The sequence below is a fragment of the Paraburkholderia sp. USG1 genome, from assembly GCF_031570135.1.
Classification (GTDB): Bacteria; Pseudomonadota; Gammaproteobacteria; order Burkholderiales; family Burkholderiaceae; genus Paraburkholderia; species Paraburkholderia dioscoreae.
In genome coordinates, this window is the sequence record NZ_JAMWXW010000002.1 from 230687 (window position 1) to 346029 (window position 115343).

Below are 115343 nucleotides of genomic sequence, written 5' to 3' on the forward strand. Positions count from 1 at the left end.
TGACGCCGCTGCGCGTCTCGATCAACCTCTCGGCGATCCAGTTGCGCGATCCGGACCTGATCGGCACGCTCGCGGACAGTCTCGCGCGGCATGGCGTCGCCCCGTGGCGGCTCGAACTCGAGATCACCGAAACCGTGCTGATGGACAACGCGGAGAACTATCTCACCATGATCAACGCGATCCGCGCGCTCGGGGTCAAGCTCTCGCTCGACGATTTCGGCATCGGCTACTCGAGCCTCAGCTATCTGAACCGCTTTCCGCTCGACCGGCTCAAGATCGATCGGGCGTTCGTGCTCGACATGCTCGATGCCCGCGCGGACCTTGCTATCGTCCGCGCGATCATCGAACTGGGGCACGAACTGGGTCTGCGGGTGGTCGCCGAGGGTGTCGAGAGCGAACATCAGGCGCGCATCCTGCGCACGATCGGTTGCGACGAACTGCAGGGCTTCCTGTTCTCGAAAGCGTTGTCGCCGGCCGATTTGTGGTCATGGACGAACGCGCGCAAGGTGGCGTGAGCGGCACGGCACCTTTCTCACGGTCGTGCGCTGTTTCTGCCGGCGCAGACGCGTGACGGCGGCGGGCCCAACGCTCGCGCTCTCCCGACCGGATAAAGTCTCGCCCATTTCGCTGCAAATGCCGGTTTTCCCACATACCGCCAGCTTACGACTTGTCATCCTGATGACTCGGACGTGCGGCGGGAGATTGCCATGTCGGTCTATGTGGATGAAGGGTTCAGGCCCTGTGTGACGGAATGCGCGACGGTCGCGTTCCGGGTGTGCTGTGACGATCGCGCGCAGATCTTCGAGGTCAGCGCCGAAGCACTCGTGACTTATTGCGGTGCGGCGAGCAAGCGAAAACAGGATCTGCTCGTCGCATTCGAAGATGCGCAACTGGAAATCCTTTCGGTAGCCGCGCAGAAGTGGACATTCAGACCGACGGAGCCGGTGCGTCTCGGCCTCGACGAATTCCGTATGGTCAGACATTAGACGGCAGGCATGCCAGAATAGCGCCATGACCTGGATCGCCGCCCTGCCCATGTATAACGTCACGCCCGCGCTCGACTTCGAGTGGCGCGAGTGGCTCGCCGACGTACTGCGCATGGTCAAGCCCGCGTGCCGCATTGTCGAACCGGACGAGGAATTGCATGGCTTCTGGCGGCGGCCCAATCTGCTGATCTCGCAGACCTGCGGCTACCCGTTCATGCACGGCCTGCACGAACAGGTGCAGTTGATCGCCACGCCGCGCTTCGACGCGCCCGGTTGCGAGGGCGCACATTATTCGAGCGTACTGGTGACGCGCGCGGATGCGCCGTTCGACACGCTCGCGGCGTGCCGCGGCGCACGTGCCGCCTACAACCAGGACGATTCGAATAGCGGCATGAACGTGTTTCGCCACGCCGTGGCGCCGCTCGCGCGCGCCGGCCTGTTTTTCAGCGCGGTGTTGCGAACCGGCTCGCATCTCGGCTCGTTGCGCGCGGTGGCGGAAAATCGCGCGGATATCGCGGCGATCGATTGCGTGACCTTCGCTTTCGTGTGCGACGAAATGCCGGAACTGGCGCGGCAGGTTCGCCGGATCGGCACGACGGCGCCATCGCCGGGGCTGCCGCTGATCGCCTCCGGCACGGTGCCCCCGGCAACGGTCGAAGCCTTGCGCGAAGCGTTGAACGAGGTGCTCGCCGCCCAGCCAGAACGTGCGAAACGCCTGCGTTTGCAGGGGTTTTCCGTGTTGCCGAGCTCGGACTACGAGCGCATCGAGGAACTCGAAAACGAAGCGCGCGCCGTCGGCTATACGCGCCTCGCCTGAACTGCGGCTTGACGGCTACTGCACGTCCAGCACCAGAAGCTGCGCGCCGTCGGCCACCTGATCGCCAACCGCATACAGCACCTCCGAGACCGTGCCCGCCGCCGGCGCACCAATGGTGTGCTCCATTTTCATCGCTTCCATCACGATGAGCGGCGTGCCCTTCTCCACCACGGTGCCCGGTTCCACCAGCACGGCGATCACCTTGCCCGGCATCGGCGCAGTCAAACGGCCTTCGCCGCCTTCGGTGTCCGCTGCGTGTGCTAGCAGGTTTTGCCATTCGAACGCCAGCGCTTCGCCGAGGCAGAACACATGGAACGTATCGCCGTCGACGAACACACGGCCCGTTGCGCGCGCGTCGCCGATCGTCGCGCGGAATTCATGCGGGCCGCTGCCGTCCGACCATTTGAAGTCCTCACGCACGCCATCGTGTTCGAGCGTTTGCGTGCCGCCGTCGCGCGCGAACGTGACCGTGAACAGGCGGGCGCTCTCGCCGCCGCTGTCTATGTCGCGCCAGCCGAGCGTCTGCGTATAGCCGCCATTCAGACGCCAGTGCGACAACGCATCCCACGGCGACGCGCCGTGCGCCGTGCCGCCTTCGCGCGTGAGCAGCGCCGCGCAGGCGAGCGCCAGCGCTTCCTTGTACGGCTTCTTGCGCGGCGCGAACAGGGCGTCGTGATGGCGCTCGATCAGGCCCGTGTCGAGATCGCCCGTTGCAAACGGCTCGCTCGCAACAATGCTCTGCAGAAACTCGACGTTGGTATGCGGGCCGACCACCTCGCACGCATGCAGCGCGCGGCTCAGGCGCGCGAGCGCCTCTTCGCGCGTGGCACCGTGCACGATCAGCTTGGCGATCATCGGATCGTAAAACGGCGTGATGGTGTCGCCTTCACGCACGCCGCTGTCGATACGCACCGGCGCTTTACGCCCCGGCTCGCCGAGACCCGACGCATCGATCGTGAATTCCACGCCTTCCGGCATGCGCAGATGTTTGAGCGTGCCTGTCGACGGCAGGAAGCCGCGCGCCGGATGCTCTGCGTAGATACGTGCTTCGATTGCGTGCCCGTCGATCTTCAACTGTTCCTGCGTGAGCGGCAGCGGTTGATCAGCGGCCACGCGCAGTTGCCATTCCACCAGGTCCTGGCCGGTCACCATTTCCGTGACCGGATGCTCGACCTGCAGGCGCGTGTTCATTTCCATGAAGTAGAACTCGCCCGTGCTGGTCATGATGAACTCGACCGTGCCCGCACCGACGTAATTCACCGCGCGCGCCGCGGCCACGGCCGCCTCGCCCATTTCGCGCTTGATTTCAGCGGACAATCCGGGCGCCGGCGCTTCTTCCAGCACTTTCTGATGACGCCGCTGCACCGAACAATCGCGGTCGAACAGATAGACCGCACCGCCGTGACGATCCGCGAACACCTGCACTTCCACGTGACGCGGCCGCGTCAGGTACTTTTCGATCAGCACGCGATCATTGCCGAAGCTGCTCGCGGCTTCCCGCTTGCACGAAGCGAGCGCCGCCGCGAAATCCTCACTGCGCTCCACCACGCGCATGCCCTTGCCGCCGCCGCCGGCACTGGCTTTGAGCAGCACCGGATAACCGATCGCATTCGCCTCGCGGTGCAGCAGTTGCGCGTCCTGATCGTCGCCGTGATAACCCGGCACGAGCGGCACGGCGGCCGCATGCATCAAAGCCTTTGCGGCGGCCTTCGAACCCATTGCCGCAATGGCTTCGACCGGCGGTCCGATAAAGACGATGCCGGCCGCCTCGCACGCTTGCGCGAAATCTTCGTTCTCCGACAGAAAGCCGTAGCCCGGATGTACCGCTTGCGCGCCGGTGGCGCGAGCGGCCTCGATAATGCGTTCGACGCGCAGATAACTTTCCGCCGCGCTCGCCCCGCCGATATGCACCGCCTCGTCGCAGGCGGCCACGTGTTTCGCGTTGGCGTCCGCATCGGAATAGACGGCCACGCTCGCGATGCCGAGCCGCTTGCAGGTTGCGGCGACGCGGCACGCAATCTCGCCCCGGTTGGCAATCAGGATCTTGTTGAACATGAAGTGTCTCGATGAAGTGTGCCGTTTTATCGGGGCTGTTGTTCTGGTCAGGGCGCGGCAAGCGCCCCGGAATGTGATGCATCAGTCGCGCCAGGCGGGCGCGCGTTTTTCGAGGAACGACGCGACGCCTTCGCGACCTTCCGCGCCGGCACGCGTGCGTGCGATGCGCGCCGCCGTGTCAGCGATCAAGGCCTCGTTCAACTCGTGGCCCGCGATATCCTGCACGAGCTGCTTGCACGCGCGCACGGCTAGCGGACCGTTTGCGCAGAGCGTCTCCGCAATCTGCCGCACAGTGGCGTCGAGTTGCTCCATGCTCACCGCTTCGCTGACGAGCCCGAGACGCAGCGCCGTCGCACAGTCGAACTGCTCGGCGGTGATGAAATAGCGGCGCGACGCCTGCTCGCCCAGCGCACGAATCACGTATGGCGCGATGGTGGCGGGAATCAGGCCGAGGCGTGCCTCCGAAAGACAGAAACGCGCGCTTTCAACGGCCACCACGATGTCGCACGCCGAGATCAAACCCATGCCGCCAGCGTACGCGTCGCCGTTCACGCGCGCGACTACCGGCTTGTTGCAGCGATAGATCGACGACAGCATGTTCGCCAGCAGCATCGCGTCGGCCCGGTTCTCGTCGTCCGAGTAACCAGCCATTTTCTTCATCCAGTTCAGATCGGCGCCTGCGCAGAAGGCCTTGCCATTCGCGGCAAGCACTACCGCGCGCACGTCGTCGCGATCGTTGAGCGCCGTGAAGGCAGAGGTCACTTCGGCGATCATCGTTTCGTTGAACGCGTTGCGCACGTCCGGGCGATTCAATGTGACCGTGGCGATCTGTCCGGCGAATTCGACAGTCAATGTTTCGTATTGCATCGTCGCAGCTCCCGCGCTTCGTCGCGCATCGTCACATTCTGAACACGCCGAAACGCGTGTCTTCGATCGGCGCATTCATCGCGGCTGACAAACCGAGACCGAGCACGTCGCGCGTTTGCGCCGGATCGATCACGCCGTCGTCCCACAGCCGCGCGCTCGCATAGTACGGATGGCCCTGATGTTCGTATTGATCGCGGATCGGCTGCTTGAACGCCTCTTCTTCTTCGGCGCTCCACGTGCCGCCCTTGCCTTCGATGCCGTCGCGCTTCACCGTGGCCAGCACCGACGCCGCCTGCTCGCCGCCCATCACCGAGATGCGCGCGTTCGGCCACATCCACAGAAAGCGCGGCGAATAGGCACGGCCGCACATGCCGTAGTTGCCCGCGCCGAACGAGCCGCCGATGATCACCGTGAACTTCGGCACCTTGGCCGTGGCCACCGCCGTTACCATCTTCGCGCCGTTGCGTGCGATGCCTTCGTTCTCGTATTTGCGGCCCACCATGAAGCCGGTGATGTTCTGCAGGAACACCAGCGGAATCTTGCGCTGGCAGCACAACTCGATAAAGTGCGCGCCCTTGAGCGCGGACTCCGAAAACAGAATGCCGTTGTTCGCGATGATGCCGACCGGATGCCCCCAGATATGCGCAAAGCCGGTGACGAGCGTGGTGCCGTAGCGCGCCTTGAATTCATCGAACGCGGAGTCGTCGACGATCCGCGCGATCACCTCGCGGATATCGAAAGGCTTGCGGGTATCCACCGGAATCACGCCGTACATGCTCTTTACGTCGTAGCGCGGCGGCTTCGGTTCCTGCAACGCGACCGGCACCTGCTTGCTGCGATTCAGATTGCCGACGATGCTGCGCGCAATCCCCAACGCATGCGCATCGTTCTGCGCGAGATGATCGACCACGCCGGACAAACGCGTATGCACGTCGCCGCCGCCGAGGTCTTCCGCGCTCACCACTTCGCCAGTCGCGGCTTTCACCAAAGGCGGGCCGCCGAGAAAAATCGTCCCCTGATTCTTGACGATGATCGATTCGTCGCTCATGGCCGGCACATACGCGCCGCCCGCGGTACACGAACCCATCACGACGGCGATCTGGGGAATACCCGCGGCGGACAGATTCGCCTGGTTGTAGAAGATGCGGCCGAAGTGATCGCGGTCCGGAAACACGTCGTCCTGATTCGGCAGATTCGCGCCGCCCGAGTCGACCAGATAGACGCACGGCAAGTGATTTTCAGCGGCGATTTCCTGCGCCCGCACGTGCTTTTTCACGGTGACCGGGTAGTAGGTGCCGCCCTTGACGGTTGCATCGTTGCAGACGATCACGCACTCGTGCCCCGCGATCCGGCCAATCCCGGTGATGACGCCCGCGCCGGGCGCATCGTTGTGATACATGCCGTAGGCCGCGAGTTGCGAGAACTCGAGAAACGGCGTGCCCGGATCGAGCAGTTGCGCGATCCGGTCGCGCGGCAGCAGTTTGCCGCGGCCCGTGTGTTTGTCGCGCGCCGCCCGACCGCCGCCCAGCGCGAGCTTTTCGATCTTCGCGCGAAGATCGGCGACCAGCGCTTCGAGCGCGGCTGCGTTGGCGCGGAAGTCGTCCGAGCGCGGATTGAGCTTTGATTCGATGATCGGCATGGCGGGCTTCTCCTTCAGACCGTCTCTGCGAACAGTTCGCGGCCGATCAGCATGCGCCGGATTTCGCTCGTGCCGGCGCCGATTTCATAGAGCTTCGCGTCGCGCCACAAACGGCCGACCGGATACTCGTTGATATAGCCATTGCCGCCGAGAATCTGGATCGCCTCGCCCGCCATCCACGTGGCTTTTTCCGCGGTGTAGAGAATCACGCCCGCGCAGTCTTTGCGCACCTGGCGCACGTGTTCCTTGCCGAGCGTATCGAGTTGCCGGCCCACCGCGTACAGATACGCGCGGCATGCCTGCAATGTGGTGTAGAGATCGGCCACCTTGCCCTGAATGAGCTGGAACTCGCCGATCGGCTGACCGAACTGCTTGCGGTCGTGGATATACGGCACGACCGCGTCCATGACCGCGACCATGATGCCCGTGGGCCCGCCCGCGAGCACGGCGCGTTCGTAGTCGAGACCGCTCATCAGCACCTTCGCGCCGCCGTTCAGCTGGCCGAGAATGTTTTCTTCCGGCACTTCCACGTCCTGGAACACCAGTTCGCCGGTATGCGAGCCGCGCATGCCGAGCTTGTCGAGCTTCTGCGCAACCGAGAAACCCTTCATGCCCTTCTCGACGATAAACGCGGTAATGCCGCGTGAATTCGCTTCGGGATCGGTTTTGGCGTAGACGACCAGCGTGTCGCAATCCGGGCCGTTGGTGATCCACATCTTCGTGCCGTTGAGCACATAGTGATCGCCGTTCTTCTTCGCGCGCAGCTTCATGCTGACCACGTCCGAACCCGCGTTCGGCTCGCTCATGGCAAGCGCGCCGATGTGTTCGCCGGACACGAGCTTGGGCAAATACTTCTGCTTTTGCGCTTCCGTGCCGTTGCGATGAATCTGGTTGACGCACAGATTCGAATGCGCGCCGTACGAGAGACCGACCGATGCCGACGCGCGCGAGATTTCTTCCATGGCGATCATGTGCGCCGTGTAGCCCATGTTCGCGCCGCCGTATTCCTCCGAGACCGTCATGCCCAGCACGCCCAGATCGCCGAACTTGCGCCACAGGTCCATCGGAAACTGATCCGTGCGATCGATTTCCGCGGCGCGCGGAGCGATTTCTTTGGCAGCGAATCCCGCGATGCTGTCGCGCAGCATTTCGATTTCTTCGCCGAGCGGGAATTGCAAACCGGGCAGGTTGCTCATTGCTGTGTCTCCAGAGTTCGTTGGCGGCCGGCCTGAATATAGGCGCCGACTGGTCCGAATGCGGCCCGGCGGACGGTGGCGGAACTGTTGACCCACCTCTGTCGTCCCACCCGAGGCGCAACGTTCAAGCCGCATTTCACGCCAGATTTACGTAAGCGTCAATAGGTATTTTTGAGTGTCACTCAGAAACTGGTCCAAGTGTGTAAAGAGCGTCCATGACGTGATAGGATTGTCATCAAGGGTTCATTCGGCACGCTTTCATACCGAATCCAACCAACAAATCTGAACTGGACTCATATGACGGTTGCCACGAAGGCCGAGTTACCCGCCTCGCGCCGCCAGCCGGCCGGGCGCAAGTCGCAGCAACGTGTGAAGGAGATCCTTCAGGCGGGGCGCGACGTGTTCTCCGAAAAGGGCTACGAGCGCGCGACGACCGCCGAGATCGCGCAGCGTCTCGGCATTTCCGAGGCGACCGTGTTCAGCTATTTCCGCGGCAAACGCGAGCTCTGCGCGCGGGTGATCGGCGACTGGTACGACGAGATTATCGAAGCGATCGAATCCGGCTTGCCGCGCGACGGCAATGTGCGGCAGCAGTTCGCGTTCATCGTTCGCACGCATTTGCGGCTGATGCTCGTGAACGGCACCGATCTATGCGCACTGGTGTTATCCGAAGGGCGGGCCCGCCACCACGAGTTGAGCGAAGCACTCACGGAGTTGCAGCGCCGCTATACCGCCCCGTTGATGCGCGTGCTTGCGCAAGGCCAGGAGAGCGGGCAGATTCGCGGCGACATGCCCTTGCGCCTGTTGCGATCGATGGTGTTCGGGCCGATGGAGCACGTGCTATGGGATGCGACGCTCGCGAACCGGCACATCGATATCGATGCGACCGCGGACCGGCTCATCGACGTGCTGTGGGCCGCGCTCACGCCGCCGGACCTGGCGGTGAGCGCCCTGCAACAGTTCAGAGTCGAAGTGGCGGAGGCGAACCGGCGATTTGAAGAGGCCGCGCGTCATGGGGCAGGTACGCCTCGCGGCGGCGAATAACAGACACAGGTCCGCTTTTCCGGTTCTTCGAGGTTGGGTCGTCGGGCGAAAAAACGGCTAATCTACAGCTTCCCTGCGAAGCCCGATGGAGAGCCCAAGTGCCGAAAGAACCCGCTGCGAAAACCGCAAAGGCCGCCGGAACGACGAACATCCGCATCGGTATCGGCGGCTGGACCTATGCGCCCTGGCGCGGCACCTTCTACCCCTCCGACCTCACGCAAAGCCGCGAACTCGAATACGCGAGCAGGAACCTCACGTCGATTGAAATCAACGGCACGTTTTACGGTTTGCAGAAACCGGCGAGCTACGAGAAGTGGTATCAGGAAACCCCGGACGATTTCGTCTTTTCACTGAAAGCGCCGCGTTATTCGACCAATAGAAAAGTCCTCGCCGACGCGGGTGAAACAATCGAACGCTTCTTCGGAAGCGGTGTGCTGCTGCTCAAACAGAAACTCGGTCCGATCAACTGGCAGTTCGCGCCCACCAAGAAATTCGATAGCGAAGACTTCGAAGCCTTTCTGAAATTGCTGCCGCCCAGTATCGAAGGCCAGAAGCTCAGACATGCGATCGAGGTTCGCAACGACACCTTCAAAACGCCGGAATTCGTCGCGCTCGCCCGCAAATACAAAGTCGCTGTCGTATTGGCCGGCGACAGCGATTACCCGCAGATCGCGGATATCACGGCGCCCTTCGTCTATGCCCGCATCATGGGCACAACGGATAAACAGGCCAACGGCTATTCGACCAAAGCGCTCGACGCATGGGCCGAACGCGCGCGGCAACTGGCGGCAGGTACGACTCCGGCCGACCTGGAGACCTCTGCGCAAGCGCCTGCCAAAGCGGCCGCGCGCGACGTCTATCTGTACGTCATCAGCGGTTTCAAGGAGCGCAATCCGGCCGCCGCGATGGCGCTGATCAAACGTCTCTGACCTGCGCCATCCCGGCCGAAGCACGCGAGTGTCATAATCCCGGCAGCGAAGACAGCCACGATCAACGCACCCACACTCACGCAGTCAGGCCGCGAGGCCGCTTCATCACCAAGGTCCGGGAGAACATTTTGAACGCCATCGACAATCCTTTGCACGATCAGGAAGTCGGCTCGGCCGACGCCACCCAGGACACCACGCGCATCGACGACGTTCGGATCGGTGCGGTACGTCCGCTGATTTCCCCTGCGCTATTGCAGGACGAGTTGCCCACGCCGCCTTCGGTGCAGACGCTGGTCGAGAAGACCCGCGCGGAAATCGCCGACATTCTGCATGGCCGCGACGACCGGCTCGTGATGATCGTCGGACCGTGTTCGATTCACGACCGCGACCAGGCGATCGAATATGCGCGCAAGCTGAAAGTCGCCGCCGACACCTACAGGGACGATCTGCTGATCGTGATGCGGGTCTACTTCGAGAAGCCGCGCACTACCGTCGGCTGGAAAGGCTATATCAACGACCCGCGTCTCGACGGCAGTTTCCGCATCAATGAAGGTCTGCGTCTTGCACGGCAACTGCTGCTCGACATCAACGGTCTCGGCCTGTCCACGGCCACCGAGTTTCTCGACCTGCTAAGCCCGCAGTACATCGCCGATCTGATCGCGTGGGGCGCCATCGGCGCGCGCACGACGGAGAGCCAGAGCCATCGTCAACTCGCTTCGGGATTGAGCTGCCCGATCGGTTTCAAGAACGGCACGGACGGCGGCGTACAGATCGCCGCGGACGCGATCGTCGCCGCGCGCGCGAGCCACGCGTTCATGGGCATGACGAAAATGGGCCTGGCCGCGATCTTCGAAACGCGCGGCAACGACGACGCGCACGTGATCCTGCGCGGCGGCAAGAAAGGGCCGAACTACGATAGCGCGTCGGTGGAGGCGACTTGCGCCGCGCTGAAATCAGCGGGACTGCGCGAGCAGGTCATGATCGACTGTTCGCATGCGAACTCGGGCAAATCGCATTTGCGTCAACTCGAAGTGGTGCAGGATATCGCGCAGCAATTGTCGCAGCACGAGCGCCGCATTATCGGCGTCATGCTGGAAAGTCATCTGGAAGAAGGCCGCCAGGATCTGAAGCCTGGTGTGCCGTTGCGTCACGGCGTATCGATCACGGATGCCTGCGTCAGTTGGGCACAGACCGAGCCGGTGCTCGAAACACTCGCCGAGGCCACCCGCAAACGCCGCGCGGGCTGAGCACGCGCCGGGCTGCCGGCACTACGTCGAGCACGCCCTGCAGGAAGTCCCGTTGGGGACAGCACGAAAAACACACGCGCCGCACCAGCCGCCGATGGATCCGTCTTACCGGGGTTGGGCAGCGCGTGATTCCTCACGCCCGATGCATCGCTCGCCGCGCGCCAACGCAGCGCGCGTGGATGTTCCGGCGCGAAGCGCGTTGCATTACGACGCGTTGACGGCTTCCTTGAACGCCTTGCCGGCAGTGAACTTCACCGTCTTGGCAGCCGCGATCTGGATCTCGGCACCCGTCGACGGATTGCGGCCCACGCGTGCTGCGCGCGCGCCGGTCGAGAAAGAACCGAAACCGACCAGTTGCACCGTATCGCCACCCACCACGGCCTTGGTCACCGCTTCGACGATCGCGTCGATGGTTTGGCCGGTGGCCGCTTTGCTTTCGCCCGTCGCTGCGGCGACTGCATCAATCAGTTCCTGTTTGTTCATAGCACTTCCCGTATGGTAATCATGGAACCGGCGCCACATCCGTTGCGCCGGGACCGACACACTAACGCATAGGCGCCGGTTCACGCAAACCTTGGGTGTAAGGCTTGTATCACCCGCCCACAGGGAATTTGACGATTTTTTCCTGCAAAGTGCCATAAGAATCGCGCGCTTAGGCGTTTCTTCCGCTCGATACGTGTTCTCGCGCTATCACAATCCGTTGCAATTTCAGTGGTTTAGCGCAGCGCAAACCATGACGGAAGGGCTTTTTTACTATGTTATGGTGGATTGGAGAGTTCCGGAAATTGTTAGGCCGCGGCGTCCGCAATCAGCAACCCGGGAGGAATAAAAAAATGAAATTTCGCCATATTGCAACATGCGCGCTGCTCGCCGCGATGTCCTGTACTGCTCTCGCAGCCGACGAAAATGCCTGCGCCACCCTGGTCGGCACGACACATTCAACGCCTTCCCAGGGCTTTCAGGTGCGTGAGGGCGAACCCGTCGACTTGGTTAGCGGCGCTCGAACCATCCACGGCAAACTGCTGGTTTTCGGCGACAGCGGTGTTTTCCGGGCTTACTGGCAGCCTGACAACAGCCCCGAAAAATATGTGCTGGCGAATGCCGGCGTGAATGCCGTGCGCCTCATCTCCGCCCCACCGCAAGGCACACCGGCACAGAACGGCCAGCCCGGCACGAGCATGGAGCCTCAGCGCGTGCTTTCATGTCCGGCGCTTTGATACGGCCACCTGTGATCCGTGTCGCCCCGACACGGCATAAATGACATACACGGCTGCACTGGCCGGTCGTACTTACCGCCTGCGCGCCCCGAATCGACTTCTGCTTAAGGCCTCCTCAAGATCCCTCCCGTGCTGCCGATATATAGCTGCGTGTGCAGCGCGAACGCTTAAAGGGAAGGGAATGGTTCTGATAGCCAAATTGAGGGATGCACTGTCGGTCGCGGAACGCGACCCCGAACTCGTGCGTTCGCAGCTCGATGCGTTTGGCCACCAGGTTCCCCTTCTCTATTTCATCCTGCTGGTCAACACGGCGGCCGTCGCGATCACGCACGTGAATTGCGCGCCGGCATGGTTGTCGATCTACTTTCCGGCCGCGCTGTGCGCCCTGTGCGTCGTCCGCTGCGTAAGATGGTGGCAACTCCGGCACCGCGTGCTGACCGACAACCAGGCCGTGCCCGAACTGCGCAAGCTGACCTGGCTTGCCGGCCTCTTCGCCATCGCATTCAGCAGCTGGTCGCTGTTGCTGTTCCCGTACGGTACCGCGTACGAACAGACGCAAGTCGCGTTTTATATGGCGACCACGGTTGTCGGCTGCGTGTTCTGCCTGATGCACCTGCGTGCGGCAGCCATGTTGCTGCTGTCGATCGTCATCCTAAGCTTTTCGACCTTCCTGGTTTTCACCGGCTATCCGGTCTTCATCGCGATGGCCGTCGACATGACACTGGTCGGCGTCGCGCTCGCCTTCATCATTCAGCTGTATTGCCGGACTTTCGCCGACGTGGTGCACGCGCAGCGCGAGTTGCAGGCAAGCCAGCAGAAAACGCAGCGCCTGAGCGACGACAACTTCAGGCTCGCGAGCATCGACAGTCTGACCGATCTGCCCAACCGGCGCAGTTTCTTCGCCTCGTTGCGCGCGCTGTCCGAACAGGCGCTCAGCAGCGGCGGCGGCTTCAATGTCGGACTGATCGATCTCGATGGATTCAAACAGGTCAACGATATCTACGGCCATGCGAGTGGCGATCTCGTTCTTCAGGAGGTCGGCTCGCGCCTGCTGTCGCTTGCGGAGCCCGGCATTTTCTTCGCGCGCCTCGGCGGCGATGAATTCGGCGTGCTCGCGCAGCACCAACTGGCGAACGAGACGCTCGTCGAATTGGGCCAACGTATTTGCGGCGCGCTCAGTCAGCCCTACCGGGTAGCGGGCAATATCGCCGAGTTGTCGGGCACGATCGGCTGGGCCGCGTTCCCCGAGGCCGGCACGACGATGGCGCAAGTGTTCGAACGCGCCGACACGGCGTTGTATGTCGGCAAGGAAAGCCGGCGCGGCACGCCGGTCATCTTCTCGACCGAACATGAAACGCGGATCCGACGTTCGAGTCTCGTGACTCAGGAGCTTCGCCATGCGGACCTCGAGTCGGAACTGTTCCTGGAGTTTCAGCCGATCTACGACGTGCTCGCACAGCGCACCATCGGCCTGGAAGCGCTCGGCCGCTGGCACAACGCGCGGCTCGGCGCGGTCAGGCCGGAAGAGTTCATTCGGATTGCAGAGCGTACAGAACTGATTCTGCGCATCACGGAAGTGCTGCTGCACAAAGCGCTCGCCGAAGTGGCGCGCTGGCCGTCAGAGCTTTATCTGTCGTTCAATCTGTCGGCGATCGATATCTGCACGTCGGCACGCGCCCGCCGTCTGATCGATATCGTCATGGCGAGCGGCGTGCCGCCGCATCGTGTGTCGTTCGAGATCACCGAGACCGCGGTGACGCGCGATTTCGAACAGGCGCGCTGTTCGCTCACCGTGATCAAGAAAGCCGGCTGCCGCGTGTCGCTCGATGATTTCGGCACCGGGTATTCAAGTCTTAGCTACGTGCATCGCCTGCCCTTCGATACGATCAAGATCGACCGCAGCTTCATGACGGACGTGGATTCCAACAGCGCGTCGAAAAAGATCGTCAAGTCGGTGCTCGACCTGTGCCGCAATCTTGGACTCGAATGCGTGGTGGAAGGACTCGAGACGGCATCGCAAGTCGAGGTCGTCAAAGCGCTCGGCGCTCGCGCGGTGCAGGGCTATCTGTTCAGCCGGCCGATGCGGGCAAGCGCCGTCGCCGAGTATTTGCATACGACGCGTGGGCACGACTACGCTGTGCAAACGCTGTCGTAGTCGATCCCGGGCGGCATGCCGTCTGCGCTCTATTGCCCACGCGATCCGCGCCGCCGCCGGCCGCGCGTCCGACACCAGTGAACAGCCGTGTCGAATCCGCCAGACAGCCTCGATAGCGACCTAACCCGCTGCGGCAGTGTATTCCAGCTTCGGGTACCAATCCGTGCCACGTCCGCCAGGCGTCATGTCGAGCACGGTCCAGATCGGCATCACGTCGGGCGCGCCGCGCGGATCCTGCCCCGGGTCCGCTGTCGACGGTCCCATCTCCTCGGCCCAGAAGTGCCGCACCGTGCCGCCTGAGCGCGTAAACACATTGAACGCGGGATGATCGTCGCCGGCAGGATCTTCCGCCGCGTAGTCGCGATTGAAGGTGTTGCCGCCCGACGAATACAGCCGCAGATTCCGCCAGCCTCGCTCTCTCCCGAACGCAACCAGTTTCTCGATCGGCGAACGGGCAATCACGGCGAACGCCACGCGCTGCAGGATGTCGGGCATTTCGCCGTCGTACGCGCTCAGCAGCGAGGTGCACATCGGACACGGCCGGGCACGCCGCGGGCCGAACATCCAGTTGTAGGTGACGAGCGTGTCGTGCGCGCCGAACATTTCAGATAGCGCTACCGGACCGGCTTCGCCCATGAACAGGTAATCCTCGGGCACGACGCCGCCGGGCGGCAACGCGCGTCTTTGCGCGGCAACGCTTTCGATATGGCGACGCAATTCGATTTCCTCGACGAGCAGATCGTTGCGCGCGCGACGATATTCGGCGCTCTCGCCGGGAAACCGGCTCGGTGAGTCCGCGAGCAGCCGCGCCGGCTTCAGCGCCTGGGTGGATGCGTGTACGTCAGTCATTAGCCCGTCTCCTCTTACGTAAAAAGGATAGAGAACGCGAGTGGCGCGCCGCGATGGCGGGCACGTTCCAGTCCTCCATATAGCCACGACGAACCGCGCGGCGGCAAATCGACAGCATCGGCAAGTTTTTTTGCGGCGACGCTCACGTTCGCCGTGACGGCAACCGGAAGCGCCCGGCAAGGTATCCTTAAGCGCACCAGCACGCGCGCCCGACGCGCCGTCCATGAGGATGCACCATGCCGCTTCGTCTGCCACCGCTGCCGGCGCTTCGCTTTTTCGAAGCGGCCGGCAGACACCAGAGTTTCAAACTTGCCGCCGCGGAACTGAATGTCACGCCGAGCGCCATCAGCCACGGCATTGTCGGACTGGAACAGGCGCTCGGCGTCGAACTGTTCGTGCGCGAGCCGCGCGGCATTTCGCTCACGGCAAGCGGCGCGGATTATTTATCGTACGTCTCCGAAGCGTTTTCGCTGATCGCCATCGGCACGCAGCGCCTGCCTAATCATCGCGCGGACCGCCCGATCGCGCTGAGTTGCGCGCCGACTTTCGCGTCTCGCTGGCTGCTGCCGCGCCTCGCCGGTTTTCGCGCGCGCTGGCCGAATGTGAATGTGAGCGTCGACACCTCGCACCGTCAGGTCGGTTTTCCAGTCGACGGTTTCGACTTCGCGATCCGCCTGAGCCGTGCGCCGGTTGCCGGCACCGCGTGGACGCGACTGTTCGGCGAGCGCTTCGTGCCCGTGTGCAGCCCCGCGTACCTGGAGACGCTGCGCGACGAGCAGGGCAACACGGACTTGCGCCGCGCGACGCTCATTCACGTCAACGCCGCCGGTGAAGACTGGCAGGCATGGCTGGATGCGACCGGTATCGACGGCATCGACACGACCGGCGGCTTGCGCGTCGACACGATCCAGCTCGCCTTCGAAGCCGCCGGCATGGGCCTCGGCGTCGCGCTCGGCAGAAGGCCGCTGGTGGACCCGGACCTCGACAGGGGCACGCTTGTGGAGGCCGATTCGGCGACGATTGCCTCCACCACCGCCTACTGGCTGGTGAGCGCCGAAAACGGCGATCGCCGGCCGGAGCTCGCCGACTTCAAGCGCTGGCTGGTGAGCGAGGCCGAGCGCCCGGAGGCACACGTCGACGCTTCTGGGCAAGCAGTGCGCGACGCCGTCAGCTGAACCGCAGGTCCGGCCCGCACAGGTGAGTCACGCTCACCTGTCGTCGAAATCTTTTCTTTTGCCGCTTCTGATGCTCGCTGCGACCATGTGTCAAAGGAGATCAGAATCATGTCAACCGCTAACAGCAAACGCTTCGCCCCCGCGTTCAACCAGACGACGCTGGTAATCCTCGCCGGCGCGCTCATTCTCAGTGCCGCGATGGGCATCCGGCAAACTTTCGGCCTGTTCATCGGTCCGTTTTCATTCGACCGCGGTCTGCCGGTCACGCTGATCGCGTTCGCGATCGCGCTGCACAATCTGGTGTGGGGCTTAGCCCAGCCGTTCGCGGGCGCCGCGGCGGACCGCTACGGTTCGGCGCCCGTGGTCGCGTTCGGTGCGACGACCTTTGCGGCCGGGCTCGGGCTCGCCGCGGTGGCGCCCAGCGGCGCCATGCTGATCGTCGGCATGGGATTGCTGGTGGGCATCGGCGTGAGTTGCACGACCTTCGGCGTGGTGCTGCCGGCGGTGGGCCGCATCGCCTCGCCGGAAAACCGCAGCATGGCGATGGGTCTGGTCAGCGCCGGCGGCTCCGCGGGTCAGGTGCTGATGGTCCCGCTCGTGCAAGGCGTCCGGCTCAGTTCGGGCATCGCCACGTCGCTCTTCGTACTGGCGTTCCTGATGCTGCTGATCGCCCCGCTCGGCATGGTGCTCGACCGGCGCGCGCGGGTCGGCACACCGCTTCAGGAAGCGCCCGTCGCACCGCTTCGCAAAGTGCTCGGCCAGGCGGCCCGGCATCGCGGCTACCTGCTGCTGACACTCGGATTCTTCACTTGCGGTTTCCAGCTTGCGTTCATTGCCACGCATCTGCCCGAATATCTGTCGCTTTGCCATATGCCGGTCGGACTCGGCGCCACTGCCCTCGCGCTGATCGGCCTGTTCAATATGGCGGGCAGTTGGGCCTGCGGCTGGCTCGGCGGCCGTTACCGGCAGCATCATGTGCTCGGCTGGCTTTATCTGATCCGCAGCTTGACGATCGGCGCCTTCTTCCTGCTGCCGAAAACCCCTGCTTCGGTCGTGATCTTCGCGGCGGTGATGGGTCTGACCTGGCTCGGCACCGTGCCGCTCACGAGCGGACTGGTCGCCAAAGTGTTCGGCACGCGCCACCTCGGCAGCCTGTTCGGGCTGTGCTTTCTGAGCCATCAGATCGGCTCCTTTCTCGGCGCGTGGCTGGGCGGGCTGGTGTTCGATCTCACCGGCTCGTATTCGCTGCTGTGGGAAGCGACTGTCGTGGCAGGCCTCGTTGCCGCGATGTTGCACTTCCCGATCGACGACACCACGGTGAGCACGCCCGCGCTTCGGGCCGAGCCGGCGGCGGCGTAAACCTGCGTGCGGTGGCGGCGGGCGCTGCCACCGCACACTCGCTTCAATGCGGAATGCGGAATGCGGTGAGAATAGAAGCGCCCGGCAGTTGCCCCCGCCGCTATTTTCGCGGCGTATCTGCAGCAGCGGCTTTCGGCACACGCCCCATCAGATAGAACTCGTCGTTCGGACGCATGGAAATGACGTTGGCCATACGGTTCGACAAACCAAAAAACGCCGTGATCGCCGCGATATCCCAGATGTCTTCGTCGGAAAAGCCGTGCTCGCGCAGCGTTTGAAAATCCGCGTCGCCGACGGTGCCCGATTCGCTGCAAACTTTCACCGCGAAATCGAGCATCGCCTTCTGGCGCGGCGTGATATCCGCCTTGCGATGATTCACGGCAACCTGGTCGGCGAGCAGCGGCGCCTTTTCGTAGATGCGCAGAATCGCGCCGTGCGCGACCACGCAATACAGGCACTGGTTGATCGCACTGGTGGCGACCACGATCATCTCGCGCTCGCCTTTGCTGAGGCCGCCCTCTTTCAGCATCAGCGCGTCGTGATAGGCGAAGAACGCGCGGAACTCGTCCGGACGGTGCGCCAGCGTCAAAAATACATTCGGCACGAAACCGGCTTTCTCCTGCACTTCGAGAATGCGGGCGCGGATGTCGTCCGGCCATTGGCCCGGTTCAGGCACGGGGTAGCGGCTAATCGGCTGAAGCTTTGCCATCTTTGTCATGCGATGTCTCCGTCATATTTGAATGTGCACGACGACGATTCTAGCAACGGACCGCGCGGCAGCGCCTCACGCCGCTCGTCCTCAGCCCGTCAACCTGCATGAATTGCCCTGACAGTTAGCCTCTTTCAGAGCGCCCTTTCGCCACCTGTGCTTAAATTCGCCTTTCACACCGTTCTTGTACTATTGCGCCCGTCTGCCGGCACGGCATCTCGCCCGCGGTCGTACGGGAACGGAACATGCGCTGCCTGCTCGCAACGCGCCGCCTGGGCGCGGACATTTCAAATCCCTTCATCGCATTCTGAGGAGCGCGGTTGTGTGGCATTTTCCGGTTGCTATTCCACCCTCGCTGGGCGTGTGGGCCGTGTTCATGAGCGTGCTCGTCACGCAGCTCGGCGTACCGATTCCGGCCGCGCCGATGCTGATCCTCGGTGGAACCATGGCCGCCATGGGGCAAACCTCCTATGCGAGCGTCGTGTGCGCCGCGGTCGGCGCCACGCTGATTGCCGACTCGCTCTGGTTCTTCACCGGACGTGCGTACGGCCGCCGCCTGCTGAACTCGCTGGTGCGCTTCTCCCTCTCGCTCGACACCACCGTCCGCGTCGCGCGCAATACCTACGAACGGTACGGCGCGCCGATTCTCACCGTCGCGAAGTTCCTGCCCGGACTCGGGCTGATCTCCGCGCCGCTGCTCGGCACGACAGCCATCAGCGTGGGCGTGTTTCTGCTGTGGGATTTTATCGGTGCCGTGCTGTGGGCCGGCGTGTGGGTGATCGGCGGCGGCGCCCTGCACGACCAGATCGTGCAACTGATGCTTCTCGTACGCCACAACGGCGGCACGATTTTCGACGCGTTCGCGGCGATCTTCGTGGCGGTTTTGCTGTACCGCTGGGTGCGCCGCTGGCAGTTTCGCCGGTGGCTCGCGCATACGCGTATTTCGCCGGAGCAACTCGACGAGCTGATGAAGTCGAACGAACCGCCGCTGATTTTCGACGCGCGGCCGCGCAGCGTGCGTGAAAAGGAATCGCACCGGATTGCCGGCGCGCGGCCGCTCGATCTCGATTCGCCCGAACCGATCGATCCGAAGCTGCTGGAGCGGCCGATTGTCGTCTACTGCGTGTGTCCGAACGAGGCGACGGCCAAGCGGATCGTCAACCAGTTACATCGCAAGAATATTCACCATATCCGCGCGCTCAAGGGTGGTCTCGACGCGTGGGAGAAGCGCGGTTATCCGGTCGAGCCGTTGCCGCCGGACTTCCACACGGCGAAGGCGCACATGCTGGAGGACGAGGGCGAAGAAGGCGAATACACGGTGCGGGCGCGGCTGGCGAAGTAAGGCCTCTATCTTCCAGCAGCACGGCACGCGCCGTCGAAAAACCGCTTGCACTTCATACCCAATGTGTGCAACATGCATATATGCACGTTGCACACATTAAGGTGTCTCCATGACGCAGCGCACAGAAAATCTGCTGGGCGTGCTCGCCCTGCTGGTCACTGACGAAATGAACGCGCAGCCCACCGTGGATGCGCTCGCCGGCCCCACCGCCCGCGCCATGCTCAACGCGGTCGGCCAATACCCCGATTCATCGATTGAAGTGCTGCGCGAGGCAGTCGATCTGTCGCATCCGGCCGCCGTGCGCGCCGTGGCAGGGCTGGTCGAAGCGGGCCTCGTGGAGAAAAAATCGGGCGCGGACAAACGTGCGGTGGCCCTTGCGTTGACCGCGGCCGGCAAACGCGAGGCTAAACGTCTGCAAACGGCGCGCGACAGGATGCTGCAACGCATTGTCGGCCGGCTCGACGACAACGAGCGCGAGGTGCTGGAAAGCCTGCTGATCAAGATCTTGTGGAACGAGACCCGCGACCCGGCACACGCCATGCAACTGTGCCGCCTCTGCGACGACGGGCCGTGCCTGAAGGCCGGCTGTCCGGTCGAATGCCGCGAACAGGGGCTGCCCATGCCCGCGCGGAGCAGTTCGTGAAAGCCGCCGCGCCGGTGCGCTGGCGGGCAATCGCGGCGCTGACCGTGGTGTCGGCGCTGGCGCAGATCGGCCAGTTCGGCATCGGCTTCATGGTGCTGCCGGTATGGCTCGCTCATCGCGGTCTGGATGCGCCACGCGCGGGCCTCTTCTCCGCCGCCCAATGGACCGGCATGCTGGCCGGCTTGCTGATCGCGCCGTGGCTGATGGCGTGCATCGGCGCGAAACGCACGGTGTCGCTGGGCCTGCTCGCCACGCTCGCGGCGTTCGCTACCATGAGCGCGCTTTCGTGGCCACTGTGGCTCGTGCCCGGTCTGCTGACGGGCTTGGGTATCGGCCTGCGCTGGATTGCCAACGAAACCTGGCTCTACAGTCTGGTTCCCGCTGAATCGAGCGGGCGCGTGGTGGGCGTGCACGAAGCGCTGATCGCCACGGCGGGCGTGATCGGCCCGGCGCTGGCCGTGTGGTGCGACGTCGACGGACGCATCATGTTCGCGGCCGGCGCGGCCTTCACGTTCGCCGCGGCGCTGCCGCTGTGGCTGACCGCATCGGATGGAAAGCGGCCTGCTTTGGCAGAACAACCGCCCGTGCGAAGAAAAGCCGCCGGACGGCGCTTGCCGATCGGTCCGCTGGTGAGCCTCGGCATGGTGGTCGTCGCGGCCGGCGGTCTCGGCGACGGCGCACTGTACGGCCTCTTTCCGCTATTCGCCGACGCACACGGCCTCAGCGCCACGCAAACCGCCACGCTGCTGACGCTGTTCGGCGTGGGCGGCATGGCGCTGCAATTTCCGGTCGGCTGGCTGGCCGACCGCTCGGGGCTCGCCACCGCGGTGATCGTCTGCGCCGCGCTCAGCACGCTGGCCATCTGCGGTTTCGCGCTGGCCGCGCCCGCCTCATGGCTCGCGGCCGCGAGCGCGCTATTGCTCGGCGGCATGAACAGTTCGTTCATCACGCTCGGCATGTACGCGGCGGCTTGCAGCGACAAGGCCGCGCTCACGCGCAACATGCGCCTCGTGTCGCTTACCTTCACGGCGAGTTCGATCGTGGGACCGCTTGTCGCGGGCTTCGCAATGAAAGCGCGCGGCAGCGACATGCTGATGTGGCAACTGGCGCTCATGAGCGGCGCGCTGGTGGTCTATACGCTCGGATTGCGCGAAGGCCGGCGTCAGCCCGAACGTTCGTCGTCGTTGGGCTGAGCCGGTCCATTTAAATGCAAATGGCCGTCGAGCGCTTAAGTGCCGCGTTGCACAACCTTGCGCTGACGCCACAGGCACAACAGATCGCACGCGATATGCGCGGCGGCAATCGCCGTGATCTCGCTCTGGTCGTATGCGGGAGCGACTTCCACGACGTCCGCGCCCACCAGATTCAAGGCGCCGAGCGCGCGCACGATCGCCAGTCCCTGCGCCGACGACAAACCACCCGCCACCGGTGTGCCCGTGCCCGGAGCGCACGCCGGATCGAGACAGTCGATATCGAAAGTCAAATAGGCGGGACGTTCCCCCACAATCGACGCAATCTGCTCCACCGTTGCCCGCGTGCCATGCTCGTGCACCCAGGCGGCGTCGAGAATATTGATGCCCATGAAATCGTCATTCCATGTGCGAATGCCGATCTGCACCGAGGTCTTCGGATCGATCAGGCCGTCTTTCACTGCCTTGTAGAACATCGAACCGTGATTCAGGCTGTCTGGACTATCGTCGGCCCAGGTATCGCAATGGGCGTCGAAATGAATCAGCGAGAGCGGTCTGCCGTACTTCTCCGCATGCGCGATCAACAGCGGATAAGTAATGTAGTGATCGCCGCCGAGTGTCAGCATCTTTGCGCCCGAGCGCAAAATCGTGCGCGCATGCTCGACGATGGACGCCTTGATCGTGAGCGGATTGTGCGCGTCGAACCAGCAGTCGCCATAGTCGGTCACGGCGAGGTCGTCGAACGGATTGAAACCCCACGGATACGGATGCAGTTCCGACAGCTGCACGCTGGCCGCGCGTACCGCCGCGGGTCCGAGACGCGCTCCCGAGCGGAACGTGGTGGCCAGATCGAGCGGCACGCCGGAGACCACGACGTCGACGCCGTCGAGTTCACGCGTGTACTTGCGGCGCATGAACGACAGCACGCCCGCATAGGTGTTTTCGATCGACGAGCCATAGAGCGACGCACGGCGGATCGCGCCGTCGCCGTAGGCGAGTTCAGTCATGAGTGACCTGATACCTATAGACAGTCCGGCGGCGCGCGTGAAGCTTCAAGAGGCACGCGCAACGCCGGCATCGGATTCATTGGGAACGCGGCGGTGCGCCTCACGCACACCGCCGCGCCGGCTTCGCGAATCCTTTAGCGCAGCCGCACGAGCGTGGACTTCAGCTCGGTGTATTTTTCCAACGCGTGCAGCGACTTGTCGCGGCCATTGCCCGATTGCTTGTAGCCGCCGAACGGGAAATTCATGTCGCCGCCTTCGTCGTAGCAATTGACCCATACCGTGCCGGCGCGGAGCTTGCGCGACACTTCGTGCGCGGTGGTCAGATTCGAGGTCCAGACTGCGGCGGCGAGACCATACTCGCTGTCGTTAGCGATCCTGATCGCCTCTTCCACCGTGTCGAACGTGATCACCGACAACACCGGTCCGAAGATTTCCTCGCGCGCGACCTTCGCACCTGAAGCCGGAATCTCGAAGATGGTCGGCTCGATATAGAAGCCGCCCGTTTCCTCTTTCACGCGTGCGCCGCCCAGCAGCAGCTTTGCCTCGGCGCGGCCGGCTTCGATATAGCCGAGCACGCGTTCGAGCTGAACCTTGTCGACGATCGCGCCCATCGACGTGTTCGGGTCGAGCGGATTGCCCGGCGTATAGCTGCGTGCCGCGGCGATCAGCTTGTCGAGGAACACGTCTTTGATGTCGCGGTGCACGAGCAGACGCGAACCCGCCGTGCACATTTCACCCATGTTGTAAAAGATTGCCCCGGCCGCCGCGTTCGCCGCGCGGTCCATATCGGGGCAATCCGGCATCACGATGTTCGGCGACTTGCCGCCGAGTTCGAGCCACACGCGTTTCAGGTTCGATTGCCCGGCGTACTGCATGATCAGCTTGCCGACGTTGGTCGAACCCGTGAAGGCGAGGCAGTCCACGTCCTGATGCAGCGCCAGCAGCTTGCCCGGCTCGCCCCCGCCCGGCACGACGTTGAACACGCCGGCGGGAATGCCTGCATCGAGAGCGAGTTGCGCGAGGCGGATCGCGGTGAGCGGCGATTTCTCCGAAGGTTTCAGCACCACGCTATTGCCCGCAGCCAGAGCCGGGCCGAATTTCCACGACGCCATCAGGATCGGGAAATTCCACGGCACGACCGCGGCCACCACGCCGATCGGCTCGCGCGTGACGAGTCCGACCAGATGATGATCGGCCGGCGCGACTTCGCCGCCGATCTTGTCGATCGCTTCGGCAAACCACTCGACGCAATACGCCGCGCCCGGCACGTCCACGCTGGTGGTGTCGGCGATCGGCTTGCCCGCGTCGAGCGTTTCGAGCAGTGCGAGCTCGTCCATATGCTCGCGGATCGACGCTGCCCAGCGCAACAGAATGGCTTTGCGCTGGCGCGGGTTGAGGCCCGACCACACGCCGGAGTCGAATGCTCGGCGTGCGGCCGACACCGCCGCGTCGACCTCGGCCGCGCCGCTGTCGGCAACTTTGGCGAGCAGCTTGCCGTCGATCGGGCTCAGGCAGTCGAACGTGCGGCCGCCTTCGGCGTCACGGTATTCGCCGTCGATAAACGCGCGGCCTTCAATAGAAAGCGTAGCGGCTTTGTCTTGCCAGAAAGCGAGAGATTTCTTGTCCATCAGGATGCCTCAATGTGTTGTGCGCTCGACGCAAACCTGCATCGACTTCATGCGGTACTGAACTGCGGCACTGAGTTGAGTTGAGTTGAGTCGAGGCGCGTTGGCGCGGAGTCCTCAGAAGGTGGGCGGCGAATTGGCCGACACGATCTCGCAGAGATGCTCCGCGCTGGGATTGCGAAAACGGTGCGGAAGACGGCTTTCGAAGTAGTAGCTGTCACCGGGGTCGAGCAGCCACGTGGTACCGTCCACCGTCAGTTCGATCTGACCGCTCACCACCACCCCGCCCTCGTGCCCTTCGTGCTCCAGCATTTCCGGCCCCGTGTCCGACAACGGTTGATAGACTTCGCGCAAAATCCCCATGTTGCGGTCTTTCACGCTCGAACCCGCCAGATAGAACTCGATCGATTCATTGCCGAGGTTCGGCATATCGGCGCGGCGCGACACGACCGAACGCTCCACCTCCACTTCGAAGGTGAAGAATTCGGCGAGACTCATGGGTATGCATTCGAGCAGTTTCTTCAGCGAGCCAACCGAGGGGCTCACGCGATTCTGCTCGATCAACGAGATCGTGCCGTTCGTCACTCCCGCCCGTTTCGCCAGTTCACGCTGGGACAAGCCGTGCTTCTTGCGGATGTATTGCAGACGGGTCGCTACTTCTATGGACATCGCTAGGTTCTCTGACATGGAAAACGATCGGGCCGCTAAAGGACCACATGACTCAGGCAACGAGGTGCCCGCGAGTGTTGAATATTCTAATCACTTTAATCGTTGCGCCGCTGGGGAAAACCCTGAAAGGTTTCCGAAATATGAACAGCGCAACGAACGTTCCCACCGGGCGGGATTCTAGCCGCACCCTCGGGAAAGCCCTGATAAATCTTTTATCAAAAAGGATTTGACGGCTTTATTGGCTCGTATATGCTGATTCACAGGCGGTCGTCATACCGACGTCGGGAAGCACCAAAGCGTGTTTTGCGGCGCAGCGAATTCAGTTCGCATCGGTTCAAGGCGATCATCCCAGCGTCCTGTTTCTTTAAACGCCCCGTGCGGATTTCGAGCAGGCCGTTCAATACTTTCAACGTCGCTAGTCGAGTGTAATCGTGAGAGTCCGAGGCCCTTTGGTGAGATGGAATCGTAGTCAGGCGAGTTGTCCTCGCGCTGACGGCGCCATCGCCGACGGCAGCAACGGCAGCCTTGCGTTCCGCCGCTTTCTGTCCGTCTTCACGATCCTGTCCCGCCGTTCAGTTCGACGTCACAACTCTATCTCCGCGCGCGCCTTCATTGCCGTGCGCACGGACGAAGTCGCCTCGCTGCTGCCGTAGCGCCTCTCTCCTTTTCGCCGTTCGATTCATCCGTTTGCGTGAGCGCGCTCTTTCGAGCCGTGCGTTCCTGCATGTGCGGTGCCGTCTGCCGCCCGCGCGTTTCATGCCCATCGGATCAGTTGCGCACCGCAGCGGATCGAATCGAACAGCCCATCCGATAACCACGCGCGGCGCGTTTCTGTCGACGACGACCGCCTGCACCACCCGGTGGCTTTGCGCTTCGCGCATGGCTGCGGAATCGTGCCGCGCTGTGTTTAACGTTGTTCATGCCGCGTCCCGCGGGGAACACACACGTCTATTCGTTATGCGAAACAAACCTCTCGTCGGCATCAGCGCCGACAGAACGATGATGGGAGTTCACCCGTCGCACGTGGTTGGCGAGAAGTACATCGCCGCTATCGTGGACGGCTCACAGGCGCTCGCCATGTTGCTGCCGGCGCTCGGCGAGCGTCAGTCCGCGGCGGACGTGCTGGCGACAGTCGACGGCCTGCTGTTTACCGGCAGCTATTCGAACGTCGAGCCGCACCGCTACGGCGGCCAGCCCAGCACGCCGGGCACGCTGCACGACGCCGCACGCGACGCGACCACGCTGCCGCTCATGCGCGCGGCGATCGCAGCCGGTGTGCCGGTGCTGGCCGTATGCCGGGGCTTCCAGGAAATGAACGTGGTTTTTGGCGGGACGCTGCATCAAAGCGTTCACGCGGTGGACGGTCTGAACGACCATCGCGAGAACAAGGAAGACGACCTCGACGTGCAATACGCACCGTCGCATTCGATCACGCTGACGCAGGGCGGCTTGTTGCAGCGCCTCGCGGGCGGCACGAATGAAGCGCGTGTGAATTCATTGCACGGTCAGGGCGTCGAGCGGCTGGGCGTGGGCCTCACGGCCGAAGCCACCGCGCCGGACGGCCTGATTGAAGCGGTAAGCGTGAAAGATGCGCGTGCCTTCGCGCTGGGTGTGCAGTGGCACCCGGAGTGGAAGCATGCCAGCGACGCGCTTTCCACCGCGATCTTTCGTGCGTTCGGCGACGCCTGCCGCGATCGAATGCGCACCAAGGCCGGCTATGGCGCGGCATCCGCCGCCGCCACGCATGCCTGAGCCGGTCGCGCACCAAAACTGAGAGAACAATCATGCATGACATCGACGATTTTCTGAAGAAGAACCGTGTCACCGAAATCGAAGCGATCATTCCGGATATGGCCGGGATCGCGCGCGGCAAGATCATTCCGCGCAGCAAATTCGAATCCGGCGAGTCCATGCGCTTGCCGCAGGCGGTGATGATCCAGACCGTCACAGGGGATTATCCGGAAGACGGCACGCTCACTGGCGTCACCGATCCGGACATGGTCTGCGTGCCCGACCCCAGCACCATCCGCATGATTCCGTGGGCCGTCGATCCGACCGCCCAGGTAATCCACGATTGCGTTCACTTCGACGGCACGCCGGTCGCGATCTCGCCGCGCCGTGTACTGCGCCGTGTGCTCGAACTCTATAAGGCCAAGGGCTGGAAGCCGGTCATCGCGCCCGAGCTCGAGTTCTATCTGGTCGACATGAACAAGGATCCGGACCTGCCGCTGCAACCGCCTATCGGCCGTACCGGGCGTCCGGAAACCGGCCGTCAGGCGTATTCGATCGAGGCAGTCAACGAATTCGATCCGCTTTTCGAAGACATCTACGAGTACTGCGAGGTGCAGGAACTGGAAGTCGACACGCTGATTCACGAAGTCGGCGCCGCGCAGATGGAAATCAACTTCATGCACGGCGATCCGCTCAAGCTCGCCGACAGCGTGTTCCTCTTCAAGCGCACGGTGCGTGAAGCCGCGTTGCGCCACAAGATGTATGCCACTTTCATGGCCAAGCCGATGGAAGGCGAACCGGGCTCGGCGATGCACATGCATCAAAGTCTCGTCGACGAAGAAACCGGCCACAACCTCTTCACCGGCGCGGACGGCAAGCCGACCACATTGTTCACGAGCTATATCGCCGGTCTGCAGAAGTACACGCCCGCGTTGATGCCGATTTTCGCGCCGTATATCAACTCGTATCGCCGCCTGTCGCGCTTCATGGCCGCGCCGATCAACGTGGCCTGGGGTTACGACAACCGCACGGTGGGTTTCCGGATTCCGCATTCGGGGCCGGCCGCGCGCCGCATCGAAAACCGCATTCCGGGCGTGGACTGCAACCCGTACCTCGCGATTGCAGCGACGCTCGCCGCCGGCTATCTCGGCATGACGCAGAACCTCGAAGCCACCGAGCCACTGCTCAGCGACGGTTACGAATTGCCGTATCAGTTGCCGCGCAATCTCGAAGAGGGCCTGACGTTGATGGGCGCCTGTGAACCGATCGCCGAAGTACTCGGCGAAAAATTCGTCAAGGCTTACCTCGCCCTGAAGGAAACCGAATACGAAGCGTTTTTCCGCGTGATCAGTTCGTGGGAACGCAGGCATTTGCTGCTGCACGTGTAAGGCAAACGCAAAAAATCTGGAGGAAGTATGAGCTACAGAACAGAAGAAGTCGCTTACGTGCAACCGGCGCAACCTGCCGCAAGCGCGCAAGCCGCACAACAGCAACGCAGCACCGCCGAATATCGCGCGCTGGACGCCGCGCACCACATCCACCCGTTTTCGGATATGGGCGCGCTCAATCGCACCGGCAGCCGCGTGATCGTCAAGGCACAAGGCGTGTACCTGTGGGACTCGGACGGCAACAAGGTGATCGACGGCATGGCCGGCCTGTGGTGCGTGAACGTCGGGTATGGCCGCAAGGAACTGGCCGACGCCGCATACAGACAGATGATGGAGCTGCCCTACTACAACACATTCTTCAAGACCACGCACCCGCCGGTGATCGAACTGTCGGCCTTGCTCGCGGAGCTGGCGCCCGAACCGTTCAATCACTTCTTCTACTGCAATAGCGGTTCGGAAGGCAACGACACGGTGCTGCGCATCGTCCACCATTACTGGGCAACGCAGGGCAAGCACTCGAAGAAATTCGTGATCTCGCGCAAGAACGGCTATCACGGTTCGACGATCGCGGGCGGCACGCTCGGCGGCATGGGCTACATGCATGAACAGATGCCCTCGAAAGTCGAGAACATCGTGCATATCGACCAGCCGTATTTCTTCGGCGAAGCACAAGGCAATCTGACGCCGGAAGAGTTCGCACTGGCTCGCGCGCAACAGCTGGAAGCGAAAATTCTCGAAATCGGCGCGGACAATGTCGCCGCATTTATCGGTGAGCCTTTCCAGGGAGCGGGCGGCGTGATCTTCCCCGCTTCGACGTATTGGCCGGAAATCCAGCGCATTTGCCGCAAGTACGACATTCTGCTCGTCGCCGACGAAGTGATCGGCGGTTTCGGCCGCACCGGCGAGTGGTTCGCACACCAGTACTTCGGTTTCGAGCCGGATCTGATCACACTGGCCAAGGGCCTGACGAGCGGTTACATACCGATGGGCGCGGTCGGCCTGCATGATCGCGTCGCCAAAGCAATCATCGAGAACGGCGACTTCAACCACGGTCTCACGTACTCGGGTCATCCGGTCGCCGCCGCCGTTGCGGTCGCGAACCTCAAGCTGCTGCGCGACGAAAAGATCGTCGAGCGCGTCAAGACCCATACGGGTCCGTACTTCCAGAAGAAGCTGCGCGACACGCTCGGCAATCACCCGATCATCGGCGAGATCTCCGGCGCGGGTCTGGTGGCCGGCCTGCAACTCGCGGAAGACCCGAAAACACGCAAGCGTTTCGCCAATGGCGGTGACGTCGGCACGATCTGCCGCGACTTCTGCTTCAACGGCAATCTCATCATGCGCGCCACCGGCGACCGGATGCTGCTGTCGCCGCCGCTGGTCATCAACAAGCTGGAAATCGACGAGATCGTCTCGAAGGCCAAAAAAGCCATCGACGCGACCGCACAACAACTCGGCATTTCGTAACGGCAGTCCGTATCGGCATGGGCACACCCACACGTCACGCTCATGCCGGTTCTTCACATCAAGGGAAAAAACCATGAGCGTTAGTCATCTTCGTCATGCGGTCGCGGGGGCCGCGCTTCTCGCCTTCACCGGTTTTGCGGCGCTGTCGGTCACGCCGGCCCTTGCGGCCGACACGGAACTGAATGTGTACAACTGGTCGGACTACATCGCGAAGGACACGATTCCAAACTTCGAGAAGCAGGACGGCATCAAGGTCAAATACGACAACTACGATAGCGACGACACGTTGCAGGCCAAGCTGCTCGCCGGCAGCTCCGGCTACGACATCGTGGTGCCGACGTCGAACTACATGGCCAAGCAGATTCAGGCCGGCGTGTACCAGAAGCTCGACAAATCGAAGTTGCCGAACCTTGCCAATCTCGACCCCGTGCTGATGAAGATGATTGCCGACGCGGATCCGGGCAACCAGTACGGCGTGCCCTGGGCATACGGTACGGACGGTATCGGCTACAACGTGCAGGCCGTGCAGAAGGCGCTCGGCGCCAATGCGCCGGTGGATAGCTGGGCACTGATCTTCGATCCGGCCAATCTCTCCAAGCTGAAAGGCTGCGGCGTCTCGATTCTCGACCAGGCCGTCGACGTCTTTGCCGCCACGCTGCAATATATGCGCAAGGATCCGAACAGCACGAATCCCGCCGACTACCAGGCCGCATTCGAAGTGCTGAAGAAGATTCGCCCGTATATCACCCAATTCAATTCGTCGGGCTACATCAACGACCTCGCCAACAACGACGTGTGCGTGGTGCTGGGCTGGTCCGGCGACGTCGGTATCGCCAGCCGCCGTACCGAAGAAGCCAAGCGTTCGTATCAGATCAAGTTCTCGAACGTGAAGGAAGGCGGCCTGCTGTGGTTCGACGTGATGGTGATCCCGAAAGACGCGCCGCATCCCGAAGCCGCGTTGAAATGGATCAACTACATCTCGGACCCCAAGGTCAACGCCGCGATCACCAACGAAGTGTTCTACCCGACCGCGAACAAGGCCGCGCGCCAGTTCGTCACGCCGGCTGTCGCACAGGACAAGACCGTTTATCCGGGTGACGAAGTGTTGAGCAAGATGACGCTGATGAAGCCGATGCCGACCGACATTCTGCGCCTTGAAAACCGTCTTTGGGCGCAGCTCAAAACCGGCCATTAATCAGGCCGACGTTATAAAACATTGATCCCGCGCTCAGGGATCGCTCGAACCCTGAGCGCATGAATAGCAGTAACGGCAGTCAGCCTGCGCGCTTTTTGGCTCCCACCTGCGCGCAGTCCCATGTTTTCCGATCGCAGCGCACGTTGCGAGTCGCTTCCAGCGCCTCGTATGGAGACACTTGCGCCCGCGATCCGCAAGGAACGGTTACATCATGAACTCGACGACCTCAAAAAGCGCCGCCGGCGCCACCCAGATGGCCCGCCCCGCGGTGACGGCAAAAGCGAAACCGGACGAATTCGTTCGCATCGAAAATGTCGTGAAGAAATTCGGCGACAGCACCGCTGTCGACAACGTCAACCTGAGCATCGCGAAGAATGAACTGTTCGCGCTGCTCGGCAGTTCCGGCTGCGGCAAGTCCACGCTCCTGCGCATGCTTGCGGGGCTCGAGACGGTGACGTCCGGGCGCATTTTCGTCGACGGCGAAGATCTCGCCGCGATGCCGCCGTACAAGCGGCCGGTCAACATGATGTTCCAGTCGTACGCCCTCTTCCCGCATATGAGCGTGGAGGCGAACATCGCCTTCGGTCTGAAGCAGGAAGGCACGCCCAAAAACGAAATCAAGGAACGCGTGGCCGATGCGCTCAATCTCGTGCAGATGAGTAAGTACGCGCAACGCAAGCCGCATCAACTGTCAGGCGGCCAGCAGCAGCGTGTGGCGCTCGCCCGTTCGCTGGTCAAGCGCCCCAAGCTGCTGCTGCTCGACGAGCCGATGTCGGCGCTCGATAAAAAAATCCGCCAGAAGACCCAGCTCGAACTGGTGAACATCATCGAGAAAGTGGATGTGACCTGCGTGATGGTCACGCACGATCAGGAAGAAGCCATGACGATGGCCGGCCGCCTCGCGGTGATGAGCGAAGGCCGCATCGTGCAGATCGGCTCGCCGAGCCAGGTCTATGAGTTTCCGAATAGCCGCTTTTCGGCCGAATTCATCGGCTCGACCAACCTGTTCGAAGGCACGGTGGTCGCGGATGAACCGGACCACATCTTTGTCGAAAGCGAAGACCTCGAATCGCGCATTTACGTGAGCCACGGCATTACCGGGCCGCTCGGCATGCCGGTTGGCATCTCGGTGCGCCCGGAGCGCATCAAGGTGTCGCTCGACAAGCCGTCGACGCCGCACAACTGGGCGCGCGGCGTGGTTTCGGATGTGGCGTACATGGGCAGCTATTCGCTGTATCACGTGCGTCTGCCGAGCGGCAAGACCGTCGTGTCGAATCTCTCCAGCTCGCATCTGATGGCCGAAGGTGCGCCCTCCTATAACGACGACGTGTTCGTCTACTGGTCGCCGGCTAGCGGCGTGGTGCTGACGCAATGAGCAATCCCACTACCTCCTCCCCCGCGGCGCTCGGCGCGCCGTCCGGCAGCCGTTTGCCCGGCTCGCTGAAAAAACGCCTGTCGATGCTGGTGCCGTCGGGCCGCACGACCGTGATCGGCGTGCCGTTCCTCTGGCTCACGGTGTTCTTCGCGTTGCCGTTCGTACTGGTGCTGAAGATCAGTTTCGCCGATCTGCGTCTGGGCATTCCACCGTACACGGATCTCGTGACGGTCAAGGACGGCATGGTGCATTTCGCCATGCAGCTCAGTCACTACGCGTTCCTGCTGCAGGACGACCTCTACGTCGCCACCTATCTCAGTTCGCTGAAGATGGCCGCGGTCTCCACTTTCTTCTGCCTGCTGATCGGCTATCCGATTGCGTACTACATCGCCCGCTCGGAACCCACCAAACGCAACCTGCTGATGATGGGCGTGATGCTGCCGTTCTGGACTTCGTTCCTGATTCGCGTCTACGCATGGATCGGCATCCTGAAGGACGACGGCCTGCTCAATCACACGCTGATGGCGATCGGCATGATTCATTCGCCGTTGCGGCTCTACCACACGGATATCGGCGTCTATATCGGCATGGTCTATTCGTACCTGCCTTTCATGGTGATGCCGCTCTATGCGCACCTCGTGAAAATGGATCTGACGCTGCTCGAAGCGGCCTACGACCTCGGTTGCAAGCCGTGGACGGCATTCACGCGTATCACGTTGCCGCTGTCGAAGAACGGCATTATCGCCGGCAGTTTGCTGGTGTTCATTCCGGCGGTGGGCGAATACGTGATTCCGGAACTGCTCGGCGGCGCCGACACGCTGATGATCGGCCGCGTGATGTGGGATGAATTCTTCAACGATATGGACTGGCCGATGGCATCCGCCGTCACCGTCGCGATGGTGCTACTGCTGCTCGTGCCGATGGCCGTGTTCCAGTACTACCAGGTCAAGGAACTGGAGGGCGCGAAATGATCAAGCCTAACAAGACGCTTTCCAATGGCGTGCTGACGTTCGGATTCCTGTTTCTCTACATTCCGATCATCAGCCTCGTGGTGTATTCGTTCAACGAATCGAAGCTCGTCACGGTGTGGTCCGGCTTCTCCCTCAAATGGTACGGCGCGCTGCTGCATGACGGCGAACTGCTGAACGCGGCATGGCTGTCGTTGAAGATCGGTCTGCTGACCGCGTGCGCCTCCGTTGTGATCGGTACGTGGGCCGGCTTCGTGCTCGCGCGCTTCGGACGCTTTCGCGGCTTCACACTGTTCGCCGGCATGATCAACGCACCGCTCGTGATTCCTGAAGTGATTCAGGGTATCTCGCTGCTGCTGCTGTTCGTCGCGCTCGAACAGATGCTCGGCTGGCCGAAGGGCCGGGGTCTCTTCACGATCTGGATCGGCCACGTGATGCTATGCGTGTCGTATGTGGCGATCATCGTGCAATCGCGTGTGAAAGAGCTGAACAAGTCGCTCGAAGAGGCCGCGCTCGATCTCGGCGCCACGCCCTTCAAGGTGTTCTTCCTGATCACCCTGCCGCTGATCTCGCAGGCGCTGATGTCCGGCTGGCTGCTGTCGTTCACGCTTTCCTTCGACGACCTCGTACTCTCCGCATTCCTGTCCGGTCCCGGCTCGACCACGCTGCCTCTCGTCGTGTTCTCGCGTGTTCGCCTCGGCCTGAATCCGGAAATGAATGCACTCGCCACGATCTTCATCACCACGGTGACGATCGGCGTGATTGCCGTGAACCGCTGGATGCAGTTGCGCGAGCGCAAACGCAACCGCGACATGCAGATGGCTTTCGCGCTTGCCGAAGCCGCAGATCCCTTGCCCTCCGCTCCACAACAAGCCGCCGTACGGAAGTCGCTCGATACGGCACGTGCATAAGAAGTCCGTTTGCAATACGACCAATAAGGAGAATTTGAATGAGAAAGAAACTCATCTGTCTGTTGGTGGCGGGGAGTCTGCCTGGCATAGCCGCGGCAGATGCCACCAGCGACCAGATCAAGGCGCTGCAGGCCCAACTCAACGCGCTGCAAAAGGAGGTCAAGCAGCTGCGCGCGGAAGTCGCCACCAAACCGAAGGCCGCCGCTGCCGCCACCGTGGCCCCGGCCCCGGCGGTGGTGGCCGCACCGGTGGATATCTCGTCGCCTGATTACGGCAAGGCTCAGGCGACGCTGACCAACGACGACGTGACGGCGATGAAGCAACAGATCGCCAATCAGCAACTGAAGGTCGACTCGCTCGAAGATGCCGCTCAGACCGGGCCGATCGCCGGTCTGTCGGTGACGGGTTATATCGACCCAACCTACATTTATAACCGTGCGCAGAGCAGTTCGTCGTTCCTGTTCGCTAACCACGAAAGCAGCTACAACTACTTCAACAGCACGTTCGGCGACCTGTACCTCGACATCAAGAAGACTTTCGGTGTCGGCCCGATGGCGCCGTCCGCCGAAATCACGTTGATGCCGAACCGTGGTAACGGCATTACGCTGCTGCAGAACTCGCACGGCGATATCGGCAACAACATCCTGAACACGGCGGTGGTGAACGTGCCGCTCACGGCGACCACGACACTCGTGGCCGGTTTGATTCCGAGCTTCGGCGGCTATGAAGTGCAGCAGTCGAATCAGATGCTCACGCTCACGCACAACCTGCTGTACGACTTCTCGGATCCGGGCAGCTACATCGGGATCGGCGCGAACTACACGGCCGGCAACTGGGCGTGGAAGTTCTTCCTCGGCAACGAACAGTACCGCACGTTCGGCGCAGTCACGCAGACGGGCACGAACGCGCTGGGCGATCCGATCACGACCAGCAACAAGATTCCGACGTTCACGGCTCGCACCGATTACACATGGTCGAGCGCGCTGGATATCGGCGGCTCGATCAATATCGGGCGTCAGACCTTGCCGAGCTCGATCGCTGACAACGGCACGGTCAGCTACGGCGTAGGCGGCCAGGCGCCGAGCTCGGGCGGCACGTTCTTCTTCACCGAAGCCGACCTGACCTACACGCTCGCCGACGTGCAGTACAACGCCGAACTCGACTACGGTCAGCAGCAGAACGCCGCGTACAACGGCGGCCAGGCACAGTGGTACGGCCTGTCGCTGCTCGCGCACCGCAAGTTCAATCTGCCGGTGGTGGGCCGCATGGGCGCGACCGTGCGCTATGACCTGCTGGTCGACAGCAAGAACGGCGGTGGCGGTGCTGGCATTGCGTTGAACGGCAACGGCATGGACACGGCGAACGGCTTCGGTATCGGCGCGGACTGTCTTGCCAATTCGCAGGCAAACGGCGGCCTTGGTTTCGAATGCAAGGGCGCAACCCGCCAGGACGTCTCGCTCGACCTGCTGTTCTATCCGACCCAGCAGATCACGGTCAAGGTGGAATACCGCCACGACTGGGCCAACAAGCAGGTGTTCCTGAAGAACGACGGTTCGTATGGCAAGTCCAACGACCTGCTCGCGACGCAGTTCATCTACTCGTTCTAATCCGTACCGCCGGCGCGTGGCCTCGCTGTAAAAGAGGCCACGCGCACTGGCTCATTCCGCATGCAATGCCTATGCTCCGATTCTCGAATCAGCCTCACGTCGCCTCGTATTACGCCGCCACCGCCAACGACACCACCCGCCATCCCGCACTCGAAGAAACCATCAACGTCGACGTTTGCGTGATCGGCGCCGGCCTCACCGGCATTTCCACTGCGCTCAATCTTGCCGAGCGCGGCCATTCGGTCGCCGTGCTCGAAGCATCGAAAGTCGGCTGGGCGGCGAGCGGCCGCAATGGCGGCCAGTTGATCGGCGGCTTTGCGTGCGATATCGATACGTTCGCGAAGTACATGCCCGCGGACGACGTGAAACGCGTTTGGGACATGGGGATCGAAACCCTCGACATCGTCAAGGAACGCGTCGCCAAACATCAGATCGATTGCGATCTGACCATCGGTTATCTGACCGCTGCCAATAAGCCGCGCGATACCGACACGCTGCAGAAATGGCGCGACGAAGCGCGGCGGCGCTTCGGCTATGACCGCTTCAGTTACGTCGACGCTGACGGCGTTGGCAACTATGTTCAGTCGCAGCGCTACCTCGGCGGACTGTTCGACGCGGACAGCGGCCATCTGCATCCGCTGAATTACACGCTGGGTCTGGCGCGCGCGGCACGCGAGGCCGGCGTGCGGATTTTCGAAGACAGCTGCGTCACGGCCTTACGCGAAGAAAACGGCCGCCATGTCGCGCAAACCGCGCGCGGCGACGTGCGGGCGCGATTCGTCGTGCTCGCCTGCAACACCTATCTCGGCAAGCTGGCGCCGGACGTCGCGAACAAGATCATGCCGGTCGGCACCTACGTGATCGCCACGGAGCCGCTCGACCCCGATCGCGCCGAAGCGTTAATGCCTGCCAAAGCCGCCGTGTGCGACAGCCGCTTCGTGCTCGACTATTTCCGTCCCGCGCCCGATAACCGCCTGCTGTGGGGCGGCAAAGTGAGTTATTCGACATTCGCGCCGCGCAACCTCGGCGAAGCGATGCGCCGCGATATGCTCAAAACCTTCCCGCAACTCGACGATGTCAAAATCGACTATGCGTGGGGCGGTTTCGTCGACATCACGATGAATCGCGCGCCGCATTTCGGCCGGCTCTCGCCAACCGTGTATTTCGCGCAAGGCTTCTCCGGGCACGGCGTGAACACCACCGGACTCGCGGGTAGACTGATTGCCGAGGCGATCGACGGCCAGGCGTCGCGCTTCGATCTGTTCGGCAAGATTCGTCACCGCGACTTTCCTGGCGGCGCTACACTGCGCACCCCCGCCCTCGTACTCGCAATGGCCTGGTATCGAATGAAGGATCTGCTTTGATGAATGCTCCGACGCCTGGCTTCAACACACTCGAGCGCCGCGCCGATGCGCTGATCGCCAACTCCTACTATGAGGCGAGCGCCGCCCGTCCGCTCACCGACGACCCCGCCTTGGAAGGCACGCTCGAAGCCGACGTGTGCGTGATCGGTGCGGGCTTTTCCGGTTTGTCGGTAGCGCTGGAGTGCCGGGCGCGCGGCCTCTCGGTGATCGTGCTCGATGCGTATCGTCCGGGCTGGGGCGCGTCGGGACGCAACGGCGGACAGACGCTGGTGGGTTTCGCGAAAGACGAGGTGATGGAGCGCCAGCTCGGTCTCGAAGGCGCGCGCGCTGCGTGGGCGATGTCGGTGGAAGGCGTGGCGCTGGTGCGCGAGCGCATCGGGCGCTATGGCATCGACTGCGATTTCACGGCCGGCTATCTGACGGTTGCCACCAAACCGAAACGCGTGCCCGATCTGCGTTCGTGGATGGAATCGGCTTCGCAGCGCTGGGGTTATACAAAACTCTCGTGGCTCGATACCGACGAAATACGTTCACGGGTTGCATCGCGGCGCTATCTGGCCGGCGTGTACGATCCGTTTTCCGGCCATCTGCATCCATTGAAGTACTGCCTCGGTCTCGCCGATGCGGCGCGCCGCGAAGGCGCGCAATTGTTCGCGCATTCGCCGGTCGTCGAGATTGAGCGTGGTGCGCGGCCTGTGGTGCGTACCGCTCGCGGCGAAGTGCGCTGCCGTTTCGTCGCGGCATGCGGCAACGCCACCATCGGCGACGTGCTGCCTGCGCCGGTCGCTGCGCGCATTGCACCGATCGCCTCGTATATCGTCGCCACCGAACCGCTCGGCAAGGAACGCGCGGATGCACTGATCAAAGGGCGCGAGGCGATTTGCGACAACAACTTCTTTCTCGACTATTTCCGTTTGTCGGCGGACCATCGCGTGCTGTTCGGCGGACGGGCGAGTTCGACCGGGGCGTCGCTGGCGCAACTCAGTGAAGAGATACGCCAGCGCATGATCGCCGTGTTCCCGCAACTCGCCGATGTGAAAATCGACTATGCGTGGGGCGGTTTTGTCGACGTGACGCGCAATCGTGCGCCCGATTTCGGTTCGATCGATCCGAACTACTTCTACGTGCAGGGGTTTTCGGGGCACGGCGTTGCGTTGACCGGTATTGCCGGGCGCGTGGTCGCCCAGGCAATGGCGGGCGAGACGGCGGCCTTCGATCTGTTCGCGCGGCTGCGCCATGCACGCTTCCCAGGCGGTCCGGCGTTGCGCGGGCCGGCGCTTGAACTTGGGATGATGTATCACCGAATACTCGAGTTGTTCTAGTCGTCATCGCATCTTGTAGCAACAGCACGGCGCAAGTGCGGTAGCCGTGCTGCTTTTTCACTTATATTCACGCCTCCGCCACCCGTGACGCGCGTCACTGGCCTCGCCTTTCCCTCGGCCCCGTTCCCTCGAACATCCACACTCTCCTAAGCGTTTACCCCAAATACCCAATTTGTCGACTATTTATCGATAAATTCTCGTGTTAGATTTCTTCGCCTGCCAGCCGGCGCAACCCGGCGCAACCAATCGGCGCCTACGTGCAACCCGTGTTCGCGGCACTGAAGCAACGCACCGGCAGCACACAACAACGACACCTCAGCGACGCAGCAAGGAGAACATCATGTGGGTTTTAATCGGCGTGCCGATCGTGGTACTCGGCTTCGCATTGCGCTTTAACTCGCTACTGGTCGTGACGATCGCGGGGATCGCCACGGGCGTCGCGGGCGGCTTGCAGCCGGTCGAGATTGTCAGCGCATTCGGCAAGGCGTTTGCCGATAACCGCTACATGGGCCTGATCTGGCTGACGCTGCCGGTGATCGCACTGCTGGAACGCAACGGTCTGAAAGAACAGGCCAAGCACCTGATTTCGCGCCTGCACGCCGCCACCACCGGCCGCGTGCTGATGCTGTACTTCGTGATCCGCCAGATCACCGCCGCACTCGGGCTGACGTCGCTCGGCGGCCACGCGCAAATGGTGCGTCCGCTGATCGCGCCGATGGCCGAAGCGGCCGCCGCGAATCGCTACGGCGAATTACCCGATGCAGTGCGTCAGCAGATCCGCGCGAATGCATCGGCGGTCGACAACATCGCCGTGTTCTTCGGCGAAGACATTTTCATTGCGATCCAGTCGATCCTGCTGATCAAGGGCTTTCTCGAACAGAACGGCATCGCCGTCGAACCGCTGCAGGTGTCGGTGTGGGCGATTCCCACGGCCGTGGCCGCACTCGTGATTCATATCGCGAGACTGATGCTGCTGGACCGCAATCTCTCACACAAGATGACCGCGTACGGCCGGGGTATCGCACGATGATGATCAAACTCGAATCGCTCTACGTGCTGGCCGGTTTGATGTTTGCCGCCTTCGCCCTCTTCAATCTGCAGGACCGTTCGAATCCGCGCCGCCTCGCCAACTTTCTCTTCTGGGGTGTCTATGCGATCACCTTCATGTTCGGTGGAGAACTGCCGCACTTCGTGACAGGCTGCCTTGCCATTGCACTGGCCGTGATCGCCGGTTCCGGCAAGCTCGGCAAAGGCAAAGCGGACAGCAACACCGAAGCGGCCGCCGCGCGCCGCGAAGCGAATGCGCAACGCTTCGGCAACAAGCTGTTCATCCCGGCGCTGCTGATTCCGTTCATCACGTTGCTCGGCACCTTGACGCTGAAATATGCACCATTCGTCGAAGCGAAGAATGTCACGCTGATTTCGCTCGTATTGGGCACGCTGGTCGCGTTCGGCGCGGCGCTTTTCATGCTGCGCGACTCGCCGGTGCACGCACTGAAAGACGCGCGGCACACTATGGACACCGTAGGCTGGGCCGCCATTCTTCCGCAGATGCTGGCCGCGCTCGGTGCGCTGTTCGCCGTGGCGGGCGTGGGCCACGTGGTGTCGGATCTGGTGAAAACGTGGATTCCGCTCGACTCCGCCTTCGCGGTGGTCGCGGCCTATACGTTCGGCATGGCCATTTTCACGATGATCATGGGCAACGCATTCGCCGCGTTTCCCGTCATGACAGCGGGTATCGGCTTGCCGTTGATCGTGCATCAATTCCACGGCAACCCCGCCATTCTGGGCGCGATCGGCATGCTGTGCGGCTTTTGCGGCACTTTGATGACCCCAATGGCGGCCAACTTCAATATCGTGCCGGCCGCGCTGCTGGAGCTGAAAGATCAGAACGGCGTGATCAAGGCGCAATGGCCGACCGCTTTGCTATTGTTGATCGTCAACACCATACTGTTATATCTGTTCGTATTCCGCTTTTGAGGAGGCGCCAATGACTACCCAACTCACTCGCGAATTCGCGTCGAAATTCGCCAATCTCGCACTCGCCCATCTCACGCGCGAATACCCGAACAAGCTGACGCACTCGCTCGCCGGACCGCAAGACGTACAGGGTCCGCGCGCGCTGCATCCGATCTTTTACGGCAGCTACGACTGGCATTCGTGCGTGCACGGCTACTGGTTGATTCTGCATCTATTGGAACGCTTTCCCGATCTGCCCGAAGCGGCGCGCATTGTCGCGGTGGTCGACGAGCATTTCACCGCGGCGAACGTGGCCGGTGAACTTGCGTATCTCGATCTGCCGCACAACCGTGGTTTCGAGCGTCCGTATGGTTGGGCCTGGCTGCTCGCGCTCAGCGCGCAACTCGATTCGCTGAAGCTTTCGGAGGCCGCGCGCTGGTCGAAAACCTTTGCGCCGCTCACCCGGTTTTTTATCGAACAGTTCGAGGCATTTCTGCCGAAAGCGACCTACCCGCTGCGCGTGGGCACGCACTTCAACATGGCCTTCGCGTTGGCGCTTACGCTGGATTTCGCGCGGCAAACGTCGCGTGAATCGCTTGAGGCATTGGTCGTCAATACCGCGGAACGCTGGTTTGTGGACGACGTGGCGTGTCAGGCGTGGGAGCCTGCCGGCGACGAATTTCTCTCGCCGTCACTCATGGAAGCGGAGCTCATGCGCCGCGTGTTGCCGCCCGCGCAGTTCGTCGACTGGTTCGGCCGCTTTCTGCCGAACCTCGGCGCGAAAAAGCCCGCCACGCTGTTCGAGCCCGTCACCGTGACGGATCGTACCGACGGCAAGATCGCTCACCTCGACGGTTTGAATCTGAGCCGTGCGTGGTGCCAACGTTCTTTGGCGCGCGCATTGCCCGCAGGCGACATTCGCCGGACAGTCCTGTTCGACGCCGCCGAGCGGCATCTGCAAAGCGCGCTACCGCACGTGGCCGGCGACTATATGGGCGAGCACTGGCTGGGCACGTTCGCTACGCTCGCATTGGAAGCTTGAATAAGCCTTGATTCAAGGCTCCGATTCGAATTTTCATTGACGGCCTGGTCCGTCAGTCCGCCAGAAACGCGAAAGCGGCGCCGCGCACGAAACGGCTTCCCCCAACCGATTCGCGCCGCGAGCGCCGCTTTTCCATCATGGTCTCAATCCGGAGCCGCTTCTCGCGGCTCAGCCGGCGACCATGCCGGCTTCATGCATTATTGCCCCGTCAGCTTCTTGGGCTTCGGCGGCGCCTGAACCTTGTTGTACTGGAACGCGGGCGTCGCCTTCAAGGCGTCTTTGGTGGCGCCGGCCAGATAGAAATTCCCCTGGCGGATATCCAGCGCAGCGATGGGTACCGCAACGTCGTGCGAGGCCACGCCGAGGAAACCACCGGCGGAGACGATTGCGGCGGACAGCGAGCCATCGGGCGCAACCACCAGATCGCGGACCGTACCGATCTTCTCGTTCTGGTCGTTGTACACCCCCTTGCCAAGAATGCTCTTCTTGACACTCCAGCCGCTCAACAGCGCATTCGACTGCTCGACGGTGATGCTCAGCGGTTGCGTGCCGGCGACTTGCGCCTGCGCACCCAGGCTGGTTGCAGCTACTGCGACGACAACAACAAGTTTGCCCAAAGTCATATCGTTCACTCCGTGTTTAAAGACTTGACCGGCGCATGGCCTGCGCCGAAAGGAATCGCTGCAGCACGATCATACAGATTGCGCCGCGCGACTGCATCCAGCGCGGCGGGAGGCCGCATGCGGACCACGTAAAGAGTATTCGCGACAATGCCCCGTGCTGGCATCACGGCTCGAAGCTCGTGGCGGTAAAATCGCGCAAGGCGATCACGCCTGCATTAGAGGTGGAAGTTTGACTGAGCTTGAACAGGGTTTCATCCTGACCCGACATTGGCGGGACACACCCGCCGGCACGGAAGTCGATTTCTGGCTGGCAACGGACAGCGGGCCCCGTCACATCCGTCTGCGCCCTCAGCCTTCGGTGGCGTTCATTCCCGTCGAGCATCGTGAGCGGGCCGAAACGATCCTGCGCCGCGAAGCACCGCTCGATCTGCGCCCGCTCGATCTCTGCGACTTTCAGCATCGCCCGGTCATGGGACTTTATTGCCCGCAGTACCGGCAATTGACGGGGTTCGAGAAACGCCTGAAGCAAGGCGGCGTCGACGTCTACGAAGCCGACATCTTCCCGCCGGAGCGCTACATGATGGAGCGCTTCATCACGGCGCCGGTGTGGTTCAGCGCAGACGCGCAGAGCAACGGCCACAGCGGCCCGCTCCTTAACAGCGAACTCAAACCGGCCACGGGCTATCGCCCGCCCTTGAAGCTGGTCTCGCTCGATATCGAGACCAGTGCCCACGCCGAGTTGTACTCGATCGCGCTGGAAGGTTGCGGACAGCGCCAGGTGTATATGCTGGGCCCACCCAATGGCAATGCGGGCGCGCTCGACTTCGACCTCGAATACTGCGAAACCCGCGCACACTTGCTGGAAAAACTGAACGCGTGGCTGGAGCGGCATGATCCCGATGCGATCATCGGCTGGAATCTGGTGCAGTTCGATCTGCGTGTGCTGCAGCAGCACGCCGAACAATATCGCATACCGCTGCGGCTCGGCCGCGGTGGTGCGGTGATGGAATGGCGCGAGCACGGACTCAAACAGAACCATTTCTTCGCCGGCGCCGCGGGGCGGCTGATTATCGACGGCATCGAGGCACTGCGTTCCGCGACGTGGAGTTTCCCTTCGTTCAGTCTCGAACATGTCGCGCGTTCCGTGCTGGGCGAAGGCAAGTCGATCGACAATCCATATCAGCGCATGGACGAAATCCAGCGCCGCTTCGACGAGGACAAGCCCGCGCTCGCGCAGTACAACCTCAAGGACTGCGAGTTGGTCACGCGCATTTTCGCAAAAACGGAGTTGCTGCCGTTCCTGCTGGAACGCGCGAGCGTCACGGGGCTGCCGGCGGATCGCAGCGGCGGATCAGTGGCCGCGTTCACGCATCTGTATATGCCGCGTATGCATCGGCAAGGCTATGTCGCGCCCAATCTCGGCGACGTGGCGGGCGCCGCGAGCCCCGGCGGCTTCGTGATGGATTCGCGCCCCGGCCTCTACGATTCCGTGCTGGTGCTGGACTACAAGAGCCTCTATCCGTCCATTATCCGCACCTTTTTGATCGACCCCGTCGGCCTGGTGGAAGGCATGCTGAATCCCGCCGACGATCAATCCGTGCCGGGCTTTCTCGGCGCGCGTTTCTCGCGCACGCGCCATTGTTTGCCGTCGATCGTCGGGCAGGTCTGGCAAGGGCGCGAAACGGCCAAACGCGAGAACAACAAGCCGCTTTCGCAGGCGTTGAAGATCATCATGAACGCCTTTTACGGCGTGCTGGGATCGACCGGTTGCCGTTTCTTCGATCCGCGTCTCGCCTCGTCGATCACCATGCGTGGCCACGAAATCATGCATGCCACGCGCGAACTGATTCAGGGCGAAGGCTACGAGGTCATTTACGGCGACACGGATTCGACCTTCGTGTGGCTCAAGCATGCGCACAGCGAGGAAGACGCGAGCCGCATCGGCCGCGCGCTGGTCGAACATATCAATGCATGGTGGCGGGAGAATCTGCGGGAGAGATTCGGGCTCGACAGCGCGCTCGAACTGCAATTCGAGCGGCACTACCGGCGCTTCTTCATGCCGACCATTCGCGGCGCCGAGGAAGGCAGCAAGAAACGCTACGCAGGCCTCACGGTTATGCCGGACGGCCGCGAGGACATTGTCTACAAAGGACTCGAAACGGTACGAACGGACTGGACGCCGCTCGCGCAACAGTTTCAGCAGGAACTGTACCGGCGCATTTTCACGCGGCAACCGTATCAGGATTACGTACGCGACTATGTACGCGATACGCTCGAAGGCAAGCTCGACGACCAGCTCGTGTATCGCAAGCGCGTGCGCCGGCCGCTCGGCGAATACGAGCGCAACGTGCCGCCTCACGTGCGCGCGGCGCGTGTGGCGGACGAGTTCAATCGGCGGCAAGGGCGCCCGCTGCAATATCAGAACGGCGGCTGGATCAGTTATGTCATGACGGTTGCCGGACCCGAGCCGCTGGAAACGCTGCGCTCGGCGATCGATTACGAACACTATCTGACGCGACAGTTGCAGCCCGTCGCCGACGCGATCCTGCCGCTGCTGCGCGATGATTTCATCACTTTGATGTCGGGCCAGAAGCCGCTGTTCTGAAGCAGTGCTAGCATCGGGCGGATCAAAGCTCAAAGCAAAGGTCACGCATGCAAGAGTCGAACCTGAACACGGCAGGCGAGTTGAAAGACGACGCGCAAACCGCTGCGGATCGCGTGTTTTCAAACGGGGCGCTCAGTATCGGACTCACCTTGCCGATGCTGCGCGCCGGCACCGTCGTGGCCGATTTCGACGAGCAACTGGCGCTCGCACGCCTTGCCGACGAACGCGGCTTTCGCGCACTGTGGATACGCGATGTTCCGTTGAACAGCGCGGATTACCCGGACCCTGTCGGCCATCTCGACCCGTGGGTGTTGCTCGGCGCACTCGCCGTGAATACGCGGCGTATCGCGCTGGCGAGCGGCGCCATCGTGCTCACGCTGCGCCATCCGCTGCATATCGCCAAGGCGGCGGTATCAGTCGGCTCACTCAGCCACGGGCGCTTCATTTTAGGTCTGGGATCGGGCGACCGTCCGCCGGAATATGCCGCATTCGGCCGGGATTCCGACGAGCGCCGCGATCTGTATCGCAGTCACTGGGAAACGGTTGCTGCCGCGCTCGGCGAGCCGCCGCGCGTCATTCCCGATCGCACGCCTGAAGGCGCGCCGACTTTCCGTCTGCTGCCCGAGAGTTCTCATGAGGTGCCGCTGCTCGCGGTGGGATCGGGCGGCCAGAGCGTCGACTGGATTGCGCGTCATTCGCTGGGATGGATGACCTACCACCGCGAACCCGACGCGCAGCGGGCCCGCTACAGCATGTGGCGCGCTGCCGTGGAACGCGCGGCGCCCGAGGCGTTTCGCGCGTTCGGTGTCGCGATGCGGCTCGAACTCAGCAGTGATCCGCATGAGCCGGCCCAGGCCGTTTCACTTGGCTACCGGACCGGCCGGCATGCGTTGATCGACATACTGACGGAGATGCGCGCGGGCGGGACGCATCATGTGACGTTCAATCTGTCATCGGCGCGGCCGGTCGCCGAGGTCGTCAATGAACTGGCTGATGAGGTGTTGCCGCAGTTTCATCGAGAGTAATTTCCTTCACGATCCTGCGGCAGAAAGCATACCGCCCTTGCGCAAGCAAGAACCACCGCCGCTGCACGAACCCGTCAAACCCAGCTCTTTGTCCGCAACGTTTCGATAGCAAGGTCCAGAAATGACCGGACCTTCTGGTTTGCGTGCCGCCCTTCTCGGTGAACGACGTGCACAGGCAACGCGGCCGGTTCATAGTCGGCCAGCACGATCTTCAGCGCGCCCGCTTCGATCTCGCGCGCCACCTGATAGGACAGCAGCCGCGTAACCCCCAGTCCTGCGACGGCTGCCGCGATAGCGGAGTCGTTGGTGGTTGTGATCATGCGTGGTTGAATCGGGACAACGAGCGACTGCCGGTCAGCAGTGAAGCGCCATTCGGGCGCAGGCGAGACACCGCTTGCCTGAATGGTGGTGTGGCCTGCCAGATCCTCGGGGCGCTCTGGTACACCGTATCGATCGAGATAAGCGGGCGCCGCGCACAGGACGCGCCGAACCCCGCCCACCGCGATCGCTTGCAGGGAAGAACTCGGCAACTCTCCGATACGCACCGCGACGTCCGCACCTTCGTCGACCATATTCACAACGCGGTCGAGAAACCAGCAATTGACGTTGACCGCCGGATAGCGCGCCAGGTAGTCGAGCACGATCGGCATGAGATGCATCTTCCCGAACAGCACCGGCGCGGTCACGGTCAACTGGCCTCGCGGCGCCGCGTGCGTGCCGGCCGCCGTAACTTCCGCCGCGTCGATTTCGCCGAGTATGCGGCGGCAGTCCTCGAAATACGTGGCGCCGGCATCGGTCAGCCTGACGATACGCGTGGTACGCGTCAGCAACCTGACGCCGAGCCGTTCTTCGAGTTCGGTCACCATCCGGCTCACTACCGAGGGCGACACGTTCAGCTTGCGCGCCGCCGAAGCAAAACCTTCCGTTTCGACGACGGTCACAAACGTCGTCATTGCCTGAAGTCGGTCCATATCTGCCTGGATGTGCGAGTGAGCGATCGATGCACGCTCGCCGATCAGCAGCAGACTTCGATCAGCGGCGCGGATTCGCCAAGCATAGCAGGCGCGCCGCGCGGCTTCAGACGTAAGCGAGATCACGTCAAAGGTCCAGTAGCAGGCGTTCGGCGCTGCCGCTCCCGGCTTGCGCCGGCACAGCGCAACAGATCAGTGCCTCGTCGTTCGCCACCCTGAACTCGGGCGCGACAGGATACGCGACCGCTCCTTCGAGGACGCGGGTGCGGCAAGTCCCGCAACTGCCGCCACGGCAGCCGAATTCCGGCGACAAGCCCCGCGACTCGGCGAGATCCAGCAACGAACCACTGTCTGGATTCCAGCGCGCTTCCTTGCCGGACTTGACGAACGCAACCGGCGTCGGTTTATCCGCCGGCAAATGCGCAAGGCCTGCGTCTGCGCCGGCGTCTGTCCGACGATGCAACCCCGCCGGCCCGAACGCCTCGGCGTGAATCCGGTTATCGGCGACATTCAGCTCGCGCAGCCCGTCGTACAGCGACTGCATGAACCCCGCCGGTCCGCACAGGTAAAAATCGTAGTCGTTGAATGGGAGTGTCTCGCGCAGAAGTTCGATATCGAGCCGACCTGCGGCATCGAAATCCTTGCCCATTTGCGCGCCTTCGCTATCGGTCAGCGTGCGCACCACGCGCACCTCACCACCGGCATTCGCGGCCAGTTGATCGATCTCTTTCGTGAAGGCCCGCTCGGCGAGCGTGCGTGCCGAGTGAAACAACCACGTCGGTCGGACCCTGCGTGTACGCAAACCTTCATATACGACGTGCCGCAACATCGCGAGCATGGGCGTCACGCCGACACCCGCTGCGAGCAGCACCGCCGGCCGGTGCGCGGCGGCGTCGATGGTGAACTGGCCGGCCGGCGCACGCGCCTCGATGACACTGCCCACCCGCAACGTTTCGTGCAGATGCACAGAAACCAGTCCATGCCGCTTGACGCTGATCCGGTACACCCCGTCTGCCGGCGCCGTGGACAACGTATAGGTCCGGATTACCGGTTTGGTGCAACCGGGCGGCGTGACGCGAATCGGCAGATGTTGGCCCGCTGTGTGCGGAATGAGGCCGGCGCCATCGAGCGGTTCAAGGTAGAACGAACGGATCACCGAGCTTTCGTCGACGACCTGGGTGACCTTGAAGGGACGCCACGCGTCGGCCAGCGCCTGCGCTTTCAGGCGGCTCGCCACCTCGTCCCAACTGCCCGTCATCAGCGAGTTCGGCGACCAGCCGTTCGCCTGAAACTTCCAGCGCAGCGGCAACGCGCCGGCGCGATAGACGATGCGACGCGGCTTGAAACGCCACAGACGCTCCGCGCCCTGAAATGCGGCGATTTCGGGGGAGTCGAGATCGACTTGCGCCTCTCCCGTGAGCTGCAACAGATCGCCGCTTTCGAAATCAGCGAAGACGAGCCCCGCGCGGGGATTGATGACGAAGTTGCCGAGCGTGGCAAAAAACAGGTTGCCTGCAAAGTCAGGAATCGTCAGCACGCCGTCCTCACTCAGGCGCACGAACCCTGCTTTGCCGCCGCGGTGCGAGACGTCGACCTGACGGCCGGCGGGGTCATCGACATAAGACGCGACGAAGAAAGTATCGGCCGTATCGATCATCGTGCGCGCCCGTTCCGACAGGTACTCAAGGTGCACGGCCTCGGCGGGCGGCGGGCTCGCCGGGTCACGAACGAATTCGGCATCGCGCATCTGGATGTATTGCGGACAGTTGCCGAAACTCTGCGTCACGTCGACGTTGAAACCCGCGCCGGTGCTATGGCTCACCGTACCATTCAGGCGATTACGCCGGCGGGTATGCAGTTCGATGCCCAGCAAACCCACCGCTTCGCCATCGTCGAGACCAGCGGAGGCCGGGTCGTGCGGGTCGCGCACCAGGTCGACTAGCAGCGTGCGCGCGGTCGGTGCGTGCAGAAATCCCGGCTTACCGGCAACCAGCGTGGCCCACACGTCGCCTTCGTGATCCACCGCGCCAAGCGCGACAAACGGCAATTGGGAGAAGAACGTGCGATGCTGGTCGGGCATGAAACGACGAATGACCCGCCGCCCGACATCCTGCATCCGCTCAGCCACGCCCACTGCGCGTTGAAGCTTCAATTCGCCCGCATGCCAGGGCGAAACCGCGTTGTCTGTCGAATTTGCGCTCACGATGACACTCCTGTCCGGATGAGGCATAAGCGGGGAATCAGAGAAACGGTTGGCGCGCATCAGGTCGCGCCCGTATCAGCTTGGGGATCGCGCCGGGATCAACCGGGCGGCACCCTGAGATCACCATTACGCCGCGAGGCCAACAGGTGTCTTCCTGAACTCGACGAAGCCAGGCAGCGCTTCGATGCGCCGCAGCCAGGTACTGACGTTCGGGTAGCCGGAGAGATCGACATTGCCTTCCGGCGCCCGCGCGATGTAGCTGTACAGCGCGACGTCCGCGATGGTCGGATGGGCTCCGACGATGAATTCGCGACCGGTCAGCTCCTGATCGATGATCTTGAGGATCGCGTGAGCTCGGCCGATCACCTCCTCCGCATTGCGTGCCGCACCAAACACTGTGATCAGCCGCGCCGCCGCCGGGCCGTAAGCGATTTCCCCCGCGGCAACCGAAAGCCAGCGCTGGATCGCCGCTTCGCCGGCCGGCGTCTGCGGCAGCCAGTCCTTCTGGTTCAGCTTGCGGGCGAGGTATACGAGGATTGCATTCGAATCCGCCACCACCGTGTCGCCGTCGACCAGCGCGGGCACCTGGCCGAAGCGGTTCAGCTTGAGGAATTCCGGTGACTTGTGCTCGGCCTTCATCAGGTCGACTTCAATGAGTTCATGCTCGACACCGAGCAGCGAGAGGAACAGGTGGGCGCGATGCGAGTGGCCGGACAGCGGGTGGTAATAGAGTTTCATGACGATCTTCCCTGGTTGGCGGTGTGGCTGGGAAATCCGAACCACTGGAGCCAAGTCTAGGGACGCCGTCCTTTTTCCAGAATACGTCGCAAGGTCAAATCAATGTTCTCGTAACGAGAACAGTGCTGGCACCCTGATTGAGTTGAGCCCCCGTTCGTCTCAACCCGGTAACGCTGCACGGGTCAAGGGATCTATCAATGGCGTGCGCCGACTTGCCCTGTCAGCGCATTCGAGGCAACATCGCTTGCTCGATGAACCGGATTTCCCAAACCGACCTGCTACAGACGCTTACCGGAAAAACTCAGGCGAACCACGGCCATTAAATGAAACGCTTCGAATTGCTGGCCAACACAATGGCCGACGAGATTCGCTCCGGCCGGCGCCTCGTTGGCTCCCGGATGCCTTCCCTGCGACAGCTCACGACGCAGCACGGCGTGAGTCAGTCAACGGTATTCCGCGCGTACTATCTTCTCGAAGAATGGGGGCTGATTCGAGCACGCGAACGCTCCGGATACTACGTAGCGCCAGGTGCCGCGCTTAAGCAGCCGCTGGCTTCGAAGCCTCCTCCTGCTTTGGCATCCGCCAGGGTCGAGATCAGCGACCTCGTCTTCTCGGTGCTCGAGGCGGCGAAGCATCCCAACGTGGTTCCGTTCGGCTCCGCGTTTCCGTCTCCCAAGCTTTTTCCCCTTCAGCGCCTCGCCAGATCGCTCGCGCACTCGACCCGTTTGATCAGTCCGTGGAGCACTGTCGTCGACCTTCCGCCAGGCAATGAGCAACTGCGTCGCGAGATTTCGCTGCGGTATATGGCGATGGGCATCGCGCAACCAATGGAAGAGCTTGTTGTCACGAATGGCGCACTGGAGGCGCTCAATCTTTGTCTGATGGCAGTGACGCGGCCGGGAGACGTGGTGGCGATCGAGTCACCCGGATTCTATGCGGCGCTGCAGGCAATCGAACGCCTCGACTTGCGGGCGGTGGAAATCCCGGTCGATTCCGTTTCGGGTCTTGATCTGGAGGCTCTGGCGCATGCGTTCGAGACGCAGCCTATTCGGGCATGCTGGTTCATGACGAACTTTCAGAACCCGACAGGCGCCACGATGTCGCAGGAAAAGAAGAAAGCACTGGTCGAGCTTCTGGCCCGGCACGACGTGCCGCTCATTGAAGACGACGTGTATGGCGAGCTACATCACGGAGCCGCCAACCCGCTGCCGGCGAGGGTCTTTGACCAGAAGGGACTCGTCATGCACTGCAGTTCATTCTCAAAGACACTTGCACCGGGCTATCGCATTGGCTGGGTAGCGGCGGGGCGTTTCGCCGGGAAGGTCCAACGTCTGAAGTTGATGACCACCTTATCGGCCAGCATTCCCGCACAGGCCGGCATAGCCGACTATCTGCAGCACGGCGGCTACGACAAGCATCTCCGGAAACTACGTGGCGCGTTGCGCAATCAGCTGGATACGATGGATGCCGCACTGCACCGCTGGATGCCCGCTGATTCGCACTGGACGCGACCGTCCGGTGGATATTTCGTCTGGGTCCGACTGCCCCACCATGTCGACGCGATGCAATTGCACCGCCTTGCGATAGAAAATGGAATCAGCATTGCGCCGGGCCCCATTTTTTCCGCGCAGCACGCATTCCGCGACCACATCCGTTTGAATTTTGGTCATCCGTGGGACGAAAGAACCGAGCAGGCTGTTAAAACCCTCTGCTCGCTAATCAAACTGTCCAGCCAGTGAACAACGGACACCTTCTCGCCTCTCAATGCGCGACGGTGATTGCGAGCTTCGCCAAGGCAAAGAGAATCGCGCCGAACCCGGTGGCAAGAAGCACGGCAACGAAAGGCAACAGCGGTAGCCTGACTCCCGTGATATCCGCTTGATGCGAGGCGCCGCGACGAACGCCCAGAAAACTCCACAGCACGATTCGCGTCATCTTCAACAGGTTCATGACCGCACCTCTCCATGCAGCATTGTTTGATCTCCCGTGACACTATGGGCCGGACAGATCCGACAAAGAAGTAGCAGTTGTGAACTATTCGAACGTAGCAGTCTTCCTTCGTGCGGCCGTTCAGCGGCCTGTCCGAGACCTGCGTCCGGATCTGCTACCGCGATTTTTGCTGCATCTGCTACTTTTCAGCGCTTTCCTTTCCCTCTATTGTTTGCGGATAATAGAACCCGCGTTTACCGCACAGCTGTCTTTCGAGGCACAGGGCGAAAAGTGGCAAAAAAGTCTTTGTGCAAGGCTCTTTGCCAGGCACCGCCAGGCCGACGAGGTACGGCAAGCATCACCACCGGCGAGACCCGTCTCTTTACCGACCCAACGCCTGGGCGAGCAGCGCCACGTGCAGCCGCAGACACACCGGACCATGTACCAATACACTGAGTTTGACAAATCCTTCGTACGCAGCCGCGCAGCACAGTTTCGCGACCAGGTCGAGCGATGGCAATCCGGTAAGCTCAGCGAGAACGACTTTCGTCCGCTACGTCTTCAAAACGGATGGTATGTGCAACGGCACGCTCCAATGCTGCGCGTTGCCGTGCCGTATGGAGAGTTGTCGAGTTCGCAGTTGCGTGTGCTCGCCCGGATTGCGCGCGAGTATGACGAGCCTGAGGCCGAGGTCTATCGGCTTGCTTGCGAAGCACAGCGCAAACTCGGCACTCTCCACCTGCCTACCCACTATGCGCATTTCACAACGCGCACCAATGTCCAGTTCAACTGGATTCCGCTCTCGAAAGCGGCGGACGTGATGGACCTGCTCGCCAGCGTCGACATGCATGGGATTCAGACCAGCGGCAACTGCATTCGCAACATTTCCTGCGACGAACGTGCCGGAGTCGCACCGGACGAGATCGCCGACCCGAGGCCATTCGCTGAAATCATGCGGCAATGGACTACGTTGCATCCCGAGTTTGCCTTTCTTCCGCGCAAGTTCAAGATTGCAATTACCGGCGCGGCCGAAGATCGGGCCGCGACGGAGTGGCACGATGTAGGTTTGCGGCTCATCAGGAACGAAGCAGGCGAACTTGGCTTTCGGGTGACAGTCGGCGGCGGAATGGGTCGCACGCCCATGATCGGCGCAGTGCTGCGTGAGTTTTTGCCGTGGCAGCAGATCATGAACTATATCGAGGCGGTTGTACGCGTCTATAACCGCTACGGTCGACGCGATAACAAGTACAAGGCGCGCATAAAAATCCTGGTCAAGGCCGAGGGGCAGCGCTATGTCGACGACGTGAACGAGGAATTTCGCCAGATCGTCGAATTCGATGGCGGACCGCATACCATTGCGCAGGCCGAACTCGACCGCGTCAGCGCTTCGTTCGTGCCGCCAGCCTTGCATAAGCGAACACCTGCGAACGTCGGCGGTGTCCGCATGGATCTGCGCGCACAAGCGGAAATCCATCCGCGTTTCGGGAAATGGTTGGAGCGCAACGTGGCGCTACACAAGGATCCGCAAATGCGTGTCGTGACCTTGTCATTCAAACGCCTGCTTCAGGCACCCGGTGACGCATCGGCCGATCAGCTCGATACTGTCGCCGAACTGGCCGCGCGATATTCGGCCGGTGAGGCACGCGTAACCCATACGCAAAATGTGGTGCTGCCGTGGGTCCATGCGGACGACCTTTTCCCGCTCTGGCAAGCCGCCTCCGACGCGGACCTGGCCAGTGCAAACGTGCGCCTTCTCACAGACATGATTGCGTGCCCGGGCGGCGATTTTTGCGCCCTTGCCAATGCACGTTCCATTCCGGTTGCACAGGCGATTGCCGAGCGTTATCAGGATCTCGACGAACTCGACGATATCGGCGAGATCGATTTGCATATCAGCGGCTGCATCAACTCATGCGGTCATCACCATAGCGGCCACATCGGCATTCTCGGCGTCGACAAGGACGGACAAGAGTGGTATCAGGTTACGCTGGGCGGAGCGGATGGGAAGAATTCGAGCGGTGTCGCGCAGCCAGGAAAAGTCATTGGACCGTCTTTCTCCTCGCATGAAATACCTGACGTCATAGAAGCGATACTCTCCACTTACCGCGATGTACGAAGCGCAGATGGAACGCGGGAGACGTTTATCCAGACAGTCAGGCGCGTCGGTCTCGAACCGTTCAAGCTTGCCGCCAACGGCGCCCGGTGCAAAACAGAGGTTTCATTGTGACAAATGGCACTCGACTGAAAATCCTGTCAACGTCCGAACATCTGGCGGACGATGTCGAGAACGCGACTCTGCTTCCCAATGACGCAGACCCGACTACGCTTGCAGAGCGGATTGAAACGATCGCACGCATCGATCTCCACTTCCCGGACTTCACAGACGGACGCGCATACAGCCAAGCCTATCTCCTACGCCGCAGGCTCGGATTCAAAGGTGACTTACGCGCCACCGGAGACGTTTTGATAGACCAGTTCGTCCAGATGCAGAGAACGGGATTCTCTAGCGCGGTACTCAAAGACGGTGTCGATCCGGCCGACGCGAAACGCCAGTTCGAGCGATTCCCCGGCTACTATCAGGCCGCCGCTGAAAAAACCAACGAAAAGCTCGAGCCGATGTGAAATCGAAACCGGTGCGGATAACCAACTGCCGTTGACGCACGCATTGAACGTTTGAAATAGCGCCGGCCCAATCGTCCCAGGCACGAACTGGCTACTTCGAAATCTTCTCCAGTTCGATTCCGTTGGTGCGTGGCCCCATCAAACCAATCGCGAGCATCACGATCAACATCGCACCTGCGATGAACACGAACACGCCGCCAGTGCCAAAGTGCTTCAACACGGCGGCGATCAGAAAGGCGGTGAAAATCGCCGAAAAGCGGCTCCACGAATAAACGAAACCGACTGCCCGCGCACGAATGCTGGTCGGAAAAAGCTCGGCCTGATACGCGTGGAAACTGTACGAAATGATGTTGCCCGCGAGCGTCAAACCTACACCGAGACTCACCAGCAACACAGCACCCGCCGCCTGACTGAACCACAGCCCGCAGACGATATTCACACCCGCCATCACCACGATCACCGTCTTGCGCTCGAAGCGGTCGCCGATAAAAAGCCCGATCACCGGACCGAGCGGTGCAGCCAGCGCGATCACGCTCGAATACATCAGACTCGTGGTGATCGTAATGCCCTGCTCGATCAGAAGCGTGGGCACCCAATTCGCAAAGCCGTAGAAGCCCACCGTCTGGAAGATATTGAAGATCGTCATCATCAGCGTACGGCTGCGGTACGGCGGCACCCACATATCGCGGAAGCTGCCGCGCGGCGCAACCGGCACCGGCGGCGCGGGCGGCGGCAGTTCGCGGCCGTACTCGCGGCGCACCTTCGTTTCGAGTTCGGTCATCACGCGATCGGCTTCGGCAAGACGTCCTTGTTGTGCGAGCCAGCGCGGGCTTTCCGGCAAGGCGCGGCGAATCCACCACACGAACAGCGCACCGTGTGCGCCGATCAGCACGACCCAGCGCCAACCGTCGAGGCCGAGCAGCGTGCGCGGCACCAATAGATACGAGAGAAATGCCACCACCGGCACCGCCGTAAAACCGACTGCCTGTTCGCACGCGAATGCGCGGCCGCGAATCTGCTTGGGCACCAGTTCCGAAATGTACGTGCCGATCGTCACCAGTTCCACGCCGATGCCGATCCCGGCCAGGAAGCGCCAGAAGTTCAGCCCGGTAGCCGTTTCCTGAAACGCCATCACGACGTTGGCCGCGGTATACCAGAGCAGCGAGTAGGTGAACACCGCACGGCGTCCGAAGCGATCCGCCAGAAAGCCGCACGCGATCGTGCCGATAAAGAGGCCGCTGAACAGCGCGGCAATGAAACTCGCTACGCCGGTCGAGCCGAACAGACCATGCGTGGTCGCGGTCAGCAGACCGCTTTTGACGAGGCCCGGCGCGACATAGCCCGAGTACAGCAGATCGTAGAGTTCGAAGAAGAAGCCGAGGCTCAGCAGCACCACCAGCTTCCAGATGGAGCGTGTGGCGGGCAGCCGGTCGAGGCGGGCGGAAATGCTGCCGGCGTCGACCGGAGTGGCCGCGCGCGCACTAGTCGCCGCCGTATCCGAATATACCGCGCCACTGCTGTTCGCGACGGAGCCGGCATGATCTGGGGATGCCATCCTGTCTGTCTCCTGTGTCGGTCGGAGTTAGCGCTTTAGCGCTTACTCCGACCCCATGCAAGTCATTGCGGTCGGTCGGAGTTAGCGCTTTAGCGCTTACTCCGACCCCATGCAAGTCATTGCGGTCGGTCGGAGTTAGCGCTTTAGCGCTTACTCCGGCCCCATGCAAGTCATTGCGGTCGGTCGGAGTTAGCGCTTTAGCGCTTACTCCGGCTCCATGCAAGCCACTGCGGTCGGTCGGAGTTAGCGCTTTAGCGCTTACTCCGGCTCCATGCAAGCCACTGCGGTCCGCCAGAGTCGACGCTTTAGCGCCTATCTCGGCCCGTGGCCAGCATTCTAGCCGCGTGCGCGCTTCAATTGTTCGAGGGTCGCGATTTTCCCGGCAGCTCGCTAGCTGCCACCGTAGACCGACTCGCATGACACACATCGATTGCCTATGAGGCAAACGCCCTTCCGTGCTCGACGCGGCTGCGCCGGCCAACCGCGAGTCGACTAACGCTCCGACTGCGGTGCAGCGGCGAGCATCTCCAGATGACGTGCTTCGGTTTCGTCGTCCGCGGGGAACATGCACTCGAGCCGTAGTTCCTGCGCCGCGACCGTTTGCGGCGTGCCCACGCTCGCGACCACCGAGAAATACTTCATGACGTGGCCGTCCTTGACGAAACCGATAGGAATGACCGGCATGGCCGCCGCCGAGGCGTCCGCAGCCAACGGATGGTCCGCCTCGAAGCTCGTGTGCACGGCTGGATAAGCCCGCAGCTCGTCAAGCAACTGCTGCATCCGATCATCGATCACGCGGCCCACCGACTCCCGGTAGACTCGCTGGATCAGGCTGTTCGCCACGGTTTGCCAATCGGCCACGACCGGGCGCATGCCGCCCGGGTCGAAAATTAGATGCAGCATGTTGCGCGGCCCCTTGCGTGCCGCCATATCGACAAAACAGTTGAAAAAGCGCGGCGCGGCGTCGTTTGTCATCAGCACATTCCAGTAGCGGTCCATAACCAGTGCCGGAAACGGCTCATGCTGACGCAGCATGCGTCCGAGCGCTTTCGTGACACTCTGCATTTCCTGCGCGTTCCACGCGCCGTCGGCGTAGATCGGCGCATAGCCCGCGGCCAGCAGCAGCGTATTGCGTTCGCGCAGCGGTATGTCGAGGGTCTGGGCGATATCCATCAGCATTTGACGGCTCGGCGCACTGCGCCCGCTTTCGATAAAGCTGATATGACGCTGCGAGACGCCGGCCCTGAACGACAGGTCGAGCTGGCTGATGCCGCGTATGTCTCGCCAGTGACGCAACAGCACGCCGAGATCGTTCGGCGGCGCATTTTTGACCGGATTCGCTGGGTTCATCGCTCTCTTGTCCGCAAGTCGATTCGGAATTGCCGGTGACGAGGGAACGCCGACATCCGTGATGCGCCGGCGCCGCAGTTCGACCGAAGCCTGCCGCCGAGCATACTCGCCCGGGCCGACCGTTTCTTCCCTCGCGCGACTCAAGCCGTCCAGGCGTGAACCTGGAACTGCGCTTCCAGCGGCGGCTGCGCGATGCTGCCCACGTAGTTCGTAATCGTCGACGCTGCCGCCACGGCGAGCACTTCAAGCACCTGATCGCGACGGAAACCGGCTGCGATGAACGCGCTCACATCGTGTTCGTCGAGATGTCCGCGCTTCTCGATCGCGGTCTTCGTCAACGCCGACAGCGCGGCACGCCGGCGGTCCGCAGGCTGCCGGCCTTCGCGAATCGCTTCGACATCTGCGGAGGTAAGCCCCTCGTTCAGCGCCAATGCCGTATGAAACGCGACCGCCCACGTACACGCGTTGGTCACCGCATTCGTCAACAGCAGCGTCTGGATCTGCGCTTCCGTGAACGTGCCCGCGTGGACTTTCTGGAACAGGTTGATGAAAGCGCCGATCAGCACGGGTGATTCGGCCATGACCCCCGCAATGTTGGGAATAAAGCCGAACGTCTGCTGGAGCTGCCGCAATACCGGTCGGGATTGCTCCGGTGCGGAGTCGATGGTGTGAAGCCGAAACGTCGACATGATGTGTCCTCGATAGTGGACGCGGTTCAACGTGAACTGCGCGAGAACCGAAGATTAGGCGCGGAGCGGAGGCTCGCCAATTACCTCGCATGTAATAGAAAGAGCGGATCGGGCCACCGGCTTCCCCGACGAGCCGCCCACGCGGCACAGTCACCGCCAATTGCCCGACAATGGAGACCGCGACGATCTGCCCGGAACACGTCGCCCCTTTAACTCTCCAGAGACCACGCCAATGAACAAACGCCAATTCCTGAGCAGCGCGGCTCTACTCGGCGCAAGCGCGGCCGCTGCGCCCGCGTTCGGCGGCCAGCCCGTCCGCAAACAAGCCTGCGCGGCATCTCCCGTCGTTCTTACGATCAGCGGCGCGATCAGGCGTCACAATCGCGGCGCGCTCGATCCCGCCTTCGACCAGTTGCTCGCCAAGCACCAGGTGAAGTTTTCCGAAGCATACGGCCTCGACGTCCCATTCATCGCCGGCATGCCGGCCGTGACGATCAAGCCCACCACGGAATACGATTCCCGCCCGCACGCCTTGAGCGGCCCCCTGCTCACCAACGTGCTGGAGCATGTCGGCGCGCCAACTGCGGGCAGCACGCAAATCGTCATGCACGCGGTAGACGGTTATGCCGTCGCGACGACACTCGACAAGGTGCGCGCCTATAAATTCATCGTGGCGACGCACATGGACGGCAAGCCGTTACCGCTTGGCGGCGTCGGCCCATTATGGGCAACCTACGACGCGGACAATATCCCCGAGTTGTCGGGCAAACCGCTCAAAGACCGCTTCGAACTGTCGCCCTGGGGGCTCTATCACCTGCAGGTTACTGGAGCGTAACTGTACGCCGCCGGCCGCGGCTCAACGCTTGCCCGGCGGCAAAAACTCCATCTGCTCTTCGACATACAACGCGTAGATCAGCTTCAGCATAGCGTTGATGTCTTCCGATTCGTCGAGCATGCGCATACTCATGATGATGGGCGAAACGAGATTCGGGTCGTCCAGATTCATGTAGCTCACGTCATCGCGCTTCAGGCCGTACACGCTGCTCGGCACGATCGCGACGCCTTCGCCGGCGGCCACGAGGCCGAGTGCAATCTGCAATTCACGCGTTTCGTACAGACGATTCGGTTTGAGCGAGCGGTCGTGAAACGCCGCGAGCACCTGGTCCGCAAAACTCGGGCGCGGCGCCTTGGGGAAAATGATCAGCGTCTCGCCGAGCAGATCGTGCAGCGACAGTTCCGGCTTCGACACAGTGAGCGGGTGCCCCAACGGCAGCGCCACGATCATGCGTTCCTCGCGCAGCACGACCCGGCGCACGCTCGGATCTTCGTGACGGATGCGGCCGAAGCCGACATCGATACGCCCTTCTTTCAACGCCTTGATCTGATCCATTGTCGACAGCTCGTGGAGGCTCAACTCCACCGCGCTGTTTTCATCGCGAAAGCGCCGGATGATTTTCGGCAGCATGCCGTATAGCGTCGAGCCGACGAAACCGACCGACAGGCTGCGCTCGATCTTGCCCACGCGCCTCGTCATCGATTCCAGTTCGGCGGTTTGCGCAAGCAATTGCACCGCGTGCGAATAAAAGAAGCGCCCCGTGTCGCTGAGATTGAGCGGGCGGGAGCCGCGCTCGAACAGCAGTACGCCGAGCGACTCCTCCAACTGCTGGATCTGGCGGCTGAGCGGCGGCTGCGCAATGTGCAGACGTTCGGCGGCGCGCGTGAAATTGCGCTCCTCGGCAACCGCGACGAAATAGCGTAAATGGCGCAATTCCATGACCATACCTTTTAGATATGAACCTGATACTAAAACGGTGTTGGACGCGTCAAACGGGCGCCAACTATCCTGCACCTACACCTGAAGCCTCCGCAAATTATACCTTTCAGGCATTGCATGGCGACAGCGGCAGCGTTTCGCGGCGCCGTTCGACAAGCACACTACTGTCAGGAGACAACCATGATTCCGATTTACCCCGATCGTCCGCCGCGCGTCACCGGCATCGACGACTTTCTGGTCGAAGACGCCGGGCGCGGCGACTATCGCCTGCATCGCAGTGCGTTCACCGACCCTGCTCTCTTTGAACTCGAAATGCGGCACATCTTCGAGGGCAACTGGATTTATCTGGCGCACGAAAGCCAGATTCCGAACAACAACGACTACTACACCACTCACATGGGACGACAGCCGGTCGTGATCGCGCGCAACCGGCAAGGCGAACTGAATGCGTTCATCAATGCATGCACGCATCGCGGCGCGATGCTCTGCCGCCACAAGCGCGGCAACAAAGCCACCTACACTTGCCCGTTTCACGGCTGGACTTTCAACAATAGCGGCAAGCTACTGAAGGTGAAAGACCCGGAAGAGGCCGGCTATCCCGACTGCTTCAACAAGGAAGGCTCGCACGACCTGAAAAAGATCGCGCGCTTCCAGAGCTATCGCGGCTTTCTTTTCGGCAGCCTGAATGCCGACGTGTTGCCGCTGGAAGAATTTCTCGGCGAGGCCGCGCGCATCATCGACATGATCGTCGACCAGTCGGAAGACGGACTGGAAGTACTGCGCGGCGCGTCGACGTATACGTATGAAGGCAACTGGAAGCTGCAAACCGAAAACGGCGCGGACGGCTATCACGTCTCCGCGGTTCACTGGAACTATGCCGCGACGACCAGCCACCGCAAGGAAGAAAACGCACGGGTCGATCAGGTCCGCGCAATGGACGCTGGCAACTGGGGCCGGCAAGGCGGCGGCTTCTATGCGTTCGAACATGGCCACATGTTGCTGTGGTCGCGCTGGGCCAATCCGGAAGACCGTCCGAATTACAGCCAGCGTGACGCGTTCGCCGCGCGTTGCGGCAGCGAAACCGCCGACTGGATGATCCAGAACTCGCGCAACCTGTGTCTCTATCCGAACGTGTATCTGATGGATCAGTTCGGTTCGCAGATCCGCCTGCTGCGTCCGCTCTCCGTCGACAAAACCGAAGTGACGATCTACTGCATCGCGCCCAAAGGCGAATCGGCCGAGGCGCGTGCCCGCCGTATCCGGCAATACGAAGACTTCTTCAATGTGAGCGGCATGGCCACGCCCGACGATCTCGAAGAGTTTCGCGCCTGTCAGCAAGGCTATGCCGGCAGCGCGCTCGAATGGAACGACATGTGCCGTGGCGCGCGCCACTGGATCGAAGGTCCGGACGAAGCAGCGAGCCGGATCGGTCTGAAGCCGTTGATGAGCGGCGTCAAAACCGAAGACGAAGGCCTTTACACCGTGCAGCATCGCTATTGGCTCCAGACGATGAAACAGGCTTTGCAGCCGCCAGTGGCACGCGCCGAATCCGCCGCAGGAGTCGACGCATGAAGCCGATCGCCATCACCGCTCTCGAAGCGTTTCTCTATCGCGAAGCGCGCCTGCTCGACGACGAGCAATGGGACGACTGGCTCCAGTGCTATCACCCCGACGCGGTGTTCTGGATGCCTTCATGGGACGACGAGGACAAGCTCGTCACCGATCCGCAGACGGAAATCTCGCTGATCTATTACCCGAATCGTCAGGGGCTCGAAGACCGCGTGTTCCGCATCAAGACCGAGCGCTCGAGCGCGACGATTCCGGACACACGGACCAGTCACAACATCAGCAACGTGGAACTGGAAAACAAGCAGGACGGCGTGTGCACCGTGCGCTTCAACTGGCACACGCTGAGCCACCGCTACAAGACGAATTACAGCTACTTCGGCATGTCGCGCTACGTGATCGACCTGTCGGGCGATGAGCCGCGGATTCTGAACAAGTATGTCGTGCTGAAGAACGACTACATCAATCAGGTCATCGACATTTACCACATCTGAGTAGACGTGGTTGGGGAGCAGCACATGGAACATAGCATTGCACTTCAATTCGAAGACGGCGTGACCCGCTTCATCACCTGCCGCGACAACGAAACGCTGTCGGACGCGGCGTATCGCCAGAAGGTCAACATTCCGCTCGACTGCCGCGACGGCGCGTGCGGCACGTGCCGCGGTTTCTGCGAATCCGGCCAGTACGATCTGCCCGCGTCGAGCTATATCGAAGACGCGCTAACCGAGGACGAAGCCGCCCAAGGCTACGTGCTCGCCTGTCAGACGCGGCCGCGCTCGGACTGCGTGATCCGCGTGCCGGCTTCTTCGGCGGCGTGCAAGACCGGTGTATCGAAGCATGCGGGCAAGCTGGCGACGATCGACAAACTCACCGACTCGACAATCCATTTTTCAATCGACGTGGACGAGCCGGAGCAACTGGGCTTTCTGCCAGGTCAATATGTGAACGTCGACATTCCGGGCAGCGACATCTTCCGTTCGTACTCTTTCAGTTCGGCCCCAGGCGCTGCGCAAGCCGCTTTCGTGGTCCGCAACGTGCCGGACGGCCGCATGAGCCGCTATCTGTGCGAGCACGCACAACCGGGGCAACGCATCACGTTTTCCGGTCCCTATGGCAGCTTCTATCTGCGCGAGCCGGTGCGGCCCGTGCTGTTTCTCGCGGGCGGAACCGGCATTGCACCGTTTCTCTCGATGTTGCAGGTTCTGAGTGCAAGCGGCAGCCCGCAACCGGTGCGCATGGTCTATGGCGTCACGCACGACAGAGACCTCGTGGGCACCGCGCAGCTCGATGAAGCGCAACGCGCGATCGGGCAATTCGAATACCGCACCTGTGTGGCCGACGCCGCCAGCGACCACGCCCGCAAAGGCTACGTCACGCAGCATGTGGACCCTGCCTGGCTCAACGACGGCGATGTCGATGTCTATCTGTGCGGCCCCGTCGCGATGGTCGAGGCTGTGCAGACATGGTTGCGCGAAACCGGCATCACACCGGCACATTTCTTCTACGAAAAGTTCTCGGCGAGCAACCTTGCATGATGACTATGACTTCGTCCTACCCACGCTTCCATGAAAAAGTCGTGGTCGTCACCGGCGCGGCGCAGGGTATCGGCCGTGGCGTCGCGCTGCGCGCGGCCGCCGAAGGCGCGATCGTCGTGCTCGCCGATCGCGCCGAACTCGTGCACGAAGTGGAGGCGGAGATCGCCGCCCTCGGCAGTCCTTCGCTCGCCGTGATCGCCGACCTGGAAACCTATGCCGGCGCGTGCAAGCTGATGCGAGCGGCGCTCGACGCCTTCGGCAAGATCGACGTGCTGATCAACAACGTGGGCGGCACCATCTGGGCCAAACCATACGAAGAGTATGAGGAAGCGCAGATCGAAGCCGAAGTGCGCCGCTCGCTGTTCCCCACCTTGTGGAGTTGCCGCGCGGTGTTGCCCGCCATGATCGCGCAGCGGCGCGGTGCGATCGTCAATGTATCGTCGATTGCCACGCGCAGTATCTATCGCGTGCCGTATGCGGCGTCCAAAGGCGGCGTGAACGCGTTGACGGCCAGTCTCGCCTTCGAACATGCCGGCGACGGCATTCGCGTGAACTCCGTCGCCACCGGCGGCACCGAGGCGCCGCCGCGCAAGGTGCCGCGCAATACCGCGCCGCAAAGCGAACAGGAAGCGCGCTGGTATCGAGGCATCGTCGATCAGACCATCGCTTCGAGTTTGATGCACCGTTACGGCACGATCGACGAACAGGTCGGCGCAATTCTGTTTCTCGCCTCGGACGAAGCGTCGTACATCACCGGCACCGTGTTGCCGGTAGGCGGCGGCGATCTCGGGTAGCGCGGCGCACGGGTCAGGTGAGCGCGTGGCCCGCGTCGGCGAATCGCTCCACGCACGCCTGTCTCACCCGCTCGACCGGCATCGACCAATCCTCGCCCGGTGCGCGGCGGAACAGGCGCAGCGTGTGCGGATACCACGGCGAATCGCTGCGTTCGTGCATCCAGCGCCAGTCGATATCTTTTTCCGGCAGCATCACCCAGCAAGGCTTGCCGAGCGATGCGGCCAGATGCGCGGTGGACGTGTCCACGGCAATCACCAGATCGAGTTGCGCGATGATCGCGGCACTGTCCGCGAAATCCGTCACGCGCGAGCCGAGGTCGAGCAGCGGCTGACCGGCGGGAGGATGTCTCGCTTCGTCCTCGCCGCATCCTTTTTGCAGACTCACGAAACTCACGCCGGGCACGCTCCAGAGCGGCGCCAGCATGGCGAGCGAGGGGATCGACCGATTCGCGTCGTTATGATGGTTCGCGTTGCCCTTCCACACCAGACCGATCTTGCGGGCGGCCGGCAGCGCATCCAGCAGCGGCCGCCACCGTTCGACCAGAGACGGCTCCGCAGCGAGACACACAGGCCGCGGAATCGTATCCACGTTCGTACCCAGATGCAGCGGCGCGCTCAGCAGGCTCGTCCAGCAGTCGTAAGCAGCCGCGTTTGCGCGCGCTGTGTCGTGATCGAGCACGGCGTCCACACCATCGACGCAACCCATCAACCTGTGCAGCGACGGCGCGCATGCAAAGGCGATGCGCGAGGCGCCCCGCGCCTTCAACAAAGCGAAATAGCGGCTGAACTGGATCATGTCGCCCAGGCCGTCTTCCTGCCACACCAGCAAGGACTTGCCCGCCAGCGGACCGCCCTGCCATTGCGGGCAGCCCAGCATCGAAGCGGTTTTGTAATGGACGAAGCCGCGCTGCTCGTAGCGGCACTCGTACAGGCGCCATCCTTCGTCGAAGCGACCCATGCCGAGCAGCAGGACGGCCAGACCGAATTTCGCGTCGCCGTAATCGGCACGTAAAGCGAGCGCCCGGCGATACGCGTTTTCGGCCCCGGATAGTTGCATGAGTTGCGCCAACGCCGCGCCCAGGTTGTAGTGCGCCTCCGCCAGATCCGGACATACGCCAAGCGCTTGCTCGAAAGCCTCGACCGCCGCAGTCAGACGATCGAGCCGGCGAAGCACGCAACCCAGGTTGTTGTACGCACGGACGAGATCGGGCCGCAGGCGGATCGCCTCGCGGTAGGCCATTTCCGCCTCGAACAGCCGCTCCAGTTTGCCCAGCGTCACGCCGAGGTTGTAGTGCGCTTCCGCATAATCAGGACGTTGCGAGATTGCTTCGCGATAGGCGGCTTCGGCTTCGGGCAAGCGTTCGAAATCAGCGAGCACCGTGCCGAGATTCAGGTGGGCTTCCGCGTAATCCGCACGAATGGCAAGTGCAAGGCGAAAAGCCAGCTCGGCTTCGGCGAGACGGAACGTGGCCTTCAGGACACCGCCGAGGTTATTGAGCGCCTCGGGATAGTGCGGCCGGATTGCCAGCGCCTCACGGTAGGCAGCGTCCGCTTCGGCGAGACGGCCCAGCTCCGTCAGCACGTTGCCCAGGTTGTTATGGACTTCGGCGTGGCCAGGCAGTCCCGTCACGGCGCGGCGAAACGCCGCTTCCGCTTCGTGCGGGCGGCCCAGGTCGTGCAACACAATGCCGCGGTTGTAGTGGGCTTCGGCGTAGTCGGGACGAAGCGCCAGCGCCTCGCGATAGGACGCCTCCGCCTCCTCCTTGTAGCCGAGGCCGTAGAGCACGGCGCCGAAATGATTGCGGGCGTCGGCGTGGGCGGGCTGCAGCGCGACCAGTTGCCGGTACATCGCTTTGGCTGCGGACAGGCGCCCTAACGACTTGAGCAGCATGCCGAGGCTGCCGTACACCTCCGCGTAGCCGGGTTTGATGCGCAGACAGCGGCGCCAATGGTGTTCCGCATCCGCGGGCCGTTGCAACGCGAAAGAACACGCGCCCGCGATATTCAACGCGTCGGCCCGCGCGCCGTCCGGCAGCGCACCACCTTCCAGCAGCGGCGTCACCATCAATAAAGCCTCCGCGAATTGACCGGCGGAGAACAACGAGACGGCCAGCTGGTTGATGTCGTCGATCGGGGACGCGAGCTGCTTGTCGGTCATGAGTTCGTGGTAACTGGAGTCGGCGGTGATCCGGCCGGGAAAGCGAACATTTACCACGCAGCTTACGGGAATCGGCGCACCTGTAACGCGCCGAAATGAGCGGCTTTCGGGCTTCTAATCTCACGCTATAACCAGGATCACCCGAGAAAAGACGGCACGGCGATGTTAGAATCGCCCGCGTCTTTACGCCTACCATCATGACTCTAAGCTCCCGCAACCGCATGACCGCCTGGCTTGGCCTGTTCGCCATGTGGCTCGTCGTGTTCGCGCCGGTCGTGAGTCAGATGCTGGTGTCCAACCGTGCGCACGAGCCGATCGCCGCGCTTTGTTCCGCGCTCCAGCCTCGTGATTTGGGCATGGCGAGCGCCACGACTCAGGCCGCCCCGGCGCCGGTTCATTTGAGCCACGACGACGCATTCGGCGCGTGCGGCTACTGTCATCTGCTGCAACACCACGTCGCCATGCCGACGGTCGCCTCGGTCGAGCCGCCGGCCGCCGTCGTGCTGGCGGGCACTGCCCCGCCCACGCTCTCCACCCGCTTCACGCCGCTCGGCGCATTTCCGTCCGGCCGCCCCAGAGCTCCGCCCGCCGTTTCCTGATCGCTGCCAGTCCTGATCGCGCATTCGCCGCACCCGTCGAGGGGGCGCGCGATCGCCTGTTCCATGCATCAAGGAAACGTTCATGTTCAACTTCGTCCTGCGAAGGCTGTCCCTTCGCGCCCGCAGCGGCGTGCGCAGCCTCTCGTTTCAAGCGCTGCCCCAGTCGCTTTTCCCGGCCTGCCTGCCTGCCATCGTTCCGGCGTTCGTACCGGCTTTCGTCGCCTCGCCCGCTCACGCGCAGAGCGCGAGCGCCGAAGCCACGCTGCCCGTCGTCAGTGTCAGTGCGAGCGCGAATGCGGTCGCCGCGCCGCGCGCCGTCGATCCCAACCTGCCGGCCTCGGTCGAAACCGTCACCCCCGAGCAGTTCGGCAACTGGAACGTCGTCAATACGGAAGACGTGCTGAAGTACATGCCGAACCTCGCCGTGCGCAAACGCTTTATCGGCGACCTCAATTCGATCATCGCCGTGCGCGGCACCAGCAACACGCAAAGCGCGCGAGGTCTCGTCTACACAGACGGTCTGCTGCTCAGCAACCTGCTCGGCAACAGCTATTCGTTTCCGCCGCGCTGGTCGATGGTGTTTCCCGACGAGATCCAGCAAGTGGATGTGATCTACGGGCCGTTTTCCGCGCTCTATCCGGGCAATTCGCTCGGCGCGACCGTGCTCATCAGCACACGCATGCCGAAGCAGTTCGAAGCGAGCGCCGACGTCAAAGGCTTTACCCAGCACTTCAGCCTGTTCGGGGTGAACCAGAATTTCAACGGCAGTGAAGCGAGCGCAACGATTGGAGACCGCATCGGCAAGTTCTCGTATCTACTCGGCGTCAATCACCTGGAAAACACCAGCCAGCCGCTGCAATTCGCCACGCTGGCCCAGTCACATACGCCCGCGAAAGCCGGCGACATACCGGTAACCGGCGCGTATTTCTACAACAACCAGACCAACACACCGACGGCGGTGCTCGGCGTGAACGGCGAAGGTATAGAACATACGGTGCAGGACCAGTTCAAGCTGAAAACCCAGTACGACTTCACGCCGACACTGCAAGGCGGCTTCACGCTCGGCTATTGGCATCAGACGTATAACAGCCAGACATCGAGTTTCCTGCGCGATGCGAACGGCAATCCGGTATACAGCGGCAAGGTCGCGATCGACGGCTATGAATACACGATTCCCGCCGCCGCCCTCGCCCCGAGTCTCGGACATAGCGAGAACTGGCTCTATGGCGTGTCGTTGAAAACGCGCAATGCCACTGGCTGGAATGGCGAGGCCATTGCTTCGTACTACGACGTCAGCGACAGCGTGGCGCGCACCGCGAATTCGGGCGCGCCGGGCAATGGCCCCGGCACCGTGATTTTCGGCGACGGCACCGGCTGGAAAACGCTCGATCTGCGCAGCACCTATACGCCCGCGACGAACCAGGCAGGTCTCACGAACCATGCGCTGAGCTTCGGCTATCACTACGACAACTACTTCCTCGACAACGAGAGCTACAACACGCTGAACTGGCGCGACGGCACGGCCACCTCGTTCGCCAATGCGTTCGCCGGCAAGACCCAGACCCAGGCGCTCTACGCACAGGACGCATGGCGCTTTCTGCCACGCTGGAAGCTCGTCTACGGCGTGCGCTACGAGGACTGGCGGGCCTACGGCGGTTCGCAGTCGCTGGCCGGCACGACCCTGCCGTACAGCGACGTAAGCCAGCAGCATTTCTCGCCGAAAGCCTCCTTGTCGTTCGATGTTACCGACGACCTGACCTTGCGTGCGTCCATTGGCCGCGCGTATCGCTTCCCGACGGTCAGCGAGCTGTTCCAGGGGCAAATCAACGGCTCATCGATCGTCAACAACAATCCGAACCTGAAACCCGAAGACGATCTCTCCAAGGAACTGACCGCCGAATGGGCGCACTGGAATGGCGTGTTCCGTTTCTCGCTGTTTCAGGACGACGTGAAGAACACGATCTTCAGCCAGACCGATACGACCGTGATTCCCAACGTGACGAACTTCCAGAACATCGGCAAGGTTCGCTCGCGCGGCGTGGAGACGAGCTACTCGGGAGAGGACGTGCTGGTGCACGGCCTGGACCTGCTGGCAAGCGTGGCCTACACGCAGTCGAAGATCCTCGAAAATGCGCAAAACCCCGCCACGGTCGGCAAGTACTTCTACCGGATTCCGCTGTGGCGCGCGGATATCGCCGCGACGTATCACTTCGGCGAACGCGCGGCATTCACACTCGCCGCGCGTTACTCGGGACGCCAGTACAACACGCTCACCAATACCGACACGAATCCGGACGTGTTCGGCGGCACCAGTTCGTACACGGTGGCCGACGCGAAATTCACCTTAAGGCCGAACAAGATGAGCGAAGTCGGCATCGGCGTCGACAACCTGTTCGATGCCCGCTACTTCGTCTATCACCCGTACCCCGGCCGCACGTTCTACGTCGAAGCGAAGCTGCGCATGTAAGCGCGCCCGACTTGCCGCATGCACACCGGCACCGCTAGAACCGATCGATTCATTTATTGCTCCAGGAGGATTTCATGTCCACCACCGCTACCACCACTATCGCTGACGCACGACGCGCGCCCCCTGCGACCAGCGCGGCTCACCCCGGCTATCGCACGCTCTGGCGCTGGCATTTTTATGCGGGCCTCTTCGTCATGCCGTTTCTGGTCGTGCTGGCGATCACCGGCACTCTATATTGCTTCCAGCCGCAGATCGAACCACTGCTTTATCCGGAACGTCTGATCGTCGCACCCCAAGCCGTGCCCAGGCTGCCCGCAGAAGCGCTGCTCGCCAAAGCGCGTTCGGCCATGCCGCGGGGCGCATCCGCGGTGACCGCCGTCGTCGATAGCGACCCGCGGCGCAGCGCCGAATTCGTCTTCCGTCTCGCGGACGGCAGTAAACAGAGCGTCTATGTGAACCCCTACACCGGTGCAGTGCTGGGCACGCTGAGCGTCGAGCGGCGCTTCATGCAGGTGGACCGGATGCTTCATCGCAAGCTGTTGCTCGGCAAACCCGGCGAGCTGCTGATGGAACTCGCCGCATGCTGGACGCTTGTGATGATCGGCACCGGCGTCGCCCTGTGGTGGCCGCGTGAGAAAACCACGGCACGTAGGGCGCTATTGCCGCGTTTCACACTGAAGGGCCGCACGCTATGGAAAAACATCCACACTGTGATGGGCATCTGGCTCGCGCTCGGCGCAATTGCGTTCGTGTTGACGGGGCTGCCCTGGACGGGATCGTGGGGCAAGCAGTTCAAGGCACTCGCAACCGCAGCGAATCTCGGCGCGCCGCCGGGTTCCTGGGGTGGCCTGGCGTTGCGTTCGACCCTGCCTGGTACGGGCGACATGCAAGTCGCCGAAGCCGACACGCGTGCGCAAAACGCGGCGCGTGACGAGCATGCCGGGCACAGCGGCCACCATACCGCCGCAGCCGGCATGGACTCGATGCCCGGCATGGTGATGGACGACCTGCCTCTGCCGCTCACGCCCTGGGCGGTCGGCAACACGCCGGTACCCAACTCCGCTTCCGCCGGCGCAAGCCCGGCGCACCCACTGCCGCTCGGACGCGTGGTCGCGCTGGCCGCATCGCTCGGTGTGACGGACGGCTATAACATCGTGCTGCCGACCTCCATGACCGGCGTCTACACCGTGTCGTACTTTCCGGCCGACCCGAAAGACGAACGCACGCTGTACATCGACCAATACAACGGCGCGATCCTGAAGGACATTCGCTATAGCGACTACGGCGCGGTGTCGAAGGCGGTGTCGTATGGCACGTCGCTGCATATGGGCCGTTATTTCGGCCTCGCCAACCAGCTTCTCTGCACCGCTATTTCTCTGGGGCTGGCGGCAATGGCCGTCACCGGATGCGTGATGTGGTGGAAGCGTCGGCCGCAACGCTCGCTCAGCGCGCCGTCGCGCGAACGGGCCGCGCCGCCCATGCGCGGCTGGAAAACCGGCCTCGTTCTGCTCGGCGTCGTGTTCCCGTTGATGGGCGCCACGCTGCTCGCGGTGTGGCTCATGGATCGCGCGATCTTCGGCCGGGAACGCGCGCGGACCTAGAACACGCCCGGAATCACGCGGTAACGTACGCGGTCTTTATAGGTCCGATACCCCTCGTCCGCTGAGAGAAGCTGCTCCTCGCTCACGATGCGCCCCACCTGCAGCGCGAACTGGCAGCCGTATACCAGCAGATTCTGCAAACCGAAGTTCACCAGCAGAAAGCCGATGTCGGTCACGAAGTAGCCGAGGTACATGGGATGGCGCACGAAGCGATAGGCTCCGCGCGATACGACACCGCGGTTGGCCGGCAGGATGCCGAACGAGCGGCGCAGCGAAGCCTTGGCGAACAGCTGCCAGAAAAATCCCCAGCAGTTGCAGCGCGGCGCCGATAGTCTCCGGCACGAGTTGCGCGCCGGGCGCGAGACGCACGGCCAGAAAGTAGTAGGTGCCGCCCATCGAACAGATGAAAGCGAACGGCCGCCAGTCGCGCCTGGTGGGCACCCTCGTGAAAAGCGACAAGCCCACCGTGAAACATGCCGCGACCACCAGCAACAACAGCGTGATCCGCGACGGCGCCGCCCACCACTGCGCAATCGCGGCACACGCGAACAGGCTCAGCATGGTCGCGGCGCCCACGCGCGTGGCCACTTCCACCAGCGCGTGACGCACGCCGCCTTCATTGCCTGCAGTTGCAGGCACGGCACTCGTAGCCGAAGTGCTTTGCGTGCTGACCGCGAGGGGCAGGTCTTGCAGAGATGTCGTCGGAGTCATGGCATGCTCACTTGGAAATGCGGAGGATTTGCGAAGCCAGTTGCGAAAAACACGGCTTCAGATCGGCCGGCGTTGCAGCGTAGCAATACACGCCGACCGGCTGTTTCGGGTTGTAGCAGCGCGATAACGAGTCGGCGGTGTTGGCCATGCATTTGAGTACGTCCTGGCCGAGTTCATTGTCAGGCCCGGCGGGTTGCACCAGCTCGGGTCCATAGCCGAGCGTGAACACGTAGGTGCCCTCATCGCGCGCCGCCGATGCCATCGCTTCGAGCAGATTGCGCGACGCACGGTTGACGTTCACATAGGTGACGTTGCCGTTCGGCACGGCACGCGGCGCGGTCACGGGCCAGATCGGGAAGGTTTTCTCGTTGACGTCGTGGGCGTTGTACCACTTCGGCATGGCCGTCACGAGCTTGGTCACGTTGCTCTGAAAACACGGCGAGCCGAGCGTCTGGTTGAGCGCGTTCATGTTGTACAGCCCGGACATCGTGCCCGTGCTGTCCGGGCTCGCAATCGTGCCGGCGCTTTTGTTGCAGCCGCTCTGATTGGTCGTGAAGAAAGAGGAGAAGCTGTTCGGTGCGCCGTCCGAGAAAAACACGATCACCCGTAAACTGGACGGCTGCGAGATCACCGTGTTCAACTGGTTGCGCGCGTTCCAGATCGCTTCGGCCGAATTGGTGCTGCCATTGAAGGTGTATTTGTTGATGTCGGCGGTCATCGTCGTGCGATCGAAACCGCGCGCATTGCCGCTGAACGGAACATCGACCACGGTGCCGTAGGCGAAGTGCATGAGCGCCACGCGATCGTTGGTCACGTCGAAATTATTGAGGAATGCCACCGCATTCGAGCGTACGGCGGCCGGCACGCCGGAGGTGTTCAGCGAACCCGTCGTATCGATCACAAACGCCATGTCCAGAGTCTTGCGAATCGCCTGCGAAGTCGAGCTCACGTTCAGCACCTTGAAGCCGAGCACCTTCGAAAAGCTGACCGGTACGCTCGCCTGTGCGGTCATGCCGATCGTTACCGTGCCCGCGTCGAATACGATCGACGGCGTGCCCGCTGCCACGCTCGAACCCAGAAAACCCGCCGGATAGTTCGCCGTAAAAAAAGCCGTTGCCGCCTGCTGCGCGTTATTGGTCTGCTCCGTCTGGTTGCTGCCGCGCGTGACCGCTTCGCCGGCCGCGATCACCGCGCCGTCGGTGGCGGCGTCGAGGCGTGCCTTGATCACGTAGCCGAGGCCGGAATCCACCGCAAGACCGAGAATACCCAGCAACGCAATCAGCGACACCGCGACGATGATACTGACCGATCCCCTCTGCCGTCTTCTGCATGCCACTGTTGTTTTCATTGCTTCCCCCGAACCCGTTTTTTTATTTGACCCGGCTTTTCGGTGCGTCAGAACACCGTCATTGCATAGAGATTCGGCGAGAGCGCGGGCGTTTTGATGCCACCGCCTAGATTCAGCGAACCGATCAGCGGCGTTTGCAGATAGAACGCCTCCACCACGTAAGCGATCTGACCGTCGGAGAGCTTGCCTTGCAGCAGGTTCACCACCGGCGACGTGCTCCCCGCTGCCGGAATTCCACTGCAGCCGCCGCTGCCGTCGGTCGCCCAGCGCGTGCCGCTATTGCCGCAGCTCCACAACTGGCTCGCCGGATAGTAGTTGCCGCCATTCCAGCGGTATTGCGCGACCACCACGCCCGTACAGTTATTGCCGCTGCTGTCGCAGTTATTGTTGCCCATGATCTCGGTGATATAGATCATGCCGTGCGCCGTCATGTTCAACGGCGGCGTAGTGGCGGTCAGCGAAGACATGATGGTCTGCATCGGATAAGTGAGCGACGCGCGCGAGGACAGACTCGCGCCTTCGCGGCTGACGTTGATCAGAATCATCTGCGCCTGGATGTTGCGGGCAATGTCGTATACCGGTAGCGCGAGTGCCACCAGCATCGGCAGTAACAGCGCCATTTCCACGCTGACAATGCCTCTGGACGCGCGGCGGCTTCGCAGGGAACGTGTGCGCATGTCAGAACCCCTCGTTGCGCATCGTCGCCGCGACGCTGAAGGTGAACTTGCCGTTGGCGAAGAACGGCTTGACCAGCGGCGTGAGAAGCGGCCAGATGCAATTGATCTGCAGCACCACAATGTCGCCGGGATTGCCGAACATGCCGGTGCTGTAACTCGTCTGCGTGCTATAGGTTTGGCTCGCCCCGTTGATGGTGATCACGTAGGTGGGCGAGACGAGCGAATAGAGGCCCATCGAACTATTCCTGATCTCCTGCACGACAGCCAGATAACGCTGCTGGTTGGTCGCATTCGGATCGAGATTGGCCTGGCCCGTTACCGAGTAGCGCGCGCCTTCCCGCACCGCGTATTGCATGGTCAGATTGACCCACAGCGCAATGCCGAGATCCATCGCGATACACAGCAGCAGGAATAGCAGCGGTGCGATCAACGCGAATTCGATCGTGGCAACGCCGCGCTGCCTGCGCGTGAGGCCGCGCTTCTTTGCGCGCGCCTCTGCGTTAGCAATGGACTTCCGGCGAGCGGCTTTCATTTCGTCTCCTTGTCCAGCACCGGCACCGCCTTGCCGCCGAAACCCGCACCGCGTCCGGCGTGCACGCGCAGCGGCCAGCAGAACGCTTGCAATAGCGAATGAGGTTGCGCGCCGTCGTCGAGACCGGTGGCCGGCCACTCTTTTCTGGACGGCACCCACTGTGTGTCGAACAGGTGATCCCACAGCGGCAGCAATTGCGTGAAGTTAAGGTCGAAATGCTCGCTGCGGCTCGAATGATGCAGGCGGTGATACTGCGGATTGTTGACCCACGTGATGTAGCGGCCCAGGTCCACGCGCAGATTCAGATGCGCAAAATAATTGCCGACCATGAACACGATCGAGGTCGAACCGACAATCCACGGCTCGACCTTGAACAGCACGCCGACGAGCGGATAGAGCAAACAGCCCCTGATGAAGAATTCCACCCAGTGGTGCCGCCACGTGACCGTGACATTGAACTCGACGGCGCTATGGTGCAGCGAATGCAGCTTCCACAGCACCGGCCACGTGTGCTGCAAACGGTGAAACGCGTATTCGAGCACATCGATGGTCAACAGCACGATCGCGAACGAAGCCAACGCGCCCCACCCGTGCGAATTGAGCACCACCATGCCGCCACCCAACGCATTCACGATCGCAATGCTCGCTGCCGCCGTCAACGGCTTCATTGCTTCCACCATCGCCAGATAGATGCCGGCATAGGCCACGTTGAAGCGCTGCGCGGCGCGCGATTGCAGCCGCGCGGCGGGCCAGCGCCGCTCCAGCGCCGCGCCCACGGCCATCATCACGAGAGCGAGCGCGTACGCGCGCAGCCACAAGCTTGAGTGGTTCAGCAGATCGGGAAGCGGGCTGGATGCGAACATGGGGTTCCCCAGTGAATGCGCGGCGCTCAACCACCCGCCATCGTGTTGATGGCCGGGAACAGCTGGCGCACGATCTGGATCGCCGACGGACCGACCAGCACGGCCAGCAGCGTCGGAAAAATAAAAAACATCAGCGGAAACAGGAGCTTCAAGGCGATCTTGGCAGCCAGTTCTTCCGCGCGCAAGCGGCGTTTGGTGCGCAGGTTGTCGGTATACACACGCAGCGAATCGCCGACGCTGGTGCCGAAGCGGTCCGCCTGGATCAGCATGGCGGCGAGTGTGTCGATGTCTTCCACGCCGGTGCGCAGCGACAGGTTGCGCAACGCCTTGTCGCGTCCCGAGCCGGCGCGCAATTCCAGCAACACCATGTCGAATTCGTCTTTCAGCGCGTGGCTCTTCACGCCGATTTCCTGGGTGACGCGCATCATCGCCGCGTCGAGGCCGAGGCCTGCTTCCACGCACACGGTCATCAGATCGAGCGCATCGGGCAGATCTTCGAAGAGCTTGCGCTGACGGCTTTCAACGAGGCGCGTCATCACGAGATTCGGCAGATAGAAGCCGAGCGCCGACGCGGCCAGCACCGTCAGCAGCAGATAGATACGCTGATCGGCTTCGAAGGCGTTGCCGAAGAAAATCAGCGCCACCGCCGGCAGCGAGAGCGCCAGCACCGTCTTCGCAGCAAAATAGATCGCCGGCGCGGACGGCGTGCGGATGCCCGCATTCGCAAAGCGCAGACGCAGTGCAGACTTGTCCCAGTCCTCTTTCGGCAGCGACAGTCTGGCTACCCGTTCGGACACCTTCGTCACCGTCTCGACCCAGTTCTTCTCGGCGCCGGCATCGGCTTCACTGGCGACGCCCGGCTGCGCGAGTTCCTCGATGCGCCGTTGTACCGGATCGGGCCGCAGCAGCGTCATCGCCTTGAGCGCCGCGCCGAACACGATCAGGAACATCACCCCCAGCATCGCGATCTGTTCTATTTTCATGGTCTGCGGGCAGGCCCGCGCTCCTCGTATCGAACCGCTGGTCTAGATATGGATGCGCACGATCTTGCGCATCCACAAGATGCCGAACAGCATCATGGTGATCGCCACGCCGGCGAGCTGCACGCCGGCCGGGTCTTTCCAGAACACGCTGATATAGCCGGGATTGAGCACCGTCAGCAGCCCGAGAATCGCGAACGGCAACACGGCGAGCACCCAGGCCGACAGGCGTCCTTCCGCCGACAGCACACGCACCTTGCCGAGCAGCTTGAGCCGCTCGCGGATGATGCCGCTGATAGACCCGAGAATCTCCGCCAGATTGCCGCCCGCCTCGCGCTGGATCAGCACGGCGATCACGAAGTAGCGCAGATCCTCGACCGGCACGCGGCTCACCATGTTCAGGAGCGCGTCGTTCATCGAAACGCCGTAGTTGATCTCGTCGAACACCAGCGCGAATTCGCCGCCGAGCGGATCGGGCAGCTCCTGGCCGACCATGCCGAGCGTGGCCGGAAACGAGTGCCCGGCGCGCAGCGCACGGGCGATCAGATCGGCCGCATCGGGCAATTGGCGTTCGAGTTGCAATATGCGCCTCACGCGCTTGCGGCGCACAATCATGGTCGGCAACAGGCCGGCCACCGCGGCGAACACGCCCAGCACCGGCGCGGGCACGTGCAGCACGAAACCGGCAAACGCGCCTGTGAGCGCGCTCAACAACGTATAAGCGATAAAGCGCGCGACCGACCACTTCAGCCCGGATTGCTGCAACTGCCGGTCGAGCGCGTGCACGCGCGGCATGCGCAGCAGCAGGCTGGTGACGAACGGCGAGTCGCTCAGCATGCGCCGCTTGAGAATCGAGAGCTGCTCGCTGCTCACGTTGCCGCCAGCGGAAAGCGCGCGAATACGCTCGTCCATGCGCTTCACGCCCTTGCTATGATGGCTGGTCCAGAACAGATAAACGCCCTCGATGGACAGCACGACCGCGAGAAACGCCAGCACCGCAAAGCCGATAAACGACGTGTTCATGTGCCTCTCCTCAAGCTCGTTGCGCGCTCATACTTCGAAACGCCGTGCCGGATCGAACATCTGGTCCGGCAACACGATGCCGAAGCCCGCCAGCCGGTCGCAGAATTTCGGCCGCACGCCGCTCGCGCAGAAATAGCCTTTAATCAGGCCGTTTTCATCGACACCGGTACGCTTGAACGTGAAAATCTCCTGCATGTTGATGATGTCGCCTTCCATGCCGGTGACTTCCTGAATGCTCATCAGCTTGCGGCGTCCGTCGGTCAGGCGCGAAGCCTGCACCACCACCGTGATCGCCGAGGCGATCTGCTGACGGATCGCCTTGATCGGCATCGTCAGCCCCGCCATGCCGACCATGTTCTCCAGGCGGGTGAGCGCGTCGCGCGGCGTGTTCGCGTGCAGCGTCGCCATCGAGCCTTCGTGGCCGGTGTTCATGGCGTGCAGCATGTCGAGCGCTTCGGCGCCACGCACTTCGCCAAGCACGATGCGGTCCGGGCGCATCCGCAGCGCATTGCGCACCAGCGAGCGCTGCGAGATTTCACCCTTACCTTCGATATTCGGCGGCCGGGTTTCGAGCCGCAGCACATGCTGCTGGCGCATCTGCAATTCGGCCGCGTCTTCGATCGTCACGACTCGCTCGTCCTCGGGAATGAAGCCGGACAGCAGATTGAGCAGCGTGGTCTTGCCGCTGCCCGTGCCACCCGAAATCAGCACGTTCAGCTTCGCCTTGATCAGCGCTTCGAGCAGTTGCGCCATCGCGGGCGTGAAGCTCTGGTTGTTCACCATGTCGGTGACGGTGAGCGGATTCACCGCGAAGCGGCGAATCGACACCAGCGGTCCGTCGATCGCGGACGGCGGAATAATCGCGTTGACGCGCGAGCCGTCGGGCAGGCGCGCATCGACCATCGGCGTGGATTCGTCGATGCGGCGACCCACGCGCGAGACAATGCGCTCGATGATCTTCATGAGATGCGCGTCGTCGTAGAAAGTCACGTCGGTATGTTCGAGACGGCCGCACCGTTCCACGTAGACGTGTTGCGACGTGTTCACCAGAATGTCGGAGATGGTCGGATCGTTGAGCAAGGGTTCGAGCGGACCGAGACCGACCATTTCGTCGTGCACGTCCTGGGCAAGACGCCGGCGCTCGAGTTCATTCATCGGAATCTTGTCTTCGTCGACGATCCGCTCCACCAGTTGCGCGAGTTCACGCCTGATCTGCTCAGGAGACAGGCGTTGCAGCTTGTCGAGCTCCACCCGGTCGATGATCGCCTGATGAATGTTCATCTTGAGCTGCTGATACGCGCGCCGCGCCGCGAGGCTTTCGGCGGCCGCGCCGGCGGCTGCCGCGGGACTGGTGCTGTCGAACGGCAGGGTGCCGCTCTGGATCATCAACTGTTCGCGCAATGACATGGTGCTCTCCGCATTCTTTTCGATGGCAGCCGCGCTTGAACGGATTCAGGCGAGGCTTCCAGACTTCAGTGTCCGGGCTTCAGTTGCGGCGGCGAATTCGGCCGGCCGGGAAAGAGACGCCCAAGCACGCTTTTGCGCGCCACCACGGGCAATGGCCACAACAGCGCGGCCAGTTGCGAAATGCCCTGCGCGAGCGCGCCACCCTTCGCGCCGTTCACGAGCGGCACGCCGTGATTCAACGCTTCGGTCGCCTGCTTTTCGTCGCGCGGCAGATGATGCGCGACCTTCGCGCCGAACGTTTCTTCCAGCGTCGCCAGGTCGATGCGCGCGTTCTTGTCGTACTGGTTGACGATCACCTTCACCTTGCTCGCCGGATAGCCGAGCTCCCTGAAAATGTCGAGCATGCGGCGGCCCGCATGCAGGTACAGAATGTTCTGCCGCACCACCATGCAGATCGAGTCGCTGTGGTCGAGCGCGTGGATCGCGAGCGGATTGATGTTCTGGCCGACATCGATCAGCACCGCGTCGTATTGCTCGCGAACCAGCGTGAGAATCCGTTCGAGATGCGCGGCGCGCAGTTCGCCGGACTTGACCGGATCGCCCGCGCCGGCCAATACGTCGAGATTCGCGTGCACGTGCATCACGCAGGCTTCGAAGAACGCGGCGTCGAGGCGGTCGATCTGCGAGCACAGATCCGCGAGCGTGGCAGGCGGCGCTTTGTCGGCGACCAGCAGACTCGCGTCGGCGAATTGCTGGTTCAGGTCGATCAGCAGTACGCGCTTGTCGCGCAACGCGGCGAGTGCGTAAGCAAGATTGACGGCGATCAATGTGGTGCCGCTGCCGCCCTTGCAGGAAGTGAACGACACCACGCGGCCGTCGCGGCGCACGCCTGCGTGTTTCTTCGCCGAGACGTGGGCGAGCGCGTCGGCGATCTCGCCGTCGTCGAGCGGCCAGGACAGCACGTGCCGTACGCCGACGCGCATTGCCGCCATCAACAGCGTGGTCGACGGCGTGGGCGTCACCAGCATGCAATGAAGATTCGGCAGATGGGACAGCAGTTCCTCGACGCCGCTCAGATCGCGCGGCGTCAACTCGGCGTCGTCGACGATCAGCAGATCGGCGCCCTTGATCGCCGAGGCGTGCACGCGCAACTGCTTCGCCGTACCGTGCAGCGTACGCAGACGAAACGCAATGCCGCTCGCTTCGAGACGCGCCGCGATCAGCGGCGCACGCTCGCTGCTGGACGAAATCAGAAGAGTGTCGATCATGGTCAATCTCCGCTGGCTCCGATCGGAGCCGCCTGGTTGGACTGCATCAGTACCCGCTCGATGAGCCGATGCCGATCGTGAAGTTATTGGTCGGCGCGGGCGGCGCCGTGAACGACTTCGTGTAGCTCTTCTGTGCCGCCGCTGCCGCCTTGCCGTCGATACCCGCGACCGGATCGGTATTGGCCGAGGCTTGCGGGTTGAGCGTCTGCATTTCCTTGATCTGGTTGACCGAGTCGCCGAAGGTCGCGTCCCAGTGCGGCGTTGAGCTCAGGCAACCGGCGAGCGCGGCGCTCAGGCCGGCGCACAGCGCCGTGCGGATCAGTGTTCTGGTGGTTGTCATGTCGATCTCCGGTAGGCCGCGCATTACTGCGAGGCGTGTGAGTCGCTGGTTTCCGGCGCGGCCGGGAGCACCGCCACGGACGCGGCCGCGCTCGGTGCGGGTGCGGGTGCGGGTGCGGGGACCGGTGCCGGTGCCGAAGCCCCCGCAGCAGGAGCGGCGCGCTTCGTGCCTTCCATGTGGCCGGTCAGGTAGACGTTCGCTTCGCTGGCGTCGCCGAAGTTATCGGTAGGCAGCGGATAGTGCTGCGGCAGCGGCTTGGCCAGACGCGGCGTCACGACGAACACCAGTTCGGTCTTGTCCTGCTCGTAGCTCGTGCTGCGGAACAGCGCGCCGAGCACCGGCAATTCCGCGGCGCCGGGCAAGCCCTTGATCGAACCGGTCACGTTGCTCTTCAGGAGGCCGCCGATCGCGAAGCTCTGACCGTCGAACACCTGCAGCGTGGTGGAGGCGCGCCGCGTCGTGATCAACGGCAGGATCGACGTGGTGTTCGAGTTGCCGGCGCTGACCACTACGCCAGTGGACGACAGTTCGGACACTTCCGGCGACACCTTCAGGTTGATGCGGCCACCTTCGAGCACGGTCGGTGTGAAGGTCAGACCGACACCGTACTGCTCCTCCTGCAGCACGATGGTGGTGCCGCCCGAGCCGTTGCTTTGCGGCACCGGAATATAGACCTTGCCGCCTGCGAGGAAACTCGCTTCCTGGCCGCTGATCGCCATCAGATTCGGCTCGGCGAGGATCTTCACGAGTTGATCGGTTTTCTGCGCGTCGATAGCGGCCTTGAGCGGCGAATTGTTCGCTTTCGATGCGGTCAGCGCGCTGAGTCCGCCCGACAGGTAATCGGCCAGCAAGCCGAAGCTCCAGCTGCCAATGCCACCGTTGATGTTGGCCGCCACGCCGAGCTGGTCGATCAGCGTCTTCGAGACTTCGGCGACCTTCACTTCGAGCATGACCTGCTGCGGCGCGGCCACATGCATCATGTTGATGATGCGTTCGCCGCCCGCGCCGCCGAGCGAAGGCGCCGGCATGCCCATCGCGCGCGGTGCGGCGCCGACCGGCAACGGGCCGCTGCCCATCGGCGCGCCGCCTTGCAACGCAGTGGTCGGACGGGCCACGAAGGCGCGCGCCAGTTCGAGCACGCGGTCGGCCTTGACCGCGTCGGAGACCGTGCCGGTGAGCACCAGGGTGTCGGCGGCCGCCTTCACCTGAATACCGGTTTCCTCGGGCATCAGCGCGGCGAGGGTTTGTTGCAGACCGCCCGGATCCGCGCCGACACTCACGTCGATGATCGTGCAGGAGCCGCTGCGCCCCTGCACGATCATGTTGGTGGTGCCGACGTCGGAGCCGAGCAGATAAAGTGTTTGCGGCGACACGAGCATGGCCTGCACGATCGACGGATTGCCGACGGTGCGGCTCTTCACCGGTTCGCGCACATCGACCATCGCGGATTTGCCGACCGGGATCGTCACCGAGCTATGTTCGGCAACCGGGCCGGTGCAATTCGGTCCGCGGCCGCCTTGCTGCGCGCCGCCGGAATAAGCACCCGGACCCATGCCGCTCGCGGCGATGGTCAGATGCACGGAACCGTTCGACGCCACCGTGAGCGGCATGTCCGGCAGTCCGGGCGCGTTTGCCATGCCCGCCACTGCCGCATTCTGGCCGGCTGCTTGCGCCACCGGCAGCATGGTCAGGTACAGGCCGAGCAGCACACCGGCGCAAGCTTCGGCGATCCGGGTGCGGCCGCGCGGCGAGTGCGAATCCGCTTTGCGTGGGCCGAGCGGGTGCTGCGGCGCGCTAGCGCGCTGAGTGGTTCTGGCGTTCATGTCCTACCCCCGTTATATGCCGCATTTTTTTACGTGCTGGTCTGGATGTCAGTCACGCATCGGTCACGGCTTGCAGGCTCGAGCCTGTCAAAAGCATTCCTGTCTTGCGTCGGCGCCGTCGAGTACCCGCACGCAGTTGGCCGGTGCGTGCGCCACGACTTTGCGCACGATGTGCACCGGCTTCGGTTCGGGCACCGGCGCCACGGCCACCGGCGTTTTCAGCAGCGTGGCCTTGGTGGCGCCGGCCGTGTCGATCGCCTGCGGATCGATCTGATTGCGCAATACCAGAGACAGCGTGCCGATGCTGCGTGCAAGGTCGATCTTCTCAGCCTGTTCCGGCGACACTTCGAGCGTCACCGCATCGACCACTTTCGGCTTGGTCTCGTCGCGGCCCACTTCCTGCGCGACCGCCAGCACGAGAATTTTTTCGAGCACGATCTTCGAGATGTTCTGATCGCGCTGGGTGCCCGGATCGCGGGCATCCTTCTGCGTGTTGACGATGATGTCGACGTAATTGCCCGGCAGCGCAAAGCCCGCCACGCCGATCACGTCGTTCACGCGCACCGTGATGGCGCGCTTGCCTTCGCCGATTACCGCCGAGAGGCCGCCGAGCGTGCCGACCGGCGTGAGCTTCGCCTCGAGAACCGGCTCGCCGTGCAGCAGGCTTTCCTTCAGCACGCGGCCGTCGAGTTTCTGGATGTCGGTGAACGATCCGGGCGGCACGCTGTTGGACGGCCACTCGGTGAGCTTGAGGAAATCCGGGCCGATCCGTTGACCGAGATTGATGTCGGTTGCCGCCACCACGACTTTGGTCGTGGCATTCGACGACTGCGAGACCATCCAGCGAGAAGCGAACACCACCGCGGTGAGGCCCGCCAGCGTCGCGATCAGCAGCATGGTTACAGCGCGCGCGTTTTTCATTTTCAACCCCCGAATTTTTGTCCTGCCCCGGCACGCGTCACACGCTGGCGAACAGCACGCATGCGCTGCCTATTGCTATCGCGACGCCGTACGGCATGGTCCCCGTCGCACTGCTTTCAGCCACACTGCCCGACCTTCGCCGCGCGCCGTTTCCCGGCGTCGCGCAGTCGATCAGGAGTGCCGCCATTCCACTCAGCCCGGCGCACATCTGGCGGCGCCGCAGCCATATGGCGAGCGACCCGATTGCACCGATTACACAGGTCGCCAAACCAATTTCGAGTGCGCCGTAAGCGCCGCAGAAGGCGCCGATTGCCGCCATCAGCTTTACGTCGCCCGCGCCCAACAGTCGCATTGCGTAGCCCGGCAGGAAAATTGCGCCACCGGCCAGCATGCCGCCCAACCACATCGTCATTCCCTCGACAGCGCCGTGCGTGAACCACTGCACCGGCATCGCCGCGATCAATCCTGCCGCCACCAGCCAGTTAGGAATCCGGCGCGTTTGCATGTCCCACAGTGCGGCGACGAATACCAGCGTCATCACGCACGGTCCAACCGGAAAAGGAACCCCGTTCATTGCCCGCTCCGTTCTGAGGATCGAATTGCCCTTCTTTGCTGGAGTCGATTCGTTCGGCGCGGGGCCGTCGCTACCCTATCCCGAAGGACCATCGAGGCAGGGCGAGCGAGCGGCTTTGCGCCTCTGGCCGTGTCAGGCGCCGGCCGGGTTGGCCACGCCGTTCAACGCGTTCTGCACATACGTGAACACGTTGTTCAGCTTGCTGCCGACCGTAGTGATCGTCGCAATGATCGCCACTGCGATCAGACCGGCCAGCAGGCCGTATTCGATCGCTGCAACGCCGTCTTCTTCGCGCAGAAATTGTTGGATCGTGTTCTTCATGCTAACCCCCGTAGAGTGAAAGTTGACTTCGGTTCATGCCGCTTGCAGCTGCCTGAAAAACAGGTGTGCCGAAGCGGCGTTCAAGCCCGTCACGAGGACGGAAAAAGTGGCGAGGTCAGCGCTTTACGTCGTCACGATCACGGTTGGCCGATACCCCGTATCGATTGCCTGTGTCGTTGTTTATCGACATCCGTTTTTCGTTGGCCCCGCCGCACCCCCGTAAAACGCGTGGACCTCCCCGAACGCGATTCACGAAGACTGTTGCTGCTGCCGGGAAACTATTGCCGCCTGTCTATCTCTTTGCCGCTTCCCGGCTGCAGCGTATTTCGCTGTATGACTCGCTATTTGCAACGGCTGTGCCATGCGGTGTCAAAGCCTTGCTGCGTAATGATCTGAGATTTGGCGGGGGGTGCTTCGGGGAGTTCGCAACACGCGATGACTCGGATTTGAGACGCCGGAAAGTGCCGTGGCGGAGTCTTCTAAACATGCAGGAGGGCTTATTTCCGGAGGGCGGAAAACCCTTAGGATCATTGACTGGCAATAGTTTGGCGGATCACCGGTCAAATATGCCCGCACCCGCGCCGATGAAGTAGCTTTTACTCGGTGCGGTCCGACATGTAGCAGGCATGAGACGAACGATCGATGAGCGGCAGCATGGCAGCGGACGCAAAAGCGGCACTCGTCTGCCTGCCTATGTGGGGTCGCGCACATTGCGCGATTGACGGCGGATCACTCCATCGCACGGGTTTGCGATGAAGCCCTTCAGATCGATGCCGCGCCAGCAATTTTTCGACTATGCCGCGATAAACGCGTGGACGCTGCGCAACGCCTTACCGGGAGCGCGTGTCGCAACGGTCCGGACTGCTACACGGCGTCATGGATTTGCGTAAGGACAAGAAAACCACCACTCGTCATGTGCGAAATGACGAACGCGATAGAACGGAGCCGCAACGCGTCCGTTTTCATTCAGCCTTGCAAGGCAGACCCAAAAGAATTGGGTCCGCCAACAACGTTGGCCCCGACGTTTATCGCGCCGGTAAGCGCGTTCACGCGAGACACGATTGAATCTCGCGTACGGCCTGGGATCCGTCGATCAATGAACGTGCTGCACACCCGCGGCCAGCGTCCGCGTTCCCGGCACCACAAGACTTGCCATCAACGTGACTACCGAAGCGCCGATCACGTAATACGCCGGTGCCGCGAGCGACCCGGTCTCGCGGATCAGAACCGTGGCGAGCAGAGGCGCAAAGCCGCTGAACGCGACCACGGCAACGTTATACGACAGCGCAATGCCGCTGAAGCGGATCTGCACGGGGAAGTGATCGGCGAGCACCGACGCCCACGTACCGCTTGCCAGCGAAAACACCAGCGCCGCCAGCACGAATAGCACGACGGGGTCGACCGTATGATTGCTGAGCGCGACATAGAACGGATAACTCAGCACGATCAGCAACAAGGCGGACAAGCGCAGCAGATGCCGGCGCGGGACTCGGTCGCCCAGCCATCCGGCGAATAGCAGCCCGAACGAACTGACGACGAGGTAAGCGTTCTGCGCAATCGCCGCCGTGCGCGGCGCATAGTGCAGTTGCTGAACGAGAAACGCCGGCATGTGGCCGTACAGAATGCCGTTCACGCCGGCCATCACCGCGATCGACATCACGCCGGCCAGCACCGCTCTGCTGTGGTTGCGCAGCGTTTCACGAAACGGCTGTTTCGCGACCGCGCCTTGCATCTGCTCGAATTCGGGCGACTCGTCGAGATTGCGCCGCATCCAGTACGACACGATCCCGCACGCGCCGCCGAACAGGAACGCGATGCGCCATCCGTAGGCGGCGGCGTCGGCGCTGGAGAGAAAGGTTTGCACGGCGAGGTTCACGAGCGTCGCCAGCAACACACCGACATTGACCGCGCAGATGATGATCCCCGCAGCCAGTCCTGCGCGCTCGGGCGCGGCCTCCACGGCATAGGTGATGGCGCCGGGCATCTCGCCGCCCACGCAAAATCCTTGCAGCATGCGCAGCACGATGAGCAGGATCGACGCGGTGACGCCCCAGCTCTGATAGCTGGGCAGAAGGCCGAGGCAGATCGTGGCCGCCGTCACGACGACGATGGAGACGAGGAACACCGGCCGGCGCCCATAGCGATCTCCCCAACTGCTCAGGACGATACCGCCGAGCGGACGGATCACATAGCCGACCGCAAGAACGGAAAACGAGAACAGCAAACTGATCAGCGAAGACGCGTTGGGAAAGAACTGTGCGGCAATGTAATGCGCAAAGAACCCGTAGACGATGAAATCGTAAAACTCCAGCGAGCCGCCAAGACTCGCGATGAGGATCATCTTCCACTGCGCGCGTGAGATGCCGCGAGACGCGCTACGCTGCGCCGCGCCGGGTTCGTGCTGGGATGTTTCCATTGACTCCTCCGATAGGATTGTCTGGCTTCTGCTGGCCAGTACTGATGTGAGTGCCGGCAATACCTTTACGCGTGTTCGGTCTGCAAACCCGCGAAAACGTGCGACAGCAATGCGTGCAGTGACGCTTCGTCGTGAGCCGCGCCGTGTATGTACCGATCCGGCCTGATAAGCACGGCGCTCGCACCGATCTGCGCGAGCCACGCCCGGACCGCTGCGGAACCATCGGCGACGAGCGCCATGTCAGCGAGCGCCGCGCGTTCGGCGAGGCCGGGATGGTCAAGCAAAGTCTGCGGCAACATGACGAGCGCGAACCGGTAGCCGACGGCGTCATCGAGCAGACGTCCGTCGGAGAGTCTCGGCTGCGCGGCGATAGTCCCGGCCAGTGGCTGAGCGGGGCCAAGATGCGCGCCTTCGCCCAACCTCGGCTGCGGAGTGACGAAATTGCGGACCGCGCGGGTCGCGTCGCCGGTTTCGCCGGTTTCGCCCGCGGCAGAATCGGGACCGGCAGCGTGCAAAGGCGTCGTCTGGATCACCGCGCCGAGTTGCACAGCGGTCTCGATGAACTCGCGCACATGCGGAGAGCGTTCCGATTCGTAGGTATCGAGCAGCGCGCCGTCCGCTTCGCCGCGAATCACCGCAGCGAGTTTCCACGCAAGGTTGCTCGCGTCGCGGATGCCGGCCGCCATGCCCTGCCCCATGAACGGCGGCGTCTGATGCGCGGCGTCGCCGGCGAGCAGGAGGCGCGCGTTGCGCCAGCCTTTCGCCACCACCGAGTGAAACGTGTAGACCGCGGAACGTTCGAGCGTTGCATCGGCCGGAGTCACCCAGCGAGCGAGCTTGTCCCATAGCCACTCGGATGACGAAAGCCTCGACGTATCGTCGCCGGGCATGACCATCAGTTCCCACCGGCGGCGATTGTTCGGCCCGCGCGTATAGGTGCTCGGCCGCCTGGGGTCGCAATACTGGATCGAGTAGTCGCCGAGATCCGGGCGCGGCTTGTCGAGCAGCACATCCACGACGACCCAGCGCTCGTGCGACTTGAGATCGTCGAGTTCGGTGCCCATGAAGCGACGCACGATGGAGCGCGCGCCATCGCAGCCCACCACGTAACGCGCGGTCGCTCGTCCGAGCTTGCCCGTGCGGGTGTCTTCAAAGCGAAGCGCAACGCCGTTGGTGGTCTGATCAAGCGCGAAGGCTTCGTGCCGCAGACGAACGTCGATGTGCGGCTGCCTGGCAAGTTGCGCGCGCAGCGCGCGTTCCAGATCGGGCTGATGGAACTTGTAGCTCGCGCACCAGCCGAGCGGACCGACTCCGGTAGGCCGCGGCCAGTCGATCAGCAACTGGCCGGCCGCGTTGACGAACTTCATGCCGGGCCCGACGAACAGGTTGGGCAGCAAGGTCTCGGAGAGACCGATGGTCTGGAATACGCGCATGCATTCCGCGTCGAAGTGCACGGCACGCGGCAGCGCGAAGATGTCCTGGTCCCGTTCGAGCACCAGCACGCGCAAGCCGTCGAGGGCGAGCAGGTTGGCGAGCGTGGCCCCGGTCGGACCCAGGCCGATCACGGCGACGTCGTAGTCGCACGCGTCAGGGTTGGGGATGGGCTGTGACATGGATATCTGCCTTCAATGATGGGCCGGCGCGGCGCTGCGAACATGCGCGCGCGCCGGCCGGACGCGCTCAGAGTTCGTCGGCGACCGGGTTGGACAGAATGCCGACACGGTCCACTTCGACCTCGACCACGTCGCCCGCTTTCATGAAGAGCGGCGGATTGCGCTTGGCGCCCACGCCGCCCGGCGTGCCGGTCACGATCACGTCGCCGGGTGCGAGCGGCGTGAAAGTGGACAGATAGGCGATCTGGCTGGCAATGCCGTGAATCAGCATGTCGGTCGTCGCGCGCTGCACTTCCTGTCCGTTCAGCCGCGTGGTCAGCGTCAGCGTGGCGTTGGGCTCGATCTCGTCGCTCGTCACCATCCACGGACCGAATGCACCGGTGCGATAGAAGTTCTTGCCCGGCCCCCACTGCCCGGTGTGGCGCTGCCAGTCGCGAATCGATCCGTCGTTGTAGCAGGCGTAGCCCGCAATGTGATCCCACGCGCTCTGCTCGGCAATGCGCCGCCCGCCTTTGCCGATGATCACGGCAATCTCGCCTTCATAGTCGAACTGCGTCGACTCCGGCGGCCGCAGCATCGGCTGGCCGGAGCCGATCTGCGAGGCCGGCACGCGCATGAAGATCACGGGGTGCTCGGTCGTCTCGCGGTTGGTCTCTTTCACATGCTCCGCGTAGTTGAGGCCGACACAGAAAATCTGCCCGGGGTTCGGAATGACCGGCAACAGCGTCACCTCGGCCAGCGGATAGTCGCTCGCGCCGCTGTCGGCGAGGCGGCGCGCTTCGTCGAATGCATCCGCGGCGATCAGTGCCTTGAGGTCGGCGAAGCGTCCGTTCAGGCGCTTGCCAAGGTCGATCACTGTCTGATCGCGAACGATGCCGAAGGACGGCCCTTCATGGGTGGAAAAGCTGACGAGTTTCATGTTGCTCCGTGGATAAAAACAGATGATGGTCAAGAAAATTTATGCATTTGTTTTTGCATATTTATCGTTATTTGAGAATACACTTATAAAAACAGGTTTCACAAGACACTTTTTATCAGGGTTTATCACTACCAAGGGGGACGACATGACATCGACGAAGACAAGGCGCCCCGGGCTGTCGCTCAGCCACATGGGCTTTTACGTGAGCGACATGGCACGGGTCGAAGACTTCTACACGCGCGTGCTGGAGTTCACCGTGACCGACCGCGGCAGTCTGTCGACGCCGCATGGCGATGTGCGGCTCGTGTTTCTGAGCCGGGATCCGGCCGTGCATCATCAGATCGTGCTGGCGAGCGGCAGGCCCGAGCACCTCGCGTTCAATCCGATCAACCAGATCTCGTTCGAGGCGGACAGCCTTGCGTCGCTAAAGCGCTTCTACCGGCGTTTTATCGAAGAGGACGCGAAGGAGATCACGCCGGTCACGCACGGCAACGCGATCTCGTTCTACGCGCGAGATCCGGAGGGAAACCGGCTGGAACTGTTTATCGACACGCCGTGGTACGTGGATCAGCCAATGCGCGTGGCGGTGGATTTCTCGCTACCCGATGCGCAACTGATGGAATCGGTGGAACATCATGCGCGCGGCTTGCCGGGCTTTCGCCCGCGCGCGGAGTGGGAAGCGGAGATGGCGGAGCGCATGGGCATCGCTTGATGCGTGGCGCTGCCGTTGCGTGAACCTGTGTGATGCTGCGGGGCAGCGCCGCGCTGCCGTTGCCCGACACTACTGGCGTTGGTGCCGACACCGGTGCCGGCCGCACGCTCAGCCGGAAATGACGGCTCGCGTTCGCTGCGACGTGCGGGCGGCGGCTTCGCGGATCAACTCGACGAGCCGCTCCAGGTTCACGAATTCGAGCCGCGGCGTCGGCACGATCAGCGCGAGCGAGCCGACGGCTTCGCCCTGATCGTCGGTGAAAAGCGGCGCGGCAATGGCCGAGACGCCTGATTCGAGCTCGCCCTTCGACAGATAGAAGCCCGCCCGGCGAATCTTGTGCAAGGCGGCACGGAAGTCTTCGAAGCTCGGGCCCAGCCCGCTCGTTGCAATGTCGGCGGCGTGCCGCTCGAACAGCAGCGCGAGCTTCGCCTTCGGGAAAGTGGAAAGAATGGCTTTCGGCGCGGCGCCGAGAAACAGTGGCCGGGGACGCCCGCGCCCATAACGCAGATCGAGCTTCGAATCGAGGCTCTCGCGATGCGTATCCACCAACTCGTCGCCGTACCAGCGCGACATCACCACATCGAAGCCGGAATGCTCGCTCAGTTCGCGCATGATGGGTTGCCCCACTTTCAGCAGCGGATCGGACATGCGCAGGTTGTAGTCGAGCTTGATGATGCGCGGACCCAGCCCGTATTCGCCACCGGAGAACCGCACCAGCATGCCGGACTCGACCAGCTCACGCACATAGCGATAGGCCGTGGGAATCGAGCAGTCGAGCTCGGCGGCCACTTCTTCCGCGGAGAGAAAGGGGCGCCCCTCCGAAAAGAGTTCGAGTATGGAGAGAAGCTTGGCGATGCTCGACATCGAGGAGATTGCCTTCCGGGTGGGGTCGCGGAATTATAGCCCTCAGCCCGCGGCGACGACGCCGATACGCAGGGCTTCGCCACCCGCCGCGATCGCGAGCAGGATGTCGACGTTCGGGTGCGCGCCCGGCCGGTTACGCGCGTCGGCCGTGTGCTCGGCGAACACGACGAGGCCGTGCGCGGCCGCTTTGGCGTCGAGCGTGCCGAATGTCTGCTGCAGATAGTTGTACACCGCGAGCGAGCCCTGCTTGCCCGGCTTGTTCTCGATGCTGGCGACCACGGCGCCCTTGCCGTCGATCAGATCGATACGCGCGATGCCCTCGATGCCTGGCATCTGCGCGAGGTTGTCCTTGAATACGTTGCCCGGTTGGATCATTGGAAACACTCCTTCTATTCGGAAAATGACAGCGCGGGCCGTATCTTATCCGATAGGGTGTCGTTCGATCACCGGGCGCAAAGCCATCACGGCGTCCAGCGATACACCACCATGCTGGAGCCGTTGTAGTTGTCTTTCGTGATCACGTACTCGCCCGCGGCTCGGAGATACGCGCGCAGACCGTACATCGAATCGACGTCGTTGCCGACATCCACGGTTGCCGGACTCGAATTGATCAGCGTGGTGACGAGTTGACCGGTAGTGAGATTGAAGGCGTCGATATTGGGCACCGTATGCACGTAGCCGACGAACAGATAATTGCCCGCCGCTGTGATCGACTTGGGATTGGCGCTGGTGAGATTGATCACCGGGTCAGGCCGCGTGGTATTGCCCGCGCTCCAGCCGTGATACACCTCGATTCTCGACTGCATTGCCGTCCAGTCCCAGCTTCCGGCAATACCCTGCGCGAGAATCATGGTGTCGCTTTCGGCGAGGTAGATGATGCGCGTAAGCGGCCGGATGCTCTGCGGAATGGAAATGGTGACCGCCGGACCCCATGCCGGTTTTCCATTGCCGTCGAAGCCGGTCAGCGGATAGTGGTAAATGTGATTCGTCCGGTCAAGGCCGGCCCACACGTCGCCCCTGCTGTCGATGCAGAAACCGCCCGTGACCTGGACGTTCGTATTGAACGCCGTGCCTGGAATCGATGCATCCGGTATCGCGATGTAGCCGCTCGCTGGATTGAAATGGAAAAAGTAGAAGATGCCGGGGTTCTGTCCGGACGCCACCAGAATCCGGTTCCCGCCGACCGTGACCAGTTGGCCGAAATGTTCGTCGCGCTGCGTGTCGTTCATGTTCAGGCGCGGGTCGGACGGATACGTGAACGGATCGACCGTGTTCGCCACGAACGTGCCGCCCGCCGTGCCGGTGTAAATATGCGTGCCGCTATAGAAGTAGGCGCCGTCAGTCGATGGGTCCGGCGCCGCCACCGCTTCGAAATTGAGGGACTGCAGCTTCCATTCGAGATTGCCGGCCGTGTCGTATGCATGAAGATCGGTGGCGCCATTGCGGCCGAGATCCCAGCCGCCGCCCCAAGGATTGTTCAGCACATACAGGTTGCCGGCGGCGTCCTTGCCGATACCGACCACGCGTGTGAAGCGCTTGTCGCCCACCTGCCCCTTGATCCCGCTGGTCGTGTCGAGATAACCGCCCTGAATGCCGAACGTGCCGGCCAACGTCGGCGTGCCCGCGATGGCGTAGCGCTTGATGTTCATGTCCGGTCCCTGGTCGCCGACCATCAGTTGCCCGGACGCTGCATCGAAATAAAGCGCGGAAGGCCGCGATGCAGCCGGCATCTGAATGGTGTTCAGCAGAGTCCCTGCCGGATTGAATTCGACAATTGCACCGGCGCTCTGCTGCGCGACCCAGAGATTGCCGGCGCTATCCAGCGCGAGTGCGCCCGGACTCGATACGTTGATGTCCCGCTGCCAGACGCCGTCGGTCGTGAAGATCCGCACGCGATTGCCGAAGAAGTCGCTCGCATACAGCAGTGAGCCCGCGGTCGCGAGGCCGGTGATGACATCCGCATGCGGTATGCCCGTCCACACGCTGACGGGAATGATCAGATCGCGCGTCTGCGTGGCCCGGTTGTAGCGTCCCACCGAACCACTGCCGAACGACTTGTTGTACTGCAATGCTGCGAAGATCGACGTGGCGTTGCCGGTTATGGCACTGCCCTGAAAGTCGGCATGTGTTCCGATCGAGCCAATGCTCTGGCCATTCTGGTAGATCGCGACGCCGCCCTCGTTTTCGTCCCACAGCGAAGCCGTGTAAATGACGCCTTCAGGCGCGACCCACATTGAGCGCGCGGTGTTTCCCACGTGTCCCGCGAGCGTGCCGAACGTGTTTGCCAACCAGTCGGTGGTGTATTGCGCCTGACAGGTCTGCGCGACCATGACCATCATTGCGCATAAGACGACACTGATTCGATGCTTGATCATGGGTAAAGCTCTCCGCACGACTATTCCTCGCCAATTTGACCCGACGGATGTAACGACAGGGGATTGATATGAAAATATCTTGTTGAGTAGACAGGACAATCCATACAGCGCAGATACAAATAAAAAAAGATAAAAAAAAGAAACTTCACGGCTGTTTTCTCCGGCGTGCTCCGCGCCACGGCGCAATCACGCGGAGATTGCCGGCGACGTCATTTCAGCGACCGTTTTTACCGATGCGCGCCGCGTGCAATTACCCCTCTTTTCCGCTCTTTACCGATAACTGAACTCAGGCGCACAATCTCTGCGGATATCGCGGTCCGCCGCCGCTACCTGATCTTTCAGGTTGTCCGTACCGGCGCGATATCCGGCGGTAAGCTCACCACGGGCGCCATGCGCACTCTCTATTCGGAAAGCACAATGAGCAATAAATCGTCAAGCAGACTTGAAGACCTGATGGCAGGCGGCAGCCGTCACCATCAGATTTTCCCAAGGCTCGATGAAGCCCAGTTTGCTGTGCTGGAGCGCTACGGCGAACGGCGCCGGCTGAAAGCGGGCGACATCCTGTTCGCCGAAGGCGACCGGCACATTCCCATGTTCACCATCGTCTCGGGAACCATCGAGGCAACGAGAGGCGCCGGCGACAAGCGCCACGTTCTGGGCGAGCACGGCCCCGGCAGCTTTACCGGCGAAGTGGGCACGCTCGCGGGCCGCGGCGCGGTCGCAACGGCGCGCGCCACCAGCGACTGCGAAGTGATCGTGATCGACGAGGAATCGCTACGGGCGCTCGTGGTCGCGGAAGCGCAGTTGAGCGAGACGATCATGCGGGCCTATATTCTGCGGCGCGTCGCATTCATTCAGGACGAGCACGGCGGGCTCCTGGTGATCGGCAGTTCGGCGTCCTGGCCCACGCTAGCCCTGCGGCATTTTTTGAGCCGCAATGCCCAGCCTTTCGCCTACTTCGATATCGTCGAGCACGAGGCAGCGCACGCACTTCTCGAGCGTTATGACGCAACCGAAGCCGACATTCCGGTGATCATCACCCAGCAAGGCACCGTACTCCGGCAGCCGACCAACCGGGCAGTGGCGGATGCGATCGGCCTGAGTCCCGACAGGTTGAATGGCGAGCGGTTCGATGTGGTCGTGGTCGGTGCGGGACCGGCCGGTCTCGCGGCCGCGGTCTACGCAGCATCCGAAGGATTGAGGGTGGCGGTTCTCGACACCAAGGCACCGGGCGGCCAGGCCGGCACCAGTTCGAAGATTGAAAATTACTTCGGATTCCCGACCGGAATTTCCGGTCAGGCGCTCGCCGGCCGCGGCCTGTCGCAATGCCGGAAATTCGGCGCCGAAGTCGGCGTACCGATCGAAGTACTCGGCATTGAATGCGAGGGCGCGCCGCCCTTTCATCTGCGCCTCAATTACGACGAGCACGTGTATGCCAGTTCGGTCGTCATCGCGACCGGCGCGCGCTACCGAAAACCGCTGCTGGCGCGCCTCGAACAATTCGAAGGCCGCGGCATCTACTACAGCGCGACGTTCATGGAAGCCGCGTTCTGCAACAACGAAGAAGTGGTGATCGTAGGCGGCGGAAATTCAGCCGGCCAGGCCGCCGTATTTCTCTCAGGACTTGCGCGTCACGTGCATATCGCGATTCGCGGCGACGGGCTCAACGCGAGCATGTCGAACTATCTGATCAGGCGGATCGAAGCGACGGCGAACATCACCGTTCATCCGCGCACGCAGATTGTCCAGCTGAACGGCGAAACGCAACTCGAATCGATCAAATGGGACACGCAGGGATACATTGAGGAGAAACCGATCCGCCATGTGTTCCTGTTTCTCGGTGCTCAACCGAATACCGGCTGGCTCGGCGATTGCGTTGCGCTCGACAGGAACGGCTTTGTGCTCACGGGCCCCGATGCGGTTCACCAGTGGCCGTCCGACCGCGCTCCATACTATCTGGAGACCAGCCGGCCCGGCATCTTCGCCGTGGGCGACGTTCGCAGCGGCTCGGTGAAGCGCGTCGCGGCCGCCGTTGGCGAAGGCGCCGCCGCGATCCAGTCGCTTCATCAATATCTGGCACTCAATCGCTGAGGTTCAGTGAGTGGCGCCCGGTGATGCGGGAAGGCGGATACGTCTAACGCTGATTCCTTAACGTCAGACGCGCTTCGAGGCCGCCGCCGGGACGGTTGTGCAGAGACAGCGTCGCGTCCATCGCCAAGGCAAGCTGCCGCGCAATGGCAAGGCCCAGCCCCGTGCCTCCCGTGTCGCGATTACGCGATGCTTCGAGCCTGTAGAACGGCTCGAACACCGCTTCCAGCGACTGCGCCGGTATGCCGGGGCCGCGGTCGAGCACTGCGATCAACGTCTGCCCGTCGGGCGATGCGCTCACCGTGATCTCGGCCGCGCCGCCGAACTTCAGCGCGTTGTCCACCAGGTTGCCCAATATGCGGCGCATTGCCTGCGGACGCGTCATCAGCGAAACGCCGAACCGTCCCTGCAGGCTAACCGCCTGGCCGGCGTCGACGTAGTCGCACACGAGGCTGTCGAGCAGCGCGTCGGGATCGACCCGGCACGGCACTTCTGTTGCGCCGTGCAGCGTTCGCGCGTACGTCACGCCCTCCTTTACCAGGCTTTCCATCTCGTGCAGATCCTGACGCAGCTTCGCGCCCTGCTCGTCGTCGTCCATCACGTCGATGCGCAGACGCATCCGCGTGATCGGCGTTTGCAGATCGTGAGAAATCGCCGCCAGAATCTGCATGCGTTCAGTCATGTAAGTGGCAATGCGGTCCTGCATGGCGTTGAAGGCGCGCGCGGCGCGCGACACTTCCGACGGTCCGTCCTCCGGCAGGCGCGCCGCCTTCAGGTCGGGGCCGAGCGTATCCGCGGCGAGCGCCAATTGATGCAGTGGGCGCGTGGCGAGCCGCACCGCCAGCCAGCAGCACGCGACCAGCACCGCCAGTTGCAACGCGAGCACGAGCGGTAGCCAGCGCGATAACGGCGCGCCCGCCATGGGGCGCATATCGATCGTCAGCGGCGAGCCGTCGCTCAGTCGCAGATGAACCTGCAGGCGCTCCTTGTCGCCGGGAACCGCATTCACCGTCAGCGGGTAGCGAGTGCCGATACCGTCCGCGATGGATTGCGCGACGCGCGCGGACAGACGCGCATCGACCGGTCCGCCGGTCATGCCGGGCCCGAGAATGAACTCGTAGCTGCGCCGCGCGAGGCGCGGCAGCCACTGCACACGTTCGCCCGGCGGCAAATGATCGAGCAGCGCCACCGAACTGCTCACTTCGCGCTCGATGTAGCCCATCATCACGTTGGTCATGGTCTGATCGCGCTCGGTCAGCGTAAGCCAGAACGACAGCGTCTGCGCCAACGCGAGGCCGACGAAAAGAATCAGCGCGAGCCGCGCGAACAATGTACGCGGCCAGCGCAGCCATGACCAACGGCTCATTGCGGATCCCCGATCGCAGTCACCGCCGCGGAAAACACATAACCCTCGCTGCGCAGCGTCTTGATGTAACGCGGTTCGCGCGCGACGTCGCGCAAGCGCTGACGCAAACGGCTCACCATCAGATCGATCGAACGGTCGAACTGATCGGCCTGGCGTCCTTGCGTGAGATTGAGCAACTGGTCGCGCGTCAGCACCCGTTGCGGATGATCGAGAAACACACGCAGCAAGCGGTACTCGGCGCCGCTCAGTGCAACCATAGTGCCTTCTGCGTCGAGCAGATGGCGCGCGGTGGTGTCGAGGCGCCAGTCGCCGAAGGCCAGCATGGGCGCCGATTCCGTCACCTGCATGCCGGGCGGCAACATGCGCGCGCGCCGCAGCACGGCGCGAATCCGCGCGAGCAGTTCACGCACGGCGAACGGCTTGGGCAGGTAATCGTCGGCGCCCATCTCCAGGCCCACGATGCGGTCGGCTTCCTCGTTGCGTGCGGTCAGCATCACCACGGGCACTGAGCGGAATTTGCCCGCACGCAGTTCACGGCACAACACCAGACCGTCCTCGCCGGGCATCATCAGATCCAGCACGATCAGATCGGGCGCGCCTTGCTCCAGCGCCGCGCGCATCTGGCGTCCGTTCGCCGCGAGCGAGACGCGCATGCCGTTCTTCTCGAGGTATCCGGCGAGCAGTTCGCGAATGCCGCGGTCGTCGTCGACAATCAGCACGTGGTCGATGGTTTCCATCAATGCATCATCTCTTTTGGCGTTTTATCTGCGCCCGGCTCGCATTGAGCAGCGAACAGTGCGCCGGGTGCGCCAGTTCGGCGGCAAGGCCGCCGGAAACGAATACGAGGATTGCCAGCAGGCGTCTCATGCGTCCTCCAGCACGGAAAGGCTGGCGCCGTCGGCAAGCCCGGCTTCCAGACTATACGGATCGACGCCTTCCAGGCAACCGATGTTGACCCGCCACTGCTGCGGATCTTTGCGCGTCTGATGAAACGGATAAATACCGCAGTGCTTGCAGAAATAATGCCGGGCCACTCGCGTGTTGAATTGATAAAGCGTCAGCGCGTCTTCACCGCTCAGAATCTTTAACTGGCTCGCCGGGAACAGCGGCGTCATCAATGCGCCCTTGCGCCGGCACAAGCTGCAGTTGCAGCGGCCGGCAGGGACGATCGCGACGTGAACTTCGAATCTGACGGCTCCGCAGTGACAGGATCCTTGCAGCAAATCGGCGCTCATGGTGCTCTCCGCGATTGGCAATGCCTGCTTTATAGCCTGGCGCGCACGGCGATTTGTGTCGCAGTGTATCTGGACGCCGGGCGGATACACAACATTGCACTCGCGCGGGTCGGGCGACACAAAAATGTATTCGCGGATTCCGACGATACACACGATTGCAATTCGCCGATTCCCTCACACATGCCAGATACGCAGGCACGGTTCAATACATCAACGCCGCTTTTCAGAAGCTATCGCATGACCGCAAGTGCTGGCTTCTGTCCAAAGCGCGAAAGAACGAGCGACTCAGTATTCGACGAGAATGGTCACGCGCCGGTTCGCGGCTCGTGCGGCTGCGTCGTCGCCGATAATCAAGGGAAAATTGTCGGCGCGGCCAATAGCAGCCATCCTGTGCGCTTCTATGCCTTTGTCCGCAAAGAAGCGCACCACCGCGCCGGCCCGTGCAGAAGACAGCTCCCAGTTGGATTCGTATTTCGCCGTGGAGATGGGCACATTGTCCGTGTGCCCTTCAACGAGAATGTTGTTCTTCGACCGGTCCCGCAGTACGCCGGCAATCTGGTTCAACACCTCGAATGATTCCGGCAGTAAGCGCGCGTCGCCCGAGTTGAACAGAATCTTGGCGTTGATAGCGATTTCAACGCCTTGAGCGGCGTTTGAAATCGCGATCTGGCGCTTGTCCTGAAGCGGCGCCAGCAGAGCGAGCAACCGCTTCTTCGAGACATCCGGCGCAGAGGGCATGGCATTGGACGGTTGGGCGTTGCCGGCAGACGCCGCCTCAGTTAAAGCGTGGCGCTCGAGCGCCTTGATTTCGAGCTCCCTCGTTTTGGCCAACTGCAGCACATACAGAGCAAGAAACAACACCATTAGCGTGGTGATGAGGTCGGCGTAGGAAATCAGCCAGCGTCCAGACTGCTCCTCGCTTTCGCCGGCGGCATCATAGCCGGTCTTATTCGCCATGAGGCGTTTGTTACCCGAAGAGATATCCATACCCGAAGAGCCTGCGTTCGAAATTGCGTATGATTCGCGCCGTGCCGCTCGCTACCTGTACGGCCAAAACCGGTTAGCCCAGCAACTCAGCCGATCTTTCCCGTACATCGCCCGCAAGCCGCGTTTCGATTGTGTGAGGTGACTCCTTGCGCGAGATTGCGAGCAAACCGTCGAGATATAAACGCCTGAAACGCAATTCGCTATCCACCTGCGCCCTGATCTTTCCGTACAACGGCAGAAAGACGAGATTCGCCAAAGCAAGGCCGTACAGCGTCGCAACGAAGGCCATCGCGATACCTTGCCCGAGTTGCGCGGGTTCGAGCAGATGACCGGTTACCTGAATCAGACCGAGTACCGCGCCCAGAATACCGAATGTCGGCGCATAACCGCCAGCCTGTTGCCAGATTCGCGCAGCCGCCATGTGATTGCGCTCATAGGCAAGCAATTCCCGCTGCAAAGCGTCTTCGAGCACCGCGGTCGATACGCCGTTTGCCAGCAACTCCAACCCTCTCTGGGCAAACGGATTGATGCCGCCCGCCCCGATCGATTCGAACACCAGCATGCCGTTGAGCTTGGCCTGATCGCCCCACTCCAGCAGGACCGCCAGGGTCTCGCGGTCCACCTGTCTCGCCTTCACGAAAGCCAGACGCAGTTGCTTCAGGCCGTCGTAAAACCTCGCCCAGGTGTTCTGGATCATCACCGCGCCGAAAGTGCCGCCAACAACGATGACGAAAGCTTCCAACTGGAACAGCGAAGTAAAGTGGCCGCCCTCGAGAGAGAAGCCCACGACGATTGCCGTCACGCCGAACACCGCGCCAAAAAGCGTCAGAAGATCCATACGTCCTCTCGAATGGCCGCTCGCGCCACCGAACCCCGAAGTAAACATTGCATGAAGCCGGCGTGTTGCGCGTCAGACATCCAGATTGGAATGCGGAGCGCTCGTGCCGGGCGGAGATTTGATCGCTCGCACCGTTTCGAGAAAGCGCTCCTCGATCTCGGCGACCTCGATCGGATCGATCTTGACCTCACGGCGCATGACCCACGAAACTTCTTTCTTTCTCGCTTCGGTCATTACGGAAAGCAGACGCTCGGCGATCGGCTGGCCCGTCACCGCGGAAAGCAGCTTCGCGAGGTCGTATGTGTCGAACGCGCTCAGCGCTTCGAACAACGTTCGTTGATCGACGAATTCCAGATCGTCGAGCGATTTCAGGTCGCTCAGACCGCGAGTAGTACGCCGCGAAAAATAGCTGATGCCCTTTTCCTCGACGTAGTTCAACACCTTGGTCTTGCGAAACGCAAAGATATCTTCCGCGATTTCCGCATGAGACAGCTTGTTGAGAATCACCTTCTTCTCGACGCCGATCAAGGCCTCCAGGTCGTCCAGTTCGATCAGTTCCAATTCGCTGCTGATGGAGAGATCGAGATCGTGGTCCGCCACCTGTTGCGCACGCTCGATGATTCGCACCGGATCGAAGGCGACCAGTTGCCGGTTCGCCGCGCCGTCCTGCGCGGAATAGCGCGCCGATGTGTTGCTCACACGATCGGACCGCCCTGGTTCGAGCGAGACGAGATTGAGTTTCTCCATCCGTTTGAGCATGGCCATCACATGCGGACGCGAATGTCCGGCAATCGCATGGCACTTTTTGATCACTTCGGGCAAGGGCACCGATAATTCCTCGCCTTGCGCACGTCGAACGCGGCTGTCGAGCCGGTCGGCGTTCTCGCTTCCCGCCATCAATGAGAGAACGTGAGCGTACGATACGACGCCCGGCAGGAAGTCCGCATGCGTATTCGTGGCGAGGATATCGTCCTTCTTCTTCACGCGCCGGATCAGCGTGCGTACGATATGACGAAGCAACGGCGATACGCGCGCGAGTTCCTCCTCCACCACGTCCGCCGCGACGACGGTCAACTGGCAGAAGCTCAGCGCCTTTGCAGTGTGCGCTCGCGGTTCGGGCGGCAGCAAGGCCGCCTCGCCGAAAAACTCGCCTTTGCCTAGCGTGGCGAGAATCACTTTTTTCTCGTCGCACTGGGTGGAGATTTCGACTTTGCCATCTGCAATGACGTAGACGACGGCGTCGCCCGCGAAGCCTTCGGAATAGATGACTTCGCCCGGAGCCGCTGTACGCGACCATGGCGATCGTTGGTGATTCAAGATTGATTCCCCCGAAGAGCTATTTCCCGGTCAGCGCGCGCCGTGCTGAAGGCTAGCGCGTGCCCCGATGGTCCTGATTTGTTTGACTGGATAACGACATGCAAAACGCAAAGCTTTAATAAATGTAATCGTCAGATGTGATAGCGCAAACGTTTGGTTGCCTTTCCCAATAAGGCTTTGCGCCACGCCGACTTTTCTGGTAGCGCTACGACGGCCTGATCTCGAGCGAGGTTCTGCAACGAAATGCGTCCGCCATTTGCGCAGCAATACGTTCAGGCAAATGTAAGAATCACGTCCGCATGCACGGTGCCGAAAAAAAAAAATTTGGAATAAGCGGAAACCCGGTGTGTTTGCCCCTACGTAGACAGCAACAAAGCTGCATCGCAACCCACGAAACAGATACGCATGCGATGCTCCTATTGCAAGTAAGTCATGTTGGTAGATAGGCAGAGACGTAGCTTCACTCGAACCGCAAGGTATTTTCAATCTATTTATATTCAGGTATCCAAAATGAAACGCAAACTCTCAATCATCCTCTCGTTGATCGTCCTCGCTTCGGCAGGCGTCGTCACCCAAGCTTCGGCGAAGGAACATGTTCACGCGAGCACGCAGCAGTGTGTCGGTCCCGCAGGTTTCTGCACCCCGTACTTCGGCAGCTAAATACGTACCGTTTCCCGGCAATCGTTGCCCGTCAACTCATCACGTTCACAAAGGAATTTTTATCATGAAAAAAGCTCTTGTTTGTTTCGCTCTCGCCGCCGGCGCATTGGCCACTCCTGTTCTGAGCTTCGCACAATCGAATGCTCCAGTCACCCGCGCCGAAGTGCGTGCCGACCTGGTGCGCCTCGAACAGGCGGGCTACAACCCCTCGCTTGCGGACGACGCTGACTACCCGGCCGCGATCCAGGCTGCCGAAGCGAAGGTCGCCGCACAAAATGCTCCGCAAACAACACAATCGTCGTATGGCGGCGTGGCGCAGAACGGCAACTCTTCGGCCGGCATGCGCAAGCATTCGTCGTCAGATGCCACTTGCGTCGGCCCTGTCAGTTTCTGCAACGTTTTCTTTGGTAGCTGAATGACACGTGTCGGGAATCCTGTCTAGTCCTTTATATCGATAGGATTCCTACCTTTTTTTAGCAATCCGGGATAGTCTTTCCAGATAAAACTCAAACTTTGCAAATTCGAAGAGACTCGCTTCGCGCGCCAATCTCTCTAGCCGCCAGGCAGTTCCCACTGCCAGCGATGCTCGTGCTTCCCCGACAAGCCACTCCTTGAGTTTCAGCGCTCATGGCAGCAACTTTGCCCACGCTGGATGACCCAGGTCGTCGGCAATGGCTAGCCGGTCGGCTCGACAAAACACTCGAAACACGATCAAACCCGCCTCTGCGCCGCATCAGTCTGCGCGCGACACCCACGCTCACCAAGGCACGTAGAACGACAGCGGCAGCCAAAAAAACAAGCCACCGTTCACCTGCGAATTGCGCCAGTCCTCTCATCCCATTCGTCAAAAACCATCACGCCTTTAATTTGTCATTGTTTTCCATGAATGTAATGATATAACATTCCGTCGACAGGAACAGAAAAACCCGCATCCATCCAGTCGCCAACACACTCGAATACATAACGATGAAAAACCGCACGCGCGTCTCCTCCGCAGCTCTGCTGCTATTCGCCCTGGCTGCCCACGCTCATGCCGCAACCGACGAAGGGTCCGTAACCGGTGCGGTCACAGATTCCGCCGGACAACCCGTCAACAATGCCACAGTGATCGTGCAGAACGCGAGCGGCGCCGCCATCGGCGAGGCGAAAACGGACGCCGAAGGCCGCTTCGTGATCGCGCATGTGACGCCGGGCACTTATGCGGTCGTCGTCACCGCAGCGGGATTTGCGAGTGGCAACAGCATCGCGACTACGGGCACCGGCACGCAAAGCGCCGTCAGTGTCAGTCTCGCGAAGAGCGGCACACTCGACGTTCAGGTGAATGCGAAGCGACTGGACAGAGCGCGCAACGGGTTGTCGCCGGAGACCGGCAGCAGCGTGTACCGCTTCAGCCAGGCCGATATCGATGCGTTACCCGCGGGCCAGGACACGCCGCTCAATCAGGTGCTGCTTCAGGCGCCCGGCGTGGCAAGCGATTCGTACGGGCAATTACACGTGCGCGGAGACCATGCCAATCTGCAATACCGCATCAACGGCATCATCATCCCCGAACCGATCAGCGGCTTCGGGCAGGCGCTCGATACGCGGATCATCGACCAGGTCAATCTGCTGACCGGCGCGCTGCCGGCACAGTACGGCTACCGCACGGCAGGTGTCGTGGACATTCGCACGAAGACGGGCGATGCGGGCAACGGCGGCAGCATCGACATATTCGGCGGGAGCCACCAGACCCTCAAGACCAGCGCGGATGTGTTCGGCACGCAAGGTCCGTTCAGCTACTACTTCAGCGGCTCCCTCGGCGTGAACAACCTCGGTATCGAGAACCCGACTGCAAGCGCGAACGCCGTGCATGACCACACTCGCCAGGGCGATGCATTCGGCTATATGTCGTACATCATCAATCCGCTCACGCGGGTGAGCCTGATGTTCGGCACCACGAGCAATCAGTTCGAAATCCCCAACACCCCTGGTCTGCAGACCAATTTCACGCTCAATGGCAATAGCACGTTCGATTCGAGTCAGCTGAACGAAACGCAATCGGAGTTGAACAATTTTGCGGTGGTGGCGCTTCAGGGCACCAATGGCGGCGCACTGGACTACCAGGTCGCGCTATTTACCCGCTACACGCGAACGCAGTTCAATCCCGATCCCGTAGGCGACCTGCTTTTCAACGGCGTTGCATCGCAGGACTTTCACAGTAACTCGGCAAATGGCGCCCAGGTGGACACCACGTGGCGCCTGAACGACAAACATACGATTCGCGCCGGCCTGTTCTTCCAGCAGGAGCACGCGGTATTCGACGACAGCGTCAACGTGTTCGCAACGGACGCCGACGGCAATCAGTTATCGGACCAGCCCTTCAATATCCATGACTCGAGCAGCAAGACGGGCTACCTGTATAGCGCCTACGTACAGGACGAATGGAAAATCACCAGCAAGCTCACGCTCAATTACGGGCTGCGATACGACAAGATGGACGAGTATGTGAGCGCGAGCCAGTTGAGTCCTCGCATCGGCCTGGTCTATGCGCTGACACCGACCACCACGGTTCACGCCGGCTACGCGCGCTACTTCACGCCGCCCGCGTTCGAACTGTTGTCGGGTTCGACCATCAGCCGCTTCAACGGCACGACCAACCAGAGCCCGTCGAGCCAGAACGATCCGGTACAACCCGAGCGCAGTCATTACTTCGATCTCGGTGTCACGCAACGTCTGGGTTCGAACGTGACAATCGGCGTCGACGCCTACTACAAGAAATCCACCAACCTGCTCGACGAAGGACAGTTCGGCTCCGCCCTCATTTTCACACCGTTCAATTACCAGTACGGACGCGTGTACGGGCTCGAGTTCACCGCAAACTATAAGCAGGACAACGTATCTGCCTATCTGAACCTCGCCTACAGCCGCGCACAAGGCAAACAGATCGACTCGGCCCAGTTCAATTTCGACCCGGAGGAACTTGCCTATATCAACAGTCATTGGGTGTATCTCGATCACGACCAGCGCGTCACCGCCTCTTTCGGAGGAACGTACGACCTCGGCAGAACGACGTTCACATTCGACGGACTGGTTGGTAGCGGCTTGAGAAGCGGTTTTGCCAACACCGATCGCCTTCCCGTCTATGCGCAGATCAATCTCGGCGTGATCCAGCACTTCAACCAGCCGCTTGTCGGCAAGTTCGATGCGCGCCTGATGGTCGTCAATGCATTCAATCGTGTCTATGAGTTGCGCGACGGATCGGGCATCGGCGTGGGCGCGCCGCAGTACGGCCCGCACTTCGCCGTTTATGCCGGCATCACCAAGCATTTCTAATCTGTCACCCAGCAGCGAGGACGGTCATGCAAGACTGGATGAATATTCTGGCAGCAGTGCGCGTGGGCGGGTGGGTTATCTATCCGCTCACGTTACTCGCTGTTCTGGCGGTTGCGATCGTCCTCGATCGCGCCTATGTATTTCTGCGTTTTGGCCGCTTGCCGGCGGCGATTCATGCCGCGCATGAAATCGACGTGTTGGGATCCGATATTGATCTGGATAACCTGTTAAATGAAGCTTCCGCCCAGAACGCATTCAGGCGGATGAACTCTCCGTGGCTACCCGATCCGTCCGTGCCGCTATGGCTGCGCGAAGTCAAAGCGGAATCGGTGGCGTCACAGATCGAGCGTGACATGAGCAGAGGTTTCTGGGTGCTGGAGACGATCGTCACGGCGGCGCCGCTGCTGGGTCTGCTCGGCACCATCGTCGGCATGATGCATTCGTTTCAGCTGTTTGGCGGAACTGGGCTCGTCGATCCCGCCGGCGTCACGGGCGGGGTTGCGCAGTCGCTGGTGGCGACTGCGATCGGACTCGTCGTTGCACTGTTCGCACTCTTCGCGTTCAACTATTTTTCCCGCCGGCTCGAACGTCTGATGGACGAACTCGAATCTTTCGCGAATGCGCGGCTCGGTCAAATCCGCCTTGCCACCACCACCGCCGGAGCGCAGTCGTGAAGTTCAAGCGATCGCGCGCGGCGAGGCGCGGCCGCATCGAAATCATTCCGATGATCGATGTGATGTTCTTTCTGCTGGCGACCTTCATGCTGGCTTCGCTCGCCATGCAGCGGCTCGATGCCGTCAAGCTGACGTTACCAACCGGCCGCGCACAGCAGATGGCCGCGCATGAACCCCTGACTATCTCGGTGGATAGCCGCAATGAAATATTCGTGAACCATCTGCCGGTACGTCCCGATCAGATCGAGCCGACGGTGAAGCGCCTGTTGCAACCCAACGCGGATGTCGTCATTGCCGCCGACGCCGCCGCGGGCCACGGCGCAGTCGTGCAAGCCATGCTCGCGGCACGGCGCGCCGGTGCCGCACGGTTTCTGATCGCCGTGCATCGTGAATAGCGCGATGCGTCTGAGCACTACCGTCGATGATTCGCCGAAGCTGCGCCTTGCATTGGCGATCCTCATCGCGCTCGTGGTCTGGCTCGTGTTTCTGTTCGCGCTCGGACATTGGCTCGACGCAACGAGATCCGAACCGGCACCGGAGAAGGCATTGGAGATGCGTGTAGTGGAACTTGATCCCGAGCCGCCGACGCACGCTGCGCCCAAGCCAACGCAAACGCAAACATCAACTCCACCGCCTGCGGTCAAACCGTCGCGACCGGGCGCACCACGCACCCATGCCATGCCGGCACTCACTGCACTGCCCGAAACTCCGACACCAGCCAGACACCCGGCCGACACCACCACGCCAGTATCAAAGGAGCCCGGCCCCTCTGCCGAATCCCCCACGCCTGCAAGCAACTCCGCGGAAGAAAAACAGAGCACATCACCACCCGCCACCTCGCCGGGCGATACCGCCGCACGCTCCATCGCGCAACCGTTACCAGCGTTACCCGACGATTTGCGCGAGCAGGCCTATCAAACCGTCGCGACCGCGCGCTTCGTGATTCATGCCGACGGCTCTGTCGACGTGGAACTCATCAAGCCGACACCTAATCCGCGGCTCAACCAGCTCCTTCTCGAAGCGCTTCACAAGTGGCGCTTTTTCCCCGCGTTGCAGGGCGGCCGTCCGGTCGAAAGCCGGCAGGACGTCCGCGTGCATTTCAATGTGAACTAGCGCGCCGCGTTCGCATTGATTGATGTGGCCGTAACAACATCGTGAACGTTACGTAGCGAATCCACCTTGTGCACACGCCGCATTCCCCGCGCATCGCCCGCAAACGCCCCCCAAACGCCCCCCAAACGCCCGCAGCAAACGCTTCGGCAGCATCCGAAACGCGTTCATCCAGCTTATCCCTGCAGTTGGCACGGTCCCTGCAATCAGACAGGCAAAGGCCGAGCACCGCCATGACCGGAAGGCCGCGCGTGCTCCCCAACCGGCCCGGCCAAGGCCATAACACGCGTGGATATTCCAATGATTGCCGATTTTCTGCTGGACGCTGACGTCACCGGACAAGCTCACGATCTCGACTCGAACTTCGCGCAGCGCCACCCCTTGCAAATCGCCGTTTGTCTGCGCAACCTGGTGGCCGGACAGGACTTCGTCACAGTCGAGTTCGGCGGCCGGCAAATCGTCACGCAGATACTCGACGTCGACTCGCGCAACGCGCGCTTCGTGTTCGATGCCGGCAGCATGGCCGTCGACAACAGCGCGCTACCCGCCGCGCGGCAGTTGACGTTCCGCAGCCTGCCGGGCGGCATTCGCACCGAGTTCACGACACAGGATGCCACCTCCATCGTATTCGACGGGCTACCGGCGTTCGAGGCGCCCTTCCCTCCATTGCTCTACTACGTTCAACGCCGCGAATTCTTCCGCGTGCAAACGCCCGTGCTCGCCCCGTACATCGCAAGCGGCCCGTATGCGGACGGCGGCTCATTCCGGCTGGAATTGCAGGATCTGTCATTGGGCGGCGTCGCGTTGAAGACGGCCGACGAACGCTTCGGCTCGCTTCAAAGCGGCACGGTTCTGCGCGACGTCGCATTGCAACTCGGCAGCTTCGGCACGCTGCGGCTCGATCTGGAAATCGTCGCGCCACGCCAGTTGACCACGGCGAAGGGCGATCGGCGCTTCGTGACCGGTTGCAAATTCGTCGCGACACTAGGGCCGGCTGAGCGGACGTTGCAACGCGTCGTCACGCAACTCGAAACCAGGCGGCAAGCGCTCGCACCGCGCGGATAAGCCCGTACGCATACGCCGCAGACTTCACGTCGGCGACGATCATACGATCGCCGCCGCGCGAACCACGCGTGCCGTGCACTTCAGGGTTCGCTGAACACGCTCACGACACCAGCCATTTGCTGTCGAGAAAACTCATTCAGCCTTCAATCCACTTTCATTCGAGCCAGGACTTTCCCCAAGCCCGAACGCTCGATCTTGCGTCGCACCACGCCGCTCAACCCGCACGGCGTATGGCTCACAGCCTTCCAGCAAGTTTTCGCACGGCACCTGCCACGCCGATCGTTTCCTTGACGAGCGTCGGCGCGCCTGCTGTACTAAATCAACCAAAGTGATTTAGGTGGCGGCAATCGAACCGGTCCGGATCGTTTCGAACCACCCCTCCCGCATCAAGCCGCAAACCAGGTTGTCAGCGCGCAGCGTTCGCGCGGGCACCCGCCAGTAGTCCATAACGTCGTTGCCAAAAACCGGAGGAGCGTCCCATGAATCTGAATTCCCGCAGGCTTCCTGTTGTCAGGAAAATCGTGTCGATGTGCGTCGCGGCATCGGCGGTGTGGTGTGCGAGCGCGAGCCAGGCGGCCGATCAGCCTGTTGTCGGCCTCATCACCAAGACCGACACCAACCCGTTCTTCGTGAAGATGAAACAGGGCGCCGAAGCAGCCGCATCGAAAGACGGCGCGAAGCTCATCACCGCCGCGGGCAAGTTCGACGGCGACAACGCGAGCCAGGTCACCGCCATCGAAAACATGATGACGGCCGGCGCGAAAGCGATTCTGATCACGCCGAGCGACACCAAGGCGATCGTGCCGAGCATCAGGAAAGCCCGCGCCGCCGGCGTGATGGTGGTCGCGCTCGACACGCCGACCGACCCGCAGGACGCCACCGACGCCCTCTTCGCCACCGACAACTTCAAGGCCGGCGTGCTGATCGGCAAATACGCCAAAGCCGCGCTGAACGGCAAGCCCGCGAAGATCGCCACGCTCGATCTCGCGCCCGGCGTTTCGGTTGGCGTGCTGCGTCATAACGGCTTCCTGCAGGGCTTCGGCGTGAAGGAAGGCGATCCCTCGGTGGTGTGCAGCCAGGATACGCGCGGCGATCAGGCCAAGGGCCAGACGGCGATGGAAAACTGCCTGCAGAAGTCACCCGACATCAACGTGGTCTACACGATCAACGAGCCGGCCGCAGCGGGCGCTTACCGCGCGCTCAAGGCGGCGGGCAAGGATAAGAACGTAATGATCGTCTCGATCGACGGCGGCTGTGAGGGCGTGCGCAACGTGAAGTCCGGCGCCATTGCCGCGACCTCGCAGCAATATCCGCTGAAGATGGCCTCGCTCGGCGTGACGGCCGGTGTCGAGTACGCGAAGACGGGCAAGAAGGTCTCCGGCTATCAGGACACCGGCGTGACGCTGATCAGCGACAAGCCCATGTCCGGCATCGACAGCAAGGACACGAAGTTCGGCCTCGACAACTGCTGGGGCAACAAGTAACACGGACTGAATGGAGCGGCCCGCTTTGCTGGGCCGCCATTGGAATTGCCGCGTGGCCGCAGCGCCACGCGCATGCATCGAGGACATCCATCATGTCGACTCCTTCCGCGCCTGCCGGCCACTCGCGCCCGTTCGCCGACCGCTTGCCGTCGCTTGCCGAGATCGGGCCACTCATCGCGCTGGTGCTGGCTTGCGGCTTCTTCATCTCGCAGAGCAGCCGCTTTCTGTCGTTCCAGAACCTCTCGCTGATCCTGCAGCAGACCATGGTGGTCGCCGTCATCGCAATCGGCCAGACGCTGATCGTGCTGACCGGCGGCATCGACCTCTCGTGCGGCATGGTGATGGCGTTCGGCTCGATCATCATGACCAAATTCGCCGTCACGCTCGGCGTGCCGCCAATCCTCGCGATTCTGTGCGGCATCGCGGCGAGCACGCTGTTCGGCGCGCTCAATGGCGTGCTGATCACGCGCATCAAACTACCCGCGTTCATCGTCACGTTGGGCACGTTGAATATCGCATTCGCCCTCACGCAGATCTATTCGAACGCCGAGAGCGTGTCGAACCTGCCGGACGCGCTCATGTTCTTCGGCAACACGTTCAGGCTCGGCCCCGCGGATGTCACATACGGCACGGTGCTCACCCTGCTGATGTATCTGGCCACATGGTTCGTCTTGCGCGACACCGTGCCCGGCCGGCATCTATACGCGCTCGGCAACAACGCGGAGGCCGCGCGGCTGATGGGCCTGTCGTCGCAGAAAATCCTGATGACGGTGTATTCGCTGGCCGGCGCGATCTACGGCATCGCCGCGCTGTTGTCCGTGTCGCGCACCGGCGTGGGCGACCCGCAGGCCGGCCAGACCGAGAATCTCGACAGCATCACCGCGGTCGTGCTCGGCGGCACGAGTCTGTTCGGCGGGCGCGGTTCGATTGTCGGTACGCTGCTCGGCGCGCTGATTGTCGGCGTATTTCGCAATGGTCTGACGTTGATCGGCGTTTCTTCGGTCTACCAGGTGTTGATCACCGGCATGCTGGTGATTCTCGCGGTGGCCGCGGACAAACTCTCCCATCGTCGCGGTTGAGCACTCACGAGGACTCCGTCATGTCGACACCCGCTTCCGCTTCAACCGCAATGCCCGTTCTACAGGCGCGCGGACTCGTCAAACGTTATGGCAACGTGACCGCGCTCGACGGTTGCGATTTCGAAGTGCTGCCCGGCGAGATTCTCGCCGTGATCGGCGACAACGGCGCGGGGAAATCTTCGCTGATCAAGGCCCTTTCCGGCGCCACGGTGCCGGATGAAGGCGAGATTCTGCTCGACGGCAAACCGGTCAGGTTCCGCAGCCCGCTCGATGCCCGCGCGCAAGGCATCGAAACGGTGTATCAGGAACTCGCGGTCGCGCCGGCCATGAGCATCGCCGAAAATCTGTTCCTCGCCCGCGAGTTGGTGAAACCGGGCTGGCGCGGCTCGATCTTCAAGATGATCGACAAGCGCCGCATGCTGGAGGAAGCAACCGCGCATATGAAGGATCTGCAGATCGGCATCCGTTCGATGCGCCAGGCCGTCGAAACGCTCTCGGGCGGCCAGCGCCAGGGCGTGGCCGTGGCGCGCAGCGCGGCTTTCGCGCGGCACGTGGTGATTCTCGACGAACCCACCGCCGCGCTCGGCGTCAAGGAAGGCAACATGGTGCTGGAATTGATCCGGCGCGTGCGCGATCGCGGCCTGCCGGTAATCCTCATCAGCCACAACATGCCGCACGTGTTCGAAGTCGCGGACCGCATCCATATCCAGCGGCTCGGCCGGCGCGCCGCGCTCGTCAACACCAAAGACGTGCATATGTCGGAAGCCGTGGCGATCATGACGGGCGCGAAGGAAGCCGACGTCAAGGCGATTGCATGATGCACGCATCCTGCTGAGCGGGCGCCCATCATGGATACCACCGGCACCCGCTCGCCCCTCAAACGCACGGTCGGTTCGAATCAGGTCGGCATGCGTCAGTTCAACGAACGCATCGTGCTGCAGGCGATCCGCCTGCACGGGCCGCTGCCGAAAGCCGATGTGGGCCGCCTCACGCGTCTTTCCATGCAGACGGTGTCGATGATCGTCGAGCGCCTCATCGACGATGGCCTGCTCGAAAAGCAGGCGCGGGTGCGCGGCAGGATCGGTCAGCCGTCCGTGCCGATCGCGTTGCGCGCGCAAGGCGCGTACACCATCGGCATCAAGGTGGGACGCCGCAGTCTCGACGTGCTGGCAATGGATTTTGCCGGCCACGTAGTGCACCGCGATGTGTTCGAATACGCTTATCCCGATCCACGCACGCTGTTTCCCGCACTCGAAAGCAAACTGGTACGCGTGAACCAGACGCTTGGCGCGAAGGCCAGCCAGGTGGTCGGCGTGGGCGTCGCCGCGCCCTTGTGGCTCGGCGGCTGGCGCGATTTTCTCGGCGCGCCGCCCGACGCGCTGGAAGCATGGACCGAGATCGATCTGCGTTCGCGCGTCGCCACCATGACGGGCCTGCCCGTCGAGTTCGCCAAGGACACCACGGCCGCCTGCGCCGCCGAACTCGTGATGGGCCAGGGCCGCGGCATCCACAATTTTCTGTATCTGTTCGTCGGCACGTTTATCGGCGGCGGTCTCGTGATCGACGGCCGTTTGCATGGCGGCCCGCACGACAACGCGGGCGCGGTCGGTTCGATTCCGTTACGCGAAGGCGGCCCGCGCAAACCCGCGCGCCAGTTGCTGCACGCGGCGTCGGGCTTCGTGCTCGAAAAGCTGTTGAGCGATGCGGGCGCGCCGGCTGCGGCCGCCCACGATCATCGCGCGTTGTCACCGGAAATGTGGCGCCATACCGAACAATGGCTCGATAGCGCATGCCCCGCGATCGCCAATGCGCTGACCAATGCGGCCGCGTTGCTCGACCTCGAAGCGGTCGTGATCGACGGCGAACTCGACCGGCAACTGGTGCGGGAAATCATTCGACGCACCGAGCGCGTGCTCGACCGCATCGAATGGGAAGGCATGGTGCGTCCGCAATTGCTGGAAGGCGCCATTGGCGCCGATGCGCGCGCGATGGGCGGCGCGATTCTGCCGCTCTACGCGCATTTCGCGCCGGTGCATGAGCTATTCCTGAAGCCGGCAGCGGAGACGGTTTATCCAACACCGCCGGCGTGACTCATCAACACCCGCACGCTTCATCCATGCTCATTGCGCAGCGACCTTTGCGACCGAAGCCGTCTTTGCAGGCGGATTGTCCAGCAACGGCTGCAACACCGGCGCCATCGACTTCAGCAACTGCACCGACAGCGCGCTCGTGAACTCGTAGTGCGCGGCATACGGTTCATGCACCCACGCGGTCAAGGTGCCGTAGAAGCGGTCGCCCATCGCGAACACGAAAGTCGCGCTGCGGTTGACCTTGCGCGACTCGATCAGCCGCGCGCCTTTGGCGAACACGTTGAAGCGCTGATCGCCGGTGCCGGTCTTGCCGTACACCTCGAGCGTCTGGCCGTCGGGGAACGTCATGCCTTGCGCAAGACGCCTCGCCGTGCCGCCCGTCACCACGTCACGCAACAGAACTTTCACCACGCCGGCGATTTCCGGCGACAACTGCTGTTGCGGCGCCACCGCCGCGCGCCGGAAATGGGTTTCGTAAGGCGTGTCTTTCGCGAAGTCGAGTTGAGTGAGGCTTTCGGTCGGCACCTTGTTGCCGTTGTTGGCAATCACGCCGATCAATTGCGCGAGCGCGGCGGGCCGGTCGCCGGAGGCGCCGATTGCCGCAGCATAAGAAGGCGTGAGCGTCGCGAATGGATAACCGAGCGCCTGCCACGATTTGCCGATTGCATCGTAGGCGCGCAGTTCGACCATCCGTTTGATGCGGCGGTCCTGCGTTGCGTGATAACGAGTCTTGAAGAGCCAGGAATACGTCGACAGACGCACGTCACGGCTCGCACTCTGAATCTGGTCGAGCGTGGCGTCGGGATGCTCGCGCAGATAGTTGAGCGTCCACAGTTCGAGCGGATGGACGCTGGAGATGTAGCCACGGTCGTTCAGATTGAAGCGGTCGATAGCGTATTTCGCGTACAGATTCGCCAGATCCTCGTCGTCGAGCACGGAGGCGGCGGGCGTGTTTTTGAGCGCCGCGCGCATCTGCGTGTTGAACCATGCGTTCGACTCGTTCGGGGCGACGCTGCGCAACACCGTTGCCACTTTGGACGGCGACTTGCGCACGCCGAGCAGCAGCAACGCCATGGCCTGATCGCGCGTCTTGCCGTGATACTTCGTGTAAAAACGATTCATATACACACGGCTTTCCTGATCGGCGAAGCGCGTCAGATACATCTTGCGGGTTTCCGGATCGCCGAGCCATTGCGACGACGGCCCGGTGGTCTGCACCATTTCGTAATGGACGATGTCGCGCATCAGGCGCACGAACACGAGATTCACCGAATGCTGGAACGCACGATGCACGGTCAGGATACGGCTGTTGTCATCCGATTCGAAATTGTTGAAGGTCTGCGCGCCGCCGCCCGTGTAGAACGTTTCACCGGGATTGGCCGAGTATTTGCGCTCCACCGCCGCGTCGAGCATGGCTTGCAGCGAACGGTCCGAAGTGTGCGCGAGATAGTCGAGCGCCCAACGCGTGAGCTGGTCGTTCGGATCGGGATTGACGGCTTTCAATTCCGTTGTGCTCAGCGGTGCATAACGCTTGTGCAGATTGGAGACGATCTGCAAATACGTGACAATGGTACGCAGTTTCGCCGTTGAACCGAGATTCAGGCGCGCGCCGGAATTGATATCGAACGGCTGGTTGACGCTATCGGTTTGCACTCGCACGAGGTTGGCACCGTCGCGGCGCTCGAACAGCGTGAAGCTATAAGCGATTTTCGACGGATCGTCCGAGGCGCGCAGCATTTCGAAACCGACCAGACCGGCGGCTTTCGCGCCGTCGCGCGTGGCGGCAGCGGCGAGCCGTTCACTCACGGCTTGCTGAACGGCGTTGTTGAGCGTGCCTTTCGCCCGCAGATCGAGGCGATCGAGTTCGTAGAAACTCGAAACCCCGAGCGCGGCGAGCAGATGCGAACGCATGGACGTCACCGCCTTGCGCGACACGAAGGAATCCGTGCTCGCCGTTCTAGCGGGTGCGCGGTGCAGATCGACCGCGGCGGACAGCGCGGCATCGCGCAACGGAATCGACACGATGCCGCCGTTCGCCAGCAAACGCAGATAACTGTCGGTCAGCCGTTCGAGTTCGGCATAGCCGTGATGCAGGAAATACGACGGCGCGCGCTGCGCGATCATCAGCGAGAGCACCTGCCTGAACGCCACGCCTTGCTCCGGCAGATTCTGTTCGGTGGACGGCGCTTTCAGGATGCGATTGACGTCGTTGAAATCGCGGCCGTACCAGGCGGCGAGCCCGTCGCCGATACCGTTGATTTCGCCGATGCCCGGCTGCGCGGCGAGCGGCACCGAGTTGAGATAGTGAACAACGATCTGCCGGCGCGCCGGCATGGTTTGCGGACCGTTCAGATAGGCACGTACCGAAGCCGACGCGATCTGCCGCAACTTCTCCGGCGGCGTCGCCGTGCGTCCGCCCGCCGAGTGGCGGAATTTTTCGATCTGCGTGGCAAGCGTGCTGCCGCCGGGTTGCGACTGATGGCGGTTGAATACGCGCACGCCCTGATCGGCCAGGGCGCGGCTGAAACGTCCCCAGTCGATGGCCGGGTTGCGGTTCGGCTGATTCGGATCGAGCAGATAGCGGTCTTCGATAAAAAGCAGCGAATTCACGACGAGCGGCGGAATCGCGTCGAAGTTGTCGTATACGCGGCCCGGAAACTGTGCGGCGAAGAGCGGCGCGCCGGTGCCGTCGACGAGTTGCAGGCCCGCCCGATCTTTTTCTTCGTACGGCAGAAAGAGGCCGTTATCCGCCAGCGACAGCATCCGCTCGGAATCGCGCGCCTGCGCGCTGATTTCAAACCCGCGTTGCAGCAGGCGTTGCTGGATCGACGGCAGCAGTGCGTAGCCCAGACGGCTGTCGTAAGGGCCTTTGTCGGCTTCGGGAAAACGGATGGAGTGACTGGGACCCTCGGCGACGGAGAAACCCACGTCGCGAGTCAATTCGGAGAGATAGCGCGCCTGCAATCGCGAGGTTTCGATCTCGAACTGGCAAAAGCGCGCCGCCACTGCCAGCGCGAACAGAAACGCCGCCGCCAGCACCCATTTGAACCACCTCCGCACAGGCGCCGTGCCTGTTGCGCGAAGCGGTAACCGAACCAGTGGCCGATTCATGCTGCTCTCCCCGAGCGGGCGCCATGCTCTTCTGACCTGGCGCACCTTCCAAGGAGTGTAGCCCGGAACGCGAATTCGCAATCGGTTCGGATTTACCCGAGAGTGTCGCGGCTACAACACCCATTCGCGAGGCATGGCGCAGTGCCCATTGCCGTGAGATATTCAAAGTATTTCGCGTGTCGAAAAAGCGCCGTTGCAGGCGCTTTTTGCATTCGTGCCAGGCGCTCCGGCAACCGTCTTCGTGCCGGCTCCGCGGCAATCCGGTCAACTCTTCCGCGGTGCCGAAGGCACGTCGCCCATGCGCGTCACGAACCTGGCCCGCCAAGCTCACCCTGACTGTTTTCATGACCGCCAATCCTCAAGAACTGACGCCGGAAACGCTTGCTGAACTGCTCGAACGTGTCGCCGGACAGGACGCGGCGGCACTGCGTGAACTCTATGATCTCGCCGCGCCGAAACTGTTTGGCCTCGCTCTCCGTATATTGAGCAGGCATGAGTGGGCCGAAGAAGTGTTGCAGGACAGCTTCGTCAATATCTGGCGCTTTGCCGGCGACTATCGCCGCGCGCTGTCCGCCCCCATGACGTGGATGTCGGCGATCGTCCGCAACCGTGCTCTCGATCACCTGCGGCGGATCAACACGCAGGAAACAGAATGGAGCGATGCGTTGGACGATCTCGTAGCAACCGGCGGCCCGGATCCCGAAGCGCTGAGCGCGGTCAGCCTGCAGGCGCGTCTGCTGGCCGGCTGCATGCAGCAACTGGAGCCGGCGCAGCGTCAGGCGGTTGCCCTCGCCTACCTGCGCGATCAAAGCCATAGCGAGATCGCCGCAGTACTGGCGGTGCCGCTCGGCACCATCAAGTCGTGGATCAGGCGCGGCCTCGCCAGGTTGAAGACCTGCCTGGGAGGCGAGTGATGAATCTCCATCGTTATCCCCAGCTAGTCGATCTGCTGGCCGCAGAATATGTGCTCGGCACGCTGCGCGGCGGCGCCAGGCGCCGCTTCGAGCGCTACGCGGAGCAGAACACGACGATCCGCAAGGCCGTCGACGAATGGCAGCGGCGCGTGTCTCCGATGGCCGAACTCGCGGCGCCGCGCATGCCGCCGGCCGCCGTGTGGGAAGCCATTGAACGGCGCCTCGGCTTCATGGCCGCGCGTGACGCGGCACGCCCGCACGTTGTGGTTGAAATGCCCGCGCAACCGTCGCGCAGCCCGTTCGGAAACCTGGCGTTCTGGCGCGGCTGGGCACTCGGCGTCACAGGTCTCGCCGCGGTTGCCGTGGTGGTCGCCGTGCACTCGCTGTTGCCGTCCAGCACGGCGCCGGTCAGTGCGCCGACCGTTGCTCAGCAAACCGAAACAGCCGTGTCGCATGTCGCCGTGCTGAAC

102 protein-coding genes and 1 pseudogene (2 of these 103 running past the window's edge) are annotated in these 115343 nt (G+C 62.3%); 54 read left to right on the forward strand and 49 right to left on the reverse strand.

Features of this window, described 5'->3' with window-relative positions:
• The 3 genes from NE850_RS03550 to NE850_RS03560 form a co-directional block, all read left to right on the forward strand.
• On the forward strand, window positions 1–515 hold the 3' portion of the coding sequence (locus tag NE850_RS03550) for an EAL domain-containing protein (RefSeq protein WP_310698441.1). 2665 nt of this gene lie to the left of the window's left edge; 515 of the gene's 3180 nt are visible here — the last part of the coding sequence; its start codon lies beyond the left edge, outside the window; it ends in the stop codon at window positions 513–515.
• Window positions 516–707: 192 nt separating this feature from the next.
• Complete coding sequence (locus tag NE850_RS03555; protein WP_011492294.1) at window positions 708–986, forward strand: DUF1488 family protein; 279 nt, start codon at window positions 708–710, stop codon at window positions 984–986.
• A 25-nt stretch (window positions 987–1011) separates the two neighbouring features.
• Window positions 1012–1803 (forward strand): phosphate/phosphite/phosphonate ABC transporter substrate-binding protein, encoded by a 792-nt coding sequence (locus NE850_RS03560; RefSeq protein WP_007177755.1) that lies wholly within the window; start codon window positions 1012–1014, stop codon window positions 1801–1803.
• A gap of 15 nt (window positions 1804–1818) precedes the next feature.
• On the opposite strand, the gene NE850_RS03565 is transcribed toward NE850_RS03560, so the two are convergent.
• The 4 genes from NE850_RS03565 to NE850_RS03580 form a co-directional block, all read right to left on the reverse strand.
• The gene (locus tag NE850_RS03565; RefSeq protein WP_007177756.1) at window positions 1819–3858 is read right to left on the reverse strand and encodes an acetyl/propionyl/methylcrotonyl-CoA carboxylase subunit alpha; all 2040 of its coding nucleotides are present in this window, start codon (window positions 3856–3858) and stop codon (window positions 1819–1821) included.
• An 81-nt stretch (window positions 3859–3939) separates the two neighbouring features.
• Complete coding sequence (locus tag NE850_RS03570; RefSeq protein ID WP_007177757.1) at window positions 3940–4725, reverse strand: enoyl-CoA hydratase/isomerase family protein; 786 nt, start codon at window positions 4723–4725, stop codon at window positions 3940–3942.
• A gap of 31 nt (window positions 4726–4756) precedes the next feature.
• A complete protein-coding gene (locus tag NE850_RS03575; RefSeq protein WP_310698442.1) occupies window positions 4757–6364 on the reverse strand; it encodes a carboxyl transferase domain-containing protein in 1608 nt (535 codons plus the stop codon).
• Between the two features lie 14 nt (window positions 6365–6378).
• Entirely contained in the window at window positions 6379–7560 is a 1182-nt protein-coding gene (locus NE850_RS03580) for an isovaleryl-CoA dehydrogenase (RefSeq protein WP_310698443.1), read from the reverse strand.
• Window positions 7561–7857: 297 nt separating this feature from the next.
• Here NE850_RS03580 and NE850_RS03585 point away from each other — a divergent pair, with 297 nt between their 5' ends.
• The 3 genes from NE850_RS03585 to NE850_RS03595 all read left to right on the forward strand — a co-directional run bounded on the left by NE850_RS03585 (window position 7858) and on the right by NE850_RS03595 (window position 10780).
• Window positions 7858–8604, forward strand: coding sequence for a TetR/AcrR family transcriptional regulator (locus NE850_RS03585; RefSeq protein WP_007177760.1), 747 nt, complete (start codon window positions 7858–7860; stop codon window positions 8602–8604).
• Window positions 8605–8702: 98 nt separating this feature from the next.
• The gene (locus NE850_RS03590; RefSeq protein WP_007177761.1) at window positions 8703–9533 is read left to right on the forward strand and encodes a DUF72 domain-containing protein; all 831 of its coding nucleotides are present in this window, start codon (window positions 8703–8705) and stop codon (window positions 9531–9533) included.
• 128 nt (window positions 9534–9661) lie between these two features.
• The gene (locus tag NE850_RS03595) at window positions 9662–10780 is read left to right on the forward strand and encodes a 3-deoxy-7-phosphoheptulonate synthase (RefSeq protein WP_007177762.1); all 1119 of its coding nucleotides are present in this window, start codon (window positions 9662–9664) and stop codon (window positions 10778–10780) included.
• A gap of 204 nt (window positions 10781–10984) precedes the next feature.
• On the opposite strand, the gene NE850_RS03600 is transcribed toward NE850_RS03595, so the two are convergent.
• The gene (locus NE850_RS03600) at window positions 10985–11263 is read right to left on the reverse strand and encodes an HU family DNA-binding protein (RefSeq protein WP_006049832.1); all 279 of its coding nucleotides are present in this window, start codon (window positions 11261–11263) and stop codon (window positions 10985–10987) included.
• A 350-nt stretch (window positions 11264–11613) separates the two neighbouring features.
• Here NE850_RS03600 and NE850_RS03605 point away from each other — a divergent pair, with 350 nt between their 5' ends.
• Together NE850_RS03605 and NE850_RS03610 are read left to right on the forward strand one after the other, a co-directional pair.
• On the forward strand, window positions 11614–11997 hold the full coding sequence (locus NE850_RS03605; protein ID WP_197740291.1) for a hypothetical protein: 384 nt from the start codon (window positions 11614–11616) through the stop codon (window positions 11995–11997).
• A 181-nt stretch (window positions 11998–12178) separates the two neighbouring features.
• Complete coding sequence (locus NE850_RS03610) at window positions 12179–14152, forward strand: bifunctional diguanylate cyclase/phosphodiesterase (protein ID WP_007177764.1); 1974 nt, start codon at window positions 12179–12181, stop codon at window positions 14150–14152.
• 120 nt (window positions 14153–14272) lie between these two features.
• Here NE850_RS03610 and NE850_RS03615 read toward each other — a convergent pair whose 3' ends face one another.
• Window positions 14273–15001: a DUF899 family protein gene (locus NE850_RS03615; RefSeq protein WP_165188672.1), complete on the reverse strand. Its 729-nt coding sequence runs from the start codon at window positions 14999–15001 to the stop codon at window positions 14273–14275.
• 236 nt (window positions 15002–15237) lie between these two features.
• On the opposite strand from NE850_RS03615, the gene NE850_RS03620 reads away from it, so the two are divergent.
• Together NE850_RS03620 and NE850_RS03625 are read left to right on the forward strand one after the other, a co-directional pair.
• The gene (locus tag NE850_RS03620) at window positions 15238–16176 is read left to right on the forward strand and encodes a LysR substrate-binding domain-containing protein (protein WP_007177766.1); all 939 of its coding nucleotides are present in this window, start codon (window positions 15238–15240) and stop codon (window positions 16174–16176) included.
• Window positions 16177–16284: 108 nt separating this feature from the next.
• Entirely contained in the window at window positions 16285–17535 is a 1251-nt protein-coding gene (locus NE850_RS03625) for an MFS transporter (RefSeq protein WP_007177767.1), read from the forward strand.
• A 100-nt stretch (window positions 17536–17635) separates the two neighbouring features.
• Here the strand turns inward: NE850_RS03625 and NE850_RS03630 are convergent, their stop codons facing one another.
• Window positions 17636–18244, reverse strand: a complete 609-nt coding sequence (locus NE850_RS03630) for a peroxidase-related enzyme (protein ID WP_035517302.1) — start codon at window positions 18242–18244, stop codon at window positions 17636–17638.
• A gap of 322 nt (window positions 18245–18566) precedes the next feature.
• On the opposite strand from NE850_RS03630, the gene NE850_RS03635 reads away from it, so the two are divergent.
• The 3 genes from NE850_RS03635 to NE850_RS03645 all read left to right on the forward strand — a co-directional run bounded on the left by NE850_RS03635 (window position 18567) and on the right by NE850_RS03645 (window position 21422).
• Window positions 18567–19586, forward strand: a complete 1020-nt coding sequence (locus NE850_RS03635; protein WP_007177769.1) for a VTT domain-containing protein — start codon at window positions 18567–18569, stop codon at window positions 19584–19586.
• Between the two features lie 109 nt (window positions 19587–19695).
• Entirely contained in the window at window positions 19696–20229 is a 534-nt protein-coding gene (locus NE850_RS03640) for a MarR family winged helix-turn-helix transcriptional regulator (RefSeq protein WP_007177770.1), read from the forward strand.
• Window positions 20226–21422 carry an MFS transporter gene (locus NE850_RS03645; protein ID WP_007177771.1) on the forward strand — a complete coding sequence of 399 codons (1197 nt, stop codon included), beginning with the start codon at window positions 20226–20228 and terminating at the stop codon, window positions 21420–21422. Before NE850_RS03640 ends, NE850_RS03645 begins: the two co-directional genes overlap by 4 nt.
• 35 nt (window positions 21423–21457) lie before the next feature.
• Here the strand turns inward: NE850_RS03645 and speB are convergent, their stop codons facing one another.
• The 4 genes from speB to NE850_RS03665 form a co-directional block, all read right to left on the reverse strand.
• Window positions 21458–22426: an agmatinase gene (speB, locus tag NE850_RS03650; protein WP_310698444.1), complete on the reverse strand. Its 969-nt coding sequence runs from the start codon at window positions 22424–22426 to the stop codon at window positions 21458–21460.
• Between the two features lie 134 nt (window positions 22427–22560).
• On the reverse strand, window positions 22561–24054 hold the full coding sequence (locus NE850_RS03655; RefSeq protein ID WP_007177773.1) for an aldehyde dehydrogenase: 1494 nt from the start codon (window positions 24052–24054) through the stop codon (window positions 22561–22563).
• A 114-nt stretch (window positions 24055–24168) separates the two neighbouring features.
• Entirely contained in the window at window positions 24169–24720 is a 552-nt protein-coding gene (locus NE850_RS03660; protein WP_007177774.1) for a cupin domain-containing protein, read from the reverse strand.
• A 257-nt stretch (window positions 24721–24977) separates the two neighbouring features.
• The gene (locus NE850_RS03665; protein ID WP_157187714.1) at window positions 24978–25130 is read right to left on the reverse strand and encodes a hypothetical protein; all 153 of its coding nucleotides are present in this window, start codon (window positions 25128–25130) and stop codon (window positions 24978–24980) included.
• Between the two features lie 21 nt (window positions 25131–25151).
• Between NE850_RS03665 and NE850_RS39405 the strand changes: the two genes are divergently transcribed.
• The 14 genes from NE850_RS39405 to NE850_RS03730 all read left to right on the forward strand — a co-directional run bounded on the left by NE850_RS39405 (window position 25152) and on the right by NE850_RS03730 (window position 41049).
• Window positions 25152–25373 (forward strand): hypothetical protein, encoded by a 222-nt coding sequence (locus NE850_RS39405; protein ID WP_171983793.1) that lies wholly within the window; start codon window positions 25152–25154, stop codon window positions 25371–25373.
• A gap of 304 nt (window positions 25374–25677) precedes the next feature.
• On the forward strand, window positions 25678–26472 hold the full coding sequence (locus tag NE850_RS03670; protein WP_007177775.1) for a gamma-glutamyl-gamma-aminobutyrate hydrolase family protein: 795 nt from the start codon (window positions 25678–25680) through the stop codon (window positions 26470–26472).
• Window positions 26473–26504: 32 nt separating this feature from the next.
• Window positions 26505–27839 carry a glutamine synthetase family protein gene (locus NE850_RS03675; RefSeq protein ID WP_007177776.1) on the forward strand — a complete coding sequence of 445 codons (1335 nt, stop codon included), beginning with the start codon at window positions 26505–26507 and terminating at the stop codon, window positions 27837–27839.
• Between the two features lie 27 nt (window positions 27840–27866).
• On the forward strand, window positions 27867–29306 hold the full coding sequence (locus tag NE850_RS03680; protein WP_007177777.1) for an aspartate aminotransferase family protein: 1440 nt from the start codon (window positions 27867–27869) through the stop codon (window positions 29304–29306).
• Window positions 29307–29379: 73 nt separating this feature from the next.
• Entirely contained in the window at window positions 29380–30501 is a 1122-nt protein-coding gene (locus NE850_RS03685; protein WP_007177778.1) for a polyamine ABC transporter substrate-binding protein, read from the forward strand.
• A 211-nt stretch (window positions 30502–30712) separates the two neighbouring features.
• Window positions 30713–31876, forward strand: a complete 1164-nt coding sequence (locus NE850_RS03690) for an ABC transporter ATP-binding protein (RefSeq protein ID WP_007177779.1) — start codon at window positions 30713–30715, stop codon at window positions 31874–31876.
• Window positions 31873–32847: an ABC transporter permease subunit gene (locus NE850_RS03695; RefSeq protein ID WP_007177780.1), complete on the forward strand. Its 975-nt coding sequence runs from the start codon at window positions 31873–31875 to the stop codon at window positions 32845–32847. The genes NE850_RS03690 and NE850_RS03695 overlap by 4 nt, the downstream gene beginning before the upstream one ends.
• Window positions 32844–33755: an ABC transporter permease subunit gene (locus NE850_RS03700; RefSeq protein WP_007177781.1), complete on the forward strand. Its 912-nt coding sequence runs from the start codon at window positions 32844–32846 to the stop codon at window positions 33753–33755. Before NE850_RS03695 ends, NE850_RS03700 begins: the two co-directional genes overlap by 4 nt.
• A 38-nt stretch (window positions 33756–33793) precedes the next feature.
• On the forward strand, window positions 33794–35362 hold the full coding sequence (locus NE850_RS03705; RefSeq protein WP_007177782.1) for a DUF3138 family protein: 1569 nt from the start codon (window positions 33794–33796) through the stop codon (window positions 35360–35362).
• Window positions 35363–35433: 71 nt separating this feature from the next.
• On the forward strand, window positions 35434–36726 hold the full coding sequence (locus NE850_RS03710) for an FAD-binding oxidoreductase (RefSeq protein ID WP_007177783.1): 1293 nt from the start codon (window positions 35434–35436) through the stop codon (window positions 36724–36726).
• Window positions 36726–38048, forward strand: coding sequence for an FAD-binding oxidoreductase (locus NE850_RS03715; RefSeq protein ID WP_165188678.1), 1323 nt, complete (start codon window positions 36726–36728; stop codon window positions 38046–38048). Before NE850_RS03710 ends, NE850_RS03715 begins: the two co-directional genes overlap by 1 nt.
• Before the next feature lie 340 nt (window positions 38049–38388).
• Window positions 38389–39078, forward strand: coding sequence for a DUF969 domain-containing protein (locus NE850_RS03720; RefSeq protein ID WP_007177785.1), 690 nt, complete (start codon window positions 38389–38391; stop codon window positions 39076–39078).
• Window positions 39078–40028 carry a DUF979 domain-containing protein gene (locus tag NE850_RS03725; RefSeq protein WP_035516726.1) on the forward strand — a complete coding sequence of 317 codons (951 nt, stop codon included), beginning with the start codon at window positions 39078–39080 and terminating at the stop codon, window positions 40026–40028. The genes NE850_RS03720 and NE850_RS03725 overlap by 1 nt, the downstream gene beginning before the upstream one ends.
• Before the next feature lie 10 nt (window positions 40029–40038).
• Window positions 40039–41049 carry a DUF2891 domain-containing protein gene (locus NE850_RS03730; RefSeq protein ID WP_007177787.1) on the forward strand — a complete coding sequence of 337 codons (1011 nt, stop codon included), beginning with the start codon at window positions 40039–40041 and terminating at the stop codon, window positions 41047–41049.
• Between the two features lie 197 nt (window positions 41050–41246).
• On the opposite strand, the gene NE850_RS03735 is transcribed toward NE850_RS03730, so the two are convergent.
• A complete protein-coding gene (locus NE850_RS03735) occupies window positions 41247–41672 on the reverse strand; it encodes a PRC-barrel domain-containing protein (RefSeq protein ID WP_165188682.1) in 426 nt (141 codons plus the stop codon).
• Window positions 41673–41901: 229 nt separating this feature from the next.
• On the opposite strand from NE850_RS03735, the gene NE850_RS03740 reads away from it, so the two are divergent.
• Complete coding sequence (locus NE850_RS03740) at window positions 41902–44277, forward strand: DNA polymerase II (protein WP_165188684.1); 2376 nt, start codon at window positions 41902–41904, stop codon at window positions 44275–44277.
• Between the two features lie 47 nt (window positions 44278–44324).
• Entirely contained in the window at window positions 44325–45302 is a 978-nt protein-coding gene (locus NE850_RS03745; protein WP_197740292.1) for an LLM class oxidoreductase, read from the forward strand.
• Between the two features lie 74 nt (window positions 45303–45376).
• Here the strand turns inward: NE850_RS03745 and NE850_RS03750 are convergent, their stop codons facing one another.
• The 3 genes from NE850_RS03750 to NE850_RS03760 form a co-directional block, all read right to left on the reverse strand.
• Window positions 45377–46273: a LysR family transcriptional regulator gene (locus tag NE850_RS03750; RefSeq protein WP_007177791.1), complete on the reverse strand. Its 897-nt coding sequence runs from the start codon at window positions 46271–46273 to the stop codon at window positions 45377–45379.
• Between the two features lie 127 nt (window positions 46274–46400).
• A complete protein-coding gene (locus tag NE850_RS03755; protein WP_310698445.1) occupies window positions 46401–48476 on the reverse strand; it encodes a pyridoxamine 5'-phosphate oxidase family protein in 2076 nt (691 codons plus the stop codon).
• Window positions 48477–48602: 126 nt separating this feature from the next.
• The gene (locus tag NE850_RS03760; RefSeq protein WP_007177793.1) at window positions 48603–49214 is read right to left on the reverse strand and encodes a glutathione S-transferase family protein; all 612 of its coding nucleotides are present in this window, start codon (window positions 49212–49214) and stop codon (window positions 48603–48605) included.
• Window positions 49215–49537: 323 nt separating this feature from the next.
• Here NE850_RS03760 and NE850_RS03765 point away from each other — a divergent pair, with 323 nt between their 5' ends.
• Window positions 49538–50953: a PLP-dependent aminotransferase family protein gene (locus NE850_RS03765; RefSeq protein WP_007177794.1), complete on the forward strand. Its 1416-nt coding sequence runs from the start codon at window positions 49538–49540 to the stop codon at window positions 50951–50953.
• Between the two features lie 22 nt (window positions 50954–50975).
• Here NE850_RS03765 and NE850_RS03770 read toward each other — a convergent pair whose 3' ends face one another.
• Window positions 50976–51164 (reverse strand): DUF2970 domain-containing protein, encoded by a 189-nt coding sequence (locus NE850_RS03770; protein WP_007177795.1) that lies wholly within the window; start codon window positions 51162–51164, stop codon window positions 50976–50978.
• A gap of 418 nt (window positions 51165–51582) precedes the next feature.
• On the opposite strand from NE850_RS03770, the gene NE850_RS03775 reads away from it, so the two are divergent.
• Together NE850_RS03775 and NE850_RS03780 are read left to right on the forward strand one after the other, a co-directional pair.
• Window positions 51583–53370, forward strand: a complete 1788-nt coding sequence (locus NE850_RS03775; RefSeq protein WP_035516730.1) for a nitrite/sulfite reductase — start codon at window positions 51583–51585, stop codon at window positions 53368–53370.
• Window positions 53367–53765, forward strand: a complete 399-nt coding sequence (locus tag NE850_RS03780) for a DUF934 domain-containing protein (RefSeq protein ID WP_310698446.1) — start codon at window positions 53367–53369, stop codon at window positions 53763–53765. The genes NE850_RS03775 and NE850_RS03780 overlap by 4 nt, the downstream gene beginning before the upstream one ends.
• Window positions 53766–53856: 91 nt before the next feature.
• Here the strand turns inward: NE850_RS03780 and NE850_RS03785 are convergent, their stop codons facing one another.
• From NE850_RS03785 to NE850_RS03795, 3 genes are all read right to left on the reverse strand, one after another.
• The gene (locus NE850_RS03785; protein WP_165188686.1) at window positions 53857–55320 is read right to left on the reverse strand and encodes an MFS transporter; all 1464 of its coding nucleotides are present in this window, start codon (window positions 55318–55320) and stop codon (window positions 53857–53859) included.
• A 492-nt stretch (window positions 55321–55812) separates the two neighbouring features.
• Complete coding sequence (locus tag NE850_RS03790; RefSeq protein ID WP_165188688.1) at window positions 55813–56670, reverse strand: helix-turn-helix domain-containing protein; 858 nt, start codon at window positions 56668–56670, stop codon at window positions 55813–55815.
• A gap of 140 nt (window positions 56671–56810) precedes the next feature.
• Window positions 56811–57359 carry a carboxymuconolactone decarboxylase family protein gene (locus tag NE850_RS03795; protein WP_007177800.1) on the reverse strand — a complete coding sequence of 183 codons (549 nt, stop codon included), beginning with the start codon at window positions 57357–57359 and terminating at the stop codon, window positions 56811–56813.
• Between the two features lie 232 nt (window positions 57360–57591).
• Here NE850_RS03795 and NE850_RS03800 point away from each other — a divergent pair, with 232 nt between their 5' ends.
• On the forward strand, window positions 57592–58194 hold the full coding sequence (locus tag NE850_RS03800; RefSeq protein WP_007177801.1) for a molybdopterin-dependent oxidoreductase: 603 nt from the start codon (window positions 57592–57594) through the stop codon (window positions 58192–58194).
• Window positions 58195–58215: 21 nt separating this feature from the next.
• Here the strand turns inward: NE850_RS03800 and NE850_RS03805 are convergent, their stop codons facing one another.
• Complete coding sequence (locus NE850_RS03805; RefSeq protein WP_007177802.1) at window positions 58216–59133, reverse strand: LysR family transcriptional regulator; 918 nt, start codon at window positions 59131–59133, stop codon at window positions 58216–58218.
• A gap of 180 nt (window positions 59134–59313) precedes the next feature.
• Between NE850_RS03805 and benA the strand changes: the two genes are divergently transcribed.
• The 4 genes from benA to NE850_RS03825 are packed head-to-tail and all read left to right on the forward strand — an operon-like array spanning window position 59314 to window position 63031.
• A complete protein-coding gene (gene benA / locus NE850_RS03810) occupies window positions 59314–60705 on the forward strand; it encodes a benzoate 1,2-dioxygenase large subunit (RefSeq protein WP_007177803.1) in 1392 nt (463 codons plus the stop codon).
• Window positions 60702–61193 (forward strand): benzoate 1,2-dioxygenase small subunit, encoded by a 492-nt coding sequence (benB, locus tag NE850_RS03815; protein ID WP_007177804.1) that lies wholly within the window; start codon window positions 60702–60704, stop codon window positions 61191–61193. Before benA ends, benB begins: the two co-directional genes overlap by 4 nt.
• Window positions 61194–61217: 24 nt before the next feature.
• On the forward strand, window positions 61218–62237 hold the full coding sequence (gene benC, locus NE850_RS03820; RefSeq protein WP_007177805.1) for a benzoate 1,2-dioxygenase electron transfer component BenC: 1020 nt from the start codon (window positions 61218–61220) through the stop codon (window positions 62235–62237).
• A 5-nt stretch (window positions 62238–62242) separates the two neighbouring features.
• Window positions 62243–63031, forward strand: coding sequence for a 1,6-dihydroxycyclohexa-2,4-diene-1-carboxylate dehydrogenase (locus NE850_RS03825; protein ID WP_035517306.1), 789 nt, complete (start codon window positions 62243–62245; stop codon window positions 63029–63031).
• 13 nt (window positions 63032–63044) lie between these two features.
• Here the strand turns inward: NE850_RS03825 and NE850_RS03830 are convergent, their stop codons facing one another.
• A complete protein-coding gene (locus tag NE850_RS03830; RefSeq protein ID WP_007177807.1) occupies window positions 63045–65189 on the reverse strand; it encodes a tetratricopeptide repeat protein in 2145 nt (714 codons plus the stop codon).
• A 197-nt stretch (window positions 65190–65386) separates the two neighbouring features.
• Between NE850_RS03830 and NE850_RS03835 the strand changes: the two genes are divergently transcribed.
• From NE850_RS03835 to NE850_RS03845, 3 genes are all read left to right on the forward strand, one after another.
• Window positions 65387–65788 (forward strand): DUF2946 domain-containing protein, encoded by a 402-nt coding sequence (locus NE850_RS03835; RefSeq protein ID WP_165188690.1) that lies wholly within the window; start codon window positions 65387–65389, stop codon window positions 65786–65788.
• An 82-nt stretch (window positions 65789–65870) separates the two neighbouring features.
• Window positions 65871–68255, forward strand: coding sequence for a TonB-dependent receptor (locus NE850_RS03840; RefSeq protein WP_165188692.1), 2385 nt, complete (start codon window positions 65871–65873; stop codon window positions 68253–68255).
• Window positions 68256–68329: 74 nt separating this feature from the next.
• The gene (locus NE850_RS03845; RefSeq protein WP_007177810.1) at window positions 68330–69856 is read left to right on the forward strand and encodes a PepSY domain-containing protein; all 1527 of its coding nucleotides are present in this window, start codon (window positions 68330–68332) and stop codon (window positions 69854–69856) included.
• Here NE850_RS03845 and NE850_RS03850 read toward each other — a convergent pair.
• The 17 genes and pseudogenes from NE850_RS03850 to NE850_RS03930 form a co-directional block, all read right to left on the reverse strand.
• A pseudogene (locus NE850_RS03850) lies at window positions 69853–70567 on the reverse strand (methyltransferase family protein). The gene NE850_RS03845 and the pseudogene NE850_RS03850 overlap by 4 nt on opposite strands.
• A 7-nt stretch (window positions 70568–70574) precedes the next feature.
• Window positions 70575–71915: a vWA domain-containing protein gene (locus NE850_RS03855; protein WP_007177812.1), complete on the reverse strand. Its 1341-nt coding sequence runs from the start codon at window positions 71913–71915 to the stop codon at window positions 70575–70577.
• Between the two features lie 47 nt (window positions 71916–71962).
• Window positions 71963–72592, reverse strand: coding sequence for a TadE family protein (locus tag NE850_RS03860; RefSeq protein ID WP_007177813.1), 630 nt, complete (start codon window positions 72590–72592; stop codon window positions 71963–71965).
• 1 nt (window position 72593) lies between these two features.
• On the reverse strand, window positions 72594–73124 hold the full coding sequence (locus NE850_RS03865; protein WP_007177814.1) for a TadE/TadG family type IV pilus assembly protein: 531 nt from the start codon (window positions 73122–73124) through the stop codon (window positions 72594–72596).
• On the reverse strand, window positions 73121–73987 hold the full coding sequence (locus tag NE850_RS03870) for a sterol desaturase family protein (protein WP_165188696.1): 867 nt from the start codon (window positions 73985–73987) through the stop codon (window positions 73121–73123). Before NE850_RS03870 ends, NE850_RS03865 begins: the two co-directional genes overlap by 4 nt.
• 26 nt (window positions 73988–74013) lie before the next feature.
• The gene (locus NE850_RS03875; RefSeq protein ID WP_310698447.1) at window positions 74014–74970 is read right to left on the reverse strand and encodes a type II secretion system F family protein; all 957 of its coding nucleotides are present in this window, start codon (window positions 74968–74970) and stop codon (window positions 74014–74016) included.
• A 42-nt stretch (window positions 74971–75012) separates the two neighbouring features.
• Window positions 75013–75990 (reverse strand): type II secretion system F family protein, encoded by a 978-nt coding sequence (locus NE850_RS03880; protein WP_007177817.1) that lies wholly within the window; start codon window positions 75988–75990, stop codon window positions 75013–75015.
• Window positions 75991–76017: 27 nt separating this feature from the next.
• Window positions 76018–77397, reverse strand: coding sequence for a CpaF family protein (locus tag NE850_RS03885; RefSeq protein ID WP_165188700.1), 1380 nt, complete (start codon window positions 77395–77397; stop codon window positions 76018–76020).
• A 65-nt stretch (window positions 77398–77462) separates the two neighbouring features.
• Window positions 77463–78665 carry an AAA family ATPase gene (locus NE850_RS03890; RefSeq protein WP_007177819.1) on the reverse strand — a complete coding sequence of 401 codons (1203 nt, stop codon included), beginning with the start codon at window positions 78663–78665 and terminating at the stop codon, window positions 77463–77465.
• 46 nt (window positions 78666–78711) lie between these two features.
• Entirely contained in the window at window positions 78712–79005 is a 294-nt protein-coding gene (locus NE850_RS03895) for a hypothetical protein (protein WP_007177820.1), read from the reverse strand.
• Between the two features lie 23 nt (window positions 79006–79028).
• Window positions 79029–80828: a type II and III secretion system protein family protein gene (locus NE850_RS03900; RefSeq protein WP_310698448.1), complete on the reverse strand. Its 1800-nt coding sequence runs from the start codon at window positions 80826–80828 to the stop codon at window positions 79029–79031.
• Between the two features lie 87 nt (window positions 80829–80915).
• Window positions 80916–81749: a Flp pilus assembly protein CpaB gene (gene cpaB, locus NE850_RS03905; protein ID WP_035516734.1), complete on the reverse strand. Its 834-nt coding sequence runs from the start codon at window positions 81747–81749 to the stop codon at window positions 80916–80918.
• 37 nt (window positions 81750–81786) lie between these two features.
• A complete protein-coding gene (locus NE850_RS03910; RefSeq protein ID WP_007177823.1) occupies window positions 81787–82323 on the reverse strand; it encodes a prepilin peptidase in 537 nt (178 codons plus the stop codon).
• A gap of 132 nt (window positions 82324–82455) precedes the next feature.
• Window positions 82456–82644, reverse strand: coding sequence for a Flp family type IVb pilin (locus NE850_RS03915; RefSeq protein ID WP_007177824.1), 189 nt, complete (start codon window positions 82642–82644; stop codon window positions 82456–82458).
• Window positions 82645–83737: 1093 nt separating this feature from the next.
• Window positions 83738–85060, reverse strand: coding sequence for an MFS transporter (locus NE850_RS03920; RefSeq protein ID WP_007177825.1), 1323 nt, complete (start codon window positions 85058–85060; stop codon window positions 83738–83740).
• Between the two features lie 65 nt (window positions 85061–85125).
• Window positions 85126–86673, reverse strand: a complete 1548-nt coding sequence (locus tag NE850_RS03925; protein ID WP_165188706.1) for a bifunctional 3-(3-hydroxy-phenyl)propionate/3-hydroxycinnamic acid hydroxylase — start codon at window positions 86671–86673, stop codon at window positions 85126–85128.
• Between the two features lie 67 nt (window positions 86674–86740).
• Window positions 86741–87592, reverse strand: coding sequence for a fumarylacetoacetate hydrolase family protein (locus NE850_RS03930; protein ID WP_007177827.1), 852 nt, complete (start codon window positions 87590–87592; stop codon window positions 86741–86743).
• Between the two features lie 145 nt (window positions 87593–87737).
• Here NE850_RS03930 and NE850_RS03935 point away from each other — a divergent pair, with 145 nt between their 5' ends.
• On the forward strand, window positions 87738–88304 hold the full coding sequence (locus tag NE850_RS03935; protein WP_007177828.1) for a VOC family protein: 567 nt from the start codon (window positions 87738–87740) through the stop codon (window positions 88302–88304).
• A gap of 108 nt (window positions 88305–88412) precedes the next feature.
• On the opposite strand, the gene NE850_RS03940 is transcribed toward NE850_RS03935, so the two are convergent.
• The 3 genes from NE850_RS03940 to NE850_RS03950 form a co-directional block, all read right to left on the reverse strand.
• Window positions 88413–89168 (reverse strand): IclR family transcriptional regulator, encoded by a 756-nt coding sequence (locus NE850_RS03940; protein WP_007177829.1) that lies wholly within the window; start codon window positions 89166–89168, stop codon window positions 88413–88415.
• A gap of 42 nt (window positions 89169–89210) precedes the next feature.
• Window positions 89211–89543, reverse strand: coding sequence for a DUF2322 family protein (locus NE850_RS03945; protein WP_007177830.1), 333 nt, complete (start codon window positions 89541–89543; stop codon window positions 89211–89213).
• A gap of 86 nt (window positions 89544–89629) precedes the next feature.
• A complete protein-coding gene (locus NE850_RS03950; protein WP_007177831.1) occupies window positions 89630–91543 on the reverse strand; it encodes an SMP-30/gluconolactonase/LRE family protein in 1914 nt (637 codons plus the stop codon).
• Between the two features lie 417 nt (window positions 91544–91960).
• Here NE850_RS03950 and NE850_RS03955 point away from each other — a divergent pair, with 417 nt between their 5' ends.
• Window positions 91961–93634 carry a cyclic nucleotide-binding domain-containing thioredoxin-disulfide reductase gene (locus tag NE850_RS03955; RefSeq protein WP_007177832.1) on the forward strand — a complete coding sequence of 558 codons (1674 nt, stop codon included), beginning with the start codon at window positions 91961–91963 and terminating at the stop codon, window positions 93632–93634.
• A 43-nt stretch (window positions 93635–93677) separates the two neighbouring features.
• Here the strand turns inward: NE850_RS03955 and NE850_RS03960 are convergent, their stop codons facing one another.
• From NE850_RS03960 to NE850_RS03990, 7 genes are all read right to left on the reverse strand, one after another.
• Window positions 93678–94997: a HAMP domain-containing sensor histidine kinase gene (locus NE850_RS03960; protein ID WP_007177833.1), complete on the reverse strand. Its 1320-nt coding sequence runs from the start codon at window positions 94995–94997 to the stop codon at window positions 93678–93680.
• The gene (locus NE850_RS03965; protein WP_007177834.1) at window positions 94994–95734 is read right to left on the reverse strand and encodes a response regulator; all 741 of its coding nucleotides are present in this window, start codon (window positions 95732–95734) and stop codon (window positions 94994–94996) included. The genes NE850_RS03960 and NE850_RS03965 overlap by 4 nt, the downstream gene beginning before the upstream one ends.
• A 7-nt stretch (window positions 95735–95741) precedes the next feature.
• Complete coding sequence (locus NE850_RS03970; protein WP_310698449.1) at window positions 95742–95864, reverse strand: hypothetical protein; 123 nt, start codon at window positions 95862–95864, stop codon at window positions 95742–95744.
• Window positions 95861–96232 carry a GFA family protein gene (locus NE850_RS03975; RefSeq protein WP_007177836.1) on the reverse strand — a complete coding sequence of 124 codons (372 nt, stop codon included), beginning with the start codon at window positions 96230–96232 and terminating at the stop codon, window positions 95861–95863. The genes NE850_RS03970 and NE850_RS03975 overlap by 4 nt, the downstream gene beginning before the upstream one ends.
• 285 nt (window positions 96233–96517) lie before the next feature.
• Complete coding sequence (locus NE850_RS03980; RefSeq protein WP_007177837.1) at window positions 96518–97219, reverse strand: OmpA family protein; 702 nt, start codon at window positions 97217–97219, stop codon at window positions 96518–96520.
• Window positions 97220–97292: 73 nt separating this feature from the next.
• Window positions 97293–98057 carry a flagellar motor protein gene (locus NE850_RS03985; RefSeq protein WP_007177838.1) on the reverse strand — a complete coding sequence of 255 codons (765 nt, stop codon included), beginning with the start codon at window positions 98055–98057 and terminating at the stop codon, window positions 97293–97295.
• Window positions 98058–98129: 72 nt separating this feature from the next.
• The gene (locus NE850_RS03990) at window positions 98130–99374 is read right to left on the reverse strand and encodes a Crp/Fnr family transcriptional regulator (RefSeq protein ID WP_007177839.1); all 1245 of its coding nucleotides are present in this window, start codon (window positions 99372–99374) and stop codon (window positions 98130–98132) included.
• A 724-nt stretch (window positions 99375–100098) separates the two neighbouring features.
• Here NE850_RS03990 and NE850_RS03995 point away from each other — a divergent pair.
• From NE850_RS03995 to NE850_RS04040, 10 genes are all read left to right on the forward strand, one after another.
• Window positions 100099–100449 carry a DUF4148 domain-containing protein gene (locus tag NE850_RS03995; protein ID WP_007177841.1) on the forward strand — a complete coding sequence of 117 codons (351 nt, stop codon included), beginning with the start codon at window positions 100099–100101 and terminating at the stop codon, window positions 100447–100449.
• Between the two features lie 551 nt (window positions 100450–101000).
• Window positions 101001–103346, forward strand: a complete 2346-nt coding sequence (locus tag NE850_RS04000; protein ID WP_007177842.1) for a TonB-dependent receptor — start codon at window positions 101001–101003, stop codon at window positions 103344–103346.
• Between the two features lie 26 nt (window positions 103347–103372).
• Window positions 103373–104020: a MotA/TolQ/ExbB proton channel family protein gene (locus NE850_RS04005; protein ID WP_165188710.1), complete on the forward strand. Its 648-nt coding sequence runs from the start codon at window positions 103373–103375 to the stop codon at window positions 104018–104020.
• Complete coding sequence (locus tag NE850_RS04010; protein WP_007177844.1) at window positions 104017–104415, forward strand: biopolymer transporter ExbD; 399 nt, start codon at window positions 104017–104019, stop codon at window positions 104413–104415. Before NE850_RS04005 ends, NE850_RS04010 begins: the two co-directional genes overlap by 4 nt.
• 4 nt (window positions 104416–104419) lie before the next feature.
• A complete protein-coding gene (locus tag NE850_RS04015; RefSeq protein ID WP_165188714.1) occupies window positions 104420–105133 on the forward strand; it encodes an energy transducer TonB in 714 nt (237 codons plus the stop codon).
• 297 nt (window positions 105134–105430) lie between these two features.
• Entirely contained in the window at window positions 105431–106195 is a 765-nt protein-coding gene (locus NE850_RS04020; RefSeq protein ID WP_310698450.1) for a flagellar brake protein, read from the forward strand.
• Window positions 106196–106674: 479 nt separating this feature from the next.
• Window positions 106675–107679 carry a sugar ABC transporter substrate-binding protein gene (locus NE850_RS04025; protein WP_007177847.1) on the forward strand — a complete coding sequence of 335 codons (1005 nt, stop codon included), beginning with the start codon at window positions 106675–106677 and terminating at the stop codon, window positions 107677–107679.
• 92 nt (window positions 107680–107771) lie between these two features.
• Window positions 107772–108758 (forward strand): ABC transporter permease, encoded by a 987-nt coding sequence (locus tag NE850_RS04030; protein WP_007177848.1) that lies wholly within the window; start codon window positions 107772–107774, stop codon window positions 108756–108758.
• Between the two features lie 20 nt (window positions 108759–108778).
• Window positions 108779–109576 (forward strand): ATP-binding cassette domain-containing protein, encoded by a 798-nt coding sequence (locus NE850_RS04035; RefSeq protein ID WP_007177849.1) that lies wholly within the window; start codon window positions 108779–108781, stop codon window positions 109574–109576.
• A 30-nt stretch (window positions 109577–109606) separates the two neighbouring features.
• On the forward strand, window positions 109607–110848 hold the full coding sequence (locus NE850_RS04040; protein ID WP_007177850.1) for an ROK family transcriptional regulator: 1242 nt from the start codon (window positions 109607–109609) through the stop codon (window positions 110846–110848).
• A 30-nt stretch (window positions 110849–110878) separates the two neighbouring features.
• Here the strand turns inward: NE850_RS04040 and NE850_RS04045 are convergent, their stop codons facing one another.
• On the reverse strand, window positions 110879–113959 hold the full coding sequence (locus NE850_RS04045) for a transglycosylase domain-containing protein (protein WP_310698451.1): 3081 nt from the start codon (window positions 113957–113959) through the stop codon (window positions 110879–110881).
• A gap of 344 nt (window positions 113960–114303) precedes the next feature.
• Here NE850_RS04045 and NE850_RS04050 point away from each other — a divergent pair, with 344 nt between their 5' ends.
• Together NE850_RS04050 and NE850_RS04055 are read left to right on the forward strand one after the other, a co-directional pair.
• A complete protein-coding gene (locus NE850_RS04050; RefSeq protein ID WP_007177852.1) occupies window positions 114304–114873 on the forward strand; it encodes an RNA polymerase sigma factor in 570 nt (189 codons plus the stop codon).
• Window positions 114873–115343, forward strand: the 5' portion of a protein-coding gene (locus NE850_RS04055) for an anti-sigma factor domain-containing protein (RefSeq protein ID WP_310698452.1). It continues 312 nt past the right edge of the window; 471 of the gene's 783 nt are visible here — the first part of the coding sequence; its start codon is at window positions 114873–114875; its stop codon lies off the right edge, out of view. The genes NE850_RS04050 and NE850_RS04055 overlap by 1 nt, the downstream gene beginning before the upstream one ends.

What these genes read in the sequence shown, in the direction of transcription:
- NE850_RS03960 (WP_007177833.1), bottom strand. Translation starts at nt 94,997, where the DNA reads ATGAGCCGTTGGTCATGGCTGCGCTGGCCGCGTACATTGTTCGCGCGG.
- NE850_RS03800 (WP_007177801.1), top strand. Translation starts at nt 57,592, where the DNA reads ATGAACAAACGCCAATTCCTGAGCAGCGCGGCTCTACTCGGCGCAAGC.
- NE850_RS03880 (WP_007177817.1), bottom strand. Translation starts at nt 75,990, where the DNA reads ATGAACACGTCGTTTATCGGCTTTGCGGTGCTGGCGTTTCTCGCGGTC.
- NE850_RS03995 (WP_007177841.1), top strand. Translation starts at nt 100,099, where the DNA reads ATGAAAAAAGCTCTTGTTTGTTTCGCTCTCGCCGCCGGCGCATTGGCC.
- NE850_RS03845 (WP_007177810.1), top strand. Translation starts at nt 68,330, where the DNA reads ATGTCCACCACCGCTACCACCACTATCGCTGACGCACGACGCGCGCCC.
- NE850_RS03885 (WP_165188700.1), bottom strand. Translation starts at nt 77,397, where the DNA reads ATGTCATTGCGCGAACAGTTGATGATCCAGAGCGGCACCCTGCCGTTC.
- NE850_RS04050 (WP_007177852.1), top strand. Translation starts at nt 114,304, where the DNA reads ATGACCGCCAATCCTCAAGAACTGACGCCGGAAACGCTTGCTGAACTG.
- NE850_RS03610 (WP_007177764.1), top strand. Translation starts at nt 12,179, where the DNA reads ATGGTTCTGATAGCCAAATTGAGGGATGCACTGTCGGTCGCGGAACGC.
- cpaB (WP_035516734.1), bottom strand. Translation starts at nt 81,749, where the DNA reads ATGAAAAACGCGCGCGCTGTAACCATGCTGCTGATCGCGACGCTGGCG.
- benC (WP_007177805.1), top strand. Translation starts at nt 61,218, where the DNA reads ATGGAACATAGCATTGCACTTCAATTCGAAGACGGCGTGACCCGCTTC.
- NE850_RS03720 (WP_007177785.1), top strand. Translation starts at nt 38,389, where the DNA reads ATGTGGGTTTTAATCGGCGTGCCGATCGTGGTACTCGGCTTCGCATTG.
- NE850_RS03975 (WP_007177836.1), bottom strand. Translation starts at nt 96,232, where the DNA reads ATGAGCGCCGATTTGCTGCAAGGATCCTGTCACTGCGGAGCCGTCAGA.
- NE850_RS03695 (WP_007177780.1), top strand. Translation starts at nt 31,873, where the DNA reads ATGAGCAATCCCACTACCTCCTCCCCCGCGGCGCTCGGCGCGCCGTCC.
- NE850_RS03735 (WP_165188682.1), bottom strand. Translation starts at nt 41,672, where the DNA reads ATGACTTTGGGCAAACTTGTTGTTGTCGTCGCAGTAGCTGCAACCAGC.
- NE850_RS03825 (WP_035517306.1), top strand. Translation starts at nt 62,243, where the DNA reads ATGACTTCGTCCTACCCACGCTTCCATGAAAAAGTCGTGGTCGTCACC.
- NE850_RS03710 (WP_007177783.1), top strand. Translation starts at nt 35,434, where the DNA reads ATGCTCCGATTCTCGAATCAGCCTCACGTCGCCTCGTATTACGCCGCC.
- NE850_RS03895 (WP_007177820.1), bottom strand. Translation starts at nt 79,005, where the DNA reads ATGACAACCACCAGAACACTGATCCGCACGGCGCTGTGCGCCGGCCTG.
- NE850_RS04040 (WP_007177850.1), top strand. Translation starts at nt 109,607, where the DNA reads ATGGATACCACCGGCACCCGCTCGCCCCTCAAACGCACGGTCGGTTCG.
- NE850_RS03860 (WP_007177813.1), bottom strand. Translation starts at nt 72,592, where the DNA reads ATGCGCACACGTTCCCTGCGAAGCCGCCGCGCGTCCAGAGGCATTGTC.
- NE850_RS03730 (WP_007177787.1), top strand. Translation starts at nt 40,039, where the DNA reads ATGACTACCCAACTCACTCGCGAATTCGCGTCGAAATTCGCCAATCTC.
- NE850_RS03685 (WP_007177778.1), top strand. Translation starts at nt 29,380, where the DNA reads ATGAGCGTTAGTCATCTTCGTCATGCGGTCGCGGGGGCCGCGCTTCTC.
- NE850_RS04020 (WP_310698450.1), top strand. Translation starts at nt 105,431, where the DNA reads ATGATTGCCGATTTTCTGCTGGACGCTGACGTCACCGGACAAGCTCAC.
- NE850_RS03930 (WP_007177827.1), bottom strand. Translation starts at nt 87,592, where the DNA reads ATGAAACTCGTCAGCTTTTCCACCCATGAAGGGCCGTCCTTCGGCATC.
- NE850_RS03625 (WP_007177767.1), top strand. Translation starts at nt 16,285, where the DNA reads ATGTCAACCGCTAACAGCAAACGCTTCGCCCCCGCGTTCAACCAGACG.
- NE850_RS03945 (WP_007177830.1), bottom strand. Translation starts at nt 89,543, where the DNA reads ATGATCCAACCGGGCAACGTATTCAAGGACAACCTCGCGCAGATGCCA.
- NE850_RS03980 (WP_007177837.1), bottom strand. Translation starts at nt 97,219, where the DNA reads ATGGATATCTCTTCGGGTAACAAACGCCTCATGGCGAATAAGACCGGC.
- NE850_RS03560 (WP_007177755.1), top strand. Translation starts at nt 1,012, where the DNA reads ATGACCTGGATCGCCGCCCTGCCCATGTATAACGTCACGCCCGCGCTC.
- NE850_RS03630 (WP_035517302.1), bottom strand. Translation starts at nt 18,244, where the DNA reads ATGGCAAAGCTTCAGCCGATTAGCCGCTACCCCGTGCCTGAACCGGGC.
- NE850_RS03745 (WP_197740292.1), top strand. Translation starts at nt 44,325, where the DNA reads ATGCAAGAGTCGAACCTGAACACGGCAGGCGAGTTGAAAGACGACGCG.
- NE850_RS03790 (WP_165188688.1), bottom strand. Translation starts at nt 56,670, where the DNA reads ATGAACCCAGCGAATCCGGTCAAAAATGCGCCGCCGAACGATCTCGGC.
- NE850_RS03900 (WP_310698448.1), bottom strand. Translation starts at nt 80,828, where the DNA reads ATGAACGCCAGAACCACTCAGCGCGCTAGCGCGCCGCAGCACCCGCTC.
- NE850_RS03920 (WP_007177825.1), bottom strand. Translation starts at nt 85,060, where the DNA reads ATGGAAACATCCCAGCACGAACCCGGCGCGGCGCAGCGTAGCGCGTCT.
- NE850_RS03565 (WP_007177756.1), bottom strand. Translation starts at nt 3,858, where the DNA reads ATGTTCAACAAGATCCTGATTGCCAACCGGGGCGAGATTGCGTGCCGC.
- NE850_RS03830 (WP_007177807.1), bottom strand. Translation starts at nt 65,189, where the DNA reads ATGACCGACAAGCAGCTCGCGTCCCCGATCGACGACATCAACCAGCTG.
- NE850_RS04015 (WP_165188714.1), top strand. Translation starts at nt 104,420, where the DNA reads ATGCGTCTGAGCACTACCGTCGATGATTCGCCGAAGCTGCGCCTTGCA.
- NE850_RS03670 (WP_007177775.1), top strand. Translation starts at nt 25,678, where the DNA reads ATGCGAAACAAACCTCTCGTCGGCATCAGCGCCGACAGAACGATGATG.
- NE850_RS04030 (WP_007177848.1), top strand. Translation starts at nt 107,772, where the DNA reads ATGTCGACTCCTTCCGCGCCTGCCGGCCACTCGCGCCCGTTCGCCGAC.
- NE850_RS03690 (WP_007177779.1), top strand. Translation starts at nt 30,713, where the DNA reads ATGAACTCGACGACCTCAAAAAGCGCCGCCGGCGCCACCCAGATGGCC.
- NE850_RS03580 (WP_310698443.1), bottom strand. Translation starts at nt 7,560, where the DNA reads ATGAGCAACCTGCCCGGTTTGCAATTCCCGCTCGGCGAAGAAATCGAA.
- NE850_RS03955 (WP_007177832.1), top strand. Translation starts at nt 91,961, where the DNA reads ATGAGCAATAAATCGTCAAGCAGACTTGAAGACCTGATGGCAGGCGGC.
- NE850_RS03655 (WP_007177773.1), bottom strand. Translation starts at nt 24,054, where the DNA reads ATGGACAAGAAATCTCTCGCTTTCTGGCAAGACAAAGCCGCTACGCTT.
- NE850_RS03570 (WP_007177757.1), bottom strand. Translation starts at nt 4,725, where the DNA reads ATGCAATACGAAACATTGACTGTCGAATTCGCCGGACAGATCGCCACG.
- NE850_RS03915 (WP_007177824.1), bottom strand. Translation starts at nt 82,644, where the DNA reads ATGAAGAACACGATCCAACAATTTCTGCGCGAAGAAGACGGCGTTGCA.
- NE850_RS03615 (WP_165188672.1), bottom strand. Translation starts at nt 15,001, where the DNA reads ATGACTGACGTACACGCATCCACCCAGGCGCTGAAGCCGGCGCGGCTG.
- NE850_RS03835 (WP_165188690.1), top strand. Translation starts at nt 65,387, where the DNA reads ATGACTCTAAGCTCCCGCAACCGCATGACCGCCTGGCTTGGCCTGTTC.
- NE850_RS03940 (WP_007177829.1), bottom strand. Translation starts at nt 89,168, where the DNA reads ATGTCGAGCATCGCCAAGCTTCTCTCCATACTCGAACTCTTTTCGGAG.
- NE850_RS04035 (WP_007177849.1), top strand. Translation starts at nt 108,779, where the DNA reads ATGTCGACACCCGCTTCCGCTTCAACCGCAATGCCCGTTCTACAGGCG.
- NE850_RS04045 (WP_310698451.1), bottom strand. Translation starts at nt 113,959, where the DNA reads ATGAATCGGCCACTGGTTCGGTTACCGCTTCGCGCAACAGGCACGGCG.
- NE850_RS04025 (WP_007177847.1), top strand. Translation starts at nt 106,675, where the DNA reads ATGAATCTGAATTCCCGCAGGCTTCCTGTTGTCAGGAAAATCGTGTCG.
- NE850_RS03640 (WP_007177770.1), top strand. Translation starts at nt 19,696, where the DNA reads ATGACGCAGCGCACAGAAAATCTGCTGGGCGTGCTCGCCCTGCTGGTC.
- NE850_RS03855 (WP_007177812.1), bottom strand. Translation starts at nt 71,915, where the DNA reads ATGAAAACAACAGTGGCATGCAGAAGACGGCAGAGGGGATCGGTCAGT.
- benB (WP_007177804.1), top strand. Translation starts at nt 60,702, where the DNA reads ATGAAGCCGATCGCCATCACCGCTCTCGAAGCGTTTCTCTATCGCGAA.
- NE850_RS03765 (WP_007177794.1), top strand. Translation starts at nt 49,538, where the DNA reads ATGAAACGCTTCGAATTGCTGGCCAACACAATGGCCGACGAGATTCGC.
- NE850_RS03950 (WP_007177831.1), bottom strand. Translation starts at nt 91,543, where the DNA reads ATGATCAAGCATCGAATCAGTGTCGTCTTATGCGCAATGATGGTCATG.
- NE850_RS03970 (WP_310698449.1), bottom strand. Translation starts at nt 95,864, where the DNA reads ATGAGACGCCTGCTGGCAATCCTCGTATTCGTTTCCGGCGGCCTTGCC.
- NE850_RS03725 (WP_035516726.1), top strand. Translation starts at nt 39,078, where the DNA reads ATGATCAAACTCGAATCGCTCTACGTGCTGGCCGGTTTGATGTTTGCC.
- NE850_RS03700 (WP_007177781.1), top strand. Translation starts at nt 32,844, where the DNA reads ATGATCAAGCCTAACAAGACGCTTTCCAATGGCGTGCTGACGTTCGGA.
- NE850_RS03925 (WP_165188706.1), bottom strand. Translation starts at nt 86,673, where the DNA reads ATGTCACAGCCCATCCCCAACCCTGACGCGTGCGACTACGACGTCGCC.
- NE850_RS03750 (WP_007177791.1), bottom strand. Translation starts at nt 46,273, where the DNA reads ATGGACCGACTTCAGGCAATGACGACGTTTGTGACCGTCGTCGAAACG.
- NE850_RS03965 (WP_007177834.1), bottom strand. Translation starts at nt 95,734, where the DNA reads ATGGAAACCATCGACCACGTGCTGATTGTCGACGACGACCGCGGCATT.
- NE850_RS03675 (WP_007177776.1), top strand. Translation starts at nt 26,505, where the DNA reads ATGCATGACATCGACGATTTTCTGAAGAAGAACCGTGTCACCGAAATC.
- NE850_RS03555 (WP_011492294.1), top strand. Translation starts at nt 708, where the DNA reads ATGTCGGTCTATGTGGATGAAGGGTTCAGGCCCTGTGTGACGGAATGC.
- NE850_RS03870 (WP_165188696.1), bottom strand. Translation starts at nt 73,987, where the DNA reads ATGTTCGCATCCAGCCCGCTTCCCGATCTGCTGAACCACTCAAGCTTG.
- NE850_RS03805 (WP_007177802.1), bottom strand. Translation starts at nt 59,133, where the DNA reads ATGGAATTGCGCCATTTACGCTATTTCGTCGCGGTTGCCGAGGAGCGC.
- speB (WP_310698444.1), bottom strand. Translation starts at nt 22,426, where the DNA reads ATGACTGAACTCGCCTACGGCGACGGCGCGATCCGCCGTGCGTCGCTC.
- NE850_RS03985 (WP_007177838.1), bottom strand. Translation starts at nt 98,057, where the DNA reads ATGGATCTTCTGACGCTTTTTGGCGCGGTGTTCGGCGTGACGGCAATC.
- NE850_RS03775 (WP_035516730.1), top strand. Translation starts at nt 51,583, where the DNA reads ATGTACCAATACACTGAGTTTGACAAATCCTTCGTACGCAGCCGCGCA.
- NE850_RS03890 (WP_007177819.1), bottom strand. Translation starts at nt 78,665, where the DNA reads ATGATCGACACTCTTCTGATTTCGTCCAGCAGCGAGCGTGCGCCGCTG.
- NE850_RS03600 (WP_006049832.1), bottom strand. Translation starts at nt 11,263, where the DNA reads ATGAACAAACAGGAACTGATTGATGCAGTCGCCGCAGCGACGGGCGAA.
- NE850_RS03785 (WP_165188686.1), bottom strand. Translation starts at nt 55,320, where the DNA reads ATGGCATCCCCAGATCATGCCGGCTCCGTCGCGAACAGCAGTGGCGCG.
- NE850_RS03620 (WP_007177766.1), top strand. Translation starts at nt 15,238, where the DNA reads ATGCCGCTTCGTCTGCCACCGCTGCCGGCGCTTCGCTTTTTCGAAGCG.
- NE850_RS03585 (WP_007177760.1), top strand. Translation starts at nt 7,858, where the DNA reads ATGACGGTTGCCACGAAGGCCGAGTTACCCGCCTCGCGCCGCCAGCCG.
- NE850_RS04005 (WP_165188710.1), top strand. Translation starts at nt 103,373, where the DNA reads ATGCAAGACTGGATGAATATTCTGGCAGCAGTGCGCGTGGGCGGGTGG.
- NE850_RS03935 (WP_007177828.1), top strand. Translation starts at nt 87,738, where the DNA reads ATGACATCGACGAAGACAAGGCGCCCCGGGCTGTCGCTCAGCCACATG.
- NE850_RS03770 (WP_007177795.1), bottom strand. Translation starts at nt 51,164, where the DNA reads ATGAACCTGTTGAAGATGACGCGAATCGTGCTGTGGAGTTTTCTGGGC.
- NE850_RS03605 (WP_197740291.1), top strand. Translation starts at nt 11,614, where the DNA reads ATGAAATTTCGCCATATTGCAACATGCGCGCTGCTCGCCGCGATGTCC.
- NE850_RS04000 (WP_007177842.1), top strand. Translation starts at nt 101,001, where the DNA reads ATGAAAAACCGCACGCGCGTCTCCTCCGCAGCTCTGCTGCTATTCGCC.
- benA (WP_007177803.1), top strand. Translation starts at nt 59,314, where the DNA reads ATGATTCCGATTTACCCCGATCGTCCGCCGCGCGTCACCGGCATCGAC.
- NE850_RS03680 (WP_007177777.1), top strand. Translation starts at nt 27,867, where the DNA reads ATGAGCTACAGAACAGAAGAAGTCGCTTACGTGCAACCGGCGCAACCT.
- NE850_RS03715 (WP_165188678.1), top strand. Translation starts at nt 36,726, where the DNA reads ATGAATGCTCCGACGCCTGGCTTCAACACACTCGAGCGCCGCGCCGAT.
- NE850_RS03865 (WP_007177814.1), bottom strand. Translation starts at nt 73,124, where the DNA reads ATGAAAGCCGCTCGCCGGAAGTCCATTGCTAACGCAGAGGCGCGCGCA.
- NE850_RS03705 (WP_007177782.1), top strand. Translation starts at nt 33,794, where the DNA reads ATGAGAAAGAAACTCATCTGTCTGTTGGTGGCGGGGAGTCTGCCTGGC.
- NE850_RS03575 (WP_310698442.1), bottom strand. Translation starts at nt 6,364, where the DNA reads ATGCCGATCATCGAATCAAAGCTCAATCCGCGCTCGGACGACTTCCGC.
- NE850_RS03840 (WP_165188692.1), top strand. Translation starts at nt 65,871, where the DNA reads ATGTTCAACTTCGTCCTGCGAAGGCTGTCCCTTCGCGCCCGCAGCGGC.
- NE850_RS03660 (WP_007177774.1), bottom strand. Translation starts at nt 24,720, where the DNA reads ATGTCCATAGAAGTAGCGACCCGTCTGCAATACATCCGCAAGAAGCAC.
- NE850_RS03795 (WP_007177800.1), bottom strand. Translation starts at nt 57,359, where the DNA reads ATGTCGACGTTTCGGCTTCACACCATCGACTCCGCACCGGAGCAATCC.
- NE850_RS03760 (WP_007177793.1), bottom strand. Translation starts at nt 49,214, where the DNA reads ATGAAACTCTATTACCACCCGCTGTCCGGCCACTCGCATCGCGCCCAC.
- NE850_RS03875 (WP_310698447.1), bottom strand. Translation starts at nt 74,970, where the DNA reads ATGAAAATAGAACAGATCGCGATGCTGGGGGTGATGTTCCTGATCGTG.
- NE850_RS03910 (WP_007177823.1), bottom strand. Translation starts at nt 82,323, where the DNA reads ATGAACGGGGTTCCTTTTCCGGTTGGACCGTGCGTGATGACGCTGGTA.